At 37.7% G+C, this 115,343-nt stretch carries 88 protein-coding genes (2 of these 88 cut by a window edge); 45 read left to right on the top strand and 43 right to left on the bottom strand.

What is annotated here, in order from left to right:
- The 6 genes from H1R81_RS14680 to H1R81_RS14655 form a co-directional block, all read left to right on the top strand.
- On the top strand, nt 1–919 hold the 3' portion of the coding sequence (locus H1R81_RS14680; protein ID WP_181841492.1) for a quinone-dependent dihydroorotate dehydrogenase. It extends 125 nt beyond the left edge of the window; 919 of the gene's 1,044 nt are visible here — the last part of the coding sequence; the start codon falls outside the window, past its left edge; the stop codon is at nt 917–919.
- Nucleotides 920–1,080: 161 nt separating this feature from the next.
- Nucleotides 1,081–1,608 carry a YceI family protein gene (locus H1R81_RS14675; RefSeq protein WP_181841491.1) on the top strand — a complete coding sequence of 176 codons (528 nt, stop codon included), beginning with the start codon at nt 1,081–1,083 and terminating at the stop codon, nt 1,606–1,608.
- Between the two features lie 211 nt (nt 1,609–1,819).
- Nucleotides 1,820–2,077, top strand: a complete 258-nt coding sequence (locus H1R81_RS14670; RefSeq protein WP_181841490.1) for a hypothetical protein — start codon at nt 1,820–1,822, stop codon at nt 2,075–2,077.
- A 342-nt stretch (nt 2,078–2,419) separates the two neighbouring features.
- A complete protein-coding gene (locus tag H1R81_RS14665; protein WP_181841489.1) occupies nt 2,420–4,825 on the top strand; it encodes an outer membrane beta-barrel protein in 2,406 nt (801 codons plus the stop codon).
- 101 nt (nt 4,826–4,926) lie between these two features.
- The gene (locus H1R81_RS14660) at nt 4,927–8,334 is read left to right on the top strand and encodes a HEAT repeat domain-containing protein (protein WP_181841488.1); all 3,408 of its coding nucleotides are present in this window, start codon (nt 4,927–4,929) and stop codon (nt 8,332–8,334) included.
- Nucleotides 8,335–8,426: 92 nt separating this feature from the next.
- On the top strand, nt 8,427–9,788 hold the full coding sequence (locus tag H1R81_RS14655; protein ID WP_181841487.1) for a gliding motility-associated C-terminal domain-containing protein: 1,362 nt from the start codon (nt 8,427–8,429) through the stop codon (nt 9,786–9,788).
- Between the two features lie 11 nt (nt 9,789–9,799).
- On the opposite strand, the gene H1R81_RS14650 is transcribed toward H1R81_RS14655, so the two are convergent.
- Nucleotides 9,800–11,137, bottom strand: coding sequence for an energy transducer TonB (locus H1R81_RS14650; protein ID WP_181841486.1), 1,338 nt, complete (start codon nt 11,135–11,137; stop codon nt 9,800–9,802).
- Nucleotides 11,137–11,712 carry an RNA polymerase sigma factor gene (locus H1R81_RS14645; protein ID WP_181841485.1) on the bottom strand — a complete coding sequence of 192 codons (576 nt, stop codon included), beginning with the start codon at nt 11,710–11,712 and terminating at the stop codon, nt 11,137–11,139. Before H1R81_RS14645 ends, H1R81_RS14650 begins: the two co-directional genes overlap by 1 nt.
- Nucleotides 11,713–11,880: 168 nt before the next feature.
- On the opposite strand from H1R81_RS14645, the gene H1R81_RS14640 reads away from it, so the two are divergent.
- On the top strand, nt 11,881–13,770 hold the full coding sequence (locus tag H1R81_RS14640) for a VWA domain-containing protein (RefSeq protein ID WP_181841484.1): 1,890 nt from the start codon (nt 11,881–11,883) through the stop codon (nt 13,768–13,770).
- 40 nt (nt 13,771–13,810) lie between these two features.
- On the opposite strand, the gene H1R81_RS14635 is transcribed toward H1R81_RS14640, so the two are convergent.
- The gene (locus H1R81_RS14635; RefSeq protein WP_181841483.1) at nt 13,811–14,689 is read right to left on the bottom strand and encodes an RHS repeat protein; all 879 of its coding nucleotides are present in this window, start codon (nt 14,687–14,689) and stop codon (nt 13,811–13,813) included.
- Nucleotides 14,690–14,779: 90 nt separating this feature from the next.
- Nucleotides 14,780–15,562 carry an enoyl-CoA hydratase/isomerase family protein gene (locus H1R81_RS14630; RefSeq protein WP_181841482.1) on the bottom strand — a complete coding sequence of 261 codons (783 nt, stop codon included), beginning with the start codon at nt 15,560–15,562 and terminating at the stop codon, nt 14,780–14,782.
- A gap of 172 nt (nt 15,563–15,734) precedes the next feature.
- Between H1R81_RS14630 and H1R81_RS14625 the strand changes: the two genes are divergently transcribed.
- Both H1R81_RS14625 and H1R81_RS14620 read left to right on the top strand, forming a co-directional pair.
- On the top strand, nt 15,735–17,726 hold the full coding sequence (locus H1R81_RS14625; protein WP_181841481.1) for a KUP/HAK/KT family potassium transporter: 1,992 nt from the start codon (nt 15,735–15,737) through the stop codon (nt 17,724–17,726).
- A gap of 21 nt (nt 17,727–17,747) precedes the next feature.
- A complete protein-coding gene (locus H1R81_RS14620) occupies nt 17,748–18,809 on the top strand; it encodes an NAD-dependent epimerase/dehydratase family protein (RefSeq protein WP_181841480.1) in 1,062 nt (353 codons plus the stop codon).
- Nucleotides 18,810–18,870: 61 nt separating this feature from the next.
- Here H1R81_RS14620 and H1R81_RS14615 read toward each other — a convergent pair whose 3' ends face one another.
- From H1R81_RS14615 to H1R81_RS14605, 3 genes are all read right to left on the bottom strand, one after another.
- Nucleotides 18,871–19,380: a hypothetical protein gene (locus tag H1R81_RS14615; protein ID WP_181841479.1), complete on the bottom strand. Its 510-nt coding sequence runs from the start codon at nt 19,378–19,380 to the stop codon at nt 18,871–18,873.
- Nucleotides 19,381–19,388: 8 nt separating this feature from the next.
- On the bottom strand, nt 19,389–20,414 hold the full coding sequence (hemE, locus tag H1R81_RS14610; protein WP_181841478.1) for a uroporphyrinogen decarboxylase: 1,026 nt from the start codon (nt 20,412–20,414) through the stop codon (nt 19,389–19,391).
- A 116-nt stretch (nt 20,415–20,530) separates the two neighbouring features.
- Nucleotides 20,531–21,001 (bottom strand): thioredoxin family protein, encoded by a 471-nt coding sequence (locus tag H1R81_RS14605; RefSeq protein ID WP_181841477.1) that lies wholly within the window; start codon nt 20,999–21,001, stop codon nt 20,531–20,533.
- A 148-nt stretch (nt 21,002–21,149) separates the two neighbouring features.
- On the opposite strand from H1R81_RS14605, the gene H1R81_RS14600 reads away from it, so the two are divergent.
- Complete coding sequence (locus H1R81_RS14600) at nt 21,150–21,944, top strand: Rossmann-like and DUF2520 domain-containing protein (protein ID WP_181841476.1); 795 nt, start codon at nt 21,150–21,152, stop codon at nt 21,942–21,944.
- Between the two features lie 60 nt (nt 21,945–22,004).
- Here the strand turns inward: H1R81_RS14600 and fbaA are convergent, their stop codons facing one another.
- From fbaA to H1R81_RS14585, 3 genes are all read right to left on the bottom strand, one after another.
- Complete coding sequence (fbaA, locus tag H1R81_RS14595; RefSeq protein WP_181841475.1) at nt 22,005–23,087, bottom strand: class II fructose-bisphosphate aldolase; 1,083 nt, start codon at nt 23,085–23,087, stop codon at nt 22,005–22,007.
- Nucleotides 23,088–23,266: 179 nt separating this feature from the next.
- Nucleotides 23,267–24,196, bottom strand: a complete 930-nt coding sequence (locus H1R81_RS14590) for a polysaccharide deacetylase family protein (protein WP_181841474.1) — start codon at nt 24,194–24,196, stop codon at nt 23,267–23,269.
- Between the two features lie 39 nt (nt 24,197–24,235).
- Nucleotides 24,236–24,910, bottom strand: coding sequence for an SGNH/GDSL hydrolase family protein (locus tag H1R81_RS14585; protein ID WP_181841473.1), 675 nt, complete (start codon nt 24,908–24,910; stop codon nt 24,236–24,238).
- A gap of 167 nt (nt 24,911–25,077) precedes the next feature.
- Here H1R81_RS14585 and H1R81_RS14580 point away from each other — a divergent pair, with 167 nt between their 5' ends.
- Nucleotides 25,078–25,362 (top strand): putative quinol monooxygenase, encoded by a 285-nt coding sequence (locus H1R81_RS14580; RefSeq protein ID WP_181841472.1) that lies wholly within the window; start codon nt 25,078–25,080, stop codon nt 25,360–25,362.
- A 170-nt stretch (nt 25,363–25,532) separates the two neighbouring features.
- Here the strand turns inward: H1R81_RS14580 and H1R81_RS14575 are convergent, their stop codons facing one another.
- The 9 genes from H1R81_RS14575 to H1R81_RS14535 all read right to left on the bottom strand — a co-directional run bounded on the left by H1R81_RS14575 (nt 25,533) and on the right by H1R81_RS14535 (nt 40,359).
- Complete coding sequence (locus H1R81_RS14575; protein WP_181841471.1) at nt 25,533–26,510, bottom strand: radical SAM protein; 978 nt, start codon at nt 26,508–26,510, stop codon at nt 25,533–25,535.
- Between the two features lie 56 nt (nt 26,511–26,566).
- Nucleotides 26,567–27,409 carry an acetyl-CoA carboxylase, carboxyltransferase subunit beta gene (gene accD / locus H1R81_RS14570; protein ID WP_181841470.1) on the bottom strand — a complete coding sequence of 281 codons (843 nt, stop codon included), beginning with the start codon at nt 27,407–27,409 and terminating at the stop codon, nt 26,567–26,569.
- 143 nt (nt 27,410–27,552) lie between these two features.
- The gene (locus H1R81_RS14565) at nt 27,553–28,815 is read right to left on the bottom strand and encodes a M48 family metalloprotease (protein WP_181841469.1); all 1,263 of its coding nucleotides are present in this window, start codon (nt 28,813–28,815) and stop codon (nt 27,553–27,555) included.
- Between the two features lie 146 nt (nt 28,816–28,961).
- Nucleotides 28,962–30,761 carry a tetratricopeptide repeat protein gene (locus tag H1R81_RS14560; RefSeq protein ID WP_181841468.1) on the bottom strand — a complete coding sequence of 600 codons (1,800 nt, stop codon included), beginning with the start codon at nt 30,759–30,761 and terminating at the stop codon, nt 28,962–28,964.
- Between the two features lie 841 nt (nt 30,762–31,602).
- Nucleotides 31,603–33,234 (bottom strand): Ig-like domain-containing domain, encoded by a 1,632-nt coding sequence (locus tag H1R81_RS14555; RefSeq protein WP_181841467.1) that lies wholly within the window; start codon nt 33,232–33,234, stop codon nt 31,603–31,605.
- A 73-nt stretch (nt 33,235–33,307) separates the two neighbouring features.
- A complete protein-coding gene (gene mnmG / locus H1R81_RS14550) occupies nt 33,308–35,170 on the bottom strand; it encodes a tRNA uridine-5-carboxymethylaminomethyl(34) synthesis enzyme MnmG (RefSeq protein ID WP_181841466.1) in 1,863 nt (620 codons plus the stop codon).
- 217 nt (nt 35,171–35,387) lie between these two features.
- Nucleotides 35,388–38,891: a DUF4175 family protein gene (locus H1R81_RS14545; protein ID WP_181841465.1), complete on the bottom strand. Its 3,504-nt coding sequence runs from the start codon at nt 38,889–38,891 to the stop codon at nt 35,388–35,390.
- A 347-nt stretch (nt 38,892–39,238) separates the two neighbouring features.
- Nucleotides 39,239–40,006 carry an exodeoxyribonuclease III gene (locus H1R81_RS14540; RefSeq protein WP_181841464.1) on the bottom strand — a complete coding sequence of 256 codons (768 nt, stop codon included), beginning with the start codon at nt 40,004–40,006 and terminating at the stop codon, nt 39,239–39,241.
- Entirely contained in the window at nt 40,003–40,359 is a 357-nt protein-coding gene (locus H1R81_RS14535) for a hypothetical protein (protein WP_181841463.1), read from the bottom strand. Before H1R81_RS14535 ends, H1R81_RS14540 begins: the two co-directional genes overlap by 4 nt.
- Nucleotides 40,360–40,395: 36 nt before the next feature.
- On the opposite strand from H1R81_RS14535, the gene H1R81_RS14530 reads away from it, so the two are divergent.
- A complete protein-coding gene (locus H1R81_RS14530; protein ID WP_181841462.1) occupies nt 40,396–41,082 on the top strand; it encodes a ComF family protein in 687 nt (228 codons plus the stop codon).
- Nucleotides 41,083–41,184: 102 nt separating this feature from the next.
- Here H1R81_RS14530 and gldJ read toward each other — a convergent pair whose 3' ends face one another.
- The 3 genes from gldJ to H1R81_RS14515 form a co-directional block, all read right to left on the bottom strand.
- On the bottom strand, nt 41,185–42,471 hold the full coding sequence (gene gldJ / locus H1R81_RS14525; RefSeq protein WP_181841461.1) for a gliding motility lipoprotein GldJ: 1,287 nt from the start codon (nt 42,469–42,471) through the stop codon (nt 41,185–41,187).
- A gap of 96 nt (nt 42,472–42,567) precedes the next feature.
- Nucleotides 42,568–45,918, bottom strand: coding sequence for a transcription-repair coupling factor (mfd, locus tag H1R81_RS14520; RefSeq protein WP_181841460.1), 3,351 nt, complete (start codon nt 45,916–45,918; stop codon nt 42,568–42,570).
- Nucleotides 45,919–46,114: 196 nt separating this feature from the next.
- On the bottom strand, nt 46,115–46,996 hold the full coding sequence (locus tag H1R81_RS14515; RefSeq protein ID WP_181841459.1) for a polyphosphate kinase 2 family protein: 882 nt from the start codon (nt 46,994–46,996) through the stop codon (nt 46,115–46,117).
- 328 nt (nt 46,997–47,324) lie between these two features.
- Between H1R81_RS14515 and msrA the strand changes: the two genes are divergently transcribed.
- Nucleotides 47,325–47,975, top strand: coding sequence for a peptide-methionine (S)-S-oxide reductase MsrA (gene msrA / locus H1R81_RS14510; protein ID WP_181841458.1), 651 nt, complete (start codon nt 47,325–47,327; stop codon nt 47,973–47,975).
- Nucleotides 47,976–48,102: 127 nt separating this feature from the next.
- Here msrA and H1R81_RS14505 read toward each other — a convergent pair whose 3' ends face one another.
- Nucleotides 48,103–48,960 carry a DUF4261 domain-containing protein gene (locus H1R81_RS14505; protein WP_181841457.1) on the bottom strand — a complete coding sequence of 286 codons (858 nt, stop codon included), beginning with the start codon at nt 48,958–48,960 and terminating at the stop codon, nt 48,103–48,105.
- 396 nt (nt 48,961–49,356) lie between these two features.
- Here H1R81_RS14505 and H1R81_RS14500 point away from each other — a divergent pair, with 396 nt between their 5' ends.
- Nucleotides 49,357–50,571, top strand: a complete 1,215-nt coding sequence (locus H1R81_RS14500) for a pyridoxal phosphate-dependent aminotransferase (RefSeq protein WP_181841456.1) — start codon at nt 49,357–49,359, stop codon at nt 50,569–50,571.
- Nucleotides 50,572–50,677: 106 nt separating this feature from the next.
- Here the strand turns inward: H1R81_RS14500 and H1R81_RS14495 are convergent, their stop codons facing one another.
- Nucleotides 50,678–51,538, bottom strand: a complete 861-nt coding sequence (locus H1R81_RS14495; RefSeq protein ID WP_181841455.1) for a DUF481 domain-containing protein — start codon at nt 51,536–51,538, stop codon at nt 50,678–50,680.
- 183 nt (nt 51,539–51,721) lie between these two features.
- Here H1R81_RS14495 and H1R81_RS14490 point away from each other — a divergent pair, with 183 nt between their 5' ends.
- Nucleotides 51,722–52,129: a small multi-drug export protein gene (locus H1R81_RS14490; RefSeq protein ID WP_229251133.1), complete on the top strand. Its 408-nt coding sequence runs from the start codon at nt 51,722–51,724 to the stop codon at nt 52,127–52,129.
- Between the two features lie 75 nt (nt 52,130–52,204).
- On the opposite strand, the gene H1R81_RS14485 is transcribed toward H1R81_RS14490, so the two are convergent.
- The 4 genes from H1R81_RS14485 to H1R81_RS14470 form a co-directional block, all read right to left on the bottom strand.
- Nucleotides 52,205–54,583, bottom strand: coding sequence for a beta-galactosidase (locus H1R81_RS14485; protein WP_181841453.1), 2,379 nt, complete (start codon nt 54,581–54,583; stop codon nt 52,205–52,207).
- A gap of 4 nt (nt 54,584–54,587) precedes the next feature.
- Complete coding sequence (locus H1R81_RS14480) at nt 54,588–56,501, bottom strand: hypothetical protein (RefSeq protein WP_181841452.1); 1,914 nt, start codon at nt 56,499–56,501, stop codon at nt 54,588–54,590.
- A 149-nt stretch (nt 56,502–56,650) separates the two neighbouring features.
- Entirely contained in the window at nt 56,651–58,129 is a 1,479-nt protein-coding gene (locus H1R81_RS14475) for an APC family permease (RefSeq protein ID WP_181841451.1), read from the bottom strand.
- A 715-nt stretch (nt 58,130–58,844) separates the two neighbouring features.
- Complete coding sequence (locus H1R81_RS14470; protein WP_181841450.1) at nt 58,845–59,894, bottom strand: type IX secretion system membrane protein PorP/SprF; 1,050 nt, start codon at nt 59,892–59,894, stop codon at nt 58,845–58,847.
- Between the two features lie 308 nt (nt 59,895–60,202).
- Here H1R81_RS14470 and H1R81_RS14465 point away from each other — a divergent pair, with 308 nt between their 5' ends.
- Nucleotides 60,203–62,878: a PKD domain-containing protein gene (locus H1R81_RS14465; RefSeq protein WP_181841449.1), complete on the top strand. Its 2,676-nt coding sequence runs from the start codon at nt 60,203–60,205 to the stop codon at nt 62,876–62,878.
- A gap of 169 nt (nt 62,879–63,047) precedes the next feature.
- Nucleotides 63,048–64,073, top strand: coding sequence for a Holliday junction branch migration DNA helicase RuvB (gene ruvB, locus H1R81_RS14460; protein ID WP_181841448.1), 1,026 nt, complete (start codon nt 63,048–63,050; stop codon nt 64,071–64,073).
- On the opposite strand, the gene H1R81_RS14455 is transcribed toward ruvB, so the two are convergent.
- The 3 genes from H1R81_RS14455 to H1R81_RS14445 form a co-directional block, all read right to left on the bottom strand.
- Nucleotides 64,070–64,420, bottom strand: coding sequence for a YraN family protein (locus H1R81_RS14455; protein WP_181841447.1), 351 nt, complete (start codon nt 64,418–64,420; stop codon nt 64,070–64,072). The two genes, ruvB and H1R81_RS14455, sit on opposite strands and share 4 nt — an antisense overlap.
- A 30-nt stretch (nt 64,421–64,450) precedes the next feature.
- A complete protein-coding gene (locus H1R81_RS14450) occupies nt 64,451–65,875 on the bottom strand; it encodes a CotH kinase family protein (protein WP_181841446.1) in 1,425 nt (474 codons plus the stop codon).
- A gap of 292 nt (nt 65,876–66,167) precedes the next feature.
- The gene (locus H1R81_RS14445; RefSeq protein WP_181841445.1) at nt 66,168–66,827 is read right to left on the bottom strand and encodes a phosphatidylserine decarboxylase family protein; all 660 of its coding nucleotides are present in this window, start codon (nt 66,825–66,827) and stop codon (nt 66,168–66,170) included.
- Between the two features lie 196 nt (nt 66,828–67,023).
- Between H1R81_RS14445 and H1R81_RS14440 the strand changes: the two genes are divergently transcribed.
- The 5 genes from H1R81_RS14440 (at nt 67,024) to aat (ending at nt 72,811) form a co-directional block, all read left to right on the top strand.
- The gene (locus H1R81_RS14440; RefSeq protein ID WP_181841444.1) at nt 67,024–69,522 is read left to right on the top strand and encodes a hypothetical protein; all 2,499 of its coding nucleotides are present in this window, start codon (nt 67,024–67,026) and stop codon (nt 69,520–69,522) included.
- 81 nt (nt 69,523–69,603) lie between these two features.
- Nucleotides 69,604–70,341 carry an ABC transporter ATP-binding protein gene (locus tag H1R81_RS14435; RefSeq protein WP_181841443.1) on the top strand — a complete coding sequence of 246 codons (738 nt, stop codon included), beginning with the start codon at nt 69,604–69,606 and terminating at the stop codon, nt 70,339–70,341.
- A 78-nt stretch (nt 70,342–70,419) separates the two neighbouring features.
- Nucleotides 70,420–70,911: a DUF2911 domain-containing protein gene (locus H1R81_RS14430; protein ID WP_181841442.1), complete on the top strand. Its 492-nt coding sequence runs from the start codon at nt 70,420–70,422 to the stop codon at nt 70,909–70,911.
- Between the two features lie 180 nt (nt 70,912–71,091).
- Nucleotides 71,092–72,108, top strand: coding sequence for a toxin-antitoxin system YwqK family antitoxin (locus tag H1R81_RS14425; RefSeq protein ID WP_181841441.1), 1,017 nt, complete (start codon nt 71,092–71,094; stop codon nt 72,106–72,108).
- An 85-nt stretch (nt 72,109–72,193) separates the two neighbouring features.
- Entirely contained in the window at nt 72,194–72,811 is a 618-nt protein-coding gene (gene aat, locus H1R81_RS14420; RefSeq protein WP_181841440.1) for a leucyl/phenylalanyl-tRNA--protein transferase, read from the top strand.
- On the opposite strand, the gene H1R81_RS14415 is transcribed toward aat, so the two are convergent.
- The 6 genes from H1R81_RS14415 to H1R81_RS14390 form a co-directional block, all read right to left on the bottom strand.
- Nucleotides 72,801–74,177 carry a protein-disulfide reductase DsbD gene (locus H1R81_RS14415; protein ID WP_181841439.1) on the bottom strand — a complete coding sequence of 459 codons (1,377 nt, stop codon included), beginning with the start codon at nt 74,175–74,177 and terminating at the stop codon, nt 72,801–72,803. The two genes, aat and H1R81_RS14415, sit on opposite strands and share 11 nt — an antisense overlap.
- Before the next feature lie 105 nt (nt 74,178–74,282).
- On the bottom strand, nt 74,283–74,726 hold the full coding sequence (locus H1R81_RS14410; RefSeq protein ID WP_181841438.1) for a peptidylprolyl isomerase: 444 nt from the start codon (nt 74,724–74,726) through the stop codon (nt 74,283–74,285).
- 70 nt (nt 74,727–74,796) lie between these two features.
- Nucleotides 74,797–75,786: a GTP 3',8-cyclase MoaA gene (gene moaA, locus H1R81_RS14405; RefSeq protein ID WP_181841437.1), complete on the bottom strand. Its 990-nt coding sequence runs from the start codon at nt 75,784–75,786 to the stop codon at nt 74,797–74,799.
- Nucleotides 75,787–76,000: 214 nt separating this feature from the next.
- Nucleotides 76,001–76,243: an ATP synthase F1 subunit epsilon gene (gene atpC, locus H1R81_RS14400; RefSeq protein ID WP_181841436.1), complete on the bottom strand. Its 243-nt coding sequence runs from the start codon at nt 76,241–76,243 to the stop codon at nt 76,001–76,003.
- Between the two features lie 2 nt (nt 76,244–76,245).
- Nucleotides 76,246–77,754 (bottom strand): F0F1 ATP synthase subunit beta, encoded by a 1,509-nt coding sequence (atpD, locus tag H1R81_RS14395; RefSeq protein WP_181841435.1) that lies wholly within the window; start codon nt 77,752–77,754, stop codon nt 76,246–76,248.
- Nucleotides 77,755–78,235: 481 nt separating this feature from the next.
- The gene (locus H1R81_RS14390) at nt 78,236–79,591 is read right to left on the bottom strand and encodes a sugar porter family MFS transporter (RefSeq protein WP_181841434.1); all 1,356 of its coding nucleotides are present in this window, start codon (nt 79,589–79,591) and stop codon (nt 78,236–78,238) included.
- Between the two features lie 122 nt (nt 79,592–79,713).
- Here H1R81_RS14390 and recF point away from each other — a divergent pair, with 122 nt between their 5' ends.
- The 3 genes from recF (at nt 79,714) to pdhA (ending at nt 82,783) form a co-directional block, all read left to right on the top strand.
- Nucleotides 79,714–80,820 carry a DNA replication/repair protein RecF gene (recF, locus tag H1R81_RS14385; RefSeq protein ID WP_181841433.1) on the top strand — a complete coding sequence of 369 codons (1,107 nt, stop codon included), beginning with the start codon at nt 79,714–79,716 and terminating at the stop codon, nt 80,818–80,820.
- Between the two features lie 186 nt (nt 80,821–81,006).
- The gene (rpsJ, locus tag H1R81_RS14380; RefSeq protein ID WP_101724935.1) at nt 81,007–81,312 is read left to right on the top strand and encodes a 30S ribosomal protein S10; all 306 of its coding nucleotides are present in this window, start codon (nt 81,007–81,009) and stop codon (nt 81,310–81,312) included.
- A 454-nt stretch (nt 81,313–81,766) separates the two neighbouring features.
- On the top strand, nt 81,767–82,783 hold the full coding sequence (pdhA, locus tag H1R81_RS14375; protein WP_181841432.1) for a pyruvate dehydrogenase (acetyl-transferring) E1 component subunit alpha: 1,017 nt from the start codon (nt 81,767–81,769) through the stop codon (nt 82,781–82,783).
- A 126-nt stretch (nt 82,784–82,909) separates the two neighbouring features.
- Here pdhA and H1R81_RS14370 read toward each other — a convergent pair whose 3' ends face one another.
- The gene (locus tag H1R81_RS14370; RefSeq protein WP_181841431.1) at nt 82,910–83,617 is read right to left on the bottom strand and encodes an SDR family oxidoreductase; all 708 of its coding nucleotides are present in this window, start codon (nt 83,615–83,617) and stop codon (nt 82,910–82,912) included.
- Nucleotides 83,618–83,739: 122 nt separating this feature from the next.
- Here H1R81_RS14370 and H1R81_RS14365 point away from each other — a divergent pair, with 122 nt between their 5' ends.
- The 9 genes from H1R81_RS14365 to H1R81_RS14325 all read left to right on the top strand — a co-directional run bounded on the left by H1R81_RS14365 (nt 83,740) and on the right by H1R81_RS14325 (nt 92,182).
- On the top strand, nt 83,740–84,471 hold the full coding sequence (locus tag H1R81_RS14365) for an ABC transporter permease (RefSeq protein ID WP_181841430.1): 732 nt from the start codon (nt 83,740–83,742) through the stop codon (nt 84,469–84,471).
- 76 nt (nt 84,472–84,547) lie between these two features.
- Nucleotides 84,548–85,306, top strand: a complete 759-nt coding sequence (locus tag H1R81_RS14360) for an ABC transporter ATP-binding protein (RefSeq protein WP_181841429.1) — start codon at nt 84,548–84,550, stop codon at nt 85,304–85,306.
- Nucleotides 85,307–85,310: 4 nt separating this feature from the next.
- A complete protein-coding gene (locus H1R81_RS14355) occupies nt 85,311–86,153 on the top strand; it encodes a helix-turn-helix transcriptional regulator (protein ID WP_181841428.1) in 843 nt (280 codons plus the stop codon).
- A gap of 129 nt (nt 86,154–86,282) precedes the next feature.
- The gene (leuC, locus tag H1R81_RS14350) at nt 86,283–87,683 is read left to right on the top strand and encodes a 3-isopropylmalate dehydratase large subunit (RefSeq protein WP_181841427.1); all 1,401 of its coding nucleotides are present in this window, start codon (nt 86,283–86,285) and stop codon (nt 87,681–87,683) included.
- A 62-nt stretch (nt 87,684–87,745) separates the two neighbouring features.
- Nucleotides 87,746–88,342, top strand: a complete 597-nt coding sequence (gene leuD, locus H1R81_RS14345) for a 3-isopropylmalate dehydratase small subunit (RefSeq protein ID WP_181841426.1) — start codon at nt 87,746–87,748, stop codon at nt 88,340–88,342.
- A gap of 51 nt (nt 88,343–88,393) precedes the next feature.
- A complete protein-coding gene (locus tag H1R81_RS14340; protein WP_220275232.1) occupies nt 88,394–89,911 on the top strand; it encodes an alpha-isopropylmalate synthase regulatory domain-containing protein in 1,518 nt (505 codons plus the stop codon).
- Nucleotides 89,912–89,938: 27 nt separating this feature from the next.
- Entirely contained in the window at nt 89,939–90,325 is a 387-nt protein-coding gene (locus H1R81_RS14335) for a GxxExxY protein (RefSeq protein ID WP_181841425.1), read from the top strand.
- Nucleotides 90,326–90,386: 61 nt separating this feature from the next.
- Complete coding sequence (gene leuB, locus H1R81_RS14330; RefSeq protein WP_181841424.1) at nt 90,387–91,457, top strand: 3-isopropylmalate dehydrogenase; 1,071 nt, start codon at nt 90,387–90,389, stop codon at nt 91,455–91,457.
- A gap of 116 nt (nt 91,458–91,573) precedes the next feature.
- Nucleotides 91,574–92,182, top strand: coding sequence for an OmpH family outer membrane protein (locus tag H1R81_RS14325; RefSeq protein ID WP_181841423.1), 609 nt, complete (start codon nt 91,574–91,576; stop codon nt 92,180–92,182).
- 79 nt (nt 92,183–92,261) lie between these two features.
- Here the strand turns inward: H1R81_RS14325 and H1R81_RS14320 are convergent, their stop codons facing one another.
- From H1R81_RS14320 to H1R81_RS14305, 4 genes are all read right to left on the bottom strand, one after another.
- The gene (locus H1R81_RS14320; RefSeq protein WP_181841822.1) at nt 92,262–93,728 is read right to left on the bottom strand and encodes a UDP-N-acetylmuramoyl-L-alanyl-D-glutamate--2,6-diaminopimelate ligase; all 1,467 of its coding nucleotides are present in this window, start codon (nt 93,726–93,728) and stop codon (nt 92,262–92,264) included.
- Nucleotides 93,729–93,824: 96 nt separating this feature from the next.
- Complete coding sequence (locus tag H1R81_RS14315) at nt 93,825–95,717, bottom strand: family 78 glycoside hydrolase catalytic domain (protein WP_181841422.1); 1,893 nt, start codon at nt 95,715–95,717, stop codon at nt 93,825–93,827.
- Between the two features lie 143 nt (nt 95,718–95,860).
- The gene (locus H1R81_RS14310) at nt 95,861–96,637 is read right to left on the bottom strand and encodes a carboxypeptidase-like regulatory domain-containing protein (RefSeq protein WP_181841421.1); all 777 of its coding nucleotides are present in this window, start codon (nt 96,635–96,637) and stop codon (nt 95,861–95,863) included.
- Complete coding sequence (locus H1R81_RS14305) at nt 96,621–97,940, bottom strand: M14 family zinc carboxypeptidase (RefSeq protein WP_229251132.1); 1,320 nt, start codon at nt 97,938–97,940, stop codon at nt 96,621–96,623. Before H1R81_RS14305 ends, H1R81_RS14310 begins: the two co-directional genes overlap by 17 nt.
- Nucleotides 97,941–98,149: 209 nt before the next feature.
- On the opposite strand from H1R81_RS14305, the gene H1R81_RS14300 reads away from it, so the two are divergent.
- Nucleotides 98,150–99,124, top strand: a complete 975-nt coding sequence (locus H1R81_RS14300) for a hypothetical protein (protein ID WP_181841420.1) — start codon at nt 98,150–98,152, stop codon at nt 99,122–99,124.
- On the opposite strand, the gene H1R81_RS14295 is transcribed toward H1R81_RS14300, so the two are convergent.
- Nucleotides 99,125–100,504, bottom strand: coding sequence for a hypothetical protein (locus tag H1R81_RS14295; RefSeq protein WP_181841419.1), 1,380 nt, complete (start codon nt 100,502–100,504; stop codon nt 99,125–99,127).
- 373 nt (nt 100,505–100,877) lie between these two features.
- Here H1R81_RS14295 and murF point away from each other — a divergent pair, with 373 nt between their 5' ends.
- The 10 genes from murF to H1R81_RS14245 all read left to right on the top strand — a co-directional run.
- Nucleotides 100,878–102,176: a UDP-N-acetylmuramoyl-tripeptide--D-alanyl-D-alanine ligase gene (gene murF, locus H1R81_RS14290; protein ID WP_181841418.1), complete on the top strand. Its 1,299-nt coding sequence runs from the start codon at nt 100,878–100,880 to the stop codon at nt 102,174–102,176.
- 142 nt (nt 102,177–102,318) lie between these two features.
- Complete coding sequence (locus H1R81_RS14285; protein WP_181841417.1) at nt 102,319–104,436, top strand: carboxy terminal-processing peptidase; 2,118 nt, start codon at nt 102,319–102,321, stop codon at nt 104,434–104,436.
- A 213-nt stretch (nt 104,437–104,649) separates the two neighbouring features.
- A complete protein-coding gene (locus tag H1R81_RS14280; RefSeq protein WP_181841416.1) occupies nt 104,650–107,907 on the top strand; it encodes a TonB-dependent receptor in 3,258 nt (1,085 codons plus the stop codon).
- 14 nt (nt 107,908–107,921) lie between these two features.
- Complete coding sequence (locus tag H1R81_RS14275) at nt 107,922–109,448, top strand: RagB/SusD family nutrient uptake outer membrane protein (RefSeq protein ID WP_181841415.1); 1,527 nt, start codon at nt 107,922–107,924, stop codon at nt 109,446–109,448.
- Between the two features lie 57 nt (nt 109,449–109,505).
- Nucleotides 109,506–110,762, top strand: a complete 1,257-nt coding sequence (locus H1R81_RS14270) for a YdcF family protein (protein WP_220275231.1) — start codon at nt 109,506–109,508, stop codon at nt 110,760–110,762.
- A 185-nt stretch (nt 110,763–110,947) separates the two neighbouring features.
- Nucleotides 110,948–112,147: an L-2-hydroxyglutarate oxidase gene (gene lhgO / locus H1R81_RS14265; RefSeq protein WP_181841414.1), complete on the top strand. Its 1,200-nt coding sequence runs from the start codon at nt 110,948–110,950 to the stop codon at nt 112,145–112,147.
- Nucleotides 112,148–112,591: 444 nt separating this feature from the next.
- Nucleotides 112,592–113,044 carry an META domain-containing protein gene (locus H1R81_RS14260; protein ID WP_181841413.1) on the top strand — a complete coding sequence of 151 codons (453 nt, stop codon included), beginning with the start codon at nt 112,592–112,594 and terminating at the stop codon, nt 113,042–113,044.
- A gap of 42 nt (nt 113,045–113,086) precedes the next feature.
- Nucleotides 113,087–114,310 (top strand): serpin family protein, encoded by a 1,224-nt coding sequence (locus tag H1R81_RS14255; RefSeq protein WP_181841412.1) that lies wholly within the window; start codon nt 113,087–113,089, stop codon nt 114,308–114,310.
- 11 nt (nt 114,311–114,321) lie between these two features.
- Nucleotides 114,322–114,690 (top strand): hypothetical protein, encoded by a 369-nt coding sequence (locus H1R81_RS14250; RefSeq protein ID WP_181841411.1) that lies wholly within the window; start codon nt 114,322–114,324, stop codon nt 114,688–114,690.
- Nucleotides 114,691–114,769: 79 nt separating this feature from the next.
- Nucleotides 114,770–115,343: the start of an LVIVD repeat-containing protein gene (locus tag H1R81_RS14245; RefSeq protein ID WP_181841410.1), read on the top strand. It continues 719 nt past the right edge of the window; the window shows 574 of its 1,293 coding nt (coding positions 1–574); it begins with the start codon at nt 114,770–114,772; its stop codon lies beyond the right edge, outside the window.

The raw sequence follows: 115,343 nt of genomic DNA, 5'->3' as shown, positions 1-115,343 counted from the left end.
AATGATTTACGAAAAGAAAGATAAACGGCTGGAACGAAAAGTCTTTGGTTTACGCTTCAAAAATCCGGTTGGCCTGGCAGCTGGCTTTGATAAAAATGGTATATGGACAGACGAGCTATCGAATCTGGGTTTTGGATTTATTGAAATCGGGACGGTAACACCAAGAGCACAGTTGGGCAATGATAAACCTCGTCTGTTCAGATTGAAACAAGACGAAGCTTTGATAAATCGTATGGGCTTTAACAATGAAGGCTCAGGAGCGGCAGCCAATCAGTTACGTAAGCGCAAGACAAAAATCATTGTTGGTGGTAATATTGGCAAAAATAAACTGACCAAAAATGATGATGCCGTTTATGATTACCTCAAATCATTTAACGACTTATATCCTTATGTAGATTATTTTGTAATTAATGTGAGTTCGCCAAATACCCCCGGCTTACGTGCCTTACAGGAAAAAGAGCCTTTAAAGTATTTGCTGAAAACCTTGGAGAGAGATAACGGGCGTAAATCAAAACCGAAACCTATTCTGTTGAAAATAGCTCCCGATTTAACCGAGGAGCAATTAGATGATATTATTGAAATAGTAAAAGAAACCCGTATTTCGGGTGTGATTGCCTCCAATACAACTATCAGCCGCGAGGGGCTTTTAACAGATACGGCAGCAGTAGAAGAAATAGGTGCTGGGGGGTTAAGCGGTAAGCCCTTAGCGAGGCGTTCTACAGAAGTAATCAGATATTTGTCAGAAAAATCAAAAAAAGCATTTCCTATTATAGGGGTCGGTGGTATCCACTCTGCTGAAGATGCCATTGAAAAACTGAAAGCCGGAGCGTCATTAGTGCAAGTGTATTCAGGGTTTATATACGAAGGCCCTGGAATTGTAAAAGAAATATGTGAGGGAATATTAAAAGAAAATTTCTGAGATAATATACTGATTACCAGCTATTAGTAAAAAAATCATGTCTGTACTGGCATGATTTTTTTGTTTTTGGAAACTATTTTAAAGTGTTTTTGTTTTTATATGTATATACATACAATGTAAAAACAGCATTTACTCACTATTATTATAAAACATTAAAGACAATGGCAAAATGGACTATCGATGCTTCTCATTCAGAAGTACAGTTTAAAGTAAAACATTTAATGATTTCGACCGTAACCGGTACATTCGGTTCTTATGAAGGTAGTGTAGAAACTACTAACGACAACGATTTTGAAGGAGCAACTGTTAATTTTTCGGCTGATATAGACAGTATCTCAACCGGGCAGGAGCAAAGAGACGGTCACTTGAAATCAGCTGATTTTTTTGATGCAGCCAATTTTCCGAAATTGACTTTCGCTTCTACATCATTTGAAAAAACAGGAGATGATACATATACGGTAAATGGCGATTTGACAATAAGAGGTACAACGAAACCTGTAAAATTGATTGCAGAGTTTGGCGGAATTATGACGGATTTTTACGGACAAACAAAAGCCGGATTTGATATTCAAGGTAAAATCAATCGTCAGGATTTTGGATTAGCCTGGAGTGCAGTAACAGAAGCAGGTGGAATTGTAGTAAGCGACGACGTGAAACTGGTAATGAATATCCAGGTTGTGAAAGGATAATATACCCTTTTCCGAAAGGTAGAATCAAAGAAAAACCTCTACTTTATGTAGGGGTTTTTCTTTTTTATAGCCCGATATCAACATTAGCTGATCTCTTCCCTCAACAGTTTGATTTTATCAGGAATCTCCCAAAATGCTTTGAAAACACAAGCCAAAACCTGAAATTTCGCACACCGATTTTTTTAAGTATCAGTTATTAAGATAAAAATAGATGAAGAAGCATCAGTGCTTTTGGGAATCAGTCAGAACCAGAAAAGAACCCTCAGAGATAAAAGCAGACGGAAGCCTGTTTAAAGGAGCAATTAGCTATAATTATCAGCTGGGGTTTTCGGAGCGTGTGATAATACCAACCACTAAAACTAACCAGAAAAAGGTTCCCAATATGGTGGGAACCTTTTTCAACAAAGGTGCCACTGGTTTCCGGACATTCAGAGTAACAACTACAAAGAAATACCCTGTTGCCACATGAAATAAAATTTAAAGCATACGCTACTATAAAATGAAGAAACCTCTGCCTTGCGACAGAGGTTTTATTCTCCAAAATTATGATTTAGTTTAGGTTTATTGCTTGTTTTCTGAAATGTTAAGTCAAATATATTGAGTTTTTTACTAAATACAATACAATTTTTAAAATATTTTATTTTTATTTTCGTTAACCAAACACCTAAAATCTTAGTTATCTGTCTTCTTTAATTACAAGTTTTTATTCAAATATTGCAAGAGAGTCCCGATAAGCAGGCTTTTAGTTTTTTTTAATCGGTAAAGGCTGTTTTTTGATTAATTTTGTAAATTATTTTCTTTACTGCTCATTATGAAAAAAGTTATTTTACTGATTTACATTTTTTCCTGCTTTTCTCTCCTTTCTTTTTCTCAGACATTTCCCATTCATATTCAACTCACAGAAAACAACCAGTCTCCTGTCATTGGTGCTACTGTAAGAATTGTAAACCGTGCCGATACGACTAAAATCCTTAACAATACAACCGACACACTGGGCATAGCCAGATTTAATCTGACAGCTAATCAGCAATACATCATGACGGCCACCTCTGTCGGCTATAAAACCTTGCTCAAAGGAATCAATGCCACAGGCAGACAATCGCTTTTGACGTTTGTGATGGAAACTGATAACCAATTATTAGGAACAGTAGTAGTAACTGCCCGCAAACCATTAATGCAGCAGGAAGACGACAAAACCATTGTTGATCCAGAACCAATTGCTAATACCAGCACAAGTGCCTACGAGATAATGGAGAAAATTCCGGGGTTATTTGTTGACCAGGACGGGAACATCTATCTGAGCAATTCAAGTGCCGCTACTATTTATATCAATGGTCGGGAGCAAAAAATGAGCACTGCCGATATTGCCGCCATTCTCAAAAGTCTACCACCGAATAGTATTGAAAAAGTAGAAATACTCAGAACACCCTCGGCTAAATACGATGCCAGTGGTAGTGGCGGAGTAGTAAATATTATTCTGAAAAAAGGTGTAAAAATAGGATTTACCGGAAGCCTGAGTACCGGAATGAATCAGGGGAAGTATGGTAATCAGTTTATAGGTGTTAGTTTGAACAATAGCAGTGGCAGGCTTACGTCTTTTTTAAATCTCAATTATTCACACCGGAATACCTTTGAGCAGATACAGACTACCCGCAGTCTTTCGGCGGATAAAGAACTATTCCAGAATGCTCTTACCACTTTTCCGGGTAGTCAGACTTATATCGGTTTTGGTCTGGGATACGAGCTAAGCAAAAAATGGGAACTGAATTATGACGGACGCCTGAATTATAACCAGAGTAAATCTTCTGCACACAATGAAAGTATGATTCGTCAGCTCAATTCATCAGAAGTAATAACCAACAATATTAATACTGCCAATAATAAAGGAAATAACTACAGTATCAGTCAGGGAATCAATGCCCGATATAAGATTGATAGTTTAGGCTCTGAATGGACAACGGATGTAGCATATAATTATTTCAACAACAAAACCGACCAGATTTTTAATACCGCTTATGTTTTACCAACTACCTCTGATATAGGTGGAGCCGGTGACATTGGTAATAACCGGAATTTCATTTCAGCGCAGACAGATGTTAAATATAAGCTGCCTCATAAAATTACTTTAGAAACAGGATTAAAAGCCACTTATCAACTATTCAAAAGTACTACTACCTATTATACCAAAATCGGCGAGCAACAAAATATTGATATTTCCCGTACTAATCAGTTCAATTATAATGAAAGTATTTATGCGGCATATATACAAGTATCTAAGACTATTCGAGGATTTATTCTGAAAGCAGGCACAAGAATTGAAAACACCAATATGAACGGGCATCAACTTATACCTACTGATACTTCTTTCAAAGTGAAACGAACAGATTTATTCCCTTATATTTATCTGAGTCAGAAATTAGGTAAAATTGCTGGCTATGAAATGCGGGCTTATCTGGTACATCGTAGGTCTATTACCCGTCCTGTTTATGAGTATCTGAACCCTTCACCCCGATTTATTGACCAGTATTTATACGAAGCCGGAAATCCATCTTTAAGGCCCCAGTTTACTCAAAACTTTGAAGCAAATATCAGCTTTGAAGATCGACCAATCTTTGCAATAGGACGTAACTATACACAGGATATATTCACTAATGTAATTTATCAGAACTCCGATAATCCAAGTGTTGCGTATCGGACTTATGATAATTTAGGTAAAAATCAGGAAACCTATTTCAGACTTTTAGGAGCAGTCCCTCCCGGAAACCGATACTTCTTTGTTGTCGGAACACAATTCAATTATAATGATTATAATGGTTTGTACGAAAACGCCCCTCTCTCTTTTCAAAGAGGTAGCTGGTCTTTTTTCACTTTCCAACAATTTAAAGTAGATAAACTTACCAATATCAGCCTGAATGGCTTCTTTCGGTTAAAAGGTCAGCAGCAGTTCTATGAATTAAGCAATTTCGGGAATCTGAACCTGAATGTTAACCGCCAGTTCCTGAACAAAAAACTGATGGTCGCTTTAAGTATAACTGATGTATTTTATACTAACAAAAATCATTTTACCATCAATCAGGGAAGTATCTCAGCCTTTGGCTTTCGTCAAGGCGATACCCGTCGGGTAGGCTTAAATGTCCGTTATAATTTTGGTTTCAGAAAAAAAGAAGAACGCAATAATCCTTTCAATTTTGAAAATCTGGAGAGAGGTAGTAATTAATTGCTGATTTTTTGCTAAAAACACTTTACCGATGGTCTGAAATCAACATGAATTTGCTAATTTTCGGCACTATTTTCAATCTCTAATCTTTATAATACCTCATGACCTTTAAAAACCTCTTCAAAAGCAAGGTTCCTCTCCTGCTTGTATCAATCGGTTTGGTTGCTTCATGTATGCGTACGTCTACAACCAAAAACAAACCGATAGTCGTTACAGAAGACCCCGCACAAGCGTTTACCAAAGCCAAAGAAATCCGTGAAAAAACGGCGGCTAAATTAGCTGACGGGCTTCAGATGACACTTTGGGCTTCTGATTCGCTGGCACCCGACCCGGTTTCTATGACTATCGATGACTATGGACGTGTGTACCTGACCCGAACAAACAGACAGAAAAACTCTGAGTTCGATATTCGTGGACACCGTGACTGGATGACCCCTTCTATTGGCTTGCAAACCGTTGAAGACCGTCGGGCTTTTTTAAGAGCTACGTTTGCGCCTGAAAAAAGCAACGAAAACTCTTGGGTGAAAGACCTGAATGAAGACGGTTCTCACGACTGGAAAGACTTAGCTGTTGAACAGGACGAAATATGGCGTGTAGAAGATAAAAATAATGATGGCATTGCGGATATTTCAACCCGCATTCTGAGCGATTTCAATGAAGAAATTACCGATGTAGCAGGAGGTATTTTAGCAAGAGAAAATGATATGTTTGTTGGTATTGCGCCTGATGTATGGCGATTGAAAGACACCAATGGCGATGGCATTATTGATCAGGAAACCTCTATTAGTCATGGATATGGTGTACATATCGGGTTTAGTGGTCATGGTATGTCTGGTCTGATTGAAGGCCCCGATGGAAGAATCTACTGGAATATAGGAGATATTGGTGCCAATATCACTACTAAAGACGGTAAAAAATACGAACATCCTAATTCGGGTATTATTGCCCGTTCTAATCCTGACGGGAGTGATTTTGAGATATTTGCAGCAGGTTTGAGAAACACCCACGAATTTGTATTTGATGAATATGGCAACCTTATTTCATCAGATAACGATGGAGACCACCCGGGCGAAAGTGAAAGATTAGTACATGTGGTTGAGGGTTCTGATGCAGGCTGGCGTTCAAACTGGCAATATGGTAAATATACCGATCCTAAAAACAACAAATATAAAGTATGGATGGATGAAGGTTTATACAAACCTCGTTGGGATGGCCAGGCGGCATATATCATTCCCCCTATCAGAAATTATCACAACGGCCCAACAGGGATGGTCTATAATCCCGGAACTGCTCTAGGTACAGAATGGAAAAACAAATTCTTCCTTGTAGAATTTGTAGGAACACCTAACCGCTCGCATATCTGGTCTTTTGGGTTAAAACCCAAAGGCGCCTCATTTGCATTCGATAGCGAAAAAGACGTAGTAAGTGGCATCTTACCAACAGGTATCCGTTTTGGTCCTGATGGCGCATTATATGTAGCTGACTGGATTAATGGCTGGGGTACTAAAAACTATGGGAGAATTTGGAAAATAGATGTAGCAAGCGATAAAAATGACCTGAAAGCCCAAAGAGAAGAAACTAAACGACTGATTCAACTGAAATACCCTGCGCAAACTGATGACATGCTGTATTCGTTATTAATGAACGTAGATATGCGTATCAGACAAAAAGCGCAGATGGAGTTAGCCAAAAGAGATAAAAGAGGATTTGCCGTATTCAATAAGGCTATTGCACAAAGAGAAAACCAATTGGCCCGGGTTCATGGTATATGGGGTATTGGTCAGCTGACACGTATGAATAGCTCTTATGCTTCTCCGCTTGGAGAATTATTGAGTGATACAGATGAAGAGATTGTTGCCCAGGCTGCTAAAATCATTGGTGATGCCCGTGTTAAATCTTTAAGCGGCCAATTAATACCATTATTGAAAAGTTCAAATGCTCGTGTAAGATTCTTTGCAGCAGAAGCACTGGGAAGAACCGCCAACCAGGATGCTGTTCAGCCTTTAATAGATTTGTTGAAAGCTAATAATGATGAAGATGTTTATATCAGACACGCAGCCGTGTTAGCATTATCAAGAATCGGAAAAGCCGACCCTATTATTGCTTTATCAAGTAATTCGAGCAAGGCATTAAGAACAGCCGCAGTATTGGTTTTGAGAAGAATGAAAGACCCGAATATCAGTGTTTTCTTAAATGACGCAGATGAATATATTGTAGCCGAAGCCGCCAGAGGTATCAATGATGATACATCTATTGAGGCTGCTCTACCTGCTTTAGCTGCTACTTTGAAAGATACCCGTTTGAAATCGGAGGTAGTTCTCAGAAGGGCTATCAATGCCGCTTTAAGAGTAGGCGGTGAGAAAGAATTAGATATGCTGATTGCTTTTGCTAAAAGAACAGACATTAAAGATGAGATAAAGGCTGAGGCATTAGCAACTTTAGGCTCATGGGTAAATCCGTCAGTATTAGACCGTGTCGATGGTCGTTACCGTGGTAAGCTGCAAAGAGATGCTGCCATGGCAAAAGGTAAAATACAGCCTTATATCGCAGAGTTTCTGAAAGAGAAAAATCCTGAAACTCAAATTGCAATCGCTGGTTTATTGGCCGACTTAAACATACCTGACGCAAATAACCAATTGGTAGCTATTTATGATGCCAGCACTGATGCCAAAGTAAAAACAGCTATTTTGGGTTCTTTAGACAGATTGAAATACTCTGGTATGGACGCTCTCATGAAAAAGGGTATGGACGATAAAGATGAGAATGTAAGAACCGCTGCTTTAGGACTATTGAACAATACAAACGTAACAAAAGAGTCTTTGCCAGTAATTGTTAATTCTATCTTTACCAAAGGAAGTATCAGAGAACAACAACAGATGTTAGTGGTATTATCGAAGATGGACGCAGATAAAACACAGGTAATCCTGGATAATTTGGTTACACAATTAATCGATAATAAATTGTCTCCAAATATCTCCTTAGAATTAACAGAAGCCGTTAATGCTTCTGGTTCTGAAAGTCTGAAAGCCAAATTAGCTGCTAATAGTGTACATAATTCACCAATGGACGAGTTCAGAGAGTCCCTTTTTGGTGGGAACAGATTTGCGGGTCGTCAGTACTTCAATACCAATCCTACCGGACAATGCGTAAGATGCCATGCTATTGGTGGGAGTGGAGGTGCCGTTGGCCCACCTTTAACACATATTGGTGATGTATTAAGCCGGGAGCAGATTTTACAGGCTCTGATTGAGCCAAGTGCCAGAATTTCTCCTGGTTTTGGGGCAGTTACACTTAAGCTGAAAGATGGCCAGGAGGTAACCGGAACATTGGCCAAAGAAACAGAAAGCGAACTCACAATCACTACCTCTGATGCTGAACCATTGGTAATTCCGGTAGCCAGAATTACCAAAAGAGAAAATATGCCATCGGCCATGCCTCCTATGGGCACTTTGATGTCGAAGAGAGAGGTGAGAGATATGGTAGAATTTTTGTCTAATCTGAAAAAGTAATTAGCTTTATATTCTGAAAAGGCTTTTTAAGTTCGAAATGCTTAGAAAGCCTTTTTTGTTTAAGACAATTTACTTTAACCTCTTTCTGAACTTTGAAAGGTATTTATCATACCATTCTTTTATGCTTCTTCTTTCCCTTATTAACTTTTAGCCAGGGAAATGACCAATGTATTGGCCCTAATATCGGTACTGGTGCTTTATTTACACAAGAGACCGTTGGTTGTGTACCCTTTACTGTTGTGGTTGAAAAGACAGACGATAACTCTAATGACCATCAGTATGTATTTAATTATAAAGGAGGCCCGCCCACTAATACTGTCAAAGAAAAAACCTATACTTACACACAACCCGGTGCGTATAAACTTATGCAGATTTCATTCAGAAAAGACAATGGACAGGAACTAAGAATCTGTGCTGTCATTACAGTATTAGATACTGCCAGAATTGAAATCAGCTCGAAAATTTGTGACAATACTGTTAACTTGAACCTCAGCGATATAAGAAAAAACGGAACCATTCCTTATGACTATTGCTTCATAAACTGGGGAGATGGTTCTATGCTTGAAAAAGTCTATTTACCAACTGTTCCTGTTTCCCATACCTATGCTAATAAAACAGATAAAAAAATCAGTGTGACGGGCGGATACATTGTAGAAGATTGTGGGGGAACTAACAGCATTAATTTGAAATTTCCGGTTATTAACGAACCAAAAATTCAGGAACTGATTAAAACAAGCACAAACAAATTTGCAATCAGTTTTAATAATGAAACAGGTGATGATTATGCTATTTTAGCCAACGGGCAAGTCTTACTTTCTCAAAAAGGTAAATTAGGCCAAACACAGATTTTGTTTGATAACCAAAATTCTAATGCCTGTTATAGCATCCAATTACAAAATGCGTGTTTTACCAATACAACCTCAAAAGAAGTCTGTGATATTAACTTTAAACTAAATCCAACAGCAGAGGGTAATGAATTGACCTGGACAAAGCCTATGCCTGAGTCTTTCAAAGACGTTAAACTAACTAAGAATAATAGCGTTCAAATAACTGTCAATAATACTTCTTATATGGATAATGAGATTGTCTGCAATGAAGAGAATTGTTATCAGGTAAGTTATACAAGTAATGGTAGTATTTATATAAGTGAAAAACTTTGTGTTAAAAATAATATGTTTTTATGTGAAACAGGAATTCCTATTCACATACCTACTGCTTTCAGCCCAAATGGTGATGGAAAAAACGATGAACTAATACTATTTGGCGATTTAGAAAAATTTATCAGTCTCAAAATCTTTAATCGCAGAGGCCATGTCGTGAAGTTAATTAACTACCCTTATGAGGCATGGAGTGGTGACGAACAGCCTGCAGGCTTGTATGAGTATCTTTTAAAAATTAAAAATAATACTAATAAAGAAATTACTTTGCAGGGTACTATTACTTTAATAAAATAAAGAACTGACTATTATCTGAACTTAACTATTACATGCTTTGAGCTTGATACTGGTTTTTCTTCTTTAGTAGCTGGAAACCATTTAGGACCATTTTTTATCAGCCGGATGGCCTCTTCATCACAACCATAACCCAAACTTTTTATTATTGTAAAATCAGATAATTCTCCTTTTTCGTTGATTATAAAATTGACTATTACGCGCCCTTTAATATTCATTTGCAAAGCTTTGGGGGGGCGTTTTGTATTTTCATTCAGATATACTTCATAGGCATCCCATCCAAATTCGGGTTTTGCATAAGTAGCTGCTTTTTCAAACATGCTATCATTTATACTACCCGCAGGAACTTTAGGCTTACTTGGCAGATTGATATTGTGCTCGCTATAGACAATTTTATTAGGCAGGTTATTGAACGGTATCTCCATTTGGGGCATAACCTTGCTATTGAATACAATTATGTCACCTCTCCGGGCATCTCTTAAGCTGAACTTTCCTTCTTCATCCGTTCTGATACCATTTGCGTTACCTTTTATATTAACTGTTACGTCCTTCATAGGCGCATTGTCTTCATCCACTACTGTACCTGATACAGCCGCTCCTGCCAAACGACCTGCCCCACCTATTGACCTGCTTTGAACTATAGCTTCGTCTCTATCTGCAACAGCTTTTTTTTCTACAGCCATCGGCGCTGATGCTACTCCTGCTGTTGGCGATGGAGTATCCGTTGCTAATTTATCTGCCTCATGTGGGTTAGCAATAACACTTGCTATTGCCTCCTTCGCAACAGATAACTCTTCTGACTCTTTTACTATCGCTTCTGCCTGAGTGCTGTTTTTAAGGGCTTGTTTTCGTTTTTCTTCAATGTAGGCCACATTTGCGCCTTTATTTGAGGTTGCTGTATTATCTTCTTTGGCAATAGGCACATTCGCCACAGGCGCTGATAAATTATCTTCAACGGCTTCATTTTTCATTAAAATAGCCTTATCTGCTTTATTTTGCTTATTATCCATTAAATAATAAGTTCCTGTAAAAATAAGTAGCAAAGTTGCCGCTATACTCACAGGTTTCCAGATTTTGGCTATCGTAAATATAGGTGCTGGCTTAGTAAATGTTTGATTGGTTCTGTTTCTTAATTTGGCTTTAAGGTCAGTCAGGTTTTTATTGGTTGAAATCTGGTCTTTTTTAATTTCCGAAAACCCTTCCACGGCATCAGCATAGAAAGGCTGTTCGAGTAATATTCTTTCTACCCGATTCATTTCCTGGAAAGTCATTTCTCCGGCTTCATACCTTTTCAGGTCTTCGGCTGAGAGTGCATTGTGTTCAGTATTAAATATTTGCTTTTTCTTTGCCATTATTGGTTCTTTTCCATACAAATTTTTAAGTTCCGCTTCCCATTCTGAATATAACTTTTTACCTTATTCAAATCAAACCCTGTTGTTTCAGCAATGTCTTTGTAGCATTTTTCTTGCAGATAAAACAACTCAACACACGATTTTTGTTCATGTTCTAATTTACCAATACAATTTTCCAGTTTTAGTAAATCCTCCTCCAAATCTATTTCATCATCTGTTAGATGCATAAAAGGTTCATTTTCCACAAAATCTTCATCCGAAATTTCTAACCCACCGACTTCCACCTTTCTTGTCCTCAATTGCATCAAACAATAATTACGGGCTACACTATGCAACCAACTCTTAAAATTATTTACCTGATGCTTCTTTAAATCACTTATCAACTGCTCAAAAATCTCCATCGTAGCATCCTTACTTTCCTCTTCATCTCGCAGGTATTTGTAACAAATGGCAAAAACCATTTCCATATTGCGCTCATACAATTCTCCCAATACATTCAAATCGCCACTGGCCTGAAAGGCTGCTATATATTCAGCATCAGTCTGGGGTTTAGATTTGCGTTTCAAAAATTGCATGAGTCACTATTTACAGGCGTTGAAAAAACAAATTTAATTTTTTTCTAAAAATTTTATGGAATTTTTAGAAAGTCTTCATCAATAGGGAAATCACGAAGATTTCATGTTCTAACAATTACCCCAATACCATGAAAGCTTCTTACAAAATTGATTGGGGATGATAAAATTATGGGAATTAAATTATTGCTTCTGACTTTGACTCTCTATTTAGGGTTCATTTTTACACAAGAGCGTACCATTAAGGGTATTGTTACTGCTGCTGACGACAACGCTCCTATACCGGGTGTTAACGTAGTTATAAAAGGAACCAGCAATGGCACAGTAACAGATGCGAATGGTAAGTACAGTATTAAAGTTTCAACAATGCGAAGCACGTTGGTTTTTAGCAGTATCGGTTATGCTACTAAAGAAGTGAAAGTAACAGATGAAAAATCTGTATGGAATGTGAAACTTGAATCAGATAATGCCTCTTTAGATGAAGTCGTTATAACGGGTTACAGCACGCAAACGTATGATAAAGAAGCAAAGTCTGTCAACATGAGCAAAGCTAAAACAATGCCCGGTGGTGGTTTATATGCTCCTGCACCGATAATGAATAGCATCAGAGCTGCCGAGTATAATACAGAAGAGTACAGCATCTTTGAAGAAAATGTATTTCATGAAACCAAGAAAGATGCTCTTACTACTTTCTCGATTGATGTAGACAGAGCTGCTTATACCAATATACGCAGAATGCTTAATAACGGACAATTACCTCCAAAAGATGCGATTCGTATTGAGGAAATGATTAATTACTTCGACTACAGTTATGAGCAACCAAATGGTAAAGATCCGGTAAGTTTTCAGACTGAAATCTCCGATTCTCCATGGAATGAAGGATTAAAATTGTTACATATTGGCTTACAGGCAAAGAAAATGCCTGCTGATAATCTACCAGCCTCTAATCTGGTTTTCCTGATTGATGTGTCCGGCTCTATGAGTGATTATAATAAATTGCCTTTATTGAAACAGGGTTTTAAGCTATTAGTTGATCAACTACGCCCTAAAGACCACGTAGCTATTGTAGTATATGCTGGTGCTGCTGGAACGGTTTTACCATCAACATCGGGTAAAGAGAAAAATAAGATAAAAGAGGCTTTGGAAAACTTACAAGCAGGAGGTTCTACAGCCGGAGGAGAGGGTATTAAATTGGCATATAAAATTGCAGCAGAAAACTTTATTAATAGGGGAAATAATCGTGTAATTCTGGCAACTGACGGAGACTTTAATATTGGCACTTCAAGCGAAGCAGATTTAAAAACGCTTATTGAAACTAAAAGAGAGTCTGGAGTATATCTGAGCGTGTTGGGTTTTGGTATGGGTAACTATAAAGATAATAAAATGGAAACTCTGGCCGATAAAGGCAATGGTAACTATGCTTATATTGATGACCTGCAAGAAGCCAGGAAAGAGTTTGTGACAGAATTCGGCGGAACACTTTTTACTGTGGCGAAAGATGTAAAACTTCAATTGGAGTTTAACCCTAAATATGTAAAAGCTTACCGTTTGATTGGTTATGAAAATCGGAAGTTAAACAATGAAGATTTTAATGATGATAAGAAAGATGCAGGAGAAATGGGGTCAGGACATATCGTAACTGCTATTTATGAAATTGTCCCGACCGGGGTTGAAAGTCAATATTTAGGAAAGGTTGACCCCTTGAAATATCAGGAAAATAAAGACCTTACTCCCTTGAGTAATTCCAAAGAAGTGTTGACCATTAAGTTACGATATAAACTGCCTGATGAAAATACAAGTAAATTAATTAAAGAAGTAGTGTATGATAAACATACTACTTTTGACAAAACTTCTGATGATTTCAGATTAGCGGCTTCAATAGCAGAATTTGGTTTACTATTGAGACAATCACGCTTTAAAGGGTTTGCTAATTACGATCATATTATTTCTACTGCAAAATCGGCCAGAGGAAATGATGAAGAGGGGTATCGAGCCGAATTTATTAAATTGGTTAAGATGGCACAATTGTTATCAGGCAAAGAATTAGCACATGATAACTAAGAATAAAAAGAATCCCTGACTGTTTTATCAGGGATTCTTTTTATTTACAATTATACATAAATGTTTGTTCTTCTTTCTGTATACCAAATGTCGTTTCTCTTGATATTGTCATTCTTGAAGCATAACCCTCAGCAGTATAGCCATAATCATAGGTGCCCGGTATAAATTCCTCTAAAAAAGGTGATAATATCTTATCGTTCAATATATTATTTGCATTACTCATATAAGTAAGATTTACTCCAAAATCTGCTCCTATTAGTACCAATGGCAAAAATGCTTTTGATATATTCGTATTAAAATAAGGATTTGATTTATCATCAAATTTTAAATTTTCGACTAACGTTGTCTTTATTCCGTCCTCTACAAAAATTATTTTTGTTATATTATTTTTTCCATCATACTCTAATAAATAGTCATAAAAATCATCATCATCTGATGTCGTTTCTCTTATTTTTTCTACTTGTCCTTTTGCGTTAGTACTAAGCGCATATTCCATTATATAAACCTCCGATTCAGAATCTTTTATTTCAAATTTTATTTTTGTCATGTTCCCTTTACCATCATATTCATATGAAAGAGTTTCAGAATCACCTGATGAAGTCGGAGAACTCAGTTTAATAAGGCGGTTGTTTGCATCATAGGTAAATATCGTTTTTTCTCCATTATCCTCTCTGCTTTCAATCAGATTTTTTGAGTTATAAGTAAATTTAACGATTGTTTCTTCTTCATCTGGGTCATCTGACGCCGTTCTTATTTCAGTCACATAGCATTTTTTTGTATTACCATTATTTCCACTTGTATTCGGATTTGTTGGATTAGAAGCATTAGGATCAATAATTTGTACATCTTCTTTGCCACAGGATAGTAAGATAAAATTTGATAAAGCAGCTATAATCACAAGCAGTAAAGTTTTTTTCATAAAGACAACATTTAGTTTTTTTTAATTTGTGACAAAATTACGAAAAAAACTATTCTTAGCAATTAACCAAAAGTCTGACTATTTAATTACTTATTTCCCCTTGAACGTCGCTTTTCTTTTTTGTAAAAAAGCCATTACTCCTTCTGCGAAGTCATGTGTTTTGCCTAATAAATCCTGATGAACGGCCTCCTTTTCTAATATTTCGTCAAGGCTATTATTAAACGATTGATTAAGTACTTTTTTCATTAAACCTATTGACTTTGTGGCTGAAACTTTATATACCTCAACCAATTCATTCACCACCGTATCAAGCTTCTCATAAGCCACTGTCTTACTCACAAGCCCCAGAGTCAAGGCTTCCTCCATATAAATCTTTCGACCAGTGCTACATAGTTCAAATGCTTTTTGTACACCTAATATACGGGGTAAAAAAAACATAGAGCCTGCATCCGGCATTAACCCGATACCTACAAAAAGCTCACTCATATAAGCATCCTTGTTAGCAATGATTATATCACAGGCTAATGCTAAAGACATTCCCGCTCCCGCGGCTATCCCGTTTAGCCTACAGATAACAGGTTTTTCTGCATTCCTTATAGCCTTTATCATAGGATTATAGTTTTCTCTGAGAGAGTCCCCTAATGCAGTTAGCCCCTTATCCAACCCGGCTTTTAAGTCTGCTCCGGAGCAAAATGCTTTATCGCCTGTACCTGTTATAACAATTACTCTGACGGCTTCATCCTGACCCGCCGTTTCAACAGCCAGGGTAATTTCTTTTATCAATTCAGTACTCAAAGCATTAAACACTTGTGGCCGGTTAAGGGTTATCTTTACAACACCCTCCGAGACTTCATAGATGATATTATCGTACATAATTGATAATCAAGTTTTTATTATTCAGTAAAATTTATTCACTCTAAAAATTGTTATATAATATACACAAATAAGAAAACTAATGTTACTTTACAAAACATTTTTATTCAAAATTTATAGGATTTCACAATGATGCAATATATTTGCAAACTTTTTTTTAAATTTTCTTCAAATGGAAGTGAATCAACCGTTAAACGGTAATGGTAGTGGTCATCACCACAATCATAATCTTGACAAAATTTCTGCTGCCGGGCTTCTCATTGCATTAGGTATTGTTTTTGGTGACATTGGTACATCTCCTTTATATGTATTAAAAGCTATTGCCGGTTCTGAAAAAGTAGACGAAGAAATTATTCTTGGAGCTTTATCTTGTGTATTCTGGACATTGACTCTTCAAACCACTTTTAAATATGTAGTGCTGATTCTAAGAGCCGATAACAGAGGTGAGGGGGGTATTTTTTCTTTATATACATTAGTCCGTCGTCATGCCAAATGGCTGACAATTCCGGCAATTATCGGTGGTAGTACCATGCTCGCAGATAGTGTGATTACACCGCCCATTTCGGTTTCTTCTGCTATTGAAGGACTTACTAAGTTATACCCTGATATACAAACGGTTCCTATAGTAATTGTTATCTTATCAATATTGTTTTTAGTACAGGCATTAGGAACAAATGTAGTTGGAAAGGCCTTTGGGCCAATTATGTTGATATGGTTTTTAATGTTGGGGGTTTTTGGTGTATTAAATGTTGTAAAAGACTTCGAAGTATTAAAAGCTATTAACCCTTTATATGGCCTAAGATTACTGACTCACCACCCTGGTGGATTCTTTTTATTAGGTTCGGTTTTCTTATGTACTACCGGGGCAGAAGCTTTATATTCTGATATGGGTCACGTAGGGCGTGCCAATATCCGTACTATGTGGGTTTTTGTAAAAATATGTTTGTTACTTAACTACTTTGGTCAAGGGGTATATGTCATGAGTCTGAAAGGTCAGACTATTGATGCACGTAACCCGTTCTACGATATTATGCCCGAATGGTTTCTGCCATTCGGTATCGGTATTGCTACAATGGCGGCCATTATTGCAAGCCAGGCTATGTTAACCGGGGTTTTTACCTTGATTTCGGAAGCTATTCGTTTGAACTTCTGGCCAAAAATCAAGATTAACTTCCCATCAGACCAAAAGGGGCAAATCTATGTGCCAAGTCTCAACGTTTTGCTTTATATAGGGTGTATAGGCGTTGTTTTATACTTTCGGAAATCATCATTGATGGAGGCAGCTTATGGTTTGGCTATTGTTCTTACGATGATGATGACAACCTTTCTTTTTAGCTATTTCCTTTACGCTAAAAAAGTAAATATGTGGATTATCTTAGCCTATTTCTGTACGTTCATATTTATAGAAAGTTGTTTCTTGATAGCCAACTTGCAGAAATTTACCCATGGTGGTTGGGTATCAATGCTTATAGCTACTATCATGATTTCGGTGATGTATATCTGGTTAAGTGCATCGAAAATCAAAGCTCGTTTGACAGAATATGAGAAACTGGATAAGTATGTAGAATCTCTAAAAGAATTAAGTAAAGATATTACTGTACCGAAATATGCTACACACTTAGTATTTTTAAGTAATGCCTCCCGATCTTCTGAAATCGAAAATAAGATTATTTATTCTATTTTTCAAAAACGTCCTAAACGAGCTGATGTATATTGGTTTGTACACGTAGATACTTTAGATGATCCCTATACAATGGAATATAAAGTAAAAACCATTGAACCCGATGATGTGTATAAAGTCAATTTCCGTTTGGGTTTCAGAGTACCGCATAAAGTCAATTTATATTTCAAAAAGGTATTAGAAGACATGGTTAAGTGTGGAGAAGTAGACATCAGAAGCCGTTATGAGTCTTTGAATAAACATAATGTGATTGGCGATTTCCGTTTTGTTGTATTAGAGAAATTCCTATCTTATGATAACCAGCTCTCGTTCTTTGAAAACCTTATTATGAAAGCTTATTTCTTTATCAAAGGCTTTACGCCTTCAGAAGATAAATGGTTTGGTCTGGATAGCAGCTCAGTAAAAGTAGAAAAAGTACCCTTAGTAATCCGCCCGGCCGAAAACGTTAACTTAAAACGAATTCCATGGCAAAACAACGGTTAATACATACATAAAACCTTATATATGCGTATTTTAATCACAGGGGGAGCCGGATTTGTAGGCTCTTCTTTAGCTATTGCGTTAAAACAAAATTATCCTTCTTACGAAATCTTCTGTTTAGATAATCTTAAAAGAAAAGGGTCAGAACTCAATGTAGCACGGTTAGTAAAACAAGACATCACCTTTATTCATGGCGATATTCGTAGTAAAGAAGATTTTGATGCTTTACCGATCGTAGATTCTGTAATTGAAGCCTCTGCCGAACCATCAGTGCTGGCAGGTTTAAATGGATCGCCCGATTACCTGATAAATACCAATCTGTTTGGTACAGTTAACTGTCTGAACTATGCAGTAAAGTGTAAAGCTAACTTTATCTTTCTTTCTACGAGCCGTATTTATCCGATAAAGACGATTGAAACTTTAGATTTTATAGAATCTGAAACACGTTTTGAATTAACCGATAATCAGAAAATAAAAGGAGTTTCGGCAAAAGGTATTGCTGAAGATTTTCCGTTAGATAGCGCAAGGTCATTGTACGGCACAACCAAATTGGCTTCTGAATTAATCATTCAGGAATACAACGAATTCTATAATCTGAAAACAGTAATCAATCGCTGTGGGGTATTAACAGGCCCCTGGCAGATGGGAAAAGTTGACCAGGGTGTAATGGTTCTCTGGATTGCCAAGCACTTTTTTGAGCAACAATTAGCCTATATTGGTTACGGCGGAACAGGTAAACAAACCCGTGATATATTGCACGTAGCGGATTTGTACCGCTTGATTGATTGGCAATTACACAATATTGATCAAGTGAATGGCGAAATTCTGAATGCAGGTGGTGGGGTAGAAGTAAGTGTGTCTTTACAGGAATTGACTAAAATTTGCCAGAAAGTAACCGGTAAAACTATTCCTATCAATACAGTTGCAGAGAATCGTCCGGCAGATATCAGATTATATGTGACCGACAATTCTAAAGTAACTGCTCTGACAGGCTGGAAACCGAAAATCGGCGTTGAGCAGATTGTAACTGAGATACACGAGTGGCTGGCTGAAAACAGAGAAGCCTTAGAGCCGATACTTAAATAAGGCTTATCAAATAAATCTATAAAATCAAAAACCTTTCAGAGATTCTGAAAGGTTTTTGATTTTATAGCAATCCTTTATAACGAAGTTCTTTTTTTGCATATTCTGCTATTTCTGTTATTTTGCTATCGCTCAATAATTTTAGTTTCTCAATAGCATTTTCATCAGAAATGGCCGAAAGAGCCTTGATACATTTTCTTGCGAATTGATAAGTATCATCATAATCTAAATATTCGAACGCTAATTCCGAAGCTTTATATAAACAATCTACAGTTGTCGGGTCAGCAATCTCTTTAAGTAATCTGGCAATATCTTCATGATTGTAATGCCAAGGCAACTGCAATAATTCACATAGTTTTGGCAAAAAGTACTTGATAGAAAAAGAACCTACAAAAATCAGGGTCATCGCTTCCTCAATCTCAATAGCATTTCTATTATTTATACCTTTTTGTATGAGCGCTAAAACATATTCATTACTCCGAGGTATATGCTTGAAATATTCTTTGAGAAATTCTTCTTTACTTATTTTTCCTGCTACTAAAGAAACAATTAGTGGATTAACTTGGTTGGTCATTTTTATATTTACACCGAATAAGTTTTCACAGTTTCAAAGAAGCACTTTACTTTTTCAGGGTCAGTATCGGGATAAACCCCGTGTCCTAAATTAGCTATGTAACGTTGTGTCCCGAATGCCTTAATCATCTTTTTGGTTTCTTTTTCAATATCTTTGAAAGAGCCATACAGCACACACGGGTCTAAATTACCTTGTAAAGTTTTATTCGGAATCATCTTTCTTGATTCTTTAATATCCATATTCCAGTCTAAGCCTACTACATTACAATTGAGCTTGGCCATGTCTTTTCGGGCGAAGAAAGCGCCTTTGGCGAAAACAGTTACCGGAACTTCATCAATGGCATTACAAATCTGCGCGATATACGGCAACGAGAACTTTCTGTATTGTTCAGGCGATAGGATACCTGCCCATGAATCGAAAATCTGCAATAAATCGGCTCCGTGGCGCGTTTGGGCTTTCAGATAGTAAATGGTACTATCTGTTATCTTCTGAAGCAGCAGATGAGCTAATTTGGGCTGAGAGTACAACATCTTCTTAGCTGTCGAAAAAGTCTTCGAACCTCTGCCTTCAACCATATAGCAGAAAATAGTAAATGGGGCTCCGGCAAAACCTATGAGAGGCACTCTGCCATTTAGCTCTTTCTTTACTATATCTATGGCTTCAAGAACGTACCCCAAATCTGTTTCCGGGTCGCTTACTTTTAATAAATCAATATCTTTTTTTGATTGAATTACCTTCGGAAAAATAGGGCCTTTGGCTTCCACCATTTCGTAGGGTAAACCCATAGCTTCTGGCACCACTAAAATATCTGAGAAGATAATGGCTGCATCTGTTTTCAGAATATCAACCGGCTGAATAGTTACTTCGGCTGCTAAAGCGGGCGTAGTAGCTAAGGCAATAAAACTTCCAGCTTGTGCTCTTACTTCACGGTATTCGGGTAATATTCTACCTGCCTGACGCATCATCCAGACTGGTACACGTTCTACGTGCTCACCCTTCGCCGCACGTAAAAGCAAATCGTTCTGTAATTTCATGCCGCAAAGATAAGAACGAAAGCTGATTCTACAATTGGGATTCGGGACATAAAAAAAGCCATGAGCAAGCTCATGGCCATTATTAAAACCGTTAATTTTACTGGGTGTTTACGATTCTAATTGTTTACAGCATCTGACGTTAAAAAATTTTTACCTGTGCGAGATTTATTTTTTTCCAATTCTTTTTTCAAGTAATAGGCCGGAAAAAAGCCTTTGTATCGATTAACGTACTTATTCTTCGTATCCAATTGAACCAAGGTTGGATAAGCATCAATGTTGTACTTATCTGCTATATCCATTCCATCAAAGGTATCAATATTTACCTTATATACCAAAAAATTTTTGTTAATATATGCTGCAAATTCAGGGTTAGAAAAAGTCTCATTTTCCATTTTGCGGCATGGGATACACCAGGTAGCCCAGAATTCTATAATAATCGGTTTCTTTTGCTTTCTTGATTCGCGGAGAAGTTCGTCGTAGGAGCCGTCGTAAAATCTTACTTCACTCAGCTCAATTTTTTTTTCATTTTTGTAGGAAGCTAATGTTATTAGCGCTATTCCTAAGAAGCCAAGCACTTTTAGTTTCATTATTTTTATGAGTTTCTGTTAATAAATGGAGCCTTAAAACACGTAAATGACCCGAAAATTGATATTTTTAATCAATTACAAATATTAAGCCATTTTTTTCCTGATTTTTGTAATCCACTTTAATAACGGATAAATAAGAGTTGTCATTATGAAAATCTCAATGATTGGGGCAGGAAATGTAGCCTGGCATTTGAGCATGGCTTTCGAAAATCATCACCATCAGGTATGTGAAGTATATAGTAGGCAGTTGACAAAAGCCAAGGCGCTTACCTCTATGCTCTATCAGGCCAATGCAACCGACCAACTTGATTTTTCAGATAGTAAGGCTGAATTGTTTATACTGGCAGTATCAGATGATGCCATTGCTGAAGTCTGTTCGATGCTGGTCTTACCTGAGAATGCTATATTAGCACATACTTCTGGAACTAAGAGCCTGGAAGATTTACAGCAATTAATGCTCTCTCATCATGATTTACCTATTAGATGTGCTGTATTGTATCCACTTATGACTTTCAGCAAACAGAAGAAAATTAATATAATTGAAGTACCTTTCTGCGTTGAAGCGGATGAAGAAGTGGCTGAGAATCAATTGGTGAAATTAGCACAGAGTTTAAGCAAAACTGTTTATCTGGTCAGTTCGAAAGAAAGAAAAGTACTCCATGTAGCAGCTGTGTTTGCCTGTAACTTTACCAATCATTTATTGGCATTAGCCAAAGAAATCACCAATGATGAAGAGCTGGAGTTTGACTTGCTGAAACCTCTAATCAAAGAAACTTTCCAGAAGGCTTTAGCGGCTCAACATCCGGCGGATGTGCAGACTGGCCCGGCTGTAAGAGGGGATAGGTCAACGATGAATAACCATCTGATTTATCTGAAAGACCGCACAGATTTGTTTGAGATATATGAAATTATGAGTGAGAGTATTCAGCAATGGCATTCATGAAAATGGTAGAGACAGAGCAATGCCCTGTCTCTACACGTATATTCAAGATTTTACTATTGCTTAGTAAAGACCTTCGCAACGGTTGATACAATCTAAGTCTTCGAAAGCAACTTTCAAACGGCTGATCATACTTTCTTCACCCTTACGCAACCATACACGTGGATCGTAATATTTTTTATTTGGTGAATCTGCACCTTCTGGGTTTCCTAATTGCGCTTGAAGGTAACCTTCTTTGTCTTTATAGTATTTTAGAATACCTTCCCAGGTTGCCCATTGTACGTCAGTATCGATATTCATTTTTACTGCACCGTATTTGATAGCCTCTCTGATTTCTTCACGTGAAGAACCTGAACCACCGTGGAATACGAAGTTTACAGGTAATTCACCTGTTTTGAATTTCTCCTGAATATAATCCTGAGAGTTTTTCAGAATGATTGGTTGCAATTTCACATTACCTGGTTTGTAAACCCCGTGAACGTTACCAAAAGCAGCCGCAATTGTAAAGTTAGGAGAAACTTTCAATAGCTCTTCGTAAGCAAAAGCTACTTCTGATGGTTGTGTATATAGTTTTGAGCTATCAACGTCAGAGTTATCAACACCATCTTCTTCACCACCTGTTACACCAAGTTCGATTTCAAGAGTCATGCCCATTTTGGCCATTCTTTCAAAATATTTAACACATATCTCAATATTCTCTTCGATTGGCTCTTCTGAAAGATCTATCATGTGAGAGCTGAATAATGGTTTGCCATGTTGTGCGAAATATTTTTCACCTGCATCTAATAAACCGTCAATCCAGGGTAACAATTTTTTTGCACAGTGATCAGTATGTAAAACTACCGGAATGCCATACATTTCGGCAATCTGATGTACGTGGATAGCACCTGAAACTGCTCCGGCGATTGCTGCTTCCTGATTTTTGTTTGGTAAAGATTTACCAGCATAAAAAGAAGCACCGCCGTTTGAGAATTGAATAATAACTGGTGAGTTAACAGCTTTTGCAGCTTCCATTACACCATTTACTGAATTAGTTCCTACAACATTGACAGCGGGTAGGGCGTAATCATTTTCGTTAGCATGACGTAATAAAGCAGCAAGTGCTTCACCTGTAACTACGCCTGGCCGAATCAAAGATTTACTCATGTTAAGTTTTTTGAATTTTAAAGGGAAAAAATATTATTATAATTGTAGATGAAGCCGATTTCGGAATTTCAATGCAAATTAGCTATTTTTGAATATATTGGAATGTAAAATCCCGAAAAAATTCACTTTTTGATGTAGTTTAAATATACTCCAGATATATTTTTTCATTTGGACAATTATTATTTCTTCTCGTATAATGCCTTAATATCAGCCGGAATTTCTATTTCCTTTAAGGTTGTTTTCTTTTTATCGGTCATTCTCCAACGATGCAACCAAGGGAAACCTCCGGTAGTCAGCACAGTATCTTTGTGTTTATAAATTTCATCAGTTAAGGCTTCATCTAAACTAATAAACGTAAAGCCTTTATCAATCATTACCTTGCATAGTTCATCGAAATAATCGGCATTAAGGGCATTGGCATGACAAAGAAAAATATGTTTAATAGGTCGGCCAACTACTTCATTTGTTAACTTCAGATAATAATCAAAATAATCATTATTATGCTTAAGGTATTTTTCTGCAATAGTTTTCATCAGTTCTTTTTTACCGGCTTTCATGGCATCCATATAAACTTTATTGAAATACCAGTCATCGGCCTCAATAGTTACTGGAGCATTAACATAGCCTTGTTCGGCCAATATCTTTTGAAAGCCATACTTTTTCAGACTGTCAGGCCCCGTATGTAAAAATGGATAGCGAAAATACTTTTTGGTTTCTCCATACTTCCTGTTGAGTTCCGAAGTAATTACTTCCCCTTTTAATAATTCTGTTTTAAAATCTTCTATGCTTTTGATATTGAAAGAAACATGAGAAAAAGTGTGATTCCCCAATTGGTTGCCGTTAAATAACCATCTTTCCAGCATTGCTACCCGGTCATCAATTTCACCCAGCCTTATTGCCGATTTTTCATTAACAAAACCCACGGCTCTTATACCGTTTTTCTTGATTTTGGCTAATAATTTTTCGGTAGATTCCTCAGCATGTTTAAGGGAAAGTTCCTGAACAAAAGGTAAGTCGTCAATTGTGATGGCTATTTGATTTTGCGCATTCGCATTTAATACCAAGAAAAAAGCGAATATATAAGTCAATATCTTTAGTTTCTTCATCATAAAAAAGAGCCACCGACTATTCAATGGCTCAATATTTTGTTATTTTACAATCGCTTTTAATATTAAGTCAGCTACCATCTGATTTCCTGTCTCATTTAGGTGAACACGATCTGTTGTCAAGATACCCGACTCTCTGTTCTGAGGATTATTCTTGAGATTATAAGCTATGAACTCTTTTCTTAAATCCACTAAAGGACAATCATATTTTGAGGCTAAATTTCTAATCAGATTTGAATAATGATTCATGTCTCCATCTTGTGGGTTACTATTATCATTACGTTCACCTATAGCTGCTGGTGTACAACAAATTACTTTAATACCTTTTGATTGAAGTTTTTTGATAATAGCAGTGTAGAATTCTGTAAACTTATCAGCATCTGTGCCTGTTCCGTAACTTGATTTATGCCATACATCATTTACACCTATATAAATAACTACCACGTCTGGATTCTGATTCAATACATCATCCTCCATGCGTAGAAACAAATCATACACTTTGTTTCCGCCGATACCTGCGCCAATCAACTGGTATTTATCTTTAATACCTTGTTTTTCAAGGGTTTCTTTCATTTTGGTAATATATCCTGTCGGGCCAACGCCGGCTTGGGTAATAGAATCACCGAAGAGAATAACTTTAGTGGGTTTATCTTGTGTTAATGAAAACATCAATAGAGACAACAGAATAAGGGTAAGAGATTTAAACGTATTTTTCATGTGTTTTGAGGTTGAATTTTAACAATTGTTAAAATTAGTTTTTTTGCGGTTATTGTCAAAATAACATATATTATGAACTAATTTTTTAATTTAATTCCCAAAAGAGCAGCCTAAAAAAAATAAAATCTTATTTTTGACCTTATTATATTTCATCTCTAAACTTTTGTATGTTAACAGTCATCGCTAAAATCATTGTCAGAGCTGATAGAATAGACGAAGCTAAAAGTGACTTATTGGCTTTAATTGCACCTACTTTAGAAGAAGAAGGTTGTATTGACTATGTGTTGCACCAAAGCAACGACAACCCTCAATTATTCTTCTTCTACGAAAACTGGACAGATAAAGAGAGTCTTGAAAATCATTTGGCTAATGAGCATGTAGCAGCCTTCTCAGCAAAAGCAGAAGATTTATTGGTTGAGCCTGCGGAGTTGTTTTTCCTCTCTAAAGTATAATTATAGAATTATAAAAAGTCTTATTCTATAGTAATTTATAGAATAAAAGGCTCATATTAGTCCTCTCAAAGTTATATTCCCGTAAAGACAGGTCAGTGCTTTGTCTCTGCCAAATTAGGCACTTTTCAGATTATATATTTTTATTAATAAAAAAAATATTTCTACCGATTTCATATTAACTTCTTCCACGTACTCTTGATATAATTGTACTTAAGTGTACTCGGTAATGCTTTCCAGAAGTATTTGTTGATTTCCACAGCAAAAGAGGGTTGCATATAGCAATTAATTACACAGCCTTCGCATTCCTTCAATCTTCCCTCTAAAGCCACGATCTCCTGTACCTCAGCTGATTGATATAGTTCGTAGAGATTATTATTAATTGCAAAATCCTTTGTGCCTAAATGATAACATGGGAGGACTAACTTGTTTTCAGGAGATATGACTAAAGTAGTTGAAGCAGCCTTGCAAACAGGATTATCCACATGGTTTCCACCATTTTTTCTTAGTGAAATGAACGCTTCGTTCAGATAAACGTTTTTTTGCTTACCCCACCATTGGAGTTGCTTTAACGACTGTTCAGAAAGACTTCCTCCTGTTTGTACACTATTATAATCGAACACTGGATTGAGTATTAATACCAGATCATTCGGTTGTGTAATTTCTCTCCATATGCGTTCTATCTTATCCACATTTTGTTCAAAAACTGTGAATAACACATCCGGTCTTTCTCCAATTGCTTTGGCAATAGTAATCGATTCCATCACCTTGTCAAAACATTTGACGCCACGTGAAACATTATGTTCTTCTTCATCCGGAGAATCCAGGGAGAAATGAAGCATATCTATTTTGCCTTTCAGGCGCTCGGCATATTTAGGGTAGAGCAGGCAATTGGTAGTAACTGTAGTTATCATGCTTGCTTTTTTCGCCTCTTCAAGCAAAACATCCAATTCGCGGTGTAGTAGGGGTTCACCTCCGGTAAAGTCAATGACTTTTACTCCTAATTTTTTAAGGTCATGAAGGTTTTCTCTGAAATTCTGAAATGTAATATACGGTGAAGGTTTCTCCCATATATCACAAAAATTACATGTAGCATTACAGCGATACGTAACGTAGTAATTGCACAATACAGGATGCTTGATAAGTCTCATACTTGCATTTTTAATGATTGATAAGTATGATTTACCCTAAACAATGAAACTGAAAACTAAGCAAGCATTTTCAATAAACTTGCCAGCTTATCTTTTAAATCTTTTCTATCTACAATGAAATCAAGAAAGCCATGCTCTAAGATAAACTCTGCTGTCTGAAAACCTTTTGGCAATTCTTTCCCGATAGTTTCTTTAATGACTCTTGGCCCTGCAAATCCGATTAATGCCTGGGGTTCAGAGATGTTAAAATCTCCTAACATGGCATAAGAAGCTGTTACTCCGCCAGTCGTTGGGTCAGTTAGTAATGATATATAGGGAATTCCTGCTTCGGCTAATTGTGCTAATCGGGCAGAGGTTTTTGCCATTTGCATCAATGAAAAACCAGCTTCCATCATTCTGGCACCACCAGAGCGCGAAATCATCAGAAATGGAATTTTATTATTCAAGGCGTATTCTATAGCTCTGGCTATTTTTTCGCCCACTACCGAACCCATCGACCCCCCGATAAATCCAAAATCCATACAGGTAACTACGATGTCAATATCTGACATTTTTCCATATGCCGATCGGGCAGCATCTTTTAAACCTGATTTCTTTTCAGTAGAACGTATTCTATCCGGATATGGTTTAGTATCTACAAAATGGAGTGGGTCTCCTGAGCGTAGATTTGCATCTAATTCAGTAAATTTTCCTTCATCAAATAATATGGAGAAATAGGCTTCTGAGCCAATCTTTTCGTGATAGTTACAATGAATACAAGTATAAGCATTATTTTTATGCTCACGCGTATGCATTGCTTTTTTACAGTTCGGACATTGATACCATAACCCATCTGGTGCTTCACGCTTCATTTCGGTTGGTGTCTGAATTCCTTTGACAGTTCGCTTAAACCAAGACATATCAGAAAAAAATCATTTTGAGGGGTCAAAGGTAAATAGGTTAGTGGTTGATTTAAAAGTTTTTTCTTATTTTTTTACAAAACTACATTATAAATCGTATAAAAAAAGCTGAGATTGATTCATCTCAGCTTTTCGGTTTTGGCTTAAAATGTGTTGATAATCCGCCCGTTGGCATCCCTATAAGTTTTTCTTTCCACGTCATTATCAAAATACGTTTCTTCTTTTCGTCCATCCGGGTACAATCTTAGGGCTCTTCCGGTTTTCTTATTATTTACTACCTTTACAACAAGGCGCATATTATTATTATATATAAAATAACCCCGTTCGTCATTCATCATTCCGTTCTTATATTTACCTACATATTTATCACCATTTTTGTAGAAATAAGTCCCATTTCCACCATATCTGCCGGCAATAAAATTACCAACATATTTTTTTTCTCCGTCTGCGTAATATTCTACTCCTCTGCCTTCACGTTTGCTATTTCTCCACTCACCTTCGTATCTTTCCTGTGTATATATATTAATCATTTTACCAAACCCATTTCCACAGTCTCCCTCGATACAGGCAGGGTTACGCACATTTGAATTAGAGTTATCCACATGATCTGGATCAATTTTAGCTACTTCAGATGGTCCACTTAAGTTTCCATCAGTTCTTCTGATTGGGTCAACTGGGTTATTCACATCTTTATCCACATTATCCACACTCTGTGGAACTCTTTGCGATTGAGTTGGATTCTGGACCTCTGTTGATTGTCTCGGAGGTATCGAAGTAATTACACTTCCATCGTTTTTCTTCACATTCGGGTATAATTCCTGTGCACTTCTGTATCCTTTTTCAATAGCAGCCAGACGTCTTGTTCTTGGTGGATGTGTCCCGCCATCATAATCAGAGGTCAGTTTGCTGATAGCAGCTTGTGCTTCTTTTAAAGATGCTCCCATCTGATACATCACAAAGCCTGAAAATTCATCAGCCTCCAGTTCTTTCTGTGGATCGCTACCACCTTCAATAATGGTATGTCCCTGCAAATGATGACCTATTTCATGGGCAAGTATGCTTAAGGCCCCCCAATCTGTTTTAGATATACTATTGGCTTTCTGCATAAATGCACCATCATATACTATCAGACGGGTTTGTCCGTTTATTGCTGCAAAACAATTGTCTGTATTAGGGCACTCCATCACATAAAAATTTCTTTTTAATCCACTTCTGCGCACTATCTCATCTACTGCTTTTTCGGCTACTTCTTTTGAACGAAAACTTACCATATTACAGATAGCCTTTTCGTTGATACGCTGACCGTAGTAGTTGTAGCCAAAAGTTCTTGTTTGTTCAGTTTGAGCGTTGGCCACATAGAACAATGTGCATAACATTGTGGACAATGTGAATAACCTACTTTTCATAGTGTGATTTTTGTTTAGCTTATATGAAGAATAACGAGGAAAGTTCTTTTCAATAGTAATGTAGAGGTTGGCTTAACAATACTTTAACAAAAAAGTCTCATAAGCCGATCTTATGAGACTTATTATCATATAAATGTGTAAAACCTTTAGTTTATTGTATCTCCTCTAAGATTTCTGAATCTTTTTCTGGCATCTGCTCCATAGATACTTCCAGGAAAGTTCTGCAGTATTTGCCTGTACAAATCCATAGCCTTGTCTTTCTGTCCTAATTTCTCCTGATAGATTTTCGCTTCAAGGTATAAGGCATCATCAGCCAAAATATCATAATTATAATTTTTGCGCAGTAGCTCCAGGTCGTCTAAGGCTTTATTTGATTGATTAATTTTTACGTACGTATTTGCGCGTAACCAGAGAATTTCATCGGCCAGACTATGACTCTTGTATTTCTGGAAGGCATTATCTAAAGCCACTAATGCTTCCTGATTTTTGTTTTGAAAAAGCAGTAAATCAATTGAAGCATATTCCTTCATTGCAGCTTCTGTAGTGTCCAGACCAATATTGTCCTGAATCAATAAACTTAATTGCATAGCATCATTAGCAATTTCCCGGGTAGTAGCTTTTTTAAGAATATCCAAAATATCTTTTGATAAATCAAATTCACCGCTATAATAGTGCAACTTGGCATTTTTCAATTTAGCCTCCTGCCCTAACATATCCTCTTTTTGAGATTTTTCGACTTGCGAATAGAGTAAGGTTGCCTCCCACGGCTCATTTTTCAGAATATAGATATCGCCCAAATCGAGTTTACATTTATCTCTGAAATTATTATCTCCTCCAGCAATACTGATGGCTTTTTCAAGCACAGCAATGGCAGTATCTCTTTCATTCAGGTAAAAGGCATATAGCTGTGCGGTATTACGCATAGCTTCCATTGTTTTCTGGTTCTGGCCTAAGTCTGTGAAAAGATTCTGATAATCTTTTATGAGGGTTCTGATGGAGGTCAAATCAACCGGATAAGTTGTCTTGATAACTTCTTCCTTGCAGAAGATAGCATTACGCCTGGCATAGGGATAATACTGGCCTTGTGGATATTCTTTCATCACGTATTCATACATCTGAATAGCGTTTTTGAAGTCTTTGTTTACCAGAGCTGTTTGAGCCAACTCAAAAACTCGTTGTCCTTCCAGTTTATACCTTCTGTCTAAAGCCCTTGTTTGCACAAAAGCCTTATAAAACTCTTTCTGTTGAATCAAATGCCAGATAAGCATATCAGCATAGTATTGTTCGTTCGGAAACTTCTGTACCTTGCTGTAAAGCACCTTTTCGAGCATATCTATTTCGGCGTCAGTTTTAAGATTATCCTGAAAAGTCGCTTTTACGTAATCAGTATTTCCTTCTGTCAATCCATACTTCATCATTTCGTCTATCATTGACTCTTTTTGTCCGTTGTATAAATATGCTCTGGCAAAGAAAATTGCATACTTATTTTCGTCTTTTGCAAACTCTCTGCCTTTCTTCAGTAATTGAATCACCTGTTCTGTTTTACTATTCCTGTAAAGGAAATCCTGAATTTCGTATAGGGTTCCATCTGACTTAGCCGCTAATTCAATGACATTATTAAATTCTTTTTGTGATTCATCGATTTTCCCTGTCATTTCTAACATCAGCGCGTAATCGGCTTTATAACTAATGGTATTTTCATTAGCCTTTATCTGTCGTTTTAGAAATTTTTCAGCCTCGTCCCAGTTTTTTAATTTGTAGAGTGTTTGCAAATAATTAGTATGCACTAATCTGACAGTATTTTTATCTTTCGATAATTTCACATAAATATCTTTGGCTTTTTCATATTCTCCTTGCTTAAAATACTCATTTGCCAATTCAAGGTCTTGAGCCCTTAGACTTACCCCGATGATTGTCATCAAAACAAGTAACAGATACCTTTTCATGCTTTTAAAAAAATAAAAATTAATTAATATTTTATTATTGTTTTTATTTGTTAGCCCTGTGGAAATGTGAATAAATATAATCTGTGGATAATGGCTTTCCAAGTATTCACATAAATAATCTGTTTTTCCACAGTTTTATTATACTCTTCCACACTTATTTTATTGATAATCAATTCTAATACCACTTATTTACATTTCATTAAAAATAGTTTGTGTTGATAGACTTGTGTACTATCCACATAGTGTTTCCACGTTAATCCACTTGGTGTGAATTGAGGAAAAGAGTGTAGTTTCGGGGTTATTCCACAGACAAAACGTTTTGTCCACGCAACCTATTAATTTCTACACAACCTATTCCACCTGTCAGTTCACATTCTCCATATATTGTCCACTTATTTATCCACAAAGTTTTTTGGATATTTTTTATTTTGAATTGACCTTTTACCTTTATGAAGAATAGATATACTAATTTGTTTTTTAGAAGGTGGTCTTGAAGATTAGCTATAAGATTTTAAAGGTTGGAGTAATAAAAAATGATTAGCTTAAACGATTTTATTTAATGCGCTTTGTAAACTATTAAAAAGCGAGAATTATAGTTTTACCTCTCATATATATATCTATTTAAGATGTGTCAATTTAAAGAGGATAGATTTTCTGAATTTTATTCAAAAGTGTAGAATAGAAAATAATATTGTTAACTTTAAATTCTAATGTTAATAGAATTTCAGGTTGTCGGACACAATTGAATTGGTTTGATTTTAGCAGTTGATACTAAAATGTAATATAAGAAAATCGGTAATTGTTAAGACTATATTGTAAGCATAAAAAAAAGTAGGTTTACCTACTTCTCTGGAATGGAAACTTTAATTCCCCTTAATTCGAAATTTGCCTTGACTCTGATGACTTCCTCTGAGAAGTGAACCTTTTCAGGCTCTATATCTTTATCTACATTTCCATAATCCCATTGTCCGTTTTCATTGCTGTCAACAATTATTCTGAATAGATACGCTCCAGGTTTTACATTTAAGAAAGTGAATTTGTTGTTTGTTGTTTTTTGTTCTGCTTCTACTTTATAGTTCTCATCTACTAATTGTACGATTTTATTTTCCTTATTTCCTTCAATGTTTCCTTCAACAATTCCATAATCTTCGGGTTTTAAAATTGGATTTCGCAGTATTAACCTTTCACTGGAATCTCCTTTGATATCTATAAATGCTCCTGTCTGAAACTCTAATTTTATTTCTCTTGTGGCTGAAATAACTTTAGTAATTTTTAACTGCGTTTTGTATGTGTTCCACAATATGGTCTTTTCATCTAAAGGTTCATTATTTATCGTATCACTTAATAGTTTGATTTTGTTGAAATCTATTTTAGCTATTGGTGTATCGAAGTATAAATCAAGAGCAAAATTCTTTTCTACAGCCTCTCTTGTTTTCGGATCAGTCTGAAATGGAAAATTATCCTGTCTGGCTCGTCTTGGTGTTCTTCTTTCGGTATCTCTGAATTTGATTTTCTGCAAATGAGTCATAGCATTGTCTGCTGAATCCCTTACTGTAATATTTACTTTGACTGTATCCGTTTTTAAAGGAATATTATAAAATTTTATTTCATTTCTTTGAGCTGAATATGGAAGACTATCTGCCGGATTTACGAATGAAACTTCGTAAGTCTTGATATTTTTATCATAAATTACAGTAAAATCTTCTGCTCTCTGTAAAGTCTTCTGATTTTTTGGTTTGTCGTTATTTGCCATATATAATGACATATTGACATTTGATATATTTGAATCCAGTTTAATAGTATCTTTTACAAAAGCAATCATTTCTGATTTGGCGTCAAACCTTAAGTTACTGTTTTTATCTGTATAGGCATATAATCTAAATTTTCCTTTTTTTAGATTTTCGAACCTGAAGTTTCCGCTTGAGTCAGTTTTAAGAAAATAATTGGGTTTGCTTTTTTTCAGATTTAAAGAATCATTTACTTGATATAAAGAAACCTGTGCATCCAAAATTGGTTGATTGGTGAACAGGTTTTTTACATTGCCCTGTAATTCTAATGAATCAATTTTTGGTCCTGTGCTAAACGCCAATTTTAGGTTTTGAACTTCGTTTCTCTCGTTCAGGTCTTTTACTCCTCTTTTAAAATTAAGTGTGTATGTTGTACTGTCTTTAAATGCTTGATCGAATTTAAGAACAACACTATTAGATTTAGTTTTAATATTATAAAATCCCTCTTGTTCTGGAATTATCACTAACTCCTGCCTTAGAGATGTAACATCTATTAACTCATCAAAATATAGCTCAATTTGTTTTCCTTTGAAATTAGTTTGCTTGTTAACAGGTATAGATTTTATTAAATTTGGAGGAGTCTCGTCTCTTTTTCCACCTGTTGGAGGTACAAACTGAGCACAACCCAATAATAAATTACTGAGTAATAAAATGATTATGATTTTATTTAAATTATTCTTTGACATGCTTTTGGCTTTGAACTTCAAAAATAAAACCCCCAAATGATATTTGAGGGTAATTAAGAAAATTTAATAGTTTCTATCTTCCAAGGTGCACCATCAGTACTGAAATATCTGCTGGTGAAACGCCACTTATCCGCGAGGCTTGTCCCAATGTCTGCGGTTTAATCTTTTTGAGCTTTTGGCGCGCTTCTATTGAAATAGATGTAAGTTTATCATAATCAATTGTTGAGACAATATTCAGGTTTTCTAACTTTGCCATTTTGTCAGCCATCAATAATTCTTTCTCAATATAACTTTCATATTTAACATGAATAACTGCTTGCTCCATTACCTCATCATCAAAACTTTCTAAATAGTTTTTTATTTCAGTGCTCAGATTCTTTATATCCTCAATCTCAATTTCAGGCCTTTTAAGAATACTATAATAGGAAGACTTTTCTCTCAAACCAGCTGATTCAATTGATTCCAGAAATCCATTTGCCTGATCAGGAGATATCTTCATTTCTTTTAATGCTTTTACCAGCTTTTCAGATTCTTCCCTTTTCTGAATCATTCTATCTAAACGAATCTCAGATGCTAAGCCAATATTGTATCCTTTTTGAGTCAGACGTATATCGGCATTATCCTGTCTTAAAAGTGTACGAAACTCCGCTCTGGAGGTAAACATTCTATATGGTTCTTCAGTACCTTTATTTACAAGGTCATCTATCAATACTCCAATATAAGCCTCATTACGTTTTAAGATAAAAGCCTCTTTATCCTTTACTTTATTGTGGGCGTTGATTCCTGCTACTAAACCCTGACATGCCGCTTCTTCATATCCGGTTGTACCATTAATCTGTCCGGCAAAAAATAGATTTTCAATTAAATGTGTTTCTAAAGTTAATTTGAGCTGAGTTGGTGGAAAAAAATCGTATTCTATCGCATATCCTGGTCTGAACATCTTGGCATTTTTAAATCCAGGAATTAAACGGAGTGCTTCATACTGAATATCTTCTGGCAAAGAAGTTGAAAATCCATTAATATACATTTCTACTGTATTCCAGCCTTCAGGTTCAACAAAAATCTGATGACGGTCTTTATCAGCAAAGCGATTAATTTTATCTTCAACAGATGGGCAGTATCGTGGACCTAAACCTTTTATTCTTCCGCTGAACATAGGAGATCTGTCAAAGCCTTTTCTAAGGGTTTGATGTACCTGCTCATTTGTATAGGTTACATAGCAACTTCTTTGTTTTGTTAGTTTAGGTGTATCTGTATAAGAAAATTTTTCAGGATTTTCGTCTCCTTTTTGTTCTTCCATTTCAGACCAGTCTAACGATCTACCATCTACTCTTGGCGGTGTTCCGGTTTTCATTCTCCCGGATTCGAAGCCTAATTCTATTAATTGCTCTGTTATACCATGAGCCGCCTTCTCCCCTGTTCTGCCACCCCCAAAGGTTTTTTCACCTATATGAATCTTTCCATTCAAAAATGTACCATTTGTAAGAACTACTGATCTACTTCTAATTTCTAAACCCATTGAAGTTTTTATACCTACTACTCTATTGTTATTTACAAGAATACCTACGGCCATGTCCTGCCAAATATCCAGGTTCGGGATATTTTCCAACGTATCTCTCCATTCTTGTGCAAACATCATTCTATCACTCTGGCATCTTGGACTCCACATAGCCGGACCTTTAGATCGATTGAGCATTCTGAATTGAATCATAGTTTTATCACTTATAATCCCAGAGCGGCCACCCAATGCATCTATTTCACGAACTATTTGTCCTTTAGCTACACCACCCATTGCAGGGTTGCACGACATCTGTGCAATGGTTTGCATATTCATTGTTATCAATAGTGTAGTTGAACCCATTGTTGCTGCGGCCGAAGCGGCTTCACATCCGGCATGGCCTGCCCCTACTACTATAACATCATATTCTGGAAACATTGTTTAAAATTGTTTATGGTTCCACGTGAAACTTTTGATTGCGAAAATATATTTGTGTTCCACGTGAAACAGAAAATTGACTTATACTTTTGGATAAAAAACTTCCAAACTTGAATATGGTAAAAACTTAAACCAGTAAGATTGGAAGAAGGATATCAGTTAAAATAAAAAAGGGACACTCCAAGAAATGTCCCTGCAAATTTACGAATAAATATTGTTACTTGATTTTTCTGAAATAAGTATCAGTTTGTTTCTTATAGAATGGTGTATAATTGGGCGGAACTGTTCTAATTAATTCCACTTGCTTTACTTTCTCCTGTAAAAACTTCTCCATAGATGGTGGAGCCTGTCTATTGAACTGTTGAGCTGTCCGAGACTGGCGAGTCGGGTCTTCCTCTTGTTGCTTGATAGCCTTTTCTGCTTCTAAAAGCCGGGTTTGCAATTCTTTAGAACGCTTCATCAGTTCAGGGTTTATTCGCTTGTTTACAAGATCTGTTTCGTTTTCATCCATTTTCTTCTCAAGGTCTTTCAGTTCATTACCTAACCGCTTACCTACTTCGGTGCCTTTTAGCTCATCTTGTAACTGTTGAATCATCTTACGAAGCTTTGCTTGTTCCTGTGCTAATCTGGCAGCTTCTTCTGACATCTGCCTGCCAGGTTTATTACCCTGCCCCATTTTCTCCATACCTTCATTAAGTTTTTGTTGCATTTCTCCTAAAGGCATTTGAGATGGATTTTTACTTTTTTTACCTTTTTTACCATTTCCGGGCATGGCATTAGCCATCATCTGTTGCATCTGGCTGAAGGTATCGCTAAGCATCAGTGCAAGATTATTGATTGAAGTCATAGCAAACTGTTGTTTTGCAGATGCTACATTTAATTTTCGTTCTTTGATAAACTTTACGCTTTCATCCATTGAGTTGCGCATTGTAGTTACTTCTCGTGTTACAAAAGACTGGATTTGCATTACGCGTTTAGCGAGAGAATAAAGACTGTCTTCAATAATCTTGGCATCATCTTGTAACTTTAACTGGTCTTGTGATAGCTTTACAAATCTTGGGTCAGAAACAGTCATATTTCTGAAGTCTTTCATTAAACTTTCCTGATCGAAAGAGAGTTTAACAAGGTTCTCTAAAATAGCTCTTAAAGCATCCAAATCTTCGTCCATTTCTTTCATCTCCTGACTTTGCATAGATTCTGACATCTGTTGTGCCATTTGTTTCATTTTATTAGCCGCTTTCTTTTGACTCTTAGAGGCAGAATTGTTTTGTTTCTGGTCGAGTTGCTTCTCTGCATTCTTTTGCTCTTTAGATATTTCTTCCTGATCTTCTTTTTGAGGGTCTAAGTCTTTTTTAAGTTCTTTACTCAATTGCTCAATATCCTTCATTTTCTCTTTCATATCCTCAAACTCCTTTGTAAGCTTTTCCTGCTCTTTCTTTAACTCATCACTTTTATCTTTATTACCATCCTGATTCTGGTCTTTGTTATCCTTAGATTCATCTTTTTTACCATCTTTAGAATCATCTTTCTTTCCATCCTTCGAGTCTTCCTTCTTGCCATCTTTATTTTCGTCAGATTTGTCTTTATCAGATTTTTCCTTGTCTTTATCCTTCCCTTGTTCTTTCTCTTTATTGATAGCATCCTTTCCTTTCTCTTTATTCAACTCCTCCTCCTTTTTGGTTTCATCACCCAATTTATCTTGTTTCTCGGCTAACTTCTCCAGTTCTTTAGCAGTTTTCTCAACCTTTTGTTGCAATTGTAGCTGTTTAAATAGTTTTAAAGTGCGATCAATCTCCTTGTCCATATTACGCTCCTTATTTTTTAACTTCTCTAATTGCTCAATGGTTTTTTCATCCATATCTTTATCAAGCAGTTTTTTCAACTCTTCATACATTTTATTGGTTTCATCATTCATCAACTCATTCATCAGCTTTTTCAACTGTTGCATTTTTTCCTGCAATTGCGGGCTTTGCTGTTGAAAACGATTGGCCTTCTCCTGCATCTGGTCGAATTGCTCCTGTAAGGTTTTCAATTCGTTATTCAATTCATCACGTTTACGAATCAGTTCTTCCAATTGTTTTTTCTCCTGAAAATCTAAATCCTTTTTACTTTTTAAACGATTTTCAAGATTAGCTAATTCATTTTTTAACTTTTTCGATTTTTCGTTCAGCTTCTCAAGCATATCCTCGGTTTTCTCTGTTGCTTTTTCTATTTCGGCATCGTACATTTTAGCCGATGGCAGAGCAAGAGTCATCGTAGGTGTTTTAGTGCTTTTTGCACCGTTTACGCCGTCATTGTCCCATAGCTGAAGATAATACTCAACCTTATCTCCCGGATTCAACTGAAGGTCTGCTAAAGGCATCTGATAATAGAAGCTTTGAGATACCTGTGATTTATTAAATGCTACATCGGCTGAGGCATATGGTTGATTCTGGTTATTATCTCTGATAGCTTTATAAAAAAGCTTAAATTGAGATAGACCGTAATCATCAGTAATGTTTCCGCCTAATACAATATAATTGAATAGTGTAGAATCCTTTAATTGCTCCAACTGAATTTGAGGATACCGGTCAGGAATAACGTTAATATAAAAATCAACATTTTCACGGTTACTGCTATATTCATTTTTTAGGTGTATCTGATAAGAAGAAGAATTTTTTAAACGTTTTACATAAGAGAAATTATCTCCGAAACCGTCTTTAGCTAATAACTTGCCTTCATTGTCAAAACTTAGATATAAAGAGTCTGTATTTACTGCTTTGAAATTCCATTGAACTGTAGTACCTTCTGGTACCACTAAATTTCCTACATTGTTGAAGGCCTCATTAGCTTTATTCAAGTAAGAAGGGTAATTCAACGCTACATCGAAAGAAAGCAGATTAGGGCGGCTGATAAGCTCCAGTTCGAAGGCATTCGATTTAAAGCCGGAAGCAAGAAAATGAAAGTCGACAGGATTCTGTACTTTTGAGAAAGTAAAAGAATAAGTCTTATTATCGGCTGAATTCATCTTGAATTTTCTATCATTGGCAACCAAATACACTGCTTCAGGAACAGCGTTACCGATCAACTTTAAATTAAGAATGAAATCTTCATTTTTTACAGCCTTAAGTTCTTCGTTAGTAATCTGAAACTTAAAGGGTGCTTCTTCTGCAAAATCTTTCTGAAAGTACACGATTCTTTCAGTACTATTTTTAAAAAACTTTGGTGAGACAGCTGCAATTAATAGAACCAATACTAATGGGGGTAAAGCATATTTCAGATACTTCTTATTTTCACTAAACTTAATGGCATCTGCAAATCTAACAAACTTTAAGTCTTGAGATTTCTGGTCGATACTTGCCTGTAATAGGGCATTTTCTTTTTCGGAAAACTGAGCTAATTGAAGTGTATTCAGTAGCCTATCCCCTACTTCAGGAAAGAACTTCCCGATTTCGTTAGCCGCTTTTTCATATGTAAGAGGTTCGTTGAAATGCAGTAAATATAAAATAGGCTTGATTACCCAGAAAACAAGCGAATAAAGAGCTACTCCTATGAATCCAAAAAGTAAAGCACCTCTGATAACAGAGCTAAAACGGCCGAAGTACTCAATGGCATTGAGTAAGAGAAATGATGATAACAAGAGAGCCAAAGTAAACAATGAACCTTTAATCAAAAGGTTTTTGTAATACTGCCGCTTGTACTCATCAATCTTCACAAAAAGAGCTTTAACTGAACTTGACATGATTGTATAAAAGATTAAGGATTTTTAACGAAAAAACCGGGTGAGAACTAAATTTAAGTGAAACATTATTTAATCTAAAGTTAGTCTTATTAACTGAATAATTTAACTTTCAGACTCAGATATAGTAAAAGAAACCATAGAATAGAGTTGAGATTTTAGCATTCTGAAAAAACTCAATCAAATTTCAAAGGGCATTAGTCTGAAAGTCAGGATTCCAGATAAAAGATAAAACGTAAATTAGAATACCATTCTAATTTAAAACAAAGGTGCATTCATTACTAAAACAACTCGCTATAATTGTTTATTTTGTCGACCAACCCCCTCTCATTAACCTTAATATTTAGCTTTTAAGCAAATTCTAAACAAAGTTCAATAGGACAATGGTCAGAAAAATGCAATTCAGGGTAAATGGCAGCACTCTTTAAATGAAGTTGTAATGAGTTAGAAGCAAAATGATAATCAATACGCCAACCTAAATTTTTTGCTCTTGCTCCGAATCTTAAAGACCACCAGGTATAGTTATGAGGGCTCTGGTTAAAAAACCTGAAAGTATCAATATAACCACTATCAAGAAACCTGCCAACCCATGCCCGCTCTTCCGGTAAAAAACCTGACGATTTTGCATTTGCTTTGGGATTATGGATATCTATCTCCTGATGACAAATGTTTACGTCTCCACTCAATACAAGGTTAGGGTGAGTCTTGCTGAGTTTTTCAATATAAACGAAAAAATCTTCTACGAATTTCATTTTAATGCCCTGACGTTCATCACCTGACGTTCCTGAGGGGAAATAAGTACAAACCAGGGAAAAATTATCAAAATCGGCACGAATCATTCTACCTTCAAAGTCATACTCTTTAATTCCCATGCCATATTCCACGTGTTTTGGTTTTACTTTTGTGAGAATAGCAACACCGCTATATCCTCGTTTCTGGGCAGGATACCAATAACAATGATATCCCAGGGCTTTAAAATGATCTTCAACTACCTCGGTTTCGGATAGTTTGATTTCTTGCAGACAGATAGCGTCTGGTTGATGATTTTTGAGCCAATCTAACAGGCCTTTTTTGATGGCGGCACGGATGCCATTGACATTGTAGCTGATGATTCTCATATGTGTAATCCGACTTCTTTTCTGAAATATTCTATTACAAAATGTTTTAATAGTTTCTCTTGTGATAATAAATCAAAATTAGGCAAAGGTTTTATTAATTTCCAATGAGGCCAGCCTTCTTTATCTTTGCCTTCGAGTTCGTAATAGCCTCCATAACTCAAAACCCTGCAGATAGCTATGTGCATCAGATCCTGTTTTTGTTCTTTTGTAAAGAACTTCTTGCCCTGCCCTAATTCCTGTACACCTATGACGAACAATACACCATTTAAATCTACAGGTTTCTTTCCGATATTTTCTTTTAGAAATTGCAACAATGTTTGCCAGTTTTCTTTTAATTTGTCTTCTTCTCCCATTCTCAATTTTTTTATATACAAACTTAATGAAAGCGTATGAAATGGCTCAATCATTTAGTAGATATAATCTATCCAAAAACCTGCGAAGCTTGCGGTGAACCGCTTTCAGGAGGAGAAAAACTGATTTGTACTCAATGCCTGATTGATTTACCCAGAACAAATACACATCTGAATCCTGATAAATTAATCGAAAGACGTTTCTGGGGTAAAATTAATGTTTCACATACAACAGCCTATCTCAAATTTTCAAAGAAAAGTAAGGTTCAACATCTGCTTCATCAACTAAAGTATAGGAATAAACCTGAAGTAGGTGTTATGTTGGGAGAATTATATGGACAGGATTTAAAGGCAGCCGGGTTCGGCAATGATATAGATATATTAATTGGGGTACCGCTACATAACGAAAAGGAAAAGCAGAGGGGTTATAATCAAGCCAATTGTATTGCTGAGGGGCTTTCTAATACTTTAGATATACCCTATGTAACGACAGCCGCTAAAAAAGCATTAAAAACAGAAACTCAAACGAAAAAGAGCCGCTTTGAACGCTTCAGGAATGTACAGGATGTTTTTGAAATAACAGATAAAGAGCTAATAAAAAATAAGCATATAGCCATTGTAGATGATGTTTTGACTACGGTTTCAACGATTGAATCATTTGCCGAAATATTGTTGGAAAATGGTTGTGCTGAAGTTTCCGTTATAACTATTGCCATAGCTGACTGAAAGCGTGAAAATTTTTTAAATTGGTAGAAAAGCGAAGCTCACTATATAAAACAAAAAAGCCCTTTCAAGTGAAAGGGCTTTCTAATGATAATTATTTTATCTCTATAGTTTACGTTTTCCTTTAGGACCAATAGCAATCATAGCACAACGGAAACCAATTGTTGCTGTTGCAGAATCCTGATCTAAATAACGACGTGTACCTGGAGATAACCAATAGGCTACATCGTTCCATGAACCACCTTTGTAGACACGTAGCTTGTTGTCTATCAAAGAGTTAAAGCCTTTTTTATCGTATAAACTTTCTTCATCTAAATAATCACTACGACGGATCGGATTTAAATCGTTTACATCCTGGAATGTATTCGGGCGATATAAGTCCATTACCCACTCATTTACGTTTCCTGCCATATTATATAAACCGAAGTCGTTGGCCGGGAATTCATAAACTTCCATAGTGATAATACCACCATCGTTTTGGTGTCCGGCAATACCTGCAAAGTCTCCACGACCACGTTTGAAGTTAGCTAACATGGTGCCTTTCTGACCACCTTTAGGTTTACGCATTGAAGAACCGTCCCAAGGATAGATACGCTGACTTGACTGGTTTTCGTCCATATATTGAGTGCCAATCATAGCTTTTGCGGCATATTCCCACTCAGCTTCAGTTGGAAGACGATACCCAGGTAATACATTACCGGTTTCGATAGCTAAACGACCTCCTGTTTTAGCCTGTGGTGCTTCAGTAGTGGGGGCACTTCTGTCTTTTTTAGAGGTTTTTGCTTTAGGACCAAAACGAAGAGCCATTTCGCCATTTACTGCTCCTGTTCTCCATTTGCAGTAATCGGATGCCTGTACCCACGAAACCCCAACAACAGGATACATTCTGAAACCCGGATAGCGCAAGTATTGCTCAGTATATTGGTCATTAAATGATAGCCGGTTCATCCAGACGGTAGTATCAGGTAAGGCTGTTTCATAAAATTCTTGCGACGAATCCTTTTGAATACCATGTAAATACTCAAGCCAGTGAAGATTAGTAATTTCTGTTTCGTCCATATAGAAAGAAGAAACAGTTACGGTTCTTTCGAGGTTATCACGTGCAAAGGTCACATCTTCTTCTACAGTTCCCATAGTAAAACGTCCACCTTCTATATATACAAGGTTTGGACCGGCAGGCTGACCTTTAAAGGAGTTTACCTGAAAACCATCAGTTTGTGCAGCCTGTCCTTTTTTAGGTTTTTTACCTTTGTTGTCTTTAGAATAGGCAATCCCGGTAGCAGTGCTACTACGACCCGGGTCGATACTCGTTCTTTTTTTGCTCGAACAGCCACTCAGGATAAGCGCAAAAGCCAACGCACCCGTAATCGAACTAAAAAGTATTCTTTTCATTTTCGGAATGATTTTTGTTAATAGAATTCGTTTTGCAAAAATAGGTTATTTGATGTAAATATCTTAAGGTACTAAGAATCAATAATTTAAGAAAGACTATTCTTTCCCGACAAATCCACTCAATAATTTATCTAAATCGTCAATGCTTTGTAAATTTTCTACAGTAAGAAGAAGTTTAGATTTAATTTCCTTTAGCGAGCATCTTTTTGGATTATTTTTAATATAATCAAGAATTTTGCCAAACTTATCTGCCTGAAAATATTCTGTTTTCTCTGAAGAAACGAAATAGCATTTTAGGATATTGTTTTTCAAAGTTAATTTTTCAAAGCCTAATTGTTCGGCTTTCCATCTGATTCTTACCATTTTAACTAAATTTTCTACCTCCTGTGGCATTGAGCCGAAGCGATCAATGATAGATTTCCTGAATTCCTGCAACTCTTGCTCTTTCTCGATATTGTCTAACTGATTATATAAGGATAACCTTTCGGAGATATTACTTACATAATTTTCAGGGATAATAATCTGTAAATCTGTCTCAATCTGGCAATCAGGCAGGCGCAAATCTGTTGTGGTGGCTGTCATTTCTTTCATAAATAAGTCTTTAAACTCATTTTCTTTCAACTCTTGTACAGCTTCATCTAAAATCTTATGGTAAGTTTCATAACCTAAGTCATTAATAAAACCACTTTGTTCTGAACCTAAAAGGTTACCAGCCCCTCTTATATCAAGGTCTCTCATTGATACTTTAAAGCCATCGCCCAAATCAGAAAATTCTTCCAGTGTTTGCAGACGTTTACGGCCATCGCTTGATAGCACAGAAGTCGGAGGAGTAAGTAAATAACAGAATGCTTTCCGGTTTGAACGCCCTACCCTACCCCGCATTTGATGCAAATCTGACATACCAAAGTTTTGCGCCTGATTAATAATAATGGTATTAGCATTCGGAATATCAAGACCTGACTCAATAATGTTCGTGGAAACCAGTACGTCATAGTCTCCCTCAATGAATTTCATCATTACTTTTTCTAACCTATCACCCTCCATCTGTCCATGAGCAATACCAATTTTGGCATCAGGTACTAATCTTAAGATAATATTAGCGATAGACTCGATATCATTTACACGATTATGCACAAAGTAGACCTGCCCGCCACGCTTCAATTCATAACTGATAGCATCTCTGATAAATTCTTCTTTAAATAGACGTACTTCAGTCGTGACAGGCTGGCGGTTTGGCGGCGGTGTAGAGATAACTGATAAATCGCGTGCGCCCATCAATGAGAAATGCAAGGTTCTTGGAATCGGCGTGGCTGTCAATGTCAATACATCTACATTCAGTTTCATTTCTTTTAACCGATCCTTGGCTTTTACACCAAACTTTTGCTCTTCATCTATAATCAACAGACCTAAATCTTTAAACTCTATATCTTTATTTAATATGCGATGTGTACCTATTAGTATATCTATCTTACCTTCTTTGAGCTTTTTCAAGGTTTCAGTAATTTCCTTAGCTGACCTGAAACGGCTTATTTCATCAACATTGACAGGTAGTTTTGATAGCCGCTCGGCAAAAGTCTTATGATGCTGCATGGCAAGAATGGTAGTAGGTACTAAAACAGCTACCTGTTTGCTATCGGCCACAGCTTTAAAAGCGGCCCTTATAGCCACCTCAGTCTTACCAAAGCCCACATCGCCGCATACCAACCTGTCCATTGGATAAGGTTTTTCCATATCATCTTTTACAGCACTTGTAGCCGTAGCCTGGTCGGGAGTATCTTCATAAAAGAAAGAGGATTCTAATTCTGCTTGCATGAATCCATCACGTGAGAAAGCAAAGCCTGGGGCGAGGCGTCTTTTTGCATATAAACCTATTAACTCTTTGGCTATATCTTTTACCTGTCTCTTTACTCTTGATTTTTTGTTTTCCCACTCCGCAGATCCCAATTTACTCATCACTGGGGGAGCTCCCTCTTTACCTGAATATTTGGCTATTTTATGTAGCGAGTGAATGTTCACTAACAGAATATCATTATCCCGATAAATCAATCTTACGGCTTCTTGTTCTTTATCACCCACAACTATTTTTTCGAGACCCGCAAAACGTCCGATGCCGTAGTCGATATGCGTAACAAAATCACCTGTCTGTAATGCTCTCAACTCTTTCATGGTCAAGGCCTTCGACTTGCTGAATTTATCTCGCACCTTGAATCGGTGGTAACGGTCAAATATCTGATGGTCTGTGTAAAAAGCTACTTTGGTTTGCTCATCAATAAAGCCACCACGTAATGACACCTGTAACGACTGGAATTTCGTGAAGGGGTCAATCTCTTCAAAGATAGCCTGGAGACGACTTAACTGTTTCACCGACTCAGCTGATATAATAGTGGTAAAATGCTTCGACTGATTCTCTTTTATGTTATCAATCAAGCGTTTGAAATCCTTATTGAATGAGGGTTGATTTTTACTTTGGAAAGTTAACTTTTCGGAGTCTTTGTAATAATTTTTTGTACCAAATTCTATGATTTTAAACTTTTTAATTTCATTCTGAAACCCTCTTCGGGTTTCGAACAAAGCCTCAGGGTTTTCAATGACCTGAATACCTCCGCTTCTTCCGACTATCTCCTGAAAGTGCTGTTCCACAACTCTAAAGCAATCGTCGATTACTTCAAAACAATAACCTGCGTCTTTTATCCATATATTACTTGCATTGCGAATAAAATTAAAAAAAGTCTCTCTTTTTTCCTCTATCAATTTGCTCTGAACATCAGGTATAATGTTGATTTGGTTAACCGATTGCATCGATAATTGTGATTCAGGGTTAAACAAACGGATGCTGTCAATCTCATCACCGAAAAGTTCAATACGGTATGGGTATTCAGACGCATAAGAGAAGATATCAACTATTCCTCCACGGATGGAGAACTGGCCCGGTTCATAAACAAATTCAGCTTTTTCAAAATCGTAGCCAATTAATAACTCTGAAATAAAATTGATGTCGAACGTCTCTCCGACTTTTACCTGAAGAGTATTAGAAATGAGTGATTTCTTGTTAATTACCTTTTCTGACAGCGCTTCGGGGTAAGTCACAATCATGAGATTGGCCTTGTCATTATTAAGCTGATTGAGGATTTCGGACCTTTGTAGCACATTTGCATTATCAATTTCTTCGTATTGATAAGGTTTTTTATAAGACATCGGAAAAATAAATACGTTTTCCTCCCCTAAAAGATTTTGCAAGTCATTATAAAAATATGCCGCATCTTCTTTATCATTCAATATAAAAAGATTGTGCTGTGGGTTAATCTGATAGTTGACACTGGCGAAAATCGCGTCTGAACTACCGGCAAGTCCTTTAAGTTGTATGGTGTTATTTGTCTTTACACTTTCAATAGCTGAACGTATAAAAGCGTCTTCACTATAAATTTTTAATAAGTCTTTTACTTCCACCTTTCAGAATTTTATAAATAAGAAAGGGACGCAAAATGATTTTTTGCGTCCTGAATTTTACTACAAATTTAAAAAATAAACCTTAAACTAACTTTTTAGGCTGTTAATACTTTGTAAAGTAACACAACATAGACAAATTGAAGGTAATTTCATATCGTATTTTATTAAATATTAGGTTTTATAGCGAATATTTTAATTATTGCGACTCAATGATATGAATCAGGTTTTTGAGCTCTTTATGCCGCTCTTCGGTCGACTCCGGATAGCTCATATTTAATTTTTTCAGTTCGCGAACGATTGTCTTTGCTACTATCAATCGCATATTTTTCTTGTCGTCTGCCGGAATTACATACCATGGACACTTATGTGTTGAAGTAGCATTAATCAAGTCTTCATAGGCTTGCTGATAATCATTCCAGAATCCCCTCTCCTTCACATCCTGCTCATCAAATTTCCAGTTTTTAGTTGGGTCTTGTATCCGTTCTATTAATCTCTCTGCTTGTTCTTCTTTTGAAACATTCAAAAAAAACTTTACCACCCTGATTCCATTCCGGTGAAGATAGGTTTCTAAATTTGTAATATCTTCATATCGATTTTTCCATAGCTTATCCATATCATCGGCCAACTCCATCGGCAATCGTTGGGTTTGAGTTATAATTTCAGGGTGAACTTTTACTACCAGAACCTCTTCATAATATGAACGATTAAAAACTGTAATGTTGCCTCTATGAGGTAACTGTAAAATAGTACGCCATAAAAAGTCATGCTCAAGTTCTATTTCAGTTGGGCGTTTAAAAGAATATACACTTAAGCCTTGTGGATTGACTCCTGAGAAAACGGCTTTCAGGGTTCCGTCTTTTCCGGCTGCGTCCATTGCCTGAAATATAACCAGAAGACCGTATCTATTATGGGCGTACATCATACTTTGCAGTTCGTCCATCTGATTATTCAAGTCGGATAAAGAAGTTTCATAATCCTCTTTATCTTCATAAAAATCTTTAATTTTTGTTTTGGTATCACTGATTGAAAATTTTCCACTTCCGTCGAATACGAAATCGTCGATGTCAATTTTTTTCATAGGGGTTAATATTGAATTTGTCGGAACTTTAATTTACCTGATTTAATGATTATATATGATAAATGATTTAAAATTTAGTCATATCTAAAAACAGTAAAATAATGTCTTTATAAACGATAATCTAAATCAGTTTTTCAAAATCAGAGAAATCATTAAATCAGGTAAATTAAAGTTCAGGCCGTTAAAAAACTTATGCTAAATATAGGCGATTGTTTTCAATAAGAAATTTATAAATTGCACAGTTGAGTAAAAGGTATAATAAGCAAACTCAAATCGTTAATAATTCGTTTATTCAATAAAACGTTCAATCAAGAAATTTTGTTAACTAATGAAGATACAATCAATTATTTTATTAGGGGCAGCCATTGGTGTCATTGCCCTATCTGGTTACAAATTCAACAAAAAAGAAACGATAATGAATCAAGAAACAGAACAAGATAAGGCTGTTGCTACTTTCGGTGCCGGATGCTTCTGGTGTGTAGAAGCAGTATTCCAGAGATTAGATGGCGTTACTAAAGTAGAGTCGGGATACATGGGTGGCACAAACAAGAACCCAACATATAAAGAAGTGTGCACAGGCTTGACCGGACACGTAGAGGTTACCGAAATTACCTACAATCCTCAGAAAATATCATTTGAAGAATTGCTTGAAGTTTTCTGGAAAACTCACGACCCAACCACATTGAATCGTCAAGGAAACGATGTTGGTACACAATACCGCTCAGTAGTTTTCTATCATGACGATAAGCAAAAGGCTTTGGCAGAAAAATATAAAGCAGAGTTAAATACAGCAGGTATTTACAACTCCCCTATCGTTACGGCCATTGAGCCTGCACAGATTTTCTACAAAGCTGAAAACTACCACCAGGATTACTATAATCTAAATGGTACACAGCCTTATTGCCAAATGGTAGTAAGACCTAAAGTTGAAAAATTTGAAAAGGTATTTAAAGATAAATTGGCGAAGAAGAATCAGTAAGAGGTCTTTTAGATAAAGAAAACCCTTTCTATCGAAGAGATAGAAAGGGTTTTTGCATTTTATAGCATCTTTTTAACTTAAAGCGCATAGCCCGGTGGCTGAGCGTAGTCGAAGCCCGAGCATAGCCTTAACTCGGAATTACATTAACCACCAACCTCTTAGGTTCAGCCATAGATTCTTTATATTGAGTCTTCCAGATTGGGTTTTTGCCAATGCCTTGAATAGTTGTATCGCTTCTGATTAAATCGCCTGTTTCAAAAACATAATAAGCTATATTGGTAAGAACACCTGCAATTTCGCCAGGGTCGTATTTTCTGGTGAATCTGCATTCAAAATCTGCTAAACCAAAAGCATGAAGACCAAACGTATCCATCAAGACTTCTCCGTCTCCTATATTAAACAACCGGATATTCATCGCTCCATGCAGGAAATCTCCTTGTTCTTTGTCGCAGGCTTCAAGAAAGTCTTCCGGCTTTATAAACTTTTCGCTGTTCCTGAAATATATTACTGCTGGGTTTGTTGCCTTTACCACAGCACTTAAGAATTTTTGAAAAATTTCTAACCTTGTTTGGTGAGCCAGATTCTCAGATATAAAATCAAACAGTTCAAGTTCATAACTACAATCGTTTATTATAGGTTTTACTTCCCGCCAATGCCATGATTGTGGAAATGCTTTTGTAAATCTGTCTGAATATACTTTAGTGTCTATTGTCACTATAGTTCCTCGAGCAGGAATCGATTCATTGTTAAGGTTATTCACGTACCCTGGAAAGAAAAAATTCAAAGGCCGATCGTCAGATGATACTTCTACATTCTTGAATCGTAGTTTTAATTCTGGCAGAATTTTGTTCTTATGAGGTTCCGGCGAATTTTCATAAAATAAGCTCACGATTTGGAGAGCTGGTTCATTTGAAACGAGTTCTTTTGCGGCTGATTGAGGAGATTTTTCAGTTGATTTCTTTTTGAAGAGGTCAAATAATCCCATGTCTGGAATATAGTTTTAGATGGTTAACTTAATTTAATCACATTAATATGGGTAAGCAAGATATTAAATTTAACCGATGGGAGAAATAATTATTAAATAGATAATGCAAAATAGACTCATTCAAAAGCTTAAGGTCTCTTTTAAATGAAATCTAAAAGTATTAAAAGTATAGATAAATATTTTTATAAATTCTATGTATTAATTTGATTCAAATTCATGGATATTGAATAAGGTGAAGAACATTAATTGCGAAAAGAACAGAAATAAATGGTATTTTTCTTAGAAAGGAACTAATTTTGCACCCGAATTTTAGTGATAAGTACTTAGCTATCAATATTCAAGCTTAGGATTATGGCTAGAAGGTAAACAATTTTATACTTTTCATTTCAAAAAATCATGTCTGCATTAGTTGAAACAGCGAACCTACTCGCTGACAGAATCAATGCGCTGGAAGAATCAGCCACGCTTGGTATGTCGAAAAAATCGCGCGAATTAGCGGCGCAGGGGCACAAGGTCATTAACTTATCTGTCGGAGAGCCAGACTTCAAAACTCCAAAGCATATTTGTGATGCTGCCAAGGCAGCTATCGACAACGGTTTCCACCACTACACACCAGTAGCGGGTATTCCAGAACTCCGCAAGGCAATCGCAGACAAGCTCAAGCGTGAAAATAATCTGGATTGGAAACCTGAAAACATCGTTGTTTCTACAGGAGCAAAACATTCATTAGCAAACGTAATACAATGTTTAGTGAATCCGGGTGACGAGGTTGTTATCTTGGCACCTTACTGGGTAAGCTATTCTGAAATGGTAAAGTTGGCAGATGGTAAATCTGTGATTGTTGAGGGTTCTTTTGAAAACGATTTCAAAGTAACATCACAACAATTAGAAGCCGCTATCACTGACCGCACGAAAGTGGTAATGTACGCATCGCCAAATAACCCTACAGGTTCTGTATATAGCGAAGCCGAACTAAGAGCTTTGGCGGAAGTAATAAAATACCACGAGAACGTTTTTGTATTGGCTGATGAAATCTACGAATACATCAACTTTACGCAAGAAGGGCATTTCAGCATCGGTTCTATTCCTGAAATCAAAGATCGTGTAATTACGGTTAATGGTTTTGCTAAAGGCTTTGCCATGACTGGCTGGCGTTTAGGTTTCATTGCAGCCGCTAAATGGATAGCCGAAGGCGTTGAAAAATTACAAGGCCAGGTAACCTCTGGTACAAGCTCAATCTCTCAACGTGGAGCAGTTGTAGCATGGGAAGATATGTCGGCACCGGAAATGATGAAACTGGCTTATTTACGCCGCAGAGATTTAGTAATTAACTTATTGAGAGATATTCCGGGTGTGAAAGTAAATGTTCCGGATGGCGCATTCTATGCTTTCCCTGATATTAGTTATTACTTCGGAAAGTCAGACGGTAAGGTAACTATTCAGGATGCTGACCAGCTATGTATGTGGTTGTTAGAAACAGCCCATGTAGCTATGGTAGGCGGTGGCTCATTTGGCGCACCAAACTGTTTGAGAATTTCAACAGCGGCATCTGATGAAGCTTTGACAGAAGCAATGGGTAGAGTTAAAACAGCGTTGGCAACTTTGAAATAATTGAGCGTTGAGAAATACAGATAAGCACCTGAAACCCAGGTGCTTATTTCTTTTATTTTTTATCAAAAAGTATAATACTTTTAAAAAGTAATTTTTCAAGGGGAAACTATTTTTTAAATTCAAATAAGACACCGAAAGTCCAACGGAAATCGTTGTTTTTGCGACCGCTCACAACTACACTTTCATACGAGTCTTCAATCATGCTTCTGATCGCTGTACGTTTGGTAATCTGGTAACGGAAAATAAGATTACCATTCCAGCGGAAGTTCTTTTCAGTGAAGCTGGGTTGTAAGAACAGCGTATGAGAAATCGTCATTTTACCATCTGCTAACGAATATTCTCCAAAAAATCTGGTAGAGTTACGCCATAAATTTTTATCAGGAATATCTTTATTGTTGATAAAATCAGTCCATTCATATAAAAGTACATTGGTAACAGAAAGGTAATAAATTCCCTTGTCTATGAGTTTGAACCCGACGCCCCCAGCAGCAATTAAACGGTTCCCTATTTTACGAAGGTTACTTCTTTCATAAGAACCAAAACCCAGATAATAAAATCGTTTCTCATAAAGTACGGTTGTTCTGAAATCTGCAAAAATCTCCCGTTCATTTAGTTGTTTGTTTTGTTGTCCGTAAATAAAAGAAGGGCTACTCGAAAACTTTAAGATATTACTTAGATTCCAGTCAATACCTGAAGCAAATTGCATCAAGGCACGATTCACGTTTCCTGAGGTATATGTTCCATCAGCAGATAATCTGAATTTGAATTTAGCCGGTGTATTATCCTCCGGTTCTTCTTCCTTTTTTTCCTCGTCTTCTTCTTCCTGTTCTTCCTCTGTAGCCGTGCTATCAGGTGACATCTGAACTGGAGGAAGATTCTCTGGTTTGAGGGTATCAGGCGTTGTAGTCTGGGCTTTTAGAATTAAGCTAAATAAAGAAAAAATTAAGATTAATAATTTTAGTTTCATTGGTGTTGGCTTATTTATAAATTTCGCAAAATTTGCAATATCTTTTCGATTTTGCTAAACAAGCAGTCATTTTAAGTGTTAATGGTAATGTAGAATCCATACATAACAGTAATAAGGGATTATCAGGAAAATAAGCGATAGACAATGGAGGTGGCTAAGTATCTTTCAGTAATTTTTGCAAGCATGATAAAATTTTTCGGGGGGCCTTTAACGGGCCTGGCCCTGAAAATTACATGGGTAGAAACAGCCATTTGTTCGGTAATTGGAATGATGATAACCGTGGCATTAATTACCTTTTTTGGAGATTATATACAAAGGTTTTTTACGAGACTTTTCCAGAAAGGCGAACCTAAGAAAAAGAAAAAATTTACACGCTCTAACAGATTAGCTGTAAGAGTTAGAAGAAGGTTTGGGCTGATAGGAATATCCTTTCTGACTCCTATTCTCTTCAGCCCAATAGGAGGGGCAATTCTTGCTCTGGCATTCAGGTACCATAAAAGAGACATCATGCTTAATATGCTTTGGAGTGCCTGCGTGTGGGGGGTAATACAGAGTTTGTTTCTGTACTATGCAAAAAATATTTTATTCTAAAAGAAGAATAAACAATGATGAAGGGGGCTGATTTTTTAATTATCAGCCCCCTTCATCATTGTTGACCTATCCGGCTTATATCTTCACAACCCGAATACGTTTTAAAGAATTACCAGCTTTGTTAATTTCCAGAATATAGCTCCCGGCAATAATATCCATCATTCCTAAATCTATATAAGCCACATTATTCACCAGTTTAATCTGCTCTTTCTTCAGAGGTATCTTTTTTCCAGCAGAAGTATAAAGAACAAAATCAAGGGTGCTATAATCTTCTTCTAAAGGTAATTTAACATTACAGATATTTTCAAAAGGATTCGGATAAACTAACCAGTCAGTGAGAATATTTTGAGTTGAATCCGTGGAGTATTTAACAGTAAACTGAACCGTTTTAAAAGTAATCAAGGTGTCTTTCTGATAGGCATTGGCCTTGAGGGTATAAGTACCTATAGGAAACTCCAACCCTCTTCCTTCACCAAATAAATTATAAGGGGGACGTTCAGAAATGTTCTTGAATTTGTACGGCCCGGTCAACTCAAAATGGAAATTCACCGAATCCAAATTGCAGCGGGCCAATACATTCAGTTTCTCAGGCAGATCTTCTAAATAAAGTGTACGGTTATTAGTTAATAAACCCCAACCCTCAATCGGCACATCAAAGTAATCAGCCTTAATCAGTTCAAAGTCAATAGCCGGAGGAATACTCTCAATATACATAACTGACTCAAGGCTTGCGCCTTTGTTATCATAAATTTTGAGTTTTATTTTTGTTTTTCCAAGCGAGGGTGCTTTGCCGTAGAAACTAAACTCAAACTTATTAAAATTTACCCAATTGGGCGATTCTGTAATTTCAATATAAGCAATGTAACCATCAGGATCAATATACAGGTTTTCAGGGATTCTGAAAACAAAAGGTTGATTTACGACTATCTGCTGTGTATAGTCTTTGAAGTTTTCAATTGGTATCTCATTTGGTCCTTCTTGTACAGGGGGTTTGGGCGGATCTGGTGGGGTTACGGGTCCAGGCCCCGGATCGGGGTCAGGATCCGGACCAGGGTCTGGAATATCAGGCAAAGGGTTATCAATTACCTGTTTATCATGTACTAAATCTTCTTCGTAGATAATCCTGATTTTTTTCTTGCCATTATCTGACCGTATCCGCCAATCTTCTACTACGGCTTCACGGTTGTCGATTAACTGAGAAAGCCGATATCTCATAGAGTCTGCAAATACTATCGGAGGGTTAGGTTTATCCATCCAATAAACCCCTTCCTGCACAGCAGGCAATAATTTCTCAACGTCTTTTCCATTATCATAATCTACATAAAGCAGTACAACCTCGCACCCATACTCAATGGCACGGTCAACATAGTTTCTTAATGACTCAGGCGTTGATTGGTCAAAATGTGCAATCTCTGTGTAGTACTTCTGATTTTGCCTTAAATTACTTATTACCAAGTCAGCCTGAATCCCATCGCCTTGAAAGGCATCTACTGATGTTTTTATAATATCAGCCTTTTCCGTGAGATTTTTAAAGGCAAATGTACCCCGTAATAAAGACAAGTTGTCAGCAATTCCACCAAACTCGCATGCCACATTAAAGGTCGGATCGACCGACTTTACCGCATCAATCATCTGGTCAACATGGCTTTTGAGCAATTGATGCCGGAAAAGATACCAGTCTTTACCTCTCAGCCCTCTGAAAGAGTCTTTTGTATTGAACCAGTTTACATAGGGTTCAACTTCTAAAAATTGTTTGTATGAAGTTCCCCAATAACTATTCAGGGTACGTATGGTCTGATATTTGGTTTTAGCCCAGTCTTTCCATTTAAGCATAGACCATTTTGAATGGTCAAAGACAGCAAAATATGAGGGATTTGGATATTGTTGATTTTCGTAGGCATAGCCTAATTCCTGTTGTGGCGTATTTACAACCGAAATAAAGAGGATTTGTCCGCGTGCCTGTAAATCCTTGTAACGTTGGCAAACCTCTTTTACAAACCCCGCGGCTTTTGCGATAGAAGGCTGATGTGCAAAACTGAAATGGTCGTTATCGTAGTAATAGGTCAAAGGTTTTCCTTTAAAGTCGGCTACGGCTTCTTCTAAAGCCCAGAAACCGGGTGTCAAGGCGATATGCCTACCCAGATGGATTCTTAGTACCAGTTTTACATGGAGATTATTAATAGCATGGTTTATCTGATTATCTAATTGTGCCCAATCACCTTTTGAATCTGCTTTCGGATAAATACGATCCCACATTACTGTCAGAGCAACGGCATTGCACCCGGCTCTCACCATTTTATTCATGGCACTGATACCATGATTCATGGTTGGCTCTAAGTTCAAAACACCATGAACTATATATCTTTGAGGTGGGGTCTGAGCATAAGACGGTACCGATGAATAAAATAACAAGAAAGCAACTAAAGAAAAATAATGTGAAAGTCTGATCTTCATAAATTTATTTCATTTCGTAGTACACTTGTTCCAACTCAAAATCCTCTTTAAATCCGGCACGCCCTCTGACAACTTCCTGAATGTTGATAGATTTTACAATCTTATTTTTAATGTAGGGAGATTCAAAAAATTGCTTTGTATCCTGTACACTATCTATTTTAGAGTTAATAATTAAACCTTTCTCCAATAAAATTGACACACTATTGTAAGACGCCATTTTCCCGTCTTCCGTTGTAATTGTTATAGCGAAATGAGAAGGCTGAAAAAACAAATTCATTAATTTACCGAACCACGTACGGGCGGTTTTTATTTTTAATACACTAATAGTATTAACAGAAGTATCAGCCTGAATGTTATATTCTTGGCCGAAACGTAATTTTACCTTTTGATTTTTGATTTGTTTCAGCGTTTTAATGAAAGGTTGTTTTTGCAATAGTAAGCGATTGCCCCAAATCTTAACAGGTTTATAACGTTGTAGTAAAGCTAAAAGCGTTTGGGTTTCGTCTCCCCAGGCATATTTATTATCGGTGCTTTCAACGCCATATACTACAAAATCAGGAGCGGTGGCTGACAGATATTTCTCCCGATTCTTATTATCCAAATATTGATTATACGCCTGATACGATTGAAGTGTCGGGCGGGGATTATAATTAAGTCTGTTAAAATAAATCTCAGATATTTCATTCGGAATAATATCAACACTTTTGTTGCCTATTCTGGTGAGTACATCAGCCGGATATGTCTTATGGGTTTTATAACAAGGCAGATTAAAAATATCTTTAAAGTATTGCGGAAAAATATAGGTCTTGGTGCGCAGGTTGTCTGGTATCGAAAAAGTAACCCTCCCAAAAATGGGCTGATAGAAAACCAAATAAGAAATAATATTTAATGCAATTAATAGCCAGCCACCAATTTTAAGCAATCGGTGGGTAGTAAAAAAGGGTAAGAGTAATAAAGGCAAATTAGCCAGTTTAACAAAAGCCGTAATATGTCCGTCATCTGCCCGAACGAAAGCGTATTTAAACAAAATGAAAGAGATAACAATACTACACCCCCAGATAAAAAGATTATCTATTAATGATAAGCTCAGTTTTTTGTTTTGGACAAGATTTTTGATAGCGTAAAATATACCTAAACCGATAAGTGTTCCCCAAATCAGAAAAGCTGCAATTACCAGGCGTAAGCGACTTTCGGGAAACAAGGACTGAGCCTCATTATAACCACTGATAACTTTAATACTTGTATAAAAATATTGTAATAAATCGGTTTTGAGCCAAAAAGATAGCAACGCCAAGGCTATCATACTACCTATTATATAGAAAAGAAATACTGTAAACGTAAGACGTTTAGTGAAAAAAGAGTAGGTCGTTAATATAGCAATGAACCCTATAGCGATAATGCCATAATTAGCTTTAACAAAAAAAGTAATAATACCAACCAGAATAGAGTAGGATAAAAGCCAATGATTTTTTATTTGCAAGAATCTTACTCCTAAGAATATAGACGAGTAAAATAATAAAAAATGCACCCACTCGCCATACATCGAAGAAATAAAAAAGAATAAAACAAAATGAATTAGTAGCTGATACAGTCTGAGGAGTTTGGGCAATAAAAAGAAAAGTAAAATTCCGATATTTAAAAAGAAGAAAAAATCAAAAAGAAAAAAATCAAAAGGCGTGCTGGTAATGGCAAATCGCTGGGTAAGAGAGCCTAAAGGCCCGTAGGTGTAAATAATATCCTGACCGAAAACTAAACCTTTGGCCTTAGCTAATTCAAGAGCAATTCTCCAAGAATTATCAATACCGCCTTCAGGATTCTCGTAAATCCTGTAATAGGGGAAAACTAAAATAATCAGAAACAGAACATAGAAAAACTTTAACCAGAAACGGTCGATTTCCCACTTTAAAAATTTTACCATTATAAATTAATATATCAAGCCAGTTGAAAGGTAATTGCTTATTCAAGAGAAAGCAGAGAAAAGCATGAAGTACAAAGGTAGATACGCAAGTCTAAAAAAAAAAGGCTTTCAACCACTGGTTGAAAGCCTTTTAATATTTACTATTCTATTTACAGATCATTCAGCTTACTTTTATTACGGCTATAAATGAAATAAACAACGAAGCCGATTAACATCCAACCGATAGCAAATTTTTGCGCTTTGCTATCTAAAAGAGCCATTAAAGCAAAGTTAGTAACGATACCTAATGGGCCAATTATATAGACCATAGGGGTTTTGAATGGTCTGTCACGGTTTGGTTCTCTATAGCGCAGAATCAATACAGCTAAACAAACCATAGCAAAGGCAAACAAAGTACCAAAGCTGGTCATATCACTTAAAATCCCAATAGGAGTAAAAGATGCCACTAAAGAAACTACTAAGCCAACCAGAAGTGTGCTTTTCCAGGGGGTTTGCCAGGTTTGATGTACTTCTTTAAAGAAATTAGGTAATAAACCATCTTTTGCCATGCCTAAGAAAACACGGGTTTGTCCTAACATCATCACCAACATTACAGAAATCAAACCAGCTGTTGCAGCAGCGGTAATAATGAACACAGCCCAGGGCTGTCCTACTTTATCAAATGCAATCGCAACAGGAGCTTTCAAAGCATCTCCGGTTATATCCTTATAATTCATCATACCAGTAAGTACCAATGATACAAGAATATATAAAACAGTACAGATCAGAAGAGATGCAATAATAGCAAATGGTATATCTTTCTTAGGATTAACAGCCTCGCCTGCTGAGGTGGAAACTACATCAAAACCAATGTATGCAAAGAAAATAGCCGCAGCTCCACTAAAAATACCCTTCCAGCCATATGCTTCTTTAGCGATCCCATCTTCGTGTGTAACCAATGTTGGTTCAGGTATAAATGGTTTCCAGTTTTCATAGTTAACAAAGAAAACCCCTGCAATGATAACAAAAATAACGGCCGCTACCTTTAAAATTACAATCATGTTATTAGTGTTAGCCGCTTCTTTAATACCCTTAACCAAAATCCAGGTTACTACCCAGGTAATAACAAAAGCAGGTAGGTTGAGTGCAAATGAAGGAGCATCAAGGCCATTGGCCTGTGCATAGGTTGCAGCCGACCAAGGGTCGTTTCTTAAGTAAAATGGTATATCTATACCGAATAAGTGAACTAATTTGTTAAAGTACCCAGACCAGCTCACCGCAACAGTCATGGCACCCATAGCATATTCGAGAATCAAACCCCACCCGATAATCCATGCAAAAAGCTCACCGATTGTACCATAGGCATAAGCATAGGCCGAACCTTCAACCGGAAGCATAGAGGCAAATTCGGAATAGCAAAGGGCGGCAAATACGCAGCCAATACCTGCTATAATAAATGAAAGTGCTAACGCCGGGCCGGCATGATAGTGAGCAGCAGTACCTGTTAATACAAATATACCTCCTCCGATAATACCCCCAATCCCGATAGCGGTAAGACTCCACTTACCCATTACCCTTTTGAGTTGGTTATTCTTAATGTCAGCCTCATAAGCCGACATTGGCTTCTTACGCCAAATACTGTTTTCCATACGATGTTTAGAGTTGTTTTTGGTTTGTTTCGAATTATATTGCAATATACTGTAAAAAAGCATTGATTTACCAAACCATTTAATCAAAAAACGAAATATTCTTTTATTTTTTGACTTTTTACTTAGAAAAACCAGTTGATTTTCATAGCATTTGCCCCTACTATTCACCAGGCTTATTTCTCGTATCATTGTAGTTTGCCAGGCAAACCCCAAATAGTCAAAGAAGTTTGATACCCATTATAAATCCTGCGCCATCGCACAATTATTGTCCATTAAATAAATTTTATCTCACTTTAATAGAGGTTTGACAACAGTTGATTTACTATTGCTGCTGATTTATGTAAAACCTTTAAATAGAAGATTGAACTGTATTTCTTTTAGATATTTTCTTAATTAGGCAGGTAGTCAATTCTTTCTTCAGAGATATACACTGTATTATTCTCGTAATCAAAGTATAAGAAAATAAGCCTGCACAATAACAAAAGATTAAATACAATGGAGTTAAAAGCAAATTAGCCAGGTAAGATTCTTAGCAGAAAAATACAGAATTAACAGATTCTTCAAAAAACATTGATTGTAAGGGTTTTACAATAAGATTGATTTTTATTTTATACCGGAAGAATAAACTGATTTTAAAGGATAATATAATAAACCAACTTAAAAAACAAGAGCCTGATAGATTTCAGGCTCTTTAGGTATATATTAAAATTAAATATCAGAATTTAGGGCAAGATAACTCCTTTTTGATTCTTTTGCTTCTTGTCCGCTTCCTTTCAACAGGGTCAAACTGATAAGCAATTGAAATCTCGTGAGAACCACCCGTTGAAATACCTAAACTCGAGACAGTTATATCGTAACTATAACCGATTGAGAAGTTATCCTGACGTACCCCAACAAGAAAGATGAGGGCATCGTGGTTTGTACGGGTAATATCTCTTTTCTTGATCGGAATACCCCGATACCATAATCCTAAAGTAAGTGGTGAATAAGTAGCATAAAAGCCCAGATCCAACTGATCGAATTTCCCTTGTCTTTTATAGAGAAATGCAGGAGAAACAGAAAATTCTCTGTCGACATTGGCAGCATTTGAATACGGATTATCTAATGGTATTTTTAACCCCCCACTTACACTTATTTTCATGGGTACAAATGATTGTTCTCCACCAAGAGTGCTATTGAAGGTAAATGAGGGTTGTGTAAGGTGATTTGTAGATACACCCAACCATGACCTGCTATTATAAAATAGTGCTCCGGCACTATAATCTATATATTGAATAGGATTAATATTTTTTGGGTCTTTTATGAGGGGGTCATCGGTAGGTAAACCTGTAAATCCTGAATTGGTATATTGATCGCCAAAAGTAAGCCCCAGATAATTAAGAGTCTTATTAGCGTAGGTTCCCTGCACACCCAGGCGTAAGAAATTTTCCTCATTCAGTTTTACCTGATATGAATAAATCGCACTGATTTCTGTACTTTTTATTCTGGCCGGACCCTGCGAGTCGTTGGTCGCTAAAATACCAAAACCACTATTAATTTTTTCTATATAATGATCGAAAGAAAAAGAAGCTGTAACAAAGTTAGCATCTATAGAAGGCCATTGGTTGCGATAGTTGGCAATCAATCTGGGTGCGTAGGCTCCGCCTGCAAAAGCAGGATTCTGATATAAAGGAGCCGCATAAAACTGCGAAAACTGGGGGTCTTGTGCAAAGCTATTCAAGCAAACAGTGCACAAAAGGACAATTCGTAAATAAAGTTTTTCCATTGCCTATATTTTATAGGAGATAATGATGTATTTCTAAAGCAAATTTCATTCCAAAGCACATTTTATTTTATTACGAAAAGGTTTTTATACGAAGATACACGTTTTTATAGCATTTGGTCACAAAATAACGTTATACATATAGCTTTTGGTGTAAAGGCATTAAAAAATGTAGATATTTGACCGATAACGAAATGTTTAAGCTTGAATATCAAATATTTTTCTTTTATCTCTCGTTAAAATTTTCAGAAGCAAAAACTTAAAATTTGATTTATTTTTAATAAGTTAGTATTTATAATATTTAACGAACTATGTGGGGTGGTATTGGTACTAATCTAAGGATTTTTTTTATTGCGGCCACATTATCCCTTACTTCTTATTTATCCTTTTGTCAGGAGTTTTTTGTAGGTGGTAAAAAATGTATGAAAATGCCTGCTATGCCTCCAGGTCCTAATGGGCAGGCACAGAGTGCAGATTGTAATGAGCCGACAATTTTTTTTGATACAAACCCGGATGCAACAGCCTGGGAATGGAATTTTGGCGACGGGAGTACACCTGCTACTACCCGTAATCCACAGCATAGCTACGATCAGGCAGGTACTTATATCGTTACACTTATCCGTACTGTCAATAGTATTGTGCAGGCCCCGGTTACCGAAACGGTTATTATTAGTCAACCCCCGCAACAGCCTAAGTTTTTCGATAAAATCAGTGCTGATACTACAGTATGCGACGGCAAGACGGTCAGATTAGACCCTTACAAAGGTTCAGCACCACCTCCAGGGGTAACATATCTCTGGTTTCCGAAAGGACAAACAACTCCGACAATTGATGTAACAGAAGCCGGATGCTATTCAGTAGAAGTTTTTGATCCTTCAGGTCAATGTTCCCGAACCGCAAAAATCAATATAAAATTCTGTTTGCAACAATCTAATAGTAGTGGTGGCGGTGAAAAATGGTATTTTGGAACGGGTGCTACGCTCGAATTTGGTTTGAATCCTTCGACACCAATTGAACGAGACCCATTAGAGGATAATGGGGACCTGTTTGAAGACCCTGAAGAAGAAGACCCAACCTATGTTCCGGTTACACCATCGAAAGACAACCCTATTGATTCACCTGAAGGTGCGGCTATGGTATATGGTTCTAAAGGAGATCTGGTCTTCTATACCGATGGCGTGAAAATTTACAGAGGTAGCGACGACCAGCCAATGGCATTTTTTCCACCGTTAACCAATAGTGACCTGGGGGGTACTAATACTTCTATACAATCATCCCTGATTATCCCGAAGAACTCATGTAACGAGTGTCCCAATCATTTATATTATATCTATACCTTAAATGAAACAACAGGGATGTTGTCATATAGTGTAGTTGACATGAGGCGCGATGACGGGAAGGGTGCAGTAGTAGAAAAAGATGTTCCTGTAAGCTTTACATCAGCTCCACAGATTGCCACCCGAAAAGCCTTTGACGATAGCGGGAATGAAGTAGGATATTATATTTATTCACACGATAGTAAAACCAATGAGTTCAGAATACTGAAAGTTGACTCTACTGGTACTACTGAGAGAACACAAGCTTTAGGAATAGATGATGCTGATGCCACAGGTTATATGCGTATCTCACCCTTAGGGGATAAATTGGCAATGGCAATAGTAAAAAACGGGCAAAACTTCATTGAGGTATATGACATAGACCCTGAAACCGGAAGCCTGAAACTGAATGTAACGATTGATTTAAAAATTCCGGCACCTCCGATGGTATATGGTCTTGAGTTTTCTTATGATGCCCAGCTACTATATACTACTTTAAGAGGAGACCCGGCGACTGGCGTAAAATCTTATTTATATCAGCTGAATCTGAATCGCAAAGATCCGGCGGTTATAACTGCCGAGAAAATCAAAATCGATGAGTCGGCTACCTATACCTTTGGTGCTTTACAAATGGGGCCGGTCAATTCAGTTGGAGCTATTTATATGGCAGTAGATGGCCGGACGTTGCTTCCTTATATATCTCAACCTGATGCACTGGGTGGAGCCAGTATAGTAGGATATGTGCCTGTCAGCAATGTTTTTGGGGCAGAAGTAATCGGTGAGAGCCATTTCGGTTTCCCGAATGTGGTTCGTGCCAAACCACAACAGGATGGCGAAGGGCTAAGTGCTACTTATCAGGGTACTTGTCAGGGCCAACCCACGAAGTTTTCAACACAAGGGATATGTAGCCCGATGAAAGCTGAAATACACTGGGATTTTGGCGATGGTACAACCGGAACCGGGAAAGAACCTACGCATATCTATGAAAAAGAAGGAACCTACAAGATTATAATGACCGTAGATGTTTTTTCAGAAACGGTGCTTAGCCAGAATGTCAATATTCCACTTTTAGGCAATGCCCTCAAACAGAAATGTAATACCTTTGTAGTAACAGATGAAATTTATATTAAACCAACACCTGTTCCTAACTTACCTGATGAGGATTATCTTTGTGTACTTAAGGGATTAACCAAGGTTTTAAACCCCAAAGCAACAAATACCGTTGATCCACAGTATCTCTGGACTCCGACTTCTGAAACTACTCCGACAATTACGATTAGTGCTTTAGCAACGTATGGTGTTACGGTATCAAATAAATTTGTTTTGCAGAGTGGTACGCCTGTATTCTGTAAAGTTAAAGATGAAGTGGTGGTAAAAGAAGGGTGCGAACCACAGTTATTTGTGCCCGAGGCCTTTACCCCGAATGGTGATGGGAAAAATGATAGATTTGAGTTACCACATGAATTTATTACAGATTTTGACCTGAAGATTTATAACCGCTGGGGTGAAATAATTTTTGAATCGTTTGAACCTGATAAACTCTGGGATGGCACCTATAAAGGTAAATTGATGGCACCGATGCTCTATGCCTTTGTGGTAAGTTATAAAAGTGAGTATTTTCCGGAGCGACCGAAAATAACCAAGACAGGGGGGATTCTGCTAATAAAATAAGATTTCTTCAAAATACGGATAGATTATTATTCTCACTTTCTACTTTTGAAGGGTAACCGGAAGTATTTGTAAATTATCAGATAGTTATACTTTAAGAGGTTTTTATGTAAAAACCTCTTAAAAAGATTGTATATTTGATAAATAAAAAGAGAGGTTTCTCATAGATTTCATGCGACAAGATTATATAAAAGGAGATAGCGATGGACTATCGCCCATTGAAAAAGAAATAGAAAAAGCCCTTCGACCTCTTTCGTTTGACGACTTTACAGGACAGGATAAAATTCTTGAAAATCTTAAAATCTTTGTTTTAGCGGCTAAACAAAGAAAAGAGGCTCTCGACCATGTATTGTTGCATGGCCCTCCAGGCTTAGGGAAAACGACACTCTCGCACATTATTTCTAATGAGTTAGGTACCAATATTAAAATAACATCTGGCCCGGTTTTAGACAAACCGAGTGATCTGGCTGGTTTGCTAACTAATCTTGAAACATTTGATGTACTGTTTATTGATGAAATCCATCGTTTGAACCCAATAGTGGAAGAGTATCTTTACTCAGCTATGGAAGACTACAAGATAGACATCATGCTTGATTCCGGCCCTAATGCCCGAAGCGTACAGATTAGTCTGAATCCCTTCACACTGATTGGCGCAACCACCCGTGCGGGTTTATTGACCTCGCCGCTTCGTGCCAGATTCGGGATTAATTCGCGTCTGGAATATTATGATGCCGAATTACTTTCTAAGATTATCAAACGCTCTTCTTACATATTAAATACACCTATCAGCGATGAAGGGGCTTTTGAAATAGCGCGCCGAAGCCGCGGTACGCCGCGTATCGCCAATAACCTGCTGAGACGTACCCGTGATTTTGCACAAGTAAAAGGCAATGGGAAAATTACTTTAGAGATTGCAGAAATAGCTCTAACTGCCCTCGATGTTGATCAGGATGGCCTGGACGAAATGGATAACCGTATTCTGCAAACCATTATTGAGAAATTTAAAGGCGGCCCCGTAGGTTTATCAACTATTGCAACGGCAGTAGGAGAAGAGGCTGAAACCATAGAAGAGGTTTATGAGCCATTTCTGATACAAGAAGGCTATCTGAAACGCACTTCACGCGGAAGAGAGGCTACTGAAAAGGCATATAAGCACCTGAATATCCTTCCCAAGTACAGAATGGGAGAGTTGTTTTAGAAGAATACATCTTCAAATTGCCGGATTTCAAAGTTTTGACCGACAACAATGGCTATAATATCAAAACGGATTTTGCCGCGCCAGTCTTTCTGATAAATATAGTTTTCCGCTGTTTTCATGATAAGACTGGCTTTGGCTTTAGAGATGGTTTGCTCAGGAAAACCATAAACAACTTCTGAGCGGGCTCGTACTTCTATAAAAACCAGCCAGTTGTCTTTCAACGCAATAATATCTATTTCGCCTTTTCCAAATACATAGTTTCTGTCAAGAATACTATATCCTTTCTTTAGAAGAAATGTCGCAGCCATTTCTTCTGCTTTATTTCCGGTATCGTTATGCTGAGCCATCGGGGTTTAGAGTGTAACAGATTAAAAAAATTATAAAATACCTTTTACCTGGCTTCTTAACGCATTTCTCGCATTTTCCCAAACAATAACAGTAGTTGTTTTTTTACTTGTTTCTCTCTCAATACCTTTATTATGAATCGCATCAGCCTCAATAATAAACGGTTCAATCTGTTTTGCCCAGGTATCTAACTGGAAAAGTATTTTGTCATTTTTTATAAAATTATTCAGAAAGTCATTTTTTATACTATTATATTCTTGTCCAAAACTTAGCCATGCAGCCGTTAGCTTGTCGCAAGAAGCAGAACGTTGCCTTCGACCTGCTCCAAAATTAAAAGGCATACAGTTATTCGATATTTCTCCTAATTTATCTGCCATACCAGTATATGGATTAGAGGTGAGTAGTACCTGCTCAAAAGCACCATCCATATCCCACGGAATAAGGTGCATTCTTTTGTTTTTTTTGTCTTCAAACCAATAATAATTATGGTTGAAACAAGAATTAACTGTTTCATCACTACAATACCAATGAAACGGGCCATCGTCATGCCTGATGGCTCTATCTACCACAATATATGAAAGTAGTTCATTGATTTGCATATATTTTCTTACCACGTCTTTAGTATTTGAAGAATTAGAAGCTACAATCGCCTGGCCAAATTCTTTGATCAGGCTGATATTCTGCTCTTCCTCATTGGTTTTCAGGGCGTCTATAAAAGCCTTATCAGGCTGAATTTCACCAGTCGGCTTTATCGGCCATACTTCCTTGTAAATATTCCCTTTTCCCTCCGTATAAAAATATTCAGCAAAGCGATTATCAATTTCTTCTACAAGACCGTAGAGACCCGAATATTTTTTGTTAATAATTAGCCTGGCATGAACTGTGCGAGGGGACGGGACACCCATCTGACCAAAAAGCCAATACGCCAGGCGTTCACGGAGCTGCGATTTATCATAATTTTGTGCGTGAAATTGCAGTTTGTTCAGGTCGAAAAAACGCTCTTTTCGACCATTCCAGTTGATTTTTATTTGCATGCTTAGCTTTTCACAAACTTTTCGTCCTGCAGGGTGTCCCCAGTCGGGGTCTGATAAACAGCCGGCAAAAGCTCCAACCGAACCCTTATATCGCACTCCAACCGGGCTGATGGTGTCGCCCTCAAATACCAAAGCACCTTCTACATATTCTTCCAGGGTAGGATTGTCATCTATTTTTGCCAGGTCATCTCTTGGAATAATCAGTTCAAAAGTTTTAATTTTTTCCTGGTCATAAATATAATCAGAGGTTTGCTTCAGATAATTTTCATTGCCTCTCACTTTTATATTGGGTAAGGCATCATTCGGAACAGCAGATTTTATGGGAGTAATTATATCTTCTTTTGAGCAGGAAATAATTACTACTACGCTTAAAGAGGCGAGCACCAATAATTTGTAAAACTTGTTTAGTCGACAGGCAGCCATTGTTTGGTATATTTTTTAGATAAAAAATAATGTTTATCATAAAACGAAGCCTCAATTTAATAATTTCAAGGCATCAATGGATGAATAAATAACCTAAATATTTTGGAAGAGGAGTTAATTCTCAGAAAATCAGTAAAACGTATTTTCTGATTTAAAAAAGATAGCGGGCATTGAGCCGAATAAACCCGGATAAGGTATAATTGAAAGCTATATCTTAACCAGAATAATTGGCATTAGGTAGATGATAGATTCAGTTAAGAAAGAAAATATAGTAAATATTAAAATGATTTAATCAGGCCAGTTCGGCAATCACGGTTTCTCCGCCTACCGGGCGGTCGTCAATATTAACCAGAATTTTAGCATCAAGAGGTAAGAAAATATCAATTCTTGACCCGAATTTAATAAAGCCGAATTCGGTGCCCTGCTCTACTTTTTGTCCTTCTTTTACATACCAGCATAAACGACGAGCCAAAGCCCCGGCTATCTGGCGGAAAAGTACTTCTGTGCCATTCTCATGTTTTACTACAATGGTTGTTCTTTCGTTATCTGTGCTCGACTTAGGATGCCAGGCTACCAGGTATTTCCCGGCATGATATTTAAAGTAAGAAACAATACCAGAAATAGGGTTAAAATTGATATGGACATTAATAGGCGACATAAAGATAGATACCTGTCTGCGAGGGCCGTTGAAATATTCAGTTTCTACCACCTCTTCAATCACCACCACTTTGCCGTCAGCAGGAGCAATGACGTGTTTGGAATGAATGGTTGTCCGGCGGGTAGGCTTACGGAAAAATTGAAGAACGATAATCAGTAAAACGATACTTACACCCAAGAGTATAGCATGCACAAGGGCATTGTCTGGCAAGAAGTACCGTATTAATCCATTAAGAATTACTAAGCCGATAATTGTTAGAGAAATGGTTCCTGTACCCTCTTTGTGTAGTGTCATTGTCAGTCTGCTGGTTTTTTAAAAGCACAAATATAATCAACGCAAAGATTTTGCGTTATCTTCACGGCTCAAATATTTATCATGATGTGTGAATAACCTGTGGATAAGTGGGTGTTTCACGTGGAAAACTTTCTAATCGTCTATGTATCGTTTAGTTTTTTGGCAAAATTGGTCTAAAACAGAAAAGTTAATATGTTTGTGTATTTTAATCGCTTTACTGCTATCGTTAGCACTGTTAGGAGTTTATAAGTATCAAGGTCTTGAAAATGTAATTCATTGGGATACCCTCAGCGAATTAGATGAAATTCCGACCATTACCGATAGTTTCTCAGACGGACAGCTAAAATATACTGTTCATGGGAATAACTATTTAGTAAAAGAGCGTTTTTTAGCTTCGATAATGCAAACCAATACCTGGGCAACCTATGTTTTTCTGGTTTTTTTTGTAATAGGGCTTAATCTGCTAATGTCTGCTTTTTGTGCTTTACCTCGTTACTGGTTTTTAGGGGGTATGGTAGCTTTAGCAGGAGTATTGATTACTTTCAGATTAGAGAATGTTTTCAACCTTACAAATCAAACAGGTTTTCTGATAGCTTTCGCTGTAGTTGCCGGATTAGCTTTCTACTTCAATAATTTTGCTATCAAAACCAGTTTCATTCAACGATTTTCATGGTTTCTTTTATTGAATACCGTTTTGATTGGGGTTATTCAGTATTTTTCAAAGATAAGTCATCCTTTTTTGGCTATTGCCTCTTATAGCTTTTTATCGGCAATTGTCTTTACAGTGCTGTTTATACTGTTAATTGCACATGAAATTGTGGCATCACTGGTTTGGGTTATCTCAAACTCAGGTATCAGAGGCAAAAGCTCACTAAATCAATTTCTCATTATTTCGAGTATCTATCTGCTGAATATTCTCTTGATGTTTTTAGAGAAACATAAATACATCGACTGGAATATCCTTGCCATAAGCCCGCTTGTTTTATATGTTATTTCAACTGTTTTAGGGGTATGGGGTTTCAGAAATATTGCCGATGAGTCTGCTCATTTCAATTTCAGAACCATTGGTGTATGGTTGTATGCGGGTCTGGCTATTATTGCATCAGCAACTATCGGCCTTGCCTACGCCACAGGCAATGATCCGTTAATTGATGCTTTTGAGAGTTTTATAGTAGTCGTACATCTGACAATGGGCTTTGCTTTTTTCTTGTATGTGATACTTAATTTTATACAAGCCTTACAAAAAGGGCTCCCAATTCACCGGATTTTGTATCGCCCGCAGTTTTTAGAACTTTCATTATTTCGTTTAGGCGCATTAGTCGGTGTGGTTACGCTGTTTTCATTAAAAACCTTTTATGTATATTATGAGGCTAAGGCAGGATATTATAATCAGATAGCAGATTTTTATAAAGCAACTAATGACCTCTCTTACGCTGAGGCCTTTTATAAAGAGGCTACACATAATGATATTCGCAACCATAAGTCTAACTACGCACTGGCTACACTGGCAATGGAAGCAAATGATAAGGATAATACAGGGGCTTTTCTGAAAAATTCTCTGGAGAAAAACCCAAGCCCTTTTGCTTATGCTGGATTAAGCAAGATTTTGCAGGAAAAGGATATGTTTTTTGATGCGCTATTTACCCTGCAGGAAGGTGTGCGTAAGTTCCCGGAGAGTCAGCAGTTATTAACCAATCTGGCCTGGTTGTATGAAAAAACCAAGGTAACTGACTCAACATTTTATTATCTGAACCGGGCTAAAGAAAACTGTACAGATTGCGATTTGGCCGAGGCTAATTTGCTGGCATACCAATTAAAGTATAATAAAGAAAATGGTCTGAAGAATGCACGTGGACAAACAACAAATGCCTCAATGAGCCTTTTAGCCAATCTATCGGCATTGAATAACGAAAAAAATGATTTCAATGCATGGATTATAAAACCGGGAAGCGATTCAATATTGAATGTCAGCCAATTTGCGTTGATTTATAACCTTACTACAGCAGCTTTGGCAAATATACCCTTTTCAAGCATAGATTTACAAAAGATTCAACAAAAAACAGGGAATGAGAGTTTTTATGAGGATCTGGAATTTGCCATTGCCTCGCAGAATTATTATCGAGAAGATAAGATAGAAGGTTTAAAAAGACTGACGGTCCTTGCCAATGACTCAACCAGAAAAAAACCATTGTATAATCAGGTTGTAGGGATGTGGTATTTACAGCAAGGAGTTGTCGATAAAGCTATTGTACATCTGACAAGGGCCGGAGACAAAGCATCTGCTGAAGTTTTACAAAAACAAGATTATATAATGAGTGTTCCTGAATATCAGCAGGCACAGGCAGAAGAGCTGTTGAAAAATGTTAAAGCCAAAGCTGATTACGATAAGGCCTTAGCGATAAGTCCGCTAAACCCGGTTCTTATCAGCAAAACGGTAGATTTTTATAATTCAAAACTGAAAAAACCGAATGAAGCCTACAACCTTATTTTCAAGGCTTTACAGGTCAATGACAATAGCACGGCATTATTGAAAATGTACATATTGCAATCGTTAAAAGTAGGGGTAGAAAACTATGCTGAAGAAGGGCTTGAAAAACTACACGCTTTAAGCAGCCCTACCGATTATCAAGCGTTTCTTTCCACCTATCAAGCCCAAAAAGCATTGATGGAAAAAAACAAGGTTGGTTTTGAATGATGAAATATATTTGAATTTGAAATAGTGGGGTAGCACCTAAATGCCCCATACACTCATGTACTCACTCATTCATAATTACTAATGAAAATAATTGAGACTACCAATATTTCTAAGCGCTACATTATGGGTAGCGAAATAATTGATGCTTTAAAGTCAGTTACCATTTCAGTAAACAAAGGAGAATATGTGGCGTTTATGGGGCCATCTGGTTCGGGGAAATCCACACTTATGAATATCATCGGGTGCTTAGACTCACCAACAGGGGGGCGTTACGTATTAAATAATCAGGATGTGAGTAGTATGAGTGAGAACGAACTGGCTGACGTAAGAAACAAAGAAATAGGTTTCGTTTTTCAGACATTCAACCTTTTGCCTCGTCAATCTGCTTTAGAAAATGTAGCTTTACCACTTATTTATGCAGGTTATACCAAATCTCAGCGTACAGAGAAAGCCATGCAAACCCTCAAAAATGTAGGCTTAGAAAACAGAGCGCACCATAAACCTAATGAATTGTCGGGTGGTCAACGCCAGCGTGTAGCTATAGCCAGAGCTTTAGTAAACGACCCAAGTATCTTATTGGCCGATGAACCTACCGGTAATTTAGATACTAAGACCTCTTATGAAATAATGGAGCTATTTGACCAATTGTACTCAAAAGGCAATACAATTGTAATGGTAACTCACGAAGAGGATATTGCCAAGTATTCTCATAGAATTGTGCGTTTGAGAGACGGTCTTGTAGAGTCTGACAAGATTAATCCGACACCAACCAATCCTCGGGAAATGGCAAAATTATTTGCAGAAAAGACCAAAGAATAATTTTTAACAGGGTGTTTAAACTAAACACAATAGTTTTTCGTTAATATCCATATACCATAACTAATTTAACTTTTTACTATGAAAAAAACAGTATTACTACTCTCATTCTTATTTTCGATTACTTCATTAGTTTTTGCTCAAAAAGCAAGTCCACATGTGACAGCTGAAAGTAAAAACGTGAAAGTAAGTTATGGACAACCATCAAAGAAAGGACGTGTAATTTTTGGAGGCTTAGAAAAATTTGGAACAGTGTGGAGAACAGGTGCAGATGAAGCAACGGAAATCACTTTTGCCAAAGACGGTAAATTTGGTGGCAAGCCAGTAAAAGCAGGTACTTATACACTTTTCTCTAAATTAGGAGAAAAAGAGTGGACAATCATATTAAACAGTGAGTTGAAACAATGGGGTGCTTATGGCTACGAGAAAATCAAAGACAAAAACGTGGCAGAAGTAACAGTACCTACTAAAACATTATCAACTCCGGTCGAAAAGCTAACAATCACTACTGATGATAAGGTTTTAACCATCGCCTGGGATACCACAAGCGTGAGTGTTCCCATGGAGTTTTAGGGTTTAGGTAAGTGTAGTGATAAAAAGCAGAGGCATGTGCTTCTGCTTTTTTTGTGCCTTTATGCAAGAATCTGGCATGAAAGATGTTATTTTTACATAAAATCATGAAGTCCTGAAAAAGATTGAAATTTTTTCAGACAATGGGCGTTTGTATAAAGAAGAGAAAGGTGTTTATTAATAATGAGATTTCTACCAATAATTATATTAAGTACAGGCCTTCTGACAGGCTTTGAAGCTGTGGCACAAACTTCGCCTCCCAGCTCGGTTCCGACTGCAAAAAAAAGAAAGGCGAAAGATATTATAAAAGATGCTGTTCAGGTAAGTGGTGGCCCTAAACTGTCGGCAGGAGCTTCTGCTTCCGGTGGCGTTTCTTCTAATTTAGGAGCTAAAGATGGTTCATTATCCTCACCGAATCTTAATATTTCAAACCCTGAAGATGCGAAGAAATTTGCTACTGAAACTTTACCAGATCTGGGGTTAAAAATCGCAAAAGGGTATAAAAAAGTAAAGAAAGAGCTGAAAAGCCTCAAAAAAGAATTTAATGGCCGTGATTATGAAGGTTTGAGAGTAGAAAAACAGATTCTACGTCAAGGTAGTGGTAGTAGGTTGACTTATAGTGAATTTTATACACTAAGAGAATACAAACAACCTGATTTGTATAGCCGTCATTTATATTGGTTTGACCACAGGGCTAACAGAATTGTAGAGGGAATAGGTCGGGATAAAGAAAGAAATGACTTGATGCATGGGCCCTATAAAAAGTATTTGGGTGATTTGCTGATAGAAGAGGGATGGTATTATATGGGTACGAAACATGGGCGCTGGGAATTATACGATAAAAATAATAATCTGCTTAATAAAGAATACTACGAAAAGGGCTTTGCACGCGATGCAGATATCAGCTATTATGATGAATCGCAGAAGAAAATAAAAGAAGTGCTTCCACGAAACTATGATAAAGTAACAGGCGAATACTTTTTGTTTAATGAGAGCGGTACATTGGCAGAGCATGGAATGATGGATGATAGTGTAAAAGTAGGGCAATGGGTAGAGTATTATCCTACCGGAAATCGGCGCAAAAAAGAAGTACAGTATGGCAGAGATTGTTTTGATACAGGTTTTGAATCGTATGTAATAAGAGAATATGATGAGCGTGGCAAGATGATTTTTGAATCGCCCAAGGTAAAGAAAAACTAAGAATTCCGGCTGAATAAATGTCAGATTTCCATAGTTTTTCTCATTTTTTTTCTTATCTTTGTTAGTATGCTTGCTAAGCAAAGAGATGACGACACTATCCGCTGATGATTTAATTTATGGCTATATGAACGGGATTTTCCCGATGGCCGATACTGATGGTACACTTTACTGGTACTCTCCTGACCCACGTGCTATTATACCTATTGATACTTACAAACCACCCAAATCTCTCAGACCAGTAATTAATAAAAACCTTTTTGAAGTTCGCTTAAACCATAATTTCAGAGCAGTAATGGAGGCGTGTTCTAAACCACGCAGAGACTCGGAAGAGACCTGGATTTCAGAAGAAATCATAGATGCCTATACAAGTCTGCATCAGATTGGCTTTGCTCATAGCATAGAAGCCTATAAAGATAACCGTTTGGTAGGTGGTTTATACGGGGTATCTATTGGAGCGGCCTTTTTTGGTGAGTCAATGTTTTACACCGAGCCAAACGCCTCAAAAGTAGCGTTTAATTATCTGATGGAATTATTAAAAAAGCAGAAGTTTGAACTATTAGATACTCAATTCATCAACGATAATGTGCGTCGTTTCGGTGCTATAGAAATTGGAAAGGCTGACTATATGAGAAAGCTGAAAAAAGCCACAAGCCGTAAAGCAAGAATGGTAGAATCAGCAATTGAACACTTTTTTACTTCTTAAAGTTATTGATTCCTTCGTCTAAGAACTTAATAAAGTCTTCTTTTGAACTATACCCAATCGCTTGTTTCACAATCAGTTTACCTTTGGTATCTTCAATGACATAGTAAGGCTGGGCATTGTTGTTATACTTGGTAATTTCAAGATCCATGTTTTTATCGCCAATGGTTTCTTTCAATTCCTCGTCGTACTTCGAGGTGTATTGTTTTTCTTTTGGTAAAACCTTTTTATCATCAACGTACAGAGAGGCAATTACGAATTCGTTTTTAAGTCTTTCTAAGACCTCTGGTTTTGGCCATACATTCTCTTCCATCTTACGGCAATTGGCGCAGGCATAACCCGTGAAATCAATAAAAATAGGCTTGTTTACTTCTTTGGCATAGGCCAGAGCATCATCATAGTCATAAAAGCCCTGTAAATCGTGCGGAAGGGCACGAAGCTTAGAACCGTCAGCCACGGCCGTACTTAGCGTTTTAGGAGGCAATAAACCCGATAAAAGGCTTAATTCTCTCCCCTTTACAAATCCTGATGCCATATAACCTGTAAATACAAAAAACAGAAGCGCAAAAACAACTCTCTGCACACTATATTTCGTAACCTTATTATCTTTAGGTAAACGGATAACACCTAAAATATATAAACCGATAGCTGCAAAAATAACTATCCATATACCTAAGAAAAGATTGCGTGAAATAAGATTGAAATGATAAGTTAAATCAATATTACTTAGAAACTTCAAAGCTAAAGCAAATTCTAAAATCCCGAAAACGGCTTTCATTTCATTCATCCAACCACCTGATTTTGGCAGGCTTTTCAACCATTGCGGAAACATGGCCAATGAAGTAAAAACTACGGCAAAAGGTAGTCCAAAGGCTAACATACCCCAGAGTGGCCTCCACACTTCGCCTTTAGCTGCAAGAATCAGTAAAGAACCTACAAATGGTGCTGTACATGAGAAAGAAACCACTACCAAAGTAAGCGCCATAAAGAAAATACCTAAAAAACCACCTTTTTCAGACATTCTGTCGATGTTGTTTACCATATTATGCGGTAACACAATCTCAAATGCCCCTAAAAGTGAAATACCAAAAATGACGAAAATAACAAAGAATATAAGATTGGGAATCCAGTGTGTACTGATGAAATTAAGGAATGGAGCGCCAAAAAGAGTAGCCACCAAACCTATAATAGCAAAGACAAACATAATAGATAAACCATAAAATGTAGCTTTGCCTGTACCTTGCGATTGTTTCGTAAAGAAACTAACCGTCATAGGCATAATCGGATAAATACACGGCATGAAGATAGAAGCGAAGCCTGCTAAGAACGCAGTCAATAGAAATCCAATCAATGTAGTACTTTCTTGCATAGAGTAGTTTGTTGTTGGGTAAGAATAACCCCTTTGTTCTAATTAAACAAAAAACTGCCTGAAAAATTTCATCTCAGGCAGCTTTTAACAAAACTTTTACAAATATTATGCCTCTGTTTCAGTAATGTTGATTTTTTGAATTTTATCTCCCTGACGGATAGCATCAACTACCTCAAGACCTTCAACTACTTTGCCGAAACAAGTATGGTTACGGTCAAGGTGAGCCGTATTAGAGCGGTTGTGGCAGATAAAGAACTGCGAACCTCCTGTATTACGACCTCTGTGCGCCATTGAAAGCACGCCTTTGTCGTGATACTGATTATTTCCGGTTAACTCACACTCAATTGTATATCCTGGGCCACCTGCCCCTGTTCCGGTTGGGTCTCCTCCTTGAATCATGAAATCAGGAATAACACGGTGGAATTTCAAGCCATCGTAAAATCCTTTTTTAGCAAGTGTTACAAAATTATTGACGGCTATAGGAGCATCTTGTTCGTAAAATTCGATAAGCATTGTTCCCTTATCGGTAATCATTTCAGCTTTTAACATGTGTTTGTTTTCGTTACGGCGACCCGTTTGAAAATTTAAGAATTATATGGAATAAATTTTTTCGAATAATCTAACCACCTATGGTAGTCATAGACTCTGAAACCAGATTTTTGCGGTTTCTTTCGGCTTCAAAGCCATCTAAAGCACGGCTTTGGAGGGCTTCACTAATTAATAACTTAATTTGCTCATCAGAAAGTTTCTGACGCATCATATCACGTATATTAAAAACGCCATCATCATATAGGCAGGTTTTAAAAACACCCGTAGGTGTTACCCTGATACGATTACAGGTGCCGCAAAAAGTGCGGCTGAAAGCAGCAATAACGCCAATGCTGCCTTTAAAGTTCGGAATCTGGTAATTGTATGAAGTAGAATTAGGCTCGTCTTGCAATCGATAGATTTCAGGATAAACCGAGCGGATTAAATCCATAATCCTGCCATAACTCCAGAAATCCTGAATCTGGTCAGGGCGGAGGCCCGCGCCATTAAAAGGCATTTCTTCAATAAATCGTACAGATACATTCTGCTCTCTTGCCAGTTCTACCATTGACAAAATATCTTCATCGTTCTTGCCCGACATGACTACCGTATTGATTTTTACAGGAATATCATGTGCTAAGAGCGTCTCTAATGTTTCCCAGACTTTATGAAACTCATCCCGACGGGTTATTTCAAAAAAACGTTGGCGGTCAAGTGAATCCAAACTAAGATTTACCGAGCTGACGCCCAGCTTTTTCAATTCAGGAACCAAGGGTGCGGTTAATACACCATTAGTTGTGATATTGATTTTATTGATTCCCTCAATCTCTGATAATTTCCAGAGAAAAGGCATAATATCTCTTCTTAGAAAAGGCTCACCTCCGGTAATGCGTACTTTGCTGATACCCATTTCTGCCAGAATACTCACTAACCGAATCATTTCTTCATAGCTCAACAAATGAGGTTTCGGCAGATACTGAATACCTTCTTCGGGCATACAGTAAAAGCATCGCAGATTACAGCGGTCTGTAACTGCTAACCTCAGATAATTGATGGGCCTGCCATGATTGTCTATGAGCATGATGGGAATGGTGTCTTGAACTATGATTTACCTGATTTATGGATTACACTGATAAAGAACTTTAATGATAACAATAAAAAATCATTAAAATCAAATCAATCAGATAAATCATAGTTCAAGAATAATAACAAATTTTTCAGTAAAATTACTCACAATCCTATAAAAAACAAAAGAGGCATGGGTGTCCACGCCTCTTTGAATGCTATATTGAAAATTAAGCTACTGCCTCGGCAAGTACCAGAATTTTGTTTTTTACTACTTCTACCACGCCACCATCTACTACAAATGTTTGTTTTTTGCCATTTGTTTCGATCACCAAATCACCTTTGGCAAGTGTACTGACAATAGGAGCATGGTCTTTCAAAACCTGAAAACGACCTTCGCTACCAGGGAAAGAAACGGAGTTTACTTCGCCAGTATAGACTTTTTTATCGGGGGTAATTATTTCTAAATTCATGATTATTGTTTGTTCGCTTCTGCAATCAATTTTTCGCCTTTCACAACAGCATCTTCAATCGTTCCAACTAAGTTGAAAGCTGATTCAGGAAGATTGTCGTGGTGTCCGTCCATAATTGCATTAAAGCCTTTGATTGTATCGTTAATATCAACCAATACACCTTTCAAACCTGTAAACTGCTCGGCTACGAAGAATGGTTGAGATAAGAAACGTTGTACACGACGTGCGCGTGCTACAACCAGTTTATCTTCTTCTGACAACTCTTCCAAACCAAGGATAGCGATGATATCTTGTAATTCTTTGTAACGTTGTAAGATATTTTTTACACGTTGTGCTGTGTTGTAGTGAGCATCGCCCAATACAGCAGCAGAAAGAATACGTGAAGATGAATCAAGTGGATCCACCGCAGGATAGATACCCAACTCAGAAATTTTACGGCTCAATACCGTGGTAGCATCTAAGTGGGTAAAGGTTGTTGCAGGAGCAGGGTCAGTCAAGTCATCGGCAGGTACATATACTGCTTGTACTGATGTAATTGAGCCACGTTTGGTTGACGCGATACGCTCTTGCATATTACCCATTTCAGTTGCCAGGGTTGGTTGGTAACCTACCGCAGATGGCATACGACCTAATAGGGCAGATACCTCTGAACCAGCCTGGGTAAAGCGGAAGATATTATCGATAAAGAAAAGAATATCACGACCTTTGCCTTCGCCATCTCCATCACGGAAGTGCTCAGCAACTGTAAGACCAGATAAAGCTACACGTGCACGTGCTCCTGGAGGCTCGTTCATCTGACCGAAGATAAAGGTTGCTTGTGAATCTTTCAAAGCTTCTTTATCTACCACGCTCAAGTCCCAGCCACCTTCTTCCATTGAGTGTTTGAATGCGTCACCGTATTTTACGATACCAGATTCAATCATCTCACGAAGTAAGTCATTACCCTCACGTGTACGCTCACCTACACCTGCAAATACAGAAAGACCTGCATAAGCTTTAGCAATATTATTAATTAACTCCTGAATCAATACGGTTTTACCTACGCCCGCACCACCAAACAAACCGATTTTACCACCTTTTACATAAGGGGCAAGGAGGTCAATTACTTTAATACCAGTAAAAAGAACTTCGGTTGAAGTTGCTAATTCTTCAAATTTCGGTGCCGCGCGGTGGATAGACATACCCGGAGTGGTTACTTGCTCCAAACCATCAATAGCTTCACCAACTACGTTGAACAAACGACCCTTGATAGCATCGCCTGTTGGCATAGTGATCGGTGATCCTAAGTGTGCAACGTTCATACCACGTTGTAAACCTTCAGTACCGTCCATCGCAATGGTACGTACGCGGTCTTCGCCAAGGTGTTGTTGTACTTCAAGGATAACTTTTTGACCATTTGCCTTTACTACTGACAAGGCGTCAAGAATAGGGGGGATAAAAGAATCTTTACCCTCAAAGCTCACGTCAACCACGGGTCCGATAATCTGTGAGATTTTACCAATATTAGCCATTTATGGAGTATTTTAAAATTTAGATAGATTAAAACGAAATGACACGTAAAACAATACCATGCCGTTTTGGGACGCAAAATTAATACTTCTGATTTGCAAAAGCAAAATCTTACGCAAGGATTTTGTATTTTTTTTAGATAGCCCCCCTGTTTCCCGACATTATTATTAATAAAAGCAAAATATGATTTTGGTAAAAAATTGAGAAATTCTCGTATAAACCATCGATGAATGCTATAAATACGTCTTTACTACCATTGAATAAAAAAGAATTAAAGCCGAATTAAAATATAACGTAAAAAAGTTACACCCTTTAAATCAACTATATTTCCATTTTTTCCGTCCCCTCAGAGTCTCCCGTGTGCAAGGCCTATGCTTAGCAAGGGGACTCTGAGGTTTTTTAGAAGTAGATGTATCTCTATCGACAGAGTACCCTTACTGTGGTTTGTGCAAACGCACACGGAGACTCTGTTGGGACAAGAGATCAACTATACTTCCATTTCTCCTCAATATCTTCCAGACTCATGCCTTTGGTTTCAAAAACGATAAATTTAGCAAAAAGCAGTCCTAATAATACCACAACGGTATAAATGCCAAAGATACCACCATTGGTGCCCAACGAGGTAGCAGCCATAATCGGGAAGGTATAAGCCACACAAAAATCGAAAACCCAGTGGTTGAAACTACCCATACTCGAAGCAAAACCTCTGATTTTCAAAGGGTAAATCTCCGAAATCAACAACCAACCTAATGGCCCTAAGCTAATGGCAAAGAAAATAATATAGGTATATACGCCCCCTACCAACATAAATTGTTGCAAGCTCGGATTCAGGGAGTCTTTCAGAAAAAATGCTAACCCTACAGTTGATAAACAGATAGCTGTACCGATAAGCCCGGTGTAAAGCAGAGGTTTGCGCCCCCATTTGTCTAAAAACATAATGGCAAAAACCGTAGCGATTGAATTAGTTACTCCAACCCCCACTGTAGCCAAAGCGGCAGTATTACCCTCAGGGAATACATTTTTGAAAATATCGGTAGAGAAATAGATAATGGCATTGATACCCGAAAACTGCTGAATAAAGAAAATGCCAATGGCAATAAACAACGGAATACGCAGGCGTTTGCTGAATAGCATTTTCCAGCTTGCTTTATTATGTTTCTCGTTGTCTATAACTCTTTTGGTGTTGGCAAGTTCTTGTTTGGCCTGCTCAGGGTCACGTAAGCGATGCAATACTTCCAATGCCTCAGCCTCACGTCCTTTACTAATTAACCACCGCGGACTTTCAGGTACAAACAACATTCCTAAAAACAAAATAGCCGCCGGAACAAAGCCTGCCCAGAACATGCTTCTCCAGCCATCTTCATGCTCGGCAAAGAAATAACCTACTACATAAGAAAGGAGAATGCCTAATGTAATGGCTAACTGGAAGAAAGTTACCAATTGTCCACGCATATTGGTTGGGGCAATTTCGGCCAGATATAATGGTACAGTAGAGGCTACGATACCAATGGCTAATCCTAAAAATAAACGGCCTATAATCAGAAAGGTAATACTTGGTGCAATAGCCGTGATAATTGAGCCTACCACAAATACTAAAGAAGCTACGATATTGATTTTCTTTCTGCCCAGAACGTCGGTTAATGGCCCGCTGATAAATGGCCCGAGCATACCACCTGTCAATACAGCACCCACAATCCAGCCCTCTGTTTCCGGGCTTGGGTTGAAACGTGCTCTTAGTGAAGGGAGTGCCACGTTAATAACGCCTGTATCAAAACCAAATAATAGTCCACCAGTAGCGGCTACGGCAGCAATGAAATAAAGGAGAGTGTTTTTGTTCATAAATCCATAGGTTAAGGTAAAGTGAGGGTACAAATAAAGTAAAAATTCGCGAAAAATTTTGTAATTTCGTGATACGGTTATTTTAACCGATGCGTTAGATATTGGTCATTGAAACTCGCAGAATGTTTTTAGAAAAAATCTATCTCTCTAATTTTAAAAATTACGAAGAAGCCGCTTATACTTTCTCTCCACAAGTAAACTGTATTGTTGGTGAAAATGGTAGTGGAAAAACCAATCTGCTTGATTCCATTTATTTTCTTGCACTCAGTAAAAGCTCTATACACCATCAGGATGCCCACAATATCAATCACGATGCCGAGTTTATGCTGATAGATGGGGTTTTCAAAAAAAATAACCGGACGCACCAGATTACCTGCTCTATTCAACGTGGTCAGCGCAAAATTCTGATGCACGAAAAGAAGCCCTACGAGCGGATTTCCGAGCATATCGGGCAATTTCCGGTAGTACTGATTGCCCCCGACGATACAGAACTCATTAAAGAAGGAAGTGATGAAAGACGACGATTTTTTGATGGGGTTCTCTCACAAATGGATAATGAGTACCTGAATGATTATCAGCAATACAACCGCATTTTAGAGCAAAGAAATAGTCTGCTAAAAATATTTGCCGAACGAAACTTCATCGACCAGGATTTACTGGATACGTATTCTGACCCTTTAGTAAAGCTGGCTTTGCGCATCTATAAACAAAGAAGAAATTTTGTAGATACATTTCTGCCGATATTCAAGAAACATTATGGAATTATCAGTGATGGACGGGAAGAAGTAGAGATTATTTATGAATCGGAGGTAGCAAGTGGTGAGTTTCCCCAAGAGTTTCGTCTAAATAGACAAACCGATGTAAGAGCACAACGCACCACGAAAGGCATTCATAAGGACGATTATATATTTGAGATTGATACTTACCCGATCAAAAAATTTGGTTCACAAGGTCAGCAGAAGTCATTTGTCATGGCACTTCGCTTAGCCCAGTTTGAAATGATAGAAACGCTGAGAGAAGTGAAGCCGATTCTACTCTTAGATGATATTTTCGACAAACTGGACGACAGAAGAATTCATAGCCTGATTGAAAGCATTAATAACAATACTTTCGGACAGGTATTTATTACAGATGCCCGCCCTGAAAGAACGCAGAAGATTTTGGAAGAGGTAAGGGTGGAGGTGAAATATTTTACTATTACTCCTGAGCATAAAACTATCAATTCGTAAAGGTAGTTTTTCCGTTCTCCATTCTTCTTTCTGCGATTTTTCTTTTTATTTCCCATTCTCCGTTCTTCTTTTTCTAAAAATTTTCCGTACCTTTGCACCCGCGTTGAAAAAATCGACGCATTTTTTTGCCCCTTTTCTGAAGCAAATGGTTCTTTCGGAGGGGTTCATCTAAAAATTTTTGAACCAATGTCACAAAAAATCAGAATCAAATTAAAGTCATTTGACCACAACTTGGTGGACAAATCGGCTGAGAGAATTGTGAAGGCTGTAAAATCTACAGGAGCCGTTGTAAGCGGACCAATTCCGTTGCCTACTCGCAAAGAAATCTTCACTGTATTACGTTCTCCGCACGTTAACAAAAAATCACGTGAGCAATTCCAGTTATGTACTTACAAACGTTTGATCGACATTTATTCGGCAAGCCCGAAAACGGTTGACGCGTTGATGAAATTGGAATTACCAAGTGGTGTTGACGTAGAGATTAAAGTATAGTTATCTCTTAATACTGATGTGAGAGGCCTCTGGATTTGTTCAGAGGCTTTTTTTGTACACTTATAATTCGTTTAGTAGAGATGGATTTGAAAATTTTAATATATCGTCCCTACGGGACTTAGAATACAAGATCTCCATTATTTTCTACCAATATATTATTCCTACTGGATACTAAACAATGAATTTGAATAGATTAAGTCCCGTAGGGACAATATATCAGTAGATAAACAAGTGCTCCCTTTTTCTTAATATCCCGTAGGGATAATATATTAATTAAGAGGCGCATACTTTATTAGATCAATATATTTAGAAAAAATTAATGCCTTAATTCTGCGTTATTGCCTACATAAATCAATAGAATATCTCAATATTTTTCGTGCATAATGATTTAATTCCTAAATTTGCTACCCACTAAGCAAAAGACATTTATAAATTTTAAGCAAAATAGATTCAGATGGCAGCTACGAAAGAAAAAGCACCAAAGGTAAAATACAGCAAGGAAACATATATGTATTGGTACGAGTCTATGTATCTTCAAAGAAAATTTGAGGAAAAAGCCGGACAGTTGTATGGACAGCAAAAGATTCGTGGATTTTGTCACTTATATATCGGCCAGGAAGCATGTTCTTCAGGAGCCGTTTCAGCATTAACCAAAGACGACAAGTGGATTACAGCTTATAGAGACCACGGTCACCCATTAGCATTAGGTACAGACCCTAATAAAATAATGGCCGAACTTTATGGTAAAGAAACAGGTACAACCAAAGGTAAAGGAGGGTCGATGCACATTTTTGATAAAGAAGTAAACTTTATCGGCGGTCACGGTATCGTAGGTGCGCAGATTCCATTAGGTGCGGGTATCGCTTTCGCTGAAAAATATAAAGGCACACAAAACCTTTGTATGTGTTATTTTGGTGATGGTGCCGTACGTCAGGGAGCATTGCACGAAGCTTTCAACATGGCTATGACCTGGAAATTGCCGGTTATTTTCATTGTTGAAAACAATGGTTATGCTATGGGAACCTCAGTAGCTCGTACATCAAACGTAAGAGAACTATATACTATCGGTGAGTCTTATGATATGCCGGCAGAACCGGTTGACGCGATGGATGTTGAAATGGTACACGAAGCTGTAAAACGTGCGGCTGACCGTGCAAGAGCAGGCGAAGGTCCAACTTTCTTAGAGTTCAAGACTTACCGTTTCCGGGGTCACTCAATGTCTGACCCACAAAAATACCGCTCAAAAGACGAAGTAGAAGAGTGGAAAAGCCGTGACCCATTGGAGCTTTGCAAAGACCGTATTTTAAAGAATGGTATTGCTACAGAAGCAGAATTGGAAGAAATCGACAACAAAGTGAAAGCGAAAGTTGAAGAAGCAGTAAAATTCGCTGAGGAATCTCCATTCCCAAAAGCAGAAACAGCATTTGATGATATCTACGTTCAGTCTGATTATCCTTTCCTGAGAGAGTAGTTGTTATAAATATTCCGAATTATTGATATTTGAGAAGTAAACGTTCTTAAAAATTCCCGACTTGGTAGAGACAAGGCATTGCCTTGTCTCTAATTTTTTACAGGTCTTTGAATCTTCGAATTCATATTAAATATCTCCCTTCTGCGGCCGCATTACAATCTCCTCAATTACAGCACTATCCGATAAATTATAGGCTGTCCAGATAGTTTTAGCTACATCATCTGCGCTCATAAATCTTTCTGCCGGAATATCTACGCCTGCCCAGCTATCGGTTAATACAGCTCCGGGCATAATAGAAGTAACCTTTATATTATATGGTTTCATTTCTTCTCTGAGACATTTACTAAAGCCCAATAGGGCAAATTTGGAAATACTATAAGACCCGCCATTCGGATAAGCCATCAGGCTTGCCACTGAGCACATATTAAATATATGTCCGCTTCTCTGGGCTATCATTTCTTTTATTAACCCTCTGGTCAGATTATAAGCACTATATAAGTTGGTTTCGATAAGGCTTTCTAATACCCCATCCGCTTCCTCATGGATATTACCTGGAATAAAGTTACCAGCATTATTCACTATCACATCAACATTTCGGTTAAGTGATTGGATAAAACTCCCTAAACCAAGTACCTGGGTTTTTACTCCTAAATCGGCAGGATAGATAAAGCAATTAACCTTATATTCAGTCGTAATAAATTGCTGTAATTGCTGTAAATCTTTTTCTTTCCGGGCGGAGGCTACTACATCGAATCCGTTTCTGGCAAATATTTCAACAATTGCTCGTCCGATTCCTCTTGTACCCCCCGTAACAACTATTAGTTTGTGGCTCATTATCAGGTTATTTATTGATTTTTATGATTGGATTGGTTTTTGAATATAAATTCAACAACTAAAATGCGTTATTAAACAATTGCTTATCTTTGCAAATATCGTTAAAAACTTAGCTTAAAATTATGTTTTCTATTGTAGGAAGGTATTTAATATTTCTGGGAAAACTATTTACCAGACGAGAGACATTCAGAGTGTATTGGAACAGGTTTTTAGACGAGTGCTTAAATATTGGCATCAGTTCTATTTTCATTGTGGCAATTGTGGCAGTCTTTATAGGCGCTGTAACCTGTGTGCAAACTCGAGCGAACCTTGTGAGCCCATTAGTACCTGTATATATTGTAAGTAATATTGTGCGGGATATGACTCTCCTTGAGCTTTCTTCAACATTTATGTGTGTGGTGTTGGCCGGAAAAGTAGGCTCTAATATTGCAGGCGAGTTGGGAACGATGAAAATAACGGAACAGATTGATGCCTTGGAAGTAATGGGCATTAATTCTGCTTCTTATTTGGTATTGCCTAAATTATTAGCTTCTGTATTTACTTTCCCGTTATTGGCTATTATCTCTGGCTTCCTGGGTATTATGGGTGGTTATCTGGCAGGTACTTTAACAGGCATTATCACACCAGAAGATTATATCTATGGTATCCGATACTCCTTTATTCCTTTCAACGTTTTTATATCTATTATTAAGGCCTTTGTGTTTGGCTTCCTGATTTCTACCATCTCTGCTTTCAAGGGATATTACACCCGTGGTGGAGCATTGGAGGTAGGACAAGCCAGTACTTCGGCCGTAACCAATAGCTGTATAGCGGTTTTAATAGCAGACTATCTTCTGGCCGAGTTATTGACATAAGAACAGATTTTAAAAGTAAATCAGAAAACATAAGAATAAAGCGCCTTTACAAAGTGTAATTCAGGATTGAGATTATATGATAGAAATCAAACACATTTCGAAATCTTTTAATGGCCGTCAGGTATTAGATAATATTAGTGGCATATTTAAGAAAGGTCAGACAAGTCTGGTAATCGGAGAAAGTGGCACAGGAAAAAGTGTGCTTTTAAAATGTATGCTTGATTTACTACGCCCTGAAGAGGGAGTAACCCTTTATGATAGACGGGATTTCTATATAGGTGAAGAAGAGGATAAGAAAAATATCCGTCGGGAAATGGGAGTACTTTTTCAGGGAGGGGCTTTATTTGATTCGAAGACTGTGCATAACAATATACAATTCCCATTAGATATGCTTACTGAAATGCCGGAAAGTGAAAAAAGAGATCGTGTGGAATTTTGTTTACAACGAGTGGGCCTGGAGGGAACAGGTAAGCGAATGCCCTCTGAAATATCAGGAGGTATGAAGAAAAGGGTAGGTATAGCGCGAGCTATCGTAATGAATCCTAAATACTTGTTTTGTGATGAACCCAATTCCGGACTTGACCCGCTTACCTCTATAAAAATCGATGAGTTGATTAAGGAAATCACAGAAGAATATAATACAACTACAGTTATCATTACACATGATATGAACTCGGTACTCTCTATCGGAGATTATATCATGTTTCTTTATCAGGGAAAGAAGATATGGGAGGGCAATAGCCAGACTATTCTTGAAACAAATGTGCCTGAATTAGAAGAATTTGTTTTCTCTAATAAAGCCTTAAAGAAAATGAGAGAAGATAAACGCCATTAATGCTATGCTTCGGGTTCCGTCTTCTATAAGTGCCAATGAATTTGAATCATTGAAGATTCAGGATATGACATTCGTTGCCTATCGCAATAACGTATATCCACCGCGTAATGAAATCTTTTTTGAAGAGCACGCCATTATTTACGTATTAGAAGGAGAAAAGAAGTTTATTTCTCCGACACAGGATATTCACGTACAAAAAGGGCAGATTTTATTCTTTCAGCGGGGATGTTATTCGATGAACGAATCCATCGATACCAATTACCGAAGCCTTGTTTTTTTCTTCCCCGAAAATCTTTTAAAAGAATTTGTTGCGCAAAATTTATCCCTATTCGAAGATTCAACCGAAGGGCCTTTTGAGCAGATATTGAGCTTAGAAAGCACTGAAAACTTCAATAAATTCGTCGATTCATTGATTCCTTTCTTTAGTGCCAGAACTAACCTTATGAATCAGTTTCTAAAACTGAAATTCACCGAATTGATGCTACACTTACTTGAACTTGACCGTAGTAATCAATTTAAAAGAACCTTATTCAAGATATACCAGGGACAAAAAATAGATTTAGGCTACTTGCTTGAAACCTATTATCTGAAACCCTTATCCATTGAAGAATTAGCGCGTATCTCTGGCAGAAGCCTTTCGGTATTTAAACGAGACTTCGAGCAACAATTTCATACCTCTCCAGCTGCCTGGATAAAAAACAAACGGCTTGAATACGCTTCTTTCCTCTTACAAAACACTTCCAAAAACGTTTCTGAAATCAGCCTTGAAATAGGGTATGAGAGCGTCTCGCACTTCATCAAAGCATTTAAAGAAAAATACGGTTTTACGCCCAAGAAAAACCATTGAGCTAAAAACACTATTTTTTGGGCGTATTTCATTAATCCTTATTGAGTTTTTATACTCAATTTTGTATTGTTCAATTTCCGCAAAGGAAATAGGCCTATACACTAACAGAAAAAAACGCTTAAATATAAAATGTCAACACCAAAATCACTATTCGACAAAGTATGGGACGCTCACGTTGTGCGTAAAATCGAAGATGGTCCGGATGTATTCTTCATCGACCGTCACTTTATTCATGAAGTAACCAGTCCGGTGGCCTTCCTCGGCCTCGAAACCAGAGGAATTGATGTTCTGTTCCCGGAACGTACATTTGCCACTGCCGACCATAATACACCAACAATTAATCAACATCTTCCGGTGGCAGACCCGCTTTCAGCTAACCAGTTAAAAGCATTAGAAACGAATACTGCTAAATACGGTATTTCTCACTGGGGTTTAGGACATGCAAAAAACGGTATCGTACACGTAGTAGGGCCAGAAAATGGTATTACTCAACCGGGTATGACGATAGTTTGCGGCGATTCTCATACTTCTACGCATGGTGCTTTTGGTGCCATTGCCTTTGGTATCGGTACATCAGAGGTGGAGATGGTACTTTCTTCGCAATGTATCATGCAGCCGAAACCTAAGAAAATGCGTGTGACGATTAATGGCAAATTGGGTGCTGCTGTTATGCCGAAAGACGTAACACTTTATATTATCTCTCAATTATCTGCCGCAGGTGCAACAGGATACTTTGTAGAATATGCCGGAGACGTATTCAGAAATATGTCGATGGAAGGCCGTATGACCGTTTGTAATATGTCTATCGAAATGGGTGCCAGAGGTGGTATGATTGCCCCCGATGAAACGACGTTTTCTTATTTGAAAGGCAGAGAATTAGCACCAAAAGGAGAAGCATGGGATAAAGCAGTAGCTTACTGGAAAACCCTGCCAACCGAAGAAGGCGCAACATTCGATTTAGAATATAATTTCGATGCCGCTGATATTGAGCCACAAATTACCTATGGTACAAATCCGGGCTTAGGAACAGGTATCTCGCAACATATTCCTACCGCGAATCAGGTAAAAGACGGTGAAGCCAGCTACAAAAAATCATTGGGTTATATGGGCTTTGCAGAAAATGAGCAGATAACTGGTAAACCAATCGACTACGTTTTCCTGGGAAGTTGTACCAATGGCCGTATCGAAGACTTCCGTGCCTTTGCTTCTATTGTAAAAGGACGTAAAAAAGCTGATAACGTAACGGCATGGTTAGTACCGGGTTCGCACATTGTAGAATCACAAATCAAAGAGGAGGGTATTCTGGATATCTTGAACGACGCCGGATTTGAACTACGTCAACCGGGTTGTTCGGCTTGTCTGGCGATGAATGATGACAAGATTCCTGCAGGTAAATATGCGGTTTCTACATCCAACCGTAACTTCGAAGGTCGCCAGGGACCGGGTGCCCGTACCCTATTGGCCAGCCCATTAGTAGCTGCTGCTGCCGCTGTTACAGGTAAAGTAACGGACCCAAGAGAATTAATTTAATACACTAAACACCGATTGTCAGATATGAAATGTTATATCTGACATAAAAAATATTACGACAAATGGCTTACGATAAATTTACAGTGCTTACAAGCACCGCAGTACCTATGCCTATCGAAAACGTAGATACTGACCAGATTATCCCTGCACGTTTCTTGAAAGCAACCAAACGTGAGGGCTTCGGCGATAACTTATTCAGAGACTGGCGTTACAATGGCGACGATACCCCAAAACAAGATTTCGTATTAAATAACCCGATTTATTCAGGTAAAATATTGGTGGGTGGCCGTAACTTTGGTAGCGGTTCAAGCCGCGAACACGCTGCCTGGGCTATTTACGATTATGGTTTCCGTTGTGTAGTATCAAGCTTTTTTGCTGATATTTTTAAGGGAAACTCTATCAATATCGGTCTTTTGCCAGTACAGGTAAGTCCGGAGTTTCTTGACAAAATCTTCAAAGCGATAGAAGCCGACCCTAAAGCGGAGTTAGAAGTAAACCTTCCTGAGCAAACAATTACGATTGTAGCAACGGGCGAACAAGAAAGCTTTGCTATAAACGGCTATAAAAAACATAATATGCTAAATGGCTACGATGATATTGATTATCTACAAGCCATGAAAGACGAAATAAAAACATTTGCTGAGGCAAGTCTCTATTAATCCAAACAGGCATAAGAAGACAACAAAACCACTGCTTTAAGCAACAGCAAAATGAAATATATAGAAATAATGGATACAACACTCCGCGATGGCGAACAGACCAGCGGAGTGTCTTTTTCGTCTACCGAGAAACTGGCCATTGCTCAGATATTGCTGACAGAAGTAAAAGTTGACCGTTTAGAGGTGGCTTCTGCGAGGGTATCGGATGGTGAGTTTCAGGCAGTGAAAAAAATTACTTCATGGGCAGCGGAAAACGGATTGTTGGATAAGATAGAGGTACTAACCTTTGTTGATGGAGACACCTCTGTAAAATGGATGCTGGACGCAGGGGCGAAAGTCATGAACCTGCTTACGAAAGGTTCATTGAATCACCTCACCCATCAGCTGAAGAAGATACCTGAACAGCATTTTGAAGAGATTTCACAAGTAATTGCTTTAGCACAATCTGAAGACATTAAATGTAATGTATATCTGGAAGATTGGAGTAATGGCATGAGAAATTCTCCTGAATATGTATTCCAATATCTGGATTTCCTTACAAAACAGCCAATTGAACGAGTGCTCTTACCCGATACACTAGGTGTATTGACTCCAACAGAATCTTACGAATTTGTACATGCCATCGTTCAGCGGTATCCTGATACGCATTTTGATTTTCATGCACATAATGACTATGATTTAGGCGTAGCTAATGTGATGGAAGCCATCAGGGCAGGAGCGAAGGGTTTGCACCTAACCGTCAACGGTATGGGTGAAAGAGCCGGAAATGCTCCTTTAGCCAGTACGATTGCTGTAATAAATGATTTTTTTCCTGAGGTAAAGACCTCTGTTGTTGAAAACTCTTTGTATTCGGTAAGTAGATTGGTAGAAACATTCTCGGGTTTCCGTGTGCCTGTCAATAAGCCTGTAGTAGGGGAGAACGTATTCACCCAAACGGCAGGTATTCATGCCGATGGAGACAACAAAAATAATCTGTATTTCAATGACCTGATGCCTGAACGCTTCGGGCGTACTCGCAAATATGCTTTAGGTAAAACTTCCGGTAAGGCTAATATCGAGAAAAACCTGCAGGAATTGGGAATTAAACTCTCTCAGGAAGATTTAAAGAAAGTTACGCAGCGTATAATTGAATTGGGGGATAAAAAAGAGGTGGTTACCAGAGAAGACTTACCCTATATTATTTCCGATGTAATTGATACGAGCGCTATTGAGGAAAAGGTAGAAGTACTTAATTATGTGTTAACTCATTCGAAAAATCTTCGTCCATCAGCTACTTTGTTGGTAAGAATTGATGGACAAACTTATGAAGAAAGTGCACAGGGGGATGGGCAGTACGATGCGTTTATGAATGCCTTGAAGAAGATTTACGATACAAAGAAGATTCTTCTTCCAATGCTGACAGACTATGCCGTGCGGATTCCACCGGGGGGTAAAACAGATGCCCTTTGTGAAACTATCATTACCTGGGAACTCAATAGTAAAGAATTCAAAACTCACGGACTTGATTCTGACCAGACCGTATCAGCCATCAAAGCCACCCAGAAAATGCTTAATTTGATTCAATTTTAATTATTTAACCACGGAGTTTCACTGAGTATGGCACTGAGCTACACGGAGTTAAACACAGTATCAGGCAATGTATTGAAAGCCGCGTATGAAGTTCATACTGCTTTGGGGCCCGGGCTTTTGGAAAGTGCTTATAAGGAATGCTTGTTTTATAAATTATTTCGAGCAGGTATTATAGCTGAAAAAGAAAAGCCAATGCCATTGATATTTGAAGAAGTGAAACTTGAATGTGGATATAGAATTGATATTTTAGTTGAAAATCAAATTGTATTAGAAATTAAATCAGTTGATGCCATTAATGATGTTCAACGAGCACAAGTATTAAAATATATGAGGTTAGGTAAATATAAATTAGGCTATCTGATGAATTTTAATGTAGTAAGTTTAAAAGAAGGAATAAAAAGATTCGTATTATAAACTCCGTGAAACTCCGTGCAAAACTCTGAGTCACTCCGTGGTTAAAATTTAAACCAAATAAATGAAAAAACATATCTTAGTTGTTCCCGGAGACGGTATCGGGCAGGAAGTAACAGCCGTTGGAAAAAAAGTAGTAGAAAAAATCGCTGAAAAATTCGGTCATGAGTTTACTTATGACGAAGCACTAATAGGCCACGTAGCAATCGAAGCAACCGGAGACCCACTACCATCTGAAACATTAGAAAAAATGCGTGCTTCTGATGCCGTACTTTTCGGCGCTGTCGGTCACCCGAAATACGACAATGATCCAACTGCCAAGGTTCGTCCGGAGCAAGGTTTGTTGAAAATGCGTAAAGAGCTTGGTCTTTATGCTAACTTACGCCCCATCAAATTATTTGATGAGCTATTAGGGGCTTCAAGTATCAAACCTGAGATTCTGAAAGGCTCTGATATTTTATTTTTCCGTGAACTGACAGGAGATATTTATTTCGGAGAAAAAGGCCGCAAAAACGATGGCGATACTGCTTACGATATTGCGGAATACAGTCGCTACGAAGTAGAACGCATTGCTCGCAAAGCTTTTGATGCTGCTATGACTCGTGGGAAAAAGGTAATGTCGGTAGACAAAGCAAACGTTTTGGAAACCAGCCGTTTGTGGAGAGAAACTGTTCAAAAAGTAGCGAAGGAATACCCTGAAGTAACCGTTGAGCATCAATTTGTTGATTCGGCGGCCATGTTGCTCATCAAAAATCCAAAGCAATTTGATGTGGTTGTTACTGCCAACCTTTTTGGTGATATCTTGACTGACGAAGCATCTCAGATTGCTGGTTCAATGGGTATGTTAGCTTCTGCATCAGTAGGTGACAGCACAGGCGTTTACGAACCAATTCACGGTTCTGCGCACGATATTACAGGTAAAGGTCTGGCTAATCCAATGGCTTCAATTTTATCGGCTGCATTAATGTTAGATATTTCGTTTGGCTTGAAAGCTGAAAGCGAAGCTATTATCTCAGCAGTTGAACAAACATTGAAAGCAGGTTTCCGTACCGGAGATATTGCAGATGCTTCTACGCCAAAAGAGATGATTCTGGGAACAGATGCCATTGGTGAAGAAATTTTAAAGAGAATCTAAGTATTTATATCGTTTTCTTATTTATTAGACACGCCGCATACGCCTTATGTGGCGTGTTCTTTTTTTCATCAGATTTATTAATTAATTTTGATAAAAAATTTACTTAAACCCTCCCAATGAAAAAGATATTTTTTGTTTTGATTGTCGCTCTTGTTAGTCAGGTCTCATTTGCTCAACTCCCCAAAATCGGTTATGTATATGAAGATTATGTGATGATAAATCTAAAAGAAATAAAAGATTTACAGGAAGATGTGACTACCAAGCGAGAAGAATTTACAAAGCAACTACAAGCAAAGGGTGATTTGTATCAGGAGAAGTATGCGTTATATCAGCAATCACTGAAGAATATAACAAACGTAACTACAGAATCATTAAATGCTGCTTTGAAAGAAGTACAGGATCTGAAAAAAGCAGCAGATGAGTATCAGGCAAGTGCAGAGACAGAGTTACAAACATTTATACAGACCAGATATAATGACATTCGTAGTAAATTAGACGAAGCCACAAAAAAGGTAGCCGCCGAAAAAGGATATAAGTTTGTTTTCAGAAGAAATGCTGACGCGGCTAACAGAGAATCAACACCGGTATTGTTGTATGCGAATGATAACGGAAAGGATAATTTATCAGATGCTATTTTAATAAAAATGGGCAGTACACCTCCACCAAAACAACAGGTAACCCCACCCGCTGCGTCAACACCTAATAAGCCAGCGCCGAAAAAGTAATAGTCATTCAGCGTAGAGGAAATAAAAGGTATGGTTGATAATAGTTTCAGCCATACCTTTTTATGCAATTTTTATGATACTATCTCTTCCAGATTGTATCAAAAGCCTCCTGCAATACTTCTTTATCATCAAAATGGTGTTTCACACCCTTGATCTCCTGATAGGTTTCATGGCCTTTGCCTGCTACCAGAATAATATCTTGCGGACGGGCAATTTTTACTGCCTCAAAAACTGCCTGATGCCGGTCTTCTATGGTTTGCACTTTATTTACATAAATCATCGGGACACCACTCTCCATTTGTCCTAAAATAACTAATGGGTCTTCATTTCTTGGGTTATCAGATGTCAGAATCACACGGTTGCTGAGTTTACAGGCAATCTCTGCCATAATAGGGCGCTTGGTGGCATCTCTGTTACCTCCACAACCTACTACGGTGATAATCTGTTGGTTACTGTCTTGTTGCAAGTCTACTATTGTTTCCAGTACATTTTTAAGCGCATCAGGTGTATGGGCATAGTCTACAATACCTACAATATGATTTTGTGATACTACCTGCTCAAATCTACCAGCCGGGGGTTGAATATCCGATAATTGCATCAGCACTTCATCGGGATTTTCACCTAATAATACTGCCGCACCATAGACACCTAAGAGATTGTAGGCATTAAAAGCACCAATCAGTTTAAACCATACCTCCCGGTTATCAATGTCCATCTGTAAGCCAAACAAACCACAAGCCAGGATTTTACCCTTAAAACTGCCGATATTCCGTAAAGAATAAGATTCTTTGCGGGCAAAAGTATTCTGAATCATAATTTTGCCATTCTTGTCGTCGGTATTAACCAAGGCAAATGCTGAGGCTGGCAATTGGTCAAAAAACCCTTTTTTGGCTCTTATATAATTATCAAATGTCTCATGAAAATCAAGGTGATCATGAGTGATATTGGTGAATATTCCTCCTGCAAAATGGAGCCCTGCAATGCGTTCCTGCACTACTGAATGGGAACTTACCTCCATAAAACAATAACTCACACCCTTTTGAACCATTTCCTGTAACAGCTCATTAATTTTTACAGAATCAGGGGTAGTGTGCGTAGAAGGAATAATTTCATCATCAATCTGGTTTTGAACGGTAGATAACAAACCACAGCGGTAACCCAGCTTTCGGAATAAGCGGAATAGTAATGTAACAGTAGAAGTCTTGCCATTTGTACCTGTTACTCCTACTAACTTTAATTTTTTCGATGGATTGCCATAAAAATTAGCGGCCATTAAACCCATAATACGGGCCGAATTTTCTACCTGCAAGAAGGTAATGTTTTCATGTAATATCTCTGGCAGATGCTCACAAAGAATTGCCGATGCACCTAATTCAATGGCTTTCTCGATGAAGTGATGCCCGTCTACCTGTGTGCCACCAATAGCTACAAACAAACTGCTTTCCTTTACTTGTCTTGAATCAAAGACAATGTTTTGTATAGCAATATCGGTCTTACCAGAAACTGCTTTCAGAGGAACTTTATATAGGATGTCGCTTAATATCATAGGATGTGTCGGAATGATGATGTTGGTAATCATCAACAAATATATTACATATAAGATTTATCTTTCTGCCAACTAATAGGATTATTTATGGTTTTTTTATTCTATCGAAAAGGCATAGTTTCCGCTTAAAACCTCAAAAATAGCTTTGTCTTTTTCAATTTTTACAAAAGTAATACCTTGTATTCGGGCTTTGGGAACTTTATTACCTGATAATATCAGTTTATCAGATTCTTTGATAATAGCATTGGTTTTGCCAGATAATGGCAATTGAATCTGGGCAGAGGTATTGGCAGGAACAGATACTTTTAACACAAATTTTGTACCTTGCAAATTCCAGCCTGAAGCAATCGGGCCATAGCTTGATTCATATTTGCTCTCAACCCATTTCAAATCCCCGGCAGGCATTGGAGCAATAATAAAATGTTTGAATGCAGCACTCATCGGGTCAGGCTTTATGCCGGCCAGATAAGAATAAAACCATTCCCCGATAGAGCCATAAGCAAAATGATTACGGGAATTCATGCCTTCAGGTTTTTCGGTATCTGAGTTCCACAACTCCCACATGGTGGTGGCCCCTTTTTCAATCATATAGCCCCAGCCGGGATAGGTTTTTTGAGTAGCTACTTTATAGGCCAGTTCATGCTCTCCCGCTTCACTTAGTGTCGGTAAAAGCATTTCGGTTGAAAGGAATCCCGTAGTCAGGTGGTCGTTTTTGGCTCTTACATTGGCTGCCACATTCTGTGCTACTGCCAAACGGTCGGCTGGTTTTGTAATACCCAGGCTAAGTGGAATAAGGTTTGCTCCTTGGGTGTTACCTTCATAGGTTTTGCCTTGAGGGTCAAAATAGACCTCATTATATTTATCTGCTACCTTCTGCGATACCTCGGCATATTTTTGTGCATCGGCAGTTTTACCAATCACTTTCGCCATTTCAGCCAGTAATTTATTTGAGTAAAACTGATAGCTGCCGCCAATAGGCTTGGTAGGAGAGTTCTCTACAGGCACCCAGTCGCCATAACCATAGAAATCCCCCGCCTGAAAATAATAGATGCCATCTTTCCGGGTATTCGGATGGTTATTCATGTATTCCACCCAGTTTTTCATAGCGTCATAATTTTCTTCAATGATTCGTTTATCGCCATAGAATTGGTACATGCGGTAGGGCACAATCACAATAGCATCTCCCCAGGCGGGTTTTGATGGGCCGCCTACTACAATCTTAGGATTTACATCATATACATATCCTGACGAATGCTGAGAATCGGAAATATCTCTTACCCATTTGGCAAAAAAGCCATTCATCTGCATAATATAACTGGCAGTTGGTGCAAAAATCTGCGCATCACCCATCCATCCTAAACGCTCATCTCTTTGCGGACAATCAGTAGGTACGCTATGCATATTGCCACGTTGCCCCCAGGTGATGTTCTTATAAATACTATTCAGTAAATCGTTTGAGGTAGTAAAACTTCCGGTAAATGGCGTATTTGTATGAATTACTTTTGCCACAAGTGTATTTTGGTCTGGTTTTTTAGGTAAACCCTCTACCTCTACATATCTGAAGCCGTGATACGTGAATTTAGGCTCCCACTCTTCTACCCCATAGCCTTTCAGAATATACTTGTCGGTAGGTCTGATACTTCGCAAATTAGCCTGGTCGGCTAAACCTTTGTCTGTTAGTAATTCGGCAAATTTCATTTCTACTTCTTTCCCTGCTTTGCCCTCCACTTTCAGATGCGTAAAACCCACCAGATTCTGGCCAAAATCAAAAACATAATGCCCCTTACGCGGCTCAGTAATTTTTATGGCTTTTATTTCCTGCATTACCTGAATCTGTGGCGCAATAGAGGCAATCAGTTTGGTATTTTTTGTACTGAAAGATTCTGCTTCATCATTTCTGTTGTCTTCGGGCTTGGGGCCGAATAACGTAGTTTTGTTTTCTGCCTCATCAAGAATAACAGCATTTTCCCAGTCTTTCCCATATTCCATTCTACCATCATATACCTCGCCATTATAGAGCGAATTGGAGACAATCGGAGATAACCGCGTTTTCCAGCTTACGTCAAAGAATAAAGAGATTAGAAAAAACGAGTTTTTTCATGGGCATTGCAATAATAGGATTCTGTTATAATTTAAAAACGGTATCTATGTTTAAATTCTTCCAGACATCTGAAAACTTCAAAAGTCAGGTCATAATCATTAGCAGTCAGCACAAAATTGTCAGGCAAATTACAGAATTTCATAAAATCTTTTAGTTGCTGACCTTTCAGTTTGGTTACATAAGATACATATTCGGCACTGTAGCGGTACTCTACCAAAAGCTTACGGAGGTCTTCCTGTTTCATAGCTTCCAGTTTACGGCGGGTTTTGCCCTCTTTACTGAAAAGCTGGTAAAGTCCATCTATAGAAATACCAATCCCGCCGCCGGGTGAAGATGTATTGGTATTAATCAGGTTAGAAATATCTTTCCATTTGAGCTTTGTTGAGGCTTCAGGAGCTGCCAGTAATTCATCAATTTGTTGCCTGATTACCTCTATTCGTTTGTCTTTTATGGTTACTTCCGGCAATACGATAGCGTCTTGGGGCAGTTCAATAACAGGCTCTTTGTTGACACCATCCCAGGCGATACCAGCATTTTTATACCCAATGGAAGAAATCTTGATTGAATCACCCTTTGCCGCTTTCACTAAAAAATTTCCGTTATCACTTGTTTTGGTTATCTGCTTTGTGTTTTTATTAACAACTGTTGCAGATGGGATAGGCTGTTTGGTGGTTTTATCAATTGCTCTGCCTAAAACATAAGATTGCTGAGCAAAAACGGGGATGTTTGCTAAAATAAAAAAAAAGAAAAGGTAATAATACTTACTCACACGGCTATTCTTGCCAGGCATACTATTTGATTTGTCCATTCACAATTACATATTTAACTTCTTTGCCTCTTGCTAATACAAAGTTTGCTTTCTCATCCAGATTCAGTTCTTTATCCTTAATATCTTCTTTAGATAAAGCATAGGTCTTTATTATTTCAGGAAAGTCAGCCAGGGGCCTGACCCGTAGTCCGGTAGCATCAATTTCTTTGATACCCCAGAAGGTCGAAAGGTCGCCCATATCTTCAATAACGCTCTTGATTGTAAAACTCGTAGCATTTCTGATATTTTTTTCAATCAGGTCAATAGCTATATCTTTAACTACAATTTTGCCATGATAATCAAACTCGGCATTACGAACTAACAGGTCGTATAAGTAACGATCATTGTTAGGCAAGGCTTCGTATGTCGCTAAAGTATAATGGGTATAAGATTGCTCGGCAATTGCCTGTAAACCAGTCAGAATAGCCACAAAATTCAGTTTCCGTATAAACTGCTTTTCTGTGTCGTCTTTATATCCGCCAGATTCTATTAATATCAGGCTACTTCCCCATTTGGCTATATTGTCTCCAAAGGCACGGGGCTCGTGTTCGTCATTCCAACGCCCCAGATGCCCCGGAATAAACCCTTGTAGTGTCTCACTCATTTGACAAATTACCTGCATAGCTTTTGTTCGGGCGGGGTTCCAGTTTCTGTCATAATCATAAGACGTAGCCAGGAATGAAACAGTGGCCTGCTTCCCACTTCGGCCGGCACTATAACGGGTGTTTTTATCATGCAGATTAAAAGAAAATTCCGGTTTAAGTTCGTCTTGTAATTTCTTTAATAAAGCACCTTCCGGTGTTTGAAAACGCAACGCATCACGGTTCATATCTATTTCAGTAGCTGTGCGTCTCTGATAGCGTTCTGCCCCATCAGGATTTAGCATGGGTACAAAATAGAGTGTAGTATTAGTTAATATACTCTGCCTAAGCGCATCAAAACCATCATTTTCTGACTGAAAAAAACGAAAAATATCAAGTAGGGCCATCGTAGCAGTGGGTTCGTCTCCATGCATCTGCGACCACAACAATACTCTGGTTTTGCCACTACCCATTTTTATCTCATATAAATCTCTCCCTTCAAAGGATTTTCCCGCTACCTGCTTCTCAAACGGCAGTTTCTGAATTAGCGGCACAAGGTCTTTATGTTTGAAACGACGATTCGTAATTGCTGTTTCTTTATAATGATCATACTGAGCGAATAAATCTTTTGAAAAATCCTTCGTTTGGGCAAAACCAGGCATATTAAATGAAATAAAATAAGCGATAATAGCAAAGGTAAGGGGTTTGAGATGAAGAACCATACAATTGGAATTTTATTGAGTATATTAACAAAAATAGACTTATTTCGGTAATATTCTTACCTTAAAATAAAATCCCTATTAAAATTAATTCTGCACTTTGAAGAATGCCGCCGTATTCCTATTTTTGCAACTATACACTAAACGAACCCGATTATAACCGACATCTACCTTTTTTGAAATTTACCACTCAAATAGCTTTAAGCTTTTTAATGATATTCTTATGCTTAGACACCAAAGCACAAGAGGTTTCTATTAAAGTTCTTCAACAAGGAATCACTTATGCAGATTCTTCCTATTACGATATTATCCCTGTTGAAGATAAATTCTGGATTGGCGGCAAATACGGCACCTTGAAGTCGATTGATACCGAAGGTAACCTCACAAATATAATCTACCCGAGCCAGCATTTAGATATTTATAAGCTTGATAAATTTGACGAGCAAACCATCATAGCCTGCGGCGACAAAGGAATAATCTACAAGCATAATTTAAAGACAAAAATATGGCAGACCATTAAAGTGAAAGGGTATGAAAATGCCTGTTTCTACAATATGGTGGTTGTGAGCGAATCAGAGATTTATATCTGTGGTGGCCGTTCGGCTATTGCCCATTCAAAAAAGACTGTTCCGAATGGTTTTATTCTGAAATCGGTGGATGGTGGACTTACCTGGAAGAAAATCTACTCAAACCCTTTCAAAATGGTTTGGTGTGTAAAATACAATTCTTTTAATAAAAAAGTATATGCGTTGATGTACACACTCAATAAAACCCATTTATATGAATTGCAAGGAGAGAAATGGCTGCAAAAAAATAAGCTGGGCAATAGTATCTTTCATGAAATTCAGTTTTCAGATACCGATAATTATGTGGTAACAGGTGGCTGGATGGGTAAAATGGGCAGGATTTATAGTAATCATGAGAAAAAGATATTACAGACATCAGGGCTTATCTGGGGAAGAGTAGAAGGCCATAAATACGATATTTATTCGGCAGGCAATGGACAGATAATCCTCGATGATAAATCAGGGAATTATCAGGTGCATGGAGTAAAGCTCAATAAAGCATTTAATATCTACGAAACAGTTTTTACTTCTGATAATACAGCCATTGCTATCGGCAGTGCCCGTACTGTATTGATGATTACTATAATCGACCGAACCAAGTTGGTACTAAATAATATGTAATCACATCAATTGTATATACTTTTGAAAAGCCAATATCACTAATGCCGTTGTGTAGGCATCAGAAGTAAAGAAAAGGGTCTTTCTCACCACTGTCCCCCCTGAAAAAAAAACGCCTCCTTTCCAATAAACCATCTGATTATCAAAACTTCTTTGAGACCTTAAATAAGCCATAGAATGATTAATTAAGGCCGACGGGACTTTCATACCGGCTTCTTTCAAGTAGAGTAGACTCAATAATCCATAAACGGTTGATTGTATTCTATCATGGTTGTTTACTTTTTTATCGCTTTTATAACTTCCATCAGCTTGTTGGGTTTTAGAGAGATTATCCAAAAGATATTCTCCCGTTTTAGCCAAAGCGGTATCTCCGGCAGCAAAAGCCCTGCTGGCAGTATAATGAAAATGAAAGCGGTTAGGGTAATAGATACCCATACGTGCCCATCTGCCTCGTCTGGCGTGTTTTTCAATCAATATATGAGCCGCATGGCTGCCTTTACTGGATAGGGTAAGTCCACTTTTGGCGAGGTAAGTTAATACATTGGCGTTTACTACTACATCTACATCATTCGTTCCCCAAGGGATATAAGGCTTGTAGGCCTGAGGAAAACAAACACTATAAGGAATATAGAAAGTAAGATTATGCCACACAGCTTTAGTAATATTCCAGTGATCGAATGCTTCTTCTTCACCTAACCAGGTCAGGAAAGCTCCTGAATTTTTGAAGCCATGATAAAGATAATTATACCAGTGCCTGTTCTTACGGTCTTTGTCAAGATACCTGTCAAATAAATTAGATTTAGCAGTTCTTAGAGTGTCAATGCCAAAAATTTTTTTATGATACCATACCGCCAGATTACCCATTGACGTATCATCAGCATCGTTTTCTACATTAGCGGCTTTGTTGATAAATCTGTTTTTTAAAGTAAAGGTAGTTGGTCTTCTGACTAAAGGTAAAGGGTCAGGCTCTGACCCCAGAAGCAGATCCCGATTGGGTGGGAGTTGCTTCCAGAAATTAAATCTTTGCCCTGTGGCATAACTCAGCACTTCCGGGAATACTTTTCGTAGCATAGGTAGAATCTCTTTCCGGGAGGTATCTGCTAAATATATTTCAGCCAGTATATTATGAATACCTGCCATTGTAAAGCAGTTGGAGTCTCGATAATTGCTTTTTGAACCTAATAACAAAATAGAGCCTTCCATGCGCATATGCGCTTCCCATTCGCCAGCATATTGTTTTCCATCTATCGTTTGTGTGCATTGCCGGGTACTCAGATACAGTAAACAGGCGTCAATATCTGTCTGAATTGAGTCGGTTGAGATAGTTTGGGAAAATAAATGGAAATGGGAAACAAACAAAAGAAAGAGTACTTTATAATGCATATTATGTCGGCAACTAAGGAATGTTCAGCAAAAATACTCATTTTTAGCGAATAATTTTGTGTGACGAATTGACCAACCGCTGCTTAATTCACTCATAAAATTTAAACGGATGAAAATCATTACGTACTTCCAACTCCTTTACCCAAAAAAGTATCCTTTATTAAATATTTCATTTAATCTCAAATTTATAGCAGACAATAAATAGCAATTGTGTTTTTTGCTAATAGCATAAAAGTCTTCAGATTTTCGGAGGCTTTTTGTTTTTATAGAGCCATGAAATTGAATAAAAGGATTAGCCTTTGAAAACAATTTTCAAGTTTAACACTAAATTTACCGCAAAATGTAATTCTAAAATTATATCCAGTAGAAAGCAATGTCAATAGCTGAAATATACGAGAAGTTTAAGACCAGTACGGGTGTTTCGACAGATACCCGTAAGATTGATGAAGGAGTGATGTTTTTTGCATTGAAAGGCGATAAATTCAATGCGAATGAATTTGCCAAGGAAGCACTCGAAAAAGGAGCAAAATATGTAGTGATTGACGAAAAGCAATACGCTACTGAGCCAGCATGTATTCTGGTAAATGATGTGCTTTATACATTGCAGAAATTGGCAAACTATCACCGCCAGCAATTCAATATCCCATTTATTGGCCTGACTGGTTCAAATGGTAAAACTACTTCTAAAGAACTGGTAGCTGCAGTTTTATCTAAAAAGTATAATACTTATTATACTAAGGGTAATCTGAATAACCATATTGGCGTGCCTCTTACACTTTTAGGACTTAATGATGGTTATGAGATAGCTGTAATAGAAATGGGGGCAAATCATCAGGGAGAAATAAGAGATTTGTGTACTATCTGTGAGCCTACGCACGGTTTTATTACCAATGTGGGTAAGGCACATTTAGAAGGTTTCGGGGGTATTGAAGGGGTAAAAAAAGGAAAGGGAGAATTGTATGATTTTTTGGAGAGATCAGGCGGAACGGTTTTTCTGAATGCAAAGAATGATGCCTTGACTGGTATGGCTCAAAGCCGGAAGTTCAGTCAGACTATCGAGTATCTGAAAGATAATAAAATTGTATTGGTCAAAGATTCTCCTGTAGTTGTTTTCTCTACCCAGGAACCACATCTTGACCCGCAAACTTATACAACTAATCTGCCAGGCTGGTATAATTTTGAAAACATAGCGGCGGCGTTGGCTATCGGGAATTTCTTTGGTGTTTCTATTAACGATGCTTCAGAAGCAGTTAGTACTTACAACCCGGATAACAACCGCTCTCAGATAATTCAGAAAGGTACTAACAGTATTTTATTAGATGCTTACAACGCAAATCCGTCGTCAATGTCAGCAGCGATACAGAATTTTATTAACCTGAAAACCGATAAAGAAAAAATAGTGATTTTAGGAGATATGCTGGAGTTGGGAGATGAAGCGCCTGTTGAGCACAAAGCAATTGGCGAATTAGTAGCCAAAGGAGATTTTGCCTTAGTGGTTTTAGCCGGAAAACTGATGGCATCTGCGCTTGATCCGCTTCCGAAAGCGTATTATTTTCCTGACAAATTTTCTTTGCATAACTGGCTATTAGACAAGCAGATACAAAACTCTTTTATATTAATTAAAGGCTCTCGTGGCATGGGTCTTGAGAGTACATTACAGTGTTTTCAATAGGCGTTTATACCTAAAATAGCCCTTTTATCATTTTTCTCCAGTCAAAGGAAATTTATTTGTTAAATTTTCGTTATAAATTGGATTGATTTTTGAGTCAGGAAAACTTAACGAACTTATAACTTAACCGAAGGAGATTAAATTTATGAGAAAGCCGCATATATTGTCTTTAGCTCTTATAGGGGGTATCGTTGGTTCTGTATTTATGGCAGCCATGCCGCTGAACGACGACCCACCAACCAAAAACGAAACTATTCTACGAACAGTAGGTATGATGCTCGAACAAGGGCACTACAGTCCTAAAAAAATTGACGACCAATTCTCTAAAGAAATATTTACAGAGTATCTGAAACGGGTAGATCCAAGTAAAAGGGTGCTATTAGAAAAAGATATTAACAAACTTCGCAAATACGAAACCAAGATTGATGACGAAGTACATGGCGCATCTTTGGATTTCTTCAAAACCTTAGACGAAATCTACAAAGTACGCATAGTAGAAGCTGAAGATATTTATAAAGAACTGATTAATAAGCCATTTACGTTTGATAAAGAAGAAAACATTGAGTTAGATTGGGACAAAGTAGATTTTGCCGCTAATGAAGCTGATAGAAAAGACCGTTGGAGAAAATACCTGAAATGGCAGACCTTACAGGGTTTCAATGACCTGCTTGACCAACAGGAGAAGAATAAAGACAAAAATGATTTTGTTGCCAAAAACAATGAAACCCTGGAACAGGAAGCACGCGCTAAAGTGAAAAAGGCGATGGACAAGTATTTTGACCGTCTGAAAAACAAATTTGACGAAAACGAAAGATTTGCAGTATTGGTAAACACCATTACGAATCAGATGGATCCACATACTGATTTCTTCCCACCGGTTGAAAAACGTTCTTTTGATGAAAGACTAAGTGGTCGTTTCTTCGGAATTGGTGCTTTGTTGATGCAGGAAGATGATAAAATAAAAATCAGAAGTGTATCTGCCGGAGGACCAGCCTGGAAATCAGGAGAGATTCAGGCCAATGATATTATTCTGAAAGTAGCCCAAGGTGCAGGCGAGCCGGAAGATATTACCGGGTTCACGACAGACGATGCCGTGAAAGTGATTCGTGGAGCAGAGGGAACAGAAGTAAGATTGACCATCCAGAAACCTGACGGTACTCAAAAGGTTGTACCAATCATCCGTGCAGAATTGAAACTGGATGAGACCTTTGCCAGAAGTGTTATCATTAATTCTGATAAGCATAAAATAGGTTTAATAGACTTACCTGCTTTCTACGCAGACTTTAATCGCCCACAAGCAGCTCGTTGCTCAAAAGACGTAGCGAAAGAGGTAGAAAAGCTGAAAGCAGAAGGCGTAGAGGGTATTATTCTGGATATTCGTGATAATGGAGGTGGTAGCTTGCAGGAAGTAGTAAATATGGTAGGATTGTTTATCAAAACCGGCCCTGTGGTGCAAATCCGCGACCGTGCCGGCCGCCCGTCCCAGATGGGAGATAACGACCCCTCAGTATTATATGATGGCCCGCTGGTTGTATTGGTAAATGAGCGTAGTGCCTCAGCCTCTGAAATTTTTGCGTCTGCAATTCAGGATTATAAACGTGGTATTGTTGTTGGTTCATCATCAACCTATGGTAAAGGTACTGTACAAAGAGCGTTTCCTGTAGGTGGCCAGGGTAATGGTAGTGGTGCGGGTGATTTAGGTGCTGTTCACTTAACATTACAAAAATATTACCGGATCAATGGTGGTGCTACACAGTTGAAAGGAGTCGAGTCAGATGTTGTTCTGACAGGCCTGTATGAGGCTTACAAAATGCGTGAGAAAGATTCTCCGAATGCTTTGATATGGGATGAAATGCCTAAAGCAAATTATCAGACATGGCAAGCCGCTCCAGATGTAGCTTTATTACAACAGAAAAGCAAAGATCGTCTGGCTGCCAATAATGTATTCAAAGCCATTGAAGACAATACCAATATATTAGCAGACAACCGAAAAACTTCACGTTCTTTAGAACTGGCAAAGTACAAAGTACAATTGAAAGAGATAAAAGATGTTTCAAATAAAGTTCGTGATTTAACCAAACTGAAAAATGATTTATCGGTAGAGAATCTGCAAGGAGATTTAGGAGTTATTAATTCTGATTCGCTGAAAAAAGACCGTAACGATTTCTGGGTTAAATATCTTAAAAAAGATGTTTATCTGAACGAAACAATCCATGTGATGGACGATGTAATTCAGCAAAAAGGAATGGCTGTTAAAAATTAAGCTGTTCCAGCATAATAAACAGAGTACTCCATAACAATAAAAATAGCACAAGAGGCCGCTCCAAAAGCGACCTCTTTTTTTATTCATACTATCTCTGATTTTACTACTATTTTGCCCTTTTTTGGCCATTTTCATAACAATTAGATTACATGGCGGTCATTTCGTATTAATAGTTGCTTGCTTGTTTTGCGGTTTATTTTAAATCATCTAACAATGAAAAAACAAGTATTCAAAACAATTCTCAAAACGTTGGCATGCTTCGTAATTTTTGCATGCTATAAGTTACCTGCGGCCGCGCAAGGTCGTCAGGTCAAAGGTAAAGTTACGGAGGCAGAAACAGGGCAGCCGTTGCCAGGTGCTTCGGTTCAGGTAAAAGGAGCATCAACAGCAACACTGACTGATGCAAAAGGGGAGTTTACACTATCTGTTTCTGCAGATGCAACTACGCTTGTCATTTCATTTATAGGTTTCAAAGTAGCAGAAGCACCTGTGAGTTCAAATGTAAATGTGGCACTGGAAGCCGATGCGCGTTCATTACAAGAAGTTGTGGTAGTGGGTTATCAGACGATGCGTAAGAGCGATATCACAGGGGCAATTGCCAGTGTAAAAGCAAGTGAACTGAACCTGACTACACCAACCGTTGGGCAGGCTTTGGTCGGTAAAGTAGCCGGGGTTCAGATTTCGCAGGTAAGTGGGGCTCCTTACAATACTACAAAAATTCGTGTACGCGGTACAAGTTCAATCAATGCCAGCTCAGACCCATTGTATGTAATAGATGGTTATCCTGCCAATGGAGACCTATTCCTGAATATGGAAGACATCGAGTCTGTTGAAATATTGAAAGATGCTGCTTCGGCTGCTATCTATGGTTCAAGAGCTTCGGGTGGGGTGGTTTTGATTACTACCAAAAGAGGGAAAGAAGGAAGAACAACTGTAACCTACGATTATCAGTTCGGAATCAATCAGTTGGCGCGCAAGGTTAATGTATTGAATGCACAACAGTTTTTTGATTTGTTTGTAGATGCCCACAACAAGACCTATAAAGATTTGATGATTTCGCAGGGTAAAGTATGGTCTGATGAATACGTAAAAGATAACAACACGGTTCGTACAACCCGTACTAACAACGTAAATGCGAATACAATCAGAATACCTGACTATATGTACGACTTTGCCACAGGAACAATCAAAAAACCTGAGTACGATACTGATTGGCAGGATGAATTATATCGTAATGCAGGAAACCACAGACATAATCTATCTATTGCTGGCGGACGTACCGGAGTGCGCTACGCCGTATCAGGTGGTTACCAGGATCAGGATGGTATTATGCTTAATACCGACTTTGTAAAATACAATTTGCGTTCGAACATTGATTTGGATATTTCGAAAAAGATAACAATTGGGGCTAATCTGGCTTATACTGATACAAAGAATCATGAGGTAACGGAAGGGCGTTTCCACCAAAGCCCAGTGATGGCAGCTTTGATTTATCTGCCTTTCCTGAAACCATACAATGCAGACGGCACTCCGGCACAATACGGAATGTCATCACAATCAAGTGATTATGCCTTCCAAAGCGACATCGAAAATCCGATAGCTTACACGCAGATGGTAAAGAACTTCCGTAAAACAACAAGAGCTACGTATAATGTGTACGGACAATATAAAATCATGGATGCATTGACCGCTAAATTGTCTTTTGGTACATATAATTATACAAACAACTGGGAGTACTATCGCCCGACAAGTATTACATCAGGTGTAAATCCGCCATATTCTCCTCAGGCAATTACGGCAGCCAATGCACAGAATACCCGTACAGATGAAAGAGATTATCTAACAGAATTTACCCTTAACTTCAATAAAAAAGTAAAAGATTTCCATTTGAGCGGTGTATTGGGTGCTTCTTCTCAATCGCACCTTACAGATGTAATTGCTGTAACAGCCAACGGATTTACCGACGATAAAATACCATACATTACAGGGGGAGGTTCAGACCCTGCCAACTTTACACGGGGTGGAGGAACAGGTATTACCCAATATGCCATGGCTTCCGGTTTCGGTCGTTTTAATGCTAACTATCTGAATCGTTATCATATTACGGCTTCTTTCCGTGGTGATGGTTCTTCACTATTTGGTCCTAAAAATCGCTGGGCTTATTTCCCTTCTATTTCTGGTGGATGGACAATTTCTGATGAGGTATTTTACAAAAATATGTTGGGCGAAAGGTCTTCGTTAAAGTTCCGTGCCAGCTGGGGTGTGAGTGGAAATAACGGTATTGGAGCTTACAATTTCCAACAAGTGGTAGGTAAATCAGGTACTGTTATCGGTAATGCCGTACAAACAGCTATGTATCCGGGAGCTTTCCGCGATGATAAATTAGGCTGGGAGTCAACCTCACAAACCAATATTGGTTTAGATTTAGGTCTATTCAACAATCGTCTGCAAGTAATTGCTAACTACTACGATAGTTATACCTATAACCTTTTGTTCTCAAAGTCAATTACGGCGGTATCAGGTTCTACTTCGATGCTAACCAACTTACCTGATTCAAAAATCAACAACCGAGGTTTCGATTTTCAATTAGACGGAATCGTATTATCATCTAAGGATTATGAATTACGTGCCAGCGGAAATATCTCAATGAATCGTAACAAAGTACTTGACCTGGGTGGTGCCTCTACTATTCTTACCCGTGGTGCCGAACGCGGTTATGATACCCACATTACAATGGAAGGCCAACCAGTGGGTATGTTCTACGGATTTAAAGTAATTGGTATGGTAAAAACACAGGAAGAAGCCAATGCTATCAATAATGCCCCTGATGTAAATGATGATATTCCGGCACGTTCGGCATCTCAAAGCACAAAAATTCAGCCAGGTGACTTGCTGTTTCAGGATACAAACAAAGATGGTATTGTGAATGACCTTGATAAAACTATTATCGGGAATCCATATCCAGATTTTATATACGCTTTCAATCTTTCAGGACGCTACAAGAAATTTGACCTTTCTATTTCTGCGAATGGTACTAAAGGCAATATGGTGCTTGACGGACAAAACTATTATAACCTGAATATGGAAGGCTCTGGTAACCAGTATGCCATTGTAGACGAACGCTTCCGTACACCCGAAAATCCGGGCAATGGACAAATCTATCGAGCCTCGCGTGGTGGTACACAAAGTAATAGTACTCGTTTGTCGACATTCTACCTGAATGATGGTTCATTTCTGAGAATTACAAACATCACTCTTGGTTACAACTGGAACATGGCAGCTTTGACAAAAAATACAATTTCAAACGTGCGTATCTACGTTTCGTCTGATAACGTGTTCACGTTCCAGAAATACAGAGGGTATAATCCTGAGGTGGATTATAACAATGGGTCAAACTTAACTCCCGGGGTTGATTATGGTAAATATCCGTTAATGAGGTCGTTCAACGCCGGACTAAAAGTACAATTCTAAAACAAACCTGAATCATGAAAAAAATCAGTTTATTATTTATATTTATTGCACTGATATCTTCATCTTGCGAAGATTATCTGCAAATAGAAAATCCGAATGCCATTACCAGCGATAAGTTTTTTTCTTCTGAAATAGATGTTCAGAAAGCAGTAGCAGGTATATATAATGCCATCCGTAGCAATAGCGCCCTTGGAGAAGGCAGCGATTTATATAGCGAAGAACGGTCTGATAATGCAGGCCGTACAGATAATCAGTCTAATGCAGGTACACCCTTTCAGTTTACGAACTTTACATTGGTTCCGACTAACCCTGAAATGACAGGCCACTGGAATGCCTTGTACACCATAGTATCACGTGCCAACTATGTATTGTCTAATATCGATAATCAGGCGATTCGTTTCACCGACGAAAAAAACCGTGCTGTCTATAAATCAGAAGCACTTTTCCTCCGGGCTCTGGCTTATTTCCATTTGGTGCGTAAATGGGGAGATGTACCAATGGTAACACAGTTTGCGACTTCATATGATGAAATTGTAGCCAGTACATTCAGAGTAGAAAAAGGGCTGGTCTATAAACAGATTACCGAAGATTTAACAGCGGCTTTAAATTCAGATTTACCAAATATTCAGAATGCCGCTAACAAAGGCCGTACTTGTAAGGCAGCTATCAATGGGTTATTGGGGCAGGTGTATCTGACGATGGGATCTGTTTTATCAGACGAAAAACCGGCAAATTTCGCAAAAGCGAAACAATATCTTGATACCGCTTATGGAATGAGAACCTTTGGACAACTCTCAGAGATTCCTTATGAAGATGTATTTGATGTAGCTAAAAAGAATACCAATCCTGAAATTATTTTCCAGATTGTTTACAGACAGGGCGACCAGAACTATGCTTCGGGTCTGGCTTATCGTAACCAATCGATTGGTGAAACAATCAACTCTAAAAGACCATCAACCGGCCGTGGATTCTTTATTAATCCGGATATAGTGAATGAATATGAAACAGGTGACATCAGAAAAGAATTTTCAGTAAAATATGCCGATCATGCCAGCGCCAAAGCCTGGTTTATTACCAAATACCGCGATGTAAGTGATGCAGCAGCAGCCAATGGCTGGGGAGGCAATGATTTTATTCTGATGAGATACGCCGATATTGTATTGATGCTGGCCGAAGTAAACGAAAGATTAGGAAACAATTCTGAAGCAATTGGCTATTTGAACCAGGCACGTAAACGTGCAGGCTTGCCTGACTACGATGCTTCTGATGCCGATTATCATGCTAAATATCCTACCTTAAAACTGGCGATTCTTCACGAACGCAGATCCGAACTGGCATTTGAGAATCATAGATTATTTGATTTATTACGTGCTTTTGGTGATAATCCTCAAGGATTTGCAGATTATTTCAGACGTAAAAACGCGGCTGATGTAGGTATTTCAGACCTGAAGAATGTGTCAACAAAGGACGTTCTTTTTCCTATCCCTTTTGATGAGCAAAAATTGGATCCAGTAAAAATGTATCAGAATCCTGGTTATTGATTTTAATAGAAGAGGGTGAGTCACTTCACCCTCTTTATTTTTTAATATTGACCTACTATGAAAACAAAAATCATATACTCACTCTCCTTTGTTATACTGTTTGTCATGAATGTGGCAGGGCAGGGATACAATAAAAATTACCGCCCGCTTGCTTCCGGCGATTTAACAGTAGATAAAAATTTTTATCTGATTACAGTTATCGAGAAAACGCCTGAAGTAAAAGCGATTTTGACCAATAACACAATATTTAAAAACTTTCTTCAAAACAAAGTTGAGATATTGAAAACGCATGTGACAGATACTTGTTCACATCCGGTATCATTACTAAGCGATTTCTTCTGGAAACCAGATACCGCTGCATTGGCTAAAGAATTGAGCTCGGTTTATGCTGCCAATAAAAAAACTTTTGATAAAATCATCGATGGCCATCTACGCCCTTCAGGTTATTATCAGCGTTTTGTTGGTTTATCAAATGAGGTTTTATTAGCTAAAGCATGGAATCAATGTTTTTACGGGATGGATTACATCATCAACCAGTTTGGTCTCGGTAAAAAAATGAGATACCCGCGTATTGATTCAGCAAGTTATATAGTAACCTCTCGTTCGTATCGTATTATGTTGAAAGATATGATGGCCTTTCTTGATGAAAGCAGTAATAGCCTGGATGTTTTCTATAAACCATCATTGGCCGTAGCTATGCAATTGATGCAGGCAAATGACCGTGATGAACCTGCGCGTTTAGAACCTTTGGAGAAAGGTATCAACAAAGCCGCCTATGATCAGGTTCAAAAAACCGATTGGAAGAAATACAAATATGCAGCCATCATCCTTCCGGGAGCTGGCCCTGAATTAAAAATACCTATCGGCCATGAAGGAAAACTACATGCTGATGCGGCTGCCCGCAGCTATTTGAGAGGCGAGGCACCATTCATTATCCCAACAGGTGGTTATTGCTATCCGTTCAAAACGACTTATTGTGAGGCGGTAGAAATGAAAAAATACCTGATGGAGAAATATAATATTCCGGCTTCGGCCATTATTGCTGAGCCACAGGCAAGACATACCACAACCAATATCAGAAACTCGGTTCGTCTGATGATTCATTATGGTATTCCGGTGGATATGCCATCGTTATTTGTCACTTCACTATCCCAAACTAAATACTCAGCAGCAGACAGTTTTGATGCGCGAAATATGCGTGAATTAGGTTATACGCCTTATACCCATAAAAAACAATTATCAAATCATGTGATTGAGTTTTACCCGGTTATCGAATGTTTGCACATGGATCCATACGATCCGCTTGATCCTTAGCATTCTGTTTACCCTAAGTTTGAGCAAAAACGTCATCTGTCTTTATGGATGGCGTTTTTTGTTAGGTAAGTATTAAGTGGATATAAGTACTAACAGTTTACCTGTCTGCTTTTTAAAAGCTTCTACTAAAATAAAAGGTGGTTTTGCCCTATATTTGCATAAAAAACTACTCTATATACTTGAATATGACCTACGATGTAATTGTTATTGGTGGAGGTATTGTCGGGCTGGCTACTGCTTTGAAAATCAAACAGGGGAATCCGGCATTGAAATTATTGATTATTGAAAAAGAAAATAAGGTTGCCCAACACCAGACAGGACATAATAGCGGGGTTATACATTCGGGTTTATACTACAAACCGGGTAGTTTAAAAGCTACCAATTGTATCAAAGGCTACGAAATGCTTTTGGATTTCTGCAACAAAGAAGACATTAAATACGACTTGTGTGGAAAAATAGTAGTTGCTACTCGCCCTGAGCAAATCTCCATTCTTGATGGACTTTTTGAAAGAGGCGCACAAAATGGTCTGGATGGCTTCAAGATGTTGAATAAAGAACAATTGAAAGAATACGAGCCACACGTAAACGGGCTAAAAGGTTTTTTTGTGCCCCAGACCGGAATCATCGACTATATCGAAGTTTGTGAAAAATACTTACAGAAAACCCAGGAATTGGGTGGCGAAATAGTTTTTGGGGAGAAAGTAGAGAGTATTACAGATAAGGGTAGCACGTCAGTAGTCAATACCAATAAAGGTGCTTACGAAACTAAACTGGTAGTAAACTGTGCCGGACTTTACTCTGATAAAGTAGGCCAAATGACTGATGTGCGAGCCAATAAACTAAGAATTACACCTTTCAGAGGGGAGTATTTTGAGATAAAACCTGAAAAGCAATACTTGGTTAAAAATCTGATTTATCCTGTACCCGACCCTAATTTTCCTTTTTTAGGTGTACACTTTACGCGTATGATTCACGGAGGAGTTGAGGCCGGGCCTAATGCTGTTTTAGCTTTCCGTCGCGAAGGATATAAGAAACTGGATATTCATTTCGGTGAACTTTTTGAAACTTTGACCTGGAGAGGTTTCCAGAAAGTAGCCGCTAAATACTGGCGCACAGGTTTAGGCGAAATGTATCGCTCTTTCTCTAAAAGTGCTTTTACTAAGGCGTTACAGGAATTAATCCCTGAAATTCAGGAAGACGACCTGATTCCGGGTGGGGCAGGTGTAAGAGCGCAGGCCTGTGATTATGATGGCGGACTATTAGATGATTTCGCCATCTTCGAAAATGAGCGCGCTGTGAATGTCTGTAACGCGCCATCTCCTGCCGCAACTTCTTCATTATCTATCGGGCAGACGGTTAGTGAGTTGGTTTTGAAGAGGTTTTGAATTGTAAAATGATTTATCAAATCGTCTTGGTGGATAATTATACTATTAATGCATTGCCACGAAGTACTCCATGTACACAATGTGACACAATTCTATTTAGGCAATAGCTTATTTTTATATAGTGTAACATCGTGATCACATTGTGGCAAAATCATTAAATTTTCAAATAGGAACAAAACTATCTATACTCATTTTTGTCTTATAATATCTACTTTTTAGCTTTTCAATCAGAAAAAACACTCCCTTTCCAACCATTTCTAAATAATAAGTATCTATAGTATTGAAAAGGGTACTGAGCCTCAGTCAAAACGATTGTTTATGTCAGGGGAAAAACATTCTCGTTTGTTTATTCCCTTGGCCGACTGAGTGAAAAGCGTACTATGCCATAACAGTTGCGCCCTAATTTGTCAGGAATTCACATAGAAAATTAAGAAAATAAGTAAAATGAAAAAGTTAATTATTTGGTTGATGACCAGTAGTTTATTTCTGGCATCGTGCGAAAGCGAGAAGATAGATACACCAAGTGCTTCATACGATGCCCTCAGAGCTTCGACATTGTTAGGGCAATGGAAGTTTAAGGGTTATACAGATGGTAAAACGCCTAAATACGATGTATCATTAGAGTTTAAAAATGAAGAAGATAAGCTTACCATCAATGGCAGGAGTTCAGTAAATTTTTATTTTGCTGAAACAGAGATTGATGAAAGTAGAAAGACAATCAAAATTCCGGTATTAGGCTCTACTAAAATAGCTGGCACACCAGAAGCTAACGCCTTTGAAATGACTTATTATGAGAGCCTGAGAAACGTAGAAAGATATGAGTTTAAAGATAAAAACACACTGGTAATTTATCTTTCTAAACCTGCCAATGAGGCACTTTATTTTGAGAAGAAATAATAAAATCCTATAACCTGATTTTTTAAACTAACCAACCAATTTATGAAAACGCTTAAAATTGCCATACTTGCTGCCGTTTGTTCTGTAGCTGCTGCCAGTTGTGATAATAAAGGTACAGCAGTAGATCCCAATACATTAAAGGCAAATAATGAATTAAAGGCTATTCCGGCTACTTTTTCAGACCAGACAAGCGAATTTGCATTTGATTTCTGGAAAAAACATAATACTATCGAAGAGGCAGATAAAAGCTACTTTGTTTCACCGCTAAGTCTGCACATTGCTCTGGGCATGTTGCTGAATGGGGCAGACACACAAACAAAAGAAGAAATTCAGAAAGCGCTGCGGGTCTCGGGCGATATGGCTACAACCAACGGTATCTATAAAGATCTGATAGATAACCTGCCATTGAGTGACCCGAAAGTAAAAAACACCATTGCCAACTCAGTTTGGTATCGGAATACTTTCAAAGTAGAGCCATCTTATCTGGATAACCTGAAAACTTATTTTAATGCAGGTGTATTCGGTGAGAATTTCGACGATAAAGCCACTGTGGGTAAGATTAACAACTGGGCAAGTGATAATACCAACGGTAAAATCAAGAAGGTATTGGATGAAATAAAATCTGACCAGATTTTATTCCTGATGAATGCTCTATACTTCAAAGGTGACTGGAAAACACAATTTAAAGAGGGGAATACACAAAATGCAGACTTCACAGGCACAAAAGGCGTGAAAAGTGTGAAGATGATGAATATGACCGAAAACGTGAAGTATGCTAAACGTGATAATTATCAGGCAGTAGAATTGCCTTATGGTGATGGTAACTATGTAATGACAGTCATTCTTCCTGATAAATCGACTGATGCTGCTTTAGCGAGCTTGTCTGTAACTGAGTGGAAACAACTGAATGGAGCATTACAGGAACAAAAAGTGATTGTGGGCTTACCGAAATTTACCTTGGAGTACGAGGCAGACTTAAAAAAGGTTCTGATGCAAATGGGCATCAATACAGCTTTTTCTGATGGAGCAGATTTGTCGAAAATAGCCAGCCCTGCCGGGAAATTAAAAGTTGGTATGGTGAAACAGAATACCTATGTAGGAATTGATGAAAAAGGAACAGAAGCCGCAGCCGTAACAACTATAGGAGTTGTACTTACCTCCGTTCCCGTGTATCCGACTGTGGTTTGTAATCGTCCATTCTTGTTTGTTATCAGCGAAAAACAATCGAATACTATCTTATTTACAGGTAAGATTTCTAACCTTTAATTCTTATTTGTATGAAAAAACTTTGGGTTATGTTTTTCTGTATCGCGGTCTTTCTGGCTTGTGCTAAAAAAGACATCGATGTATCTCCTGTAAGTGATATTGATAATTTACCAACTATACAGACCTTCAATAACAAAGAAGGGTATCTGATGAAGGCAAACGAAGACCTGACAGTGATTGTCGTGCAGAGCGAAATGGATCCTTTGTCGTGTGCAGCTCAACCATCACATCGATTTATAGTAGCTAATCTGCCGGCTGAATTAAAAGGTAAACATGAAACTAAGATAATATTCAGCGGCGAAGTGAAACAATTCGACCAGACAGAGTTAATACTCTATGCCGGAATGCCGCTAAAGCTGACCAGAATAAAGTTAAAGTAAAAACTATCAAGTGCCATGTCGTATAGGGATACTAATCACTACGCATGGCACTTTTCTATTCTTTATACCTGCTAAAACTATGAAAAACAACTACTTCAGATGGCCTGTAACTATACTTGGTTTAAGCTTGGCCATTGGCAATCTATCATGTACAGATGATTGTGAGACAACCCGCACGTACCGCACAACTGTACCTTTTGTGCTTACAGTAGACCAGATTCGTAATGAAATTGCTTCGCAAGGCCCGCAAGAGTTAGTCAATCTGGGCAAAATCTATGTTAAGGATAATTATATCTTTATCAATGAGCTTAAGAAAGGATTGCACATTATTGATAATTCTAATCCGCAACAACCGCAGAATATTGCTTTCCTGAAAATACCGGGAGTAATAGATATGGCCGTAAAAGACAATATACTCTACGCCGACAACTATATGGACGTAGTGTCTTTTGACATTACCGACCCAAAAAACATCAAACTCACAGGAAGAGTAAAGGATGTCTTTAATCAGGGCACAGCCGATGGTATTACCTGGGGATATAGTCCAGGCTCTCAGACTATCACCGATTATGAAACCAAGATTATTACTGATAAAATTCGTACTAATTGTGGTTTTCTGATAGTTAATCCAAATCCTATTTACTACTATGCCA

This window comes from Emticicia sp. BO119 (assembly GCF_013912375.1).
GTDB lineage: Bacteria > Bacteroidota > Bacteroidia > Cytophagales > Spirosomataceae > Emticicia.
This window is presented reverse-complemented; position numbering and strand designations above follow the sequence as displayed.

Bases quoted from the DNA above. Each gene is read 5' to 3' on its own strand.
- H1R81_RS14340 (WP_220275232.1), top strand. From the start codon at position 88,394: ATGAAATATATAGAAATAATGGATACAACACTCCGCGATGGCGAACAG.
- H1R81_RS14590 (WP_181841474.1), bottom strand. From the start codon at position 24,196: ATGATGAAGAAACTAAAGATATTGACTTATATATTCGCTTTTTTCTTG.
- H1R81_RS14455 (WP_181841447.1), bottom strand. From the start codon at position 64,420: ATGGCTCAGCATAACGATACCGGAAATAAAGCAGAAGAAATGGCTGCG.
- H1R81_RS14490 (WP_229251133.1), top strand. From the start codon at position 51,722: ATGATAAAATTTTTCGGGGGGCCTTTAACGGGCCTGGCCCTGAAAATT.
- murF (WP_181841418.1), top strand. From the start codon at position 100,878: ATGTCAATAGCTGAAATATACGAGAAGTTTAAGACCAGTACGGGTGTT.
- H1R81_RS14270 (WP_220275231.1), top strand. From the start codon at position 109,506: ATGAAAACAAAAATCATATACTCACTCTCCTTTGTTATACTGTTTGTC.
- H1R81_RS14295 (WP_181841419.1), bottom strand. From the start codon at position 100,504: ATGCATTATAAAGTACTCTTTCTTTTGTTTGTTTCCCATTTCCATTTA.
- H1R81_RS14495 (WP_181841455.1), bottom strand. From the start codon at position 51,538: ATGAAACTAAAATTATTAATCTTAATTTTTTCTTTATTTAGCTTAATT.
- H1R81_RS14665 (WP_181841489.1), top strand. From the start codon at position 2,420: ATGAAAAAAGTTATTTTACTGATTTACATTTTTTCCTGCTTTTCTCTC.
- H1R81_RS14355 (WP_181841428.1), top strand. From the start codon at position 85,311: ATGCTTCGGGTTCCGTCTTCTATAAGTGCCAATGAATTTGAATCATTG.
- atpD (WP_181841435.1), bottom strand. From the start codon at position 77,754: ATGGCTAATATTGGTAAAATCTCACAGATTATCGGACCCGTGGTTGAC.
- ruvB (WP_181841448.1), top strand. From the start codon at position 63,048: ATGCGACAAGATTATATAAAAGGAGATAGCGATGGACTATCGCCCATT.
- H1R81_RS14515 (WP_181841459.1), bottom strand. From the start codon at position 46,996: ATGAAAAAAATTGACATCGACGATTTCGTATTCGACGGAAGTGGAAAA.
- H1R81_RS14480 (WP_181841452.1), bottom strand. From the start codon at position 56,501: ATGGTAAAATTTTTAAAGTGGGAAATCGACCGTTTCTGGTTAAAGTTT.
- H1R81_RS14615 (WP_181841479.1), bottom strand. From the start codon at position 19,380: ATGACCAACCAAGTTAATCCACTAATTGTTTCTTTAGTAGCAGGAAAA.
- H1R81_RS14335 (WP_181841425.1), top strand. From the start codon at position 89,939: ATGGCACTGAGCTACACGGAGTTAAACACAGTATCAGGCAATGTATTG.
- H1R81_RS14535 (WP_181841463.1), bottom strand. From the start codon at position 40,359: ATGGGAGAAGAAGACAAATTAAAAGAAAACTGGCAAACATTGTTGCAA.
- H1R81_RS14260 (WP_181841413.1), top strand. From the start codon at position 112,592: ATGAAAAAGTTAATTATTTGGTTGATGACCAGTAGTTTATTTCTGGCA.
- H1R81_RS14280 (WP_181841416.1), top strand. From the start codon at position 104,650: ATGAAAAAACAAGTATTCAAAACAATTCTCAAAACGTTGGCATGCTTC.
- H1R81_RS14650 (WP_181841486.1), bottom strand. From the start codon at position 11,137: ATGGCAAAGAAAAAGCAAATATTTAATACTGAACACAATGCACTCTCA.
- H1R81_RS14250 (WP_181841411.1), top strand. From the start codon at position 114,322: ATGAAAAAACTTTGGGTTATGTTTTTCTGTATCGCGGTCTTTCTGGCT.
- H1R81_RS14500 (WP_181841456.1), top strand. From the start codon at position 49,357: ATGTCTGCATTAGTTGAAACAGCGAACCTACTCGCTGACAGAATCAAT.
- H1R81_RS14660 (WP_181841488.1), top strand. From the start codon at position 4,927: ATGACCTTTAAAAACCTCTTCAAAAGCAAGGTTCCTCTCCTGCTTGTA.
- H1R81_RS14360 (WP_181841429.1), top strand. From the start codon at position 84,548: ATGATAGAAATCAAACACATTTCGAAATCTTTTAATGGCCGTCAGGTA.
- H1R81_RS14470 (WP_181841450.1), bottom strand. From the start codon at position 59,894: ATGGAAAAACTTTATTTACGAATTGTCCTTTTGTGCACTGTTTGCTTG.
- hemE (WP_181841478.1), bottom strand. From the start codon at position 20,414: ATGAAATTACAGAACGATTTGCTTTTACGTGCGGCGAAGGGTGAGCAC.
- mnmG (WP_181841466.1), bottom strand. From the start codon at position 35,170: ATGTTTCCAGAATATGATGTTATAGTAGTAGGGGCAGGCCATGCCGGA.
- H1R81_RS14435 (WP_181841443.1), top strand. From the start codon at position 69,604: ATGAAAATAATTGAGACTACCAATATTTCTAAGCGCTACATTATGGGT.
- H1R81_RS14675 (WP_181841491.1), top strand. From the start codon at position 1,081: ATGGCAAAATGGACTATCGATGCTTCTCATTCAGAAGTACAGTTTAAA.
- H1R81_RS14645 (WP_181841485.1), bottom strand. From the start codon at position 11,712: ATGCAATTTTTGAAACGCAAATCTAAACCCCAGACTGATGCTGAATAT.
- H1R81_RS14530 (WP_181841462.1), top strand. From the start codon at position 40,396: ATGAAATGGCTCAATCATTTAGTAGATATAATCTATCCAAAAACCTGC.
- msrA (WP_181841458.1), top strand. From the start codon at position 47,325: ATGAAGATACAATCAATTATTTTATTAGGGGCAGCCATTGGTGTCATT.
- accD (WP_181841470.1), bottom strand. From the start codon at position 27,409: ATGTCTTGGTTTAAGCGAACTGTCAAAGGAATTCAGACACCAACCGAA.
- H1R81_RS14465 (WP_181841449.1), top strand. From the start codon at position 60,203: ATGTGGGGTGGTATTGGTACTAATCTAAGGATTTTTTTTATTGCGGCC.
- H1R81_RS14560 (WP_181841468.1), bottom strand. From the start codon at position 30,761: ATGAAAAGGTATCTGTTACTTGTTTTGATGACAATCATCGGGGTAAGT.
- H1R81_RS14315 (WP_181841422.1), bottom strand. From the start codon at position 95,717: ATGGAATATGGGAAAGACTGGGAAAATGCTGTTATTCTTGATGAGGCA.
- H1R81_RS14430 (WP_181841442.1), top strand. From the start codon at position 70,420: ATGAAAAAAACAGTATTACTACTCTCATTCTTATTTTCGATTACTTCA.
- lhgO (WP_181841414.1), top strand. From the start codon at position 110,948: ATGACCTACGATGTAATTGTTATTGGTGGAGGTATTGTCGGGCTGGCT.
- leuC (WP_181841427.1), top strand. From the start codon at position 86,283: ATGTCAACACCAAAATCACTATTCGACAAAGTATGGGACGCTCACGTT.
- pdhA (WP_181841432.1), top strand. From the start codon at position 81,767: ATGGCAGCTACGAAAGAAAAAGCACCAAAGGTAAAATACAGCAAGGAA.
- H1R81_RS14275 (WP_181841415.1), top strand. From the start codon at position 107,922: ATGAAAAAAATCAGTTTATTATTTATATTTATTGCACTGATATCTTCA.
- H1R81_RS14635 (WP_181841483.1), bottom strand. From the start codon at position 14,689: ATGAAAAAAACTTTACTGCTTGTGATTATAGCTGCTTTATCAAATTTT.
- H1R81_RS14585 (WP_181841473.1), bottom strand. From the start codon at position 24,910: ATGAAAAATACGTTTAAATCTCTTACCCTTATTCTGTTGTCTCTATTG.
- H1R81_RS14320 (WP_181841822.1), bottom strand. From the start codon at position 93,728: ATGATATTAAGCGACATCCTATATAAAGTTCCTCTGAAAGCAGTTTCT.
- H1R81_RS14625 (WP_181841481.1), top strand. From the start codon at position 15,735: ATGGAAGTGAATCAACCGTTAAACGGTAATGGTAGTGGTCATCACCAC.
- H1R81_RS14285 (WP_181841417.1), top strand. From the start codon at position 102,319: ATGAGAAAGCCGCATATATTGTCTTTAGCTCTTATAGGGGGTATCGTT.
- H1R81_RS14415 (WP_181841439.1), bottom strand. From the start codon at position 74,177: ATGCAAGAAAGTACTACATTGATTGGATTTCTATTGACTGCGTTCTTA.
- atpC (WP_181841436.1), bottom strand. From the start codon at position 76,243: ATGAATTTAGAAATAATTACCCCCGATAAAAAAGTCTATACTGGCGAA.
- H1R81_RS14545 (WP_181841465.1), bottom strand. From the start codon at position 38,891: ATGTCAAGTTCAGTTAAAGCTCTTTTTGTGAAGATTGATGAGTACAAG.
- fbaA (WP_181841475.1), bottom strand. From the start codon at position 23,087: ATGAGTAAATCTTTGATTCGGCCAGGCGTAGTTACAGGTGAAGCACTT.
- H1R81_RS14580 (WP_181841472.1), top strand. From the start codon at position 25,078: ATGTTAACAGTCATCGCTAAAATCATTGTCAGAGCTGATAGAATAGAC.
- gldJ (WP_181841461.1), bottom strand. From the start codon at position 42,471: ATGAAAAGAATACTTTTTAGTTCGATTACGGGTGCGTTGGCTTTTGCG.
- H1R81_RS14445 (WP_181841445.1), bottom strand. From the start codon at position 66,827: ATGACACTACACAAAGAGGGTACAGGAACCATTTCTCTAACAATTATC.
- H1R81_RS14605 (WP_181841477.1), bottom strand. From the start codon at position 21,001: ATGAAACTAAAAGTGCTTGGCTTCTTAGGAATAGCGCTAATAACATTA.
- leuD (WP_181841426.1), top strand. From the start codon at position 87,746: ATGGCTTACGATAAATTTACAGTGCTTACAAGCACCGCAGTACCTATG.
- H1R81_RS14630 (WP_181841482.1), bottom strand. From the start codon at position 15,562: ATGTACGATAATATCATCTATGAAGTCTCGGAGGGTGTTGTAAAGATA.
- H1R81_RS14325 (WP_181841423.1), top strand. From the start codon at position 91,574: ATGAAAAAGATATTTTTTGTTTTGATTGTCGCTCTTGTTAGTCAGGTC.
- H1R81_RS14505 (WP_181841457.1), bottom strand. From the start codon at position 48,960: ATGGGATTATTTGACCTCTTCAAAAAGAAATCAACTGAAAAATCTCCT.
- H1R81_RS14300 (WP_181841420.1), top strand. From the start codon at position 98,150: ATGATATTCTTATGCTTAGACACCAAAGCACAAGAGGTTTCTATTAAA.
- aat (WP_181841440.1), top strand. From the start codon at position 72,194: ATGACGACACTATCCGCTGATGATTTAATTTATGGCTATATGAACGGG.
- H1R81_RS14255 (WP_181841412.1), top strand. From the start codon at position 113,087: ATGAAAACGCTTAAAATTGCCATACTTGCTGCCGTTTGTTCTGTAGCT.
- H1R81_RS14555 (WP_181841467.1), bottom strand. From the start codon at position 33,234: ATGTCAAAGAATAATTTAAATAAAATCATAATCATTTTATTACTCAGT.
- H1R81_RS14475 (WP_181841451.1), bottom strand. From the start codon at position 58,129: ATGGAAAACAGTATTTGGCGTAAGAAGCCAATGTCGGCTTATGAGGCT.
- H1R81_RS14305 (WP_229251132.1), bottom strand. From the start codon at position 97,940: ATGGTTCTTCATCTCAAACCCCTTACCTTTGCTATTATCGCTTATTTT.
- H1R81_RS14390 (WP_181841434.1), bottom strand. From the start codon at position 79,591: ATGAACAAAAACACTCTCCTTTATTTCATTGCTGCCGTAGCCGCTACT.
- H1R81_RS14540 (WP_181841464.1), bottom strand. From the start codon at position 40,006: ATGAGAATCATCAGCTACAATGTCAATGGCATCCGTGCCGCCATCAAA.
- moaA (WP_181841437.1), bottom strand. From the start codon at position 75,786: ATGCTCATAGACAATCATGGCAGGCCCATCAATTATCTGAGGTTAGCA.
- recF (WP_181841433.1), top strand. From the start codon at position 79,714: ATGTTTTTAGAAAAAATCTATCTCTCTAATTTTAAAAATTACGAAGAA.
- H1R81_RS14620 (WP_181841480.1), top strand. From the start codon at position 17,748: ATGCGTATTTTAATCACAGGGGGAGCCGGATTTGTAGGCTCTTCTTTA.
- H1R81_RS14640 (WP_181841484.1), top strand. From the start codon at position 11,881: ATGGGAATTAAATTATTGCTTCTGACTTTGACTCTCTATTTAGGGTTC.
- H1R81_RS14670 (WP_181841490.1), top strand. From the start codon at position 1,820: ATGAAGAAGCATCAGTGCTTTTGGGAATCAGTCAGAACCAGAAAAGAA.
- H1R81_RS14410 (WP_181841438.1), bottom strand. From the start codon at position 74,726: ATGTTAAAAGCTGAAATGATTACCGATAAGGGAACAATGCTTATCGAA.
- leuB (WP_181841424.1), top strand. From the start codon at position 90,387: ATGAAAAAACATATCTTAGTTGTTCCCGGAGACGGTATCGGGCAGGAA.
- H1R81_RS14600 (WP_181841476.1), top strand. From the start codon at position 21,150: ATGAAAATCTCAATGATTGGGGCAGGAAATGTAGCCTGGCATTTGAGC.
- H1R81_RS14365 (WP_181841430.1), top strand. From the start codon at position 83,740: ATGTTTTCTATTGTAGGAAGGTATTTAATATTTCTGGGAAAACTATTT.
- H1R81_RS14310 (WP_181841421.1), bottom strand. From the start codon at position 96,637: ATGGACAAATCAAATAGTATGCCTGGCAAGAATAGCCGTGTGAGTAAG.
- H1R81_RS14370 (WP_181841431.1), bottom strand. From the start codon at position 83,617: ATGAGCCACAAACTAATAGTTGTTACGGGGGGTACAAGAGGAATCGGA.
- rpsJ (WP_101724935.1), top strand. From the start codon at position 81,007: ATGTCACAAAAAATCAGAATCAAATTAAAGTCATTTGACCACAACTTG.
- H1R81_RS14485 (WP_181841453.1), bottom strand. From the start codon at position 54,583: ATGAAGATCAGACTTTCACATTATTTTTCTTTAGTTGCTTTCTTGTTA.
- H1R81_RS14450 (WP_181841446.1), bottom strand. From the start codon at position 65,875: ATGGCTGCCTGTCGACTAAACAAGTTTTACAAATTATTGGTGCTCGCC.
- H1R81_RS14565 (WP_181841469.1), bottom strand. From the start codon at position 28,815: ATGAAAAGTAGGTTATTCACATTGTCCACAATGTTATGCACATTGTTC.
- H1R81_RS14425 (WP_181841441.1), top strand. From the start codon at position 71,092: ATGAGATTTCTACCAATAATTATATTAAGTACAGGCCTTCTGACAGGC.
- H1R81_RS14575 (WP_181841471.1), bottom strand. From the start codon at position 26,510: ATGAGACTTATCAAGCATCCTGTATTGTGCAATTACTACGTTACGTAT.